The sequence below is a fragment of the Spiroplasma endosymbiont of Colias croceus genome (genome assembly GCF_964020095.1).
Taxonomy (GTDB): Bacteria; Bacillota_I; Bacilli_A; order Mycoplasmatales; family VBWQ01; genus Spiroplasma_E.
In genome coordinates this window covers 2,306,862-2,422,204 of the sequence record NZ_OZ026536.1, presented here as the reverse complement: position 1 = coordinate 2,422,204, position 115,343 = coordinate 2,306,862, and the positions used below count along the sequence as shown (strand labels likewise).

Annotated in this window: 138 protein-coding genes and 7 pseudogenes (2 of these 145 cut by a window edge); 58 read left to right on the top strand and 87 right to left on the bottom strand. The window is 22.4% G+C overall.

Features of this window, described 5'->3' with window-relative positions; translation table 4 throughout:
* Positions 1-652 (bottom strand): IS5 family transposase gene (locus tag AACL24_RS15280; protein WP_339047805.1). Its coding sequence is split into 2 segments (ribosomal slippage): positions 1-256 and positions 256-652, totalling 831 coding nucleotides; it reaches 178 nt to the left of the window's first position; the frame shifts between segments, so codons are not numbered across the junction.
* A gap of 62 nt (positions 653-714) precedes the next feature.
* Here AACL24_RS15280 and AACL24_RS15275 point away from each other — a divergent pair.
* Both AACL24_RS15275 and AACL24_RS15270 read left to right on the top strand, forming a co-directional pair.
* Positions 715-1,494: an IS3 family transposase gene (locus tag AACL24_RS15275; protein WP_339047803.1), complete on the top strand. Its 780-nt coding sequence runs from the start codon at positions 715-717 to the stop codon at positions 1,492-1,494.
* Between the two features lie 53 nt (positions 1,495-1,547).
* Positions 1,548-1,805, top strand: coding sequence for a hypothetical protein (locus AACL24_RS15270; protein WP_339047801.1), 258 nt, complete (start codon positions 1,548-1,550; stop codon positions 1,803-1,805).
* A 52-nt stretch (positions 1,806-1,857) separates the two neighbouring features.
* Here AACL24_RS15270 and AACL24_RS15265 read toward each other — a convergent pair.
* Positions 1,858-2,319: pseudogene (locus tag AACL24_RS15265) on the bottom strand (ribonucleotide-diphosphate reductase subunit alpha); the annotation flags it as partial.
* Positions 2,320-2,421: 102 nt separating this feature from the next.
* On the opposite strand from AACL24_RS15265, the gene AACL24_RS15260 reads away from it, so the two are divergent.
* Entirely contained in the window at positions 2,422-2,844 is a 423-nt protein-coding gene (locus tag AACL24_RS15260; protein WP_339045912.1) for a transposase family protein, read from the top strand.
* Between the two features lie 249 nt (positions 2,845-3,093).
* On the opposite strand, the gene AACL24_RS15255 is transcribed toward AACL24_RS15260, so the two are convergent.
* From AACL24_RS15255 to AACL24_RS15240, 3 genes and pseudogenes are all read right to left on the bottom strand, one after another.
* Positions 3,094-3,501 carry a transposase family protein gene (locus AACL24_RS15255; RefSeq protein WP_339047797.1) on the bottom strand — a complete coding sequence of 136 codons (408 nt, stop codon included), beginning with the start codon at positions 3,499-3,501 and terminating at the stop codon, positions 3,094-3,096.
* A gap of 23 nt (positions 3,502-3,524) precedes the next feature.
* Positions 3,525-3,947, bottom strand: a complete 423-nt coding sequence (locus tag AACL24_RS15250) for a transposase family protein (RefSeq protein WP_339045912.1) — start codon at positions 3,945-3,947, stop codon at positions 3,525-3,527.
* Between the two features lie 102 nt (positions 3,948-4,049).
* A pseudogene (locus AACL24_RS15240) lies at positions 4,050-6,117 on the bottom strand (vitamin B12-dependent ribonucleotide reductase); the annotation flags it as partial.
* Positions 6,118-6,268: 151 nt separating this feature from the next.
* Here AACL24_RS15240 and AACL24_RS15235 point away from each other — a divergent pair.
* The 8 genes from AACL24_RS15235 to dnaB all read left to right on the top strand — a co-directional run bounded on the left by AACL24_RS15235 (position 6,269) and on the right by dnaB (position 13,386).
* On the top strand, positions 6,269-6,829 hold the full coding sequence (locus AACL24_RS15235) for a hypothetical protein (RefSeq protein ID WP_339047793.1): 561 nt from the start codon (positions 6,269-6,271) through the stop codon (positions 6,827-6,829).
* Positions 6,830-7,286: 457 nt separating this feature from the next.
* Positions 7,287-7,886: a deoxynucleoside kinase gene (locus AACL24_RS15230; protein ID WP_252320085.1), complete on the top strand. Its 600-nt coding sequence runs from the start codon at positions 7,287-7,289 to the stop codon at positions 7,884-7,886.
* 191 nt (positions 7,887-8,077) lie between these two features.
* Positions 8,078-8,605, top strand: a complete 528-nt coding sequence (gene rpsF / locus AACL24_RS15225; protein WP_174481287.1) for a 30S ribosomal protein S6 — start codon at positions 8,078-8,080, stop codon at positions 8,603-8,605.
* A gap of 30 nt (positions 8,606-8,635) precedes the next feature.
* Positions 8,636-9,139: a single-stranded DNA-binding protein gene (locus tag AACL24_RS15220; protein WP_174481286.1), complete on the top strand. Its 504-nt coding sequence runs from the start codon at positions 8,636-8,638 to the stop codon at positions 9,137-9,139.
* A 12-nt stretch (positions 9,140-9,151) separates the two neighbouring features.
* On the top strand, positions 9,152-9,382 hold the full coding sequence (rpsR, locus tag AACL24_RS15215) for a 30S ribosomal protein S18 (protein WP_252320083.1): 231 nt from the start codon (positions 9,152-9,154) through the stop codon (positions 9,380-9,382).
* Positions 9,383-9,510: 128 nt separating this feature from the next.
* Positions 9,511-11,568 (top strand): DHH family phosphoesterase, encoded by a 2,058-nt coding sequence (locus tag AACL24_RS15210; RefSeq protein WP_339047790.1) that lies wholly within the window; start codon positions 9,511-9,513, stop codon positions 11,566-11,568.
* 31 nt (positions 11,569-11,599) lie between these two features.
* Positions 11,600-12,043 (top strand): 50S ribosomal protein L9, encoded by a 444-nt coding sequence (gene rplI, locus AACL24_RS15205; protein ID WP_339047788.1) that lies wholly within the window; start codon positions 11,600-11,602, stop codon positions 12,041-12,043.
* 2 nt (positions 12,044-12,045) lie between these two features.
* Positions 12,046-13,386, top strand: coding sequence for a replicative DNA helicase (dnaB, locus tag AACL24_RS15200; RefSeq protein WP_339047786.1), 1,341 nt, complete (start codon positions 12,046-12,048; stop codon positions 13,384-13,386).
* Between the two features lie 74 nt (positions 13,387-13,460).
* On the opposite strand, the gene AACL24_RS15195 is transcribed toward dnaB, so the two are convergent.
* The 5 genes and pseudogenes from AACL24_RS15195 to AACL24_RS15175 form a co-directional block, all read right to left on the bottom strand.
* Positions 13,461-14,522, bottom strand: coding sequence for a hypothetical protein (locus AACL24_RS15195; RefSeq protein ID WP_339047784.1), 1,062 nt, complete (start codon positions 14,520-14,522; stop codon positions 13,461-13,463).
* A gap of 140 nt (positions 14,523-14,662) precedes the next feature.
* Positions 14,663-14,902 (bottom strand): hypothetical protein, encoded by a 240-nt coding sequence (locus tag AACL24_RS15190; RefSeq protein WP_339047782.1) that lies wholly within the window; start codon positions 14,900-14,902, stop codon positions 14,663-14,665.
* Positions 14,903-15,068: 166 nt separating this feature from the next.
* A pseudogene (locus tag AACL24_RS15185) lies at positions 15,069-15,897 on the bottom strand (IS5 family transposase).
* Between the two features lie 203 nt (positions 15,898-16,100).
* On the bottom strand, positions 16,101-16,508 hold the full coding sequence (locus AACL24_RS15180) for a transposase family protein (protein WP_339045908.1): 408 nt from the start codon (positions 16,506-16,508) through the stop codon (positions 16,101-16,103).
* 23 nt (positions 16,509-16,531) lie between these two features.
* Entirely contained in the window at positions 16,532-16,954 is a 423-nt protein-coding gene (locus AACL24_RS15175) for a transposase family protein (RefSeq protein WP_339045912.1), read from the bottom strand.
* Between the two features lie 366 nt (positions 16,955-17,320).
* Here AACL24_RS15175 and rpmE point away from each other — a divergent pair, with 366 nt between their 5' ends.
* From rpmE to AACL24_RS15140, 7 genes are all read left to right on the top strand, one after another.
* The gene (rpmE, locus tag AACL24_RS15665) at positions 17,321-17,650 is read left to right on the top strand and encodes a 50S ribosomal protein L31 (RefSeq protein ID WP_368862541.1); all 330 of its coding nucleotides are present in this window, start codon (positions 17,321-17,323) and stop codon (positions 17,648-17,650) included.
* A gap of 178 nt (positions 17,651-17,828) precedes the next feature.
* Positions 17,829-19,799 (top strand): hypothetical protein, encoded by a 1,971-nt coding sequence (locus tag AACL24_RS15165; protein ID WP_339047780.1) that lies wholly within the window; start codon positions 17,829-17,831, stop codon positions 19,797-19,799.
* Between the two features lie 14 nt (positions 19,800-19,813).
* Positions 19,814-20,839 carry a bifunctional oligoribonuclease/PAP phosphatase NrnA gene (locus AACL24_RS15160; RefSeq protein ID WP_339047778.1) on the top strand — a complete coding sequence of 342 codons (1,026 nt, stop codon included), beginning with the start codon at positions 19,814-19,816 and terminating at the stop codon, positions 20,837-20,839.
* 24 nt (positions 20,840-20,863) lie between these two features.
* Positions 20,864-21,454 (top strand): thymidine kinase, encoded by a 591-nt coding sequence (locus AACL24_RS15155; RefSeq protein WP_339047776.1) that lies wholly within the window; start codon positions 20,864-20,866, stop codon positions 21,452-21,454.
* A gap of 15 nt (positions 21,455-21,469) precedes the next feature.
* Positions 21,470-22,567, top strand: coding sequence for a peptide chain release factor 1 (prfA, locus tag AACL24_RS15150; RefSeq protein ID WP_339047774.1), 1,098 nt, complete (start codon positions 21,470-21,472; stop codon positions 22,565-22,567).
* 448 nt (positions 22,568-23,015) lie between these two features.
* On the top strand, positions 23,016-23,846 hold the full coding sequence (prmC, locus tag AACL24_RS15145) for a peptide chain release factor N(5)-glutamine methyltransferase (protein ID WP_339047772.1): 831 nt from the start codon (positions 23,016-23,018) through the stop codon (positions 23,844-23,846).
* A 122-nt stretch (positions 23,847-23,968) separates the two neighbouring features.
* Positions 23,969-24,136 carry a hypothetical protein gene (locus AACL24_RS15140; RefSeq protein WP_339047770.1) on the top strand — a complete coding sequence of 56 codons (168 nt, stop codon included), beginning with the start codon at positions 23,969-23,971 and terminating at the stop codon, positions 24,134-24,136.
* Positions 24,137-24,275: 139 nt separating this feature from the next.
* Here the strand turns inward: AACL24_RS15140 and AACL24_RS15135 are convergent.
* Positions 24,276-24,362 (bottom strand): annotated as a pseudogene (locus AACL24_RS15135) (IS5/IS1182 family transposase); the annotation flags it as partial.
* A gap of 104 nt (positions 24,363-24,466) precedes the next feature.
* On the opposite strand from AACL24_RS15135, the gene AACL24_RS15130 reads away from it, so the two are divergent.
* Genes AACL24_RS15130 through AACL24_RS15120 form a run of 3 tightly spaced genes read left to right on the top strand, consistent with a single transcriptional unit; the run spans position 24,467 to position 25,303 of the window.
* Positions 24,467-24,667 carry a hypothetical protein gene (locus AACL24_RS15130; RefSeq protein WP_339047768.1) on the top strand — a complete coding sequence of 67 codons (201 nt, stop codon included), beginning with the start codon at positions 24,467-24,469 and terminating at the stop codon, positions 24,665-24,667.
* The gene (locus AACL24_RS15125; protein WP_339047170.1) at positions 24,657-24,872 is read left to right on the top strand and encodes a hypothetical protein; all 216 of its coding nucleotides are present in this window, start codon (positions 24,657-24,659) and stop codon (positions 24,870-24,872) included. Before AACL24_RS15130 ends, AACL24_RS15125 begins: the two co-directional genes overlap by 11 nt.
* Before the next feature lie 23 nt (positions 24,873-24,895).
* Positions 24,896-25,303 (top strand): transposase family protein, encoded by a 408-nt coding sequence (locus AACL24_RS15120; RefSeq protein ID WP_339045908.1) that lies wholly within the window; start codon positions 24,896-24,898, stop codon positions 25,301-25,303.
* Positions 25,304-25,476: 173 nt separating this feature from the next.
* Here AACL24_RS15120 and AACL24_RS15660 read toward each other — a convergent pair whose 3' ends face one another.
* Positions 25,477-25,812 (bottom strand): transposase family protein, encoded by a 336-nt coding sequence (locus AACL24_RS15660; RefSeq protein WP_422398106.1) that lies wholly within the window; start codon positions 25,810-25,812, stop codon positions 25,477-25,479.
* Positions 25,809-26,249, bottom strand: a complete 441-nt coding sequence (locus AACL24_RS15115; protein WP_339047766.1) for a transposase family protein — start codon at positions 26,247-26,249, stop codon at positions 25,809-25,811. Before AACL24_RS15115 ends, AACL24_RS15660 begins: the two co-directional genes overlap by 4 nt.
* A 234-nt stretch (positions 26,250-26,483) precedes the next feature.
* On the opposite strand from AACL24_RS15115, the gene AACL24_RS15110 reads away from it, so the two are divergent.
* Positions 26,484-27,317, top strand: coding sequence for a hypothetical protein (locus AACL24_RS15110; RefSeq protein WP_339047764.1), 834 nt, complete (start codon positions 26,484-26,486; stop codon positions 27,315-27,317).
* Positions 27,318-27,733: 416 nt separating this feature from the next.
* Positions 27,734-28,564 (top strand): annotated as a pseudogene (locus AACL24_RS15105) (IS5 family transposase).
* A gap of 152 nt (positions 28,565-28,716) precedes the next feature.
* Here AACL24_RS15105 and AACL24_RS15100 read toward each other — a convergent pair.
* The 15 genes and pseudogenes from AACL24_RS15100 to AACL24_RS15030 form a co-directional block, all read right to left on the bottom strand.
* Complete coding sequence (locus tag AACL24_RS15100; RefSeq protein WP_339046902.1) at positions 28,717-28,923, bottom strand: hypothetical protein; 207 nt, start codon at positions 28,921-28,923, stop codon at positions 28,717-28,719.
* A gap of 600 nt (positions 28,924-29,523) precedes the next feature.
* On the bottom strand, positions 29,524-29,742 hold the full coding sequence (locus AACL24_RS15095) for a transposase family protein (RefSeq protein ID WP_339049467.1): 219 nt from the start codon (positions 29,740-29,742) through the stop codon (positions 29,524-29,526).
* 225 nt (positions 29,743-29,967) lie between these two features.
* Positions 29,968-30,375, bottom strand: a complete 408-nt coding sequence (locus tag AACL24_RS15090) for a transposase family protein (RefSeq protein ID WP_339045908.1) — start codon at positions 30,373-30,375, stop codon at positions 29,968-29,970.
* A gap of 23 nt (positions 30,376-30,398) precedes the next feature.
* The gene (locus AACL24_RS15085) at positions 30,399-30,821 is read right to left on the bottom strand and encodes a transposase family protein (protein WP_339045912.1); all 423 of its coding nucleotides are present in this window, start codon (positions 30,819-30,821) and stop codon (positions 30,399-30,401) included.
* A gap of 40 nt (positions 30,822-30,861) precedes the next feature.
* Positions 30,862-31,092: a transposase gene (locus AACL24_RS15080; RefSeq protein WP_339047762.1), complete on the bottom strand. Its 231-nt coding sequence runs from the start codon at positions 31,090-31,092 to the stop codon at positions 30,862-30,864.
* Between the two features lie 23 nt (positions 31,093-31,115).
* Complete coding sequence (locus tag AACL24_RS15075) at positions 31,116-31,538, bottom strand: transposase family protein (RefSeq protein ID WP_339045912.1); 423 nt, start codon at positions 31,536-31,538, stop codon at positions 31,116-31,118.
* Positions 31,539-32,160: 622 nt separating this feature from the next.
* Positions 32,161-33,399: an IS256 family transposase gene (locus AACL24_RS15070; protein ID WP_339046650.1), complete on the bottom strand. Its 1,239-nt coding sequence runs from the start codon at positions 33,397-33,399 to the stop codon at positions 32,161-32,163.
* Between the two features lie 119 nt (positions 33,400-33,518).
* Entirely contained in the window at positions 33,519-33,692 is a 174-nt protein-coding gene (locus AACL24_RS15065) for a hypothetical protein (protein WP_339046679.1), read from the bottom strand.
* Between the two features lie 3 nt (positions 33,693-33,695).
* Positions 33,696-33,989: a hypothetical protein gene (locus AACL24_RS15060; RefSeq protein ID WP_339046898.1), complete on the bottom strand. Its 294-nt coding sequence runs from the start codon at positions 33,987-33,989 to the stop codon at positions 33,696-33,698.
* A 2-nt stretch (positions 33,990-33,991) separates the two neighbouring features.
* On the bottom strand, positions 33,992-34,348 hold the full coding sequence (locus tag AACL24_RS15055; RefSeq protein WP_339047760.1) for a hypothetical protein: 357 nt from the start codon (positions 34,346-34,348) through the stop codon (positions 33,992-33,994).
* 72 nt (positions 34,349-34,420) lie between these two features.
* Positions 34,421-34,651: a hypothetical protein gene (locus AACL24_RS15050; protein ID WP_339047758.1), complete on the bottom strand. Its 231-nt coding sequence runs from the start codon at positions 34,649-34,651 to the stop codon at positions 34,421-34,423.
* A 1,397-nt stretch (positions 34,652-36,048) separates the two neighbouring features.
* Positions 36,049-36,879: pseudogene (locus tag AACL24_RS15045) on the bottom strand (IS5 family transposase).
* A gap of 97 nt (positions 36,880-36,976) precedes the next feature.
* Complete coding sequence (locus AACL24_RS15040; RefSeq protein WP_339047756.1) at positions 36,977-37,345, bottom strand: hypothetical protein; 369 nt, start codon at positions 37,343-37,345, stop codon at positions 36,977-36,979.
* 262 nt (positions 37,346-37,607) lie between these two features.
* On the bottom strand, positions 37,608-38,213 hold the full coding sequence (locus AACL24_RS15035) for a hypothetical protein (RefSeq protein WP_339047754.1): 606 nt from the start codon (positions 38,211-38,213) through the stop codon (positions 37,608-37,610).
* A 71-nt stretch (positions 38,214-38,284) separates the two neighbouring features.
* A complete protein-coding gene (locus AACL24_RS15030) occupies positions 38,285-38,767 on the bottom strand; it encodes a UPF0236 family transposase-like protein (protein ID WP_339047752.1) in 483 nt (160 codons plus the stop codon).
* 73 nt (positions 38,768-38,840) lie between these two features.
* Between AACL24_RS15030 and AACL24_RS15025 the strand changes: the two genes are divergently transcribed.
* The gene (locus AACL24_RS15025; RefSeq protein ID WP_339047750.1) at positions 38,841-40,547 is read left to right on the top strand and encodes a hypothetical protein; all 1,707 of its coding nucleotides are present in this window, start codon (positions 38,841-38,843) and stop codon (positions 40,545-40,547) included.
* A 244-nt stretch (positions 40,548-40,791) separates the two neighbouring features.
* A complete protein-coding gene (locus AACL24_RS15020; protein WP_339046636.1) occupies positions 40,792-40,989 on the top strand; it encodes a hypothetical protein in 198 nt (65 codons plus the stop codon).
* Here AACL24_RS15020 and AACL24_RS15015 read toward each other — a convergent pair.
* The 5 genes from AACL24_RS15015 to AACL24_RS14995 form a co-directional block, all read right to left on the bottom strand.
* Positions 40,986-41,204 carry a hypothetical protein gene (locus AACL24_RS15015; RefSeq protein WP_339047749.1) on the bottom strand — a complete coding sequence of 73 codons (219 nt, stop codon included), beginning with the start codon at positions 41,202-41,204 and terminating at the stop codon, positions 40,986-40,988. The two genes, AACL24_RS15020 and AACL24_RS15015, sit on opposite strands and share 4 nt — an antisense overlap.
* Before the next feature lie 196 nt (positions 41,205-41,400).
* Positions 41,401-41,808 carry a transposase family protein gene (locus tag AACL24_RS15010; RefSeq protein ID WP_339047747.1) on the bottom strand — a complete coding sequence of 136 codons (408 nt, stop codon included), beginning with the start codon at positions 41,806-41,808 and terminating at the stop codon, positions 41,401-41,403.
* A 23-nt stretch (positions 41,809-41,831) separates the two neighbouring features.
* Positions 41,832-42,254, bottom strand: a complete 423-nt coding sequence (locus tag AACL24_RS15005; protein WP_339045912.1) for a transposase family protein — start codon at positions 42,252-42,254, stop codon at positions 41,832-41,834.
* Between the two features lie 87 nt (positions 42,255-42,341).
* Positions 42,342-44,183 carry a hypothetical protein gene (locus tag AACL24_RS15000; protein WP_339047745.1) on the bottom strand — a complete coding sequence of 614 codons (1,842 nt, stop codon included), beginning with the start codon at positions 44,181-44,183 and terminating at the stop codon, positions 42,342-42,344.
* Positions 44,134-44,769: a hypothetical protein gene (locus tag AACL24_RS14995; RefSeq protein ID WP_339047743.1), complete on the bottom strand. Its 636-nt coding sequence runs from the start codon at positions 44,767-44,769 to the stop codon at positions 44,134-44,136. Before AACL24_RS14995 ends, AACL24_RS15000 begins: the two co-directional genes overlap by 50 nt.
* A 511-nt stretch (positions 44,770-45,280) precedes the next feature.
* On the opposite strand from AACL24_RS14995, the gene AACL24_RS14990 reads away from it, so the two are divergent.
* From AACL24_RS14990 to AACL24_RS14960, 7 genes are all read left to right on the top strand, one after another.
* A complete protein-coding gene (locus AACL24_RS14990; RefSeq protein ID WP_339047741.1) occupies positions 45,281-45,769 on the top strand; it encodes a hypothetical protein in 489 nt (162 codons plus the stop codon).
* Between the two features lie 133 nt (positions 45,770-45,902).
* Entirely contained in the window at positions 45,903-46,025 is a 123-nt protein-coding gene (locus AACL24_RS14985) for a hypothetical protein (RefSeq protein WP_255495881.1), read from the top strand.
* Entirely contained in the window at positions 46,015-46,197 is a 183-nt protein-coding gene (locus AACL24_RS14980) for a hypothetical protein (RefSeq protein ID WP_174479907.1), read from the top strand. The genes AACL24_RS14985 and AACL24_RS14980 overlap by 11 nt, the downstream gene beginning before the upstream one ends.
* Positions 46,198-46,201: 4 nt before the next feature.
* Positions 46,202-46,324 (top strand): hypothetical protein, encoded by a 123-nt coding sequence (locus AACL24_RS14975; protein ID WP_339047738.1) that lies wholly within the window; start codon positions 46,202-46,204, stop codon positions 46,322-46,324.
* Positions 46,325-46,326: 2 nt separating this feature from the next.
* Positions 46,327-46,497: a hypothetical protein gene (locus AACL24_RS14970; RefSeq protein WP_338979067.1), complete on the top strand. Its 171-nt coding sequence runs from the start codon at positions 46,327-46,329 to the stop codon at positions 46,495-46,497.
* A gap of 14 nt (positions 46,498-46,511) precedes the next feature.
* Positions 46,512-47,282, top strand: a complete 771-nt coding sequence (locus AACL24_RS14965; RefSeq protein ID WP_339047736.1) for an ERF family protein — start codon at positions 46,512-46,514, stop codon at positions 47,280-47,282.
* 102 nt (positions 47,283-47,384) lie between these two features.
* Positions 47,385-48,014, top strand: coding sequence for a hypothetical protein (locus tag AACL24_RS14960; RefSeq protein WP_339047734.1), 630 nt, complete (start codon positions 47,385-47,387; stop codon positions 48,012-48,014).
* 463 nt (positions 48,015-48,477) lie between these two features.
* Here AACL24_RS14960 and AACL24_RS14955 read toward each other — a convergent pair whose 3' ends face one another.
* Complete coding sequence (locus tag AACL24_RS14955) at positions 48,478-48,885, bottom strand: transposase family protein (RefSeq protein WP_339046616.1); 408 nt, start codon at positions 48,883-48,885, stop codon at positions 48,478-48,480.
* Positions 48,886-48,908: 23 nt separating this feature from the next.
* Positions 48,909-49,331: a transposase family protein gene (locus AACL24_RS14950; protein ID WP_339045912.1), complete on the bottom strand. Its 423-nt coding sequence runs from the start codon at positions 49,329-49,331 to the stop codon at positions 48,909-48,911.
* A 400-nt stretch (positions 49,332-49,731) separates the two neighbouring features.
* On the opposite strand from AACL24_RS14950, the gene AACL24_RS14945 reads away from it, so the two are divergent.
* Complete coding sequence (locus AACL24_RS14945; RefSeq protein ID WP_339047732.1) at positions 49,732-52,167, top strand: hypothetical protein; 2,436 nt, start codon at positions 49,732-49,734, stop codon at positions 52,165-52,167.
* A gap of 146 nt (positions 52,168-52,313) precedes the next feature.
* Here the strand turns inward: AACL24_RS14945 and AACL24_RS14940 are convergent, their stop codons facing one another.
* The 15 genes from AACL24_RS14940 to AACL24_RS14870 all read right to left on the bottom strand — a co-directional run bounded on the left by AACL24_RS14940 (position 52,314) and on the right by AACL24_RS14870 (position 66,448).
* Positions 52,314-52,775 carry a hypothetical protein gene (locus AACL24_RS14940; RefSeq protein WP_339046467.1) on the bottom strand — a complete coding sequence of 154 codons (462 nt, stop codon included), beginning with the start codon at positions 52,773-52,775 and terminating at the stop codon, positions 52,314-52,316.
* Between the two features lie 81 nt (positions 52,776-52,856).
* The gene (locus AACL24_RS14935; RefSeq protein WP_339047730.1) at positions 52,857-55,790 is read right to left on the bottom strand and encodes a hypothetical protein; all 2,934 of its coding nucleotides are present in this window, start codon (positions 55,788-55,790) and stop codon (positions 52,857-52,859) included.
* The gene (locus tag AACL24_RS14930) at positions 55,717-57,072 is read right to left on the bottom strand and encodes a hypothetical protein (RefSeq protein WP_339047728.1); all 1,356 of its coding nucleotides are present in this window, start codon (positions 57,070-57,072) and stop codon (positions 55,717-55,719) included. The genes AACL24_RS14935 and AACL24_RS14930 overlap by 74 nt, the downstream gene beginning before the upstream one ends.
* Positions 57,066-58,547 carry a hypothetical protein gene (locus AACL24_RS14925; RefSeq protein WP_339047726.1) on the bottom strand — a complete coding sequence of 494 codons (1,482 nt, stop codon included), beginning with the start codon at positions 58,545-58,547 and terminating at the stop codon, positions 57,066-57,068. Before AACL24_RS14925 ends, AACL24_RS14930 begins: the two co-directional genes overlap by 7 nt.
* A gap of 438 nt (positions 58,548-58,985) precedes the next feature.
* On the bottom strand, positions 58,986-59,393 hold the full coding sequence (locus AACL24_RS14920) for a transposase family protein (protein ID WP_339045908.1): 408 nt from the start codon (positions 59,391-59,393) through the stop codon (positions 58,986-58,988).
* A 7-nt stretch (positions 59,394-59,400) separates the two neighbouring features.
* On the bottom strand, positions 59,401-59,838 hold the full coding sequence (locus AACL24_RS14915) for a transposase family protein (protein WP_339047725.1): 438 nt from the start codon (positions 59,836-59,838) through the stop codon (positions 59,401-59,403).
* 83 nt (positions 59,839-59,921) lie between these two features.
* Positions 59,922-61,151 carry a hypothetical protein gene (locus tag AACL24_RS14910; protein WP_339047724.1) on the bottom strand — a complete coding sequence of 410 codons (1,230 nt, stop codon included), beginning with the start codon at positions 61,149-61,151 and terminating at the stop codon, positions 59,922-59,924.
* A 43-nt stretch (positions 61,152-61,194) separates the two neighbouring features.
* Positions 61,195-61,536: a hypothetical protein gene (locus tag AACL24_RS14905; protein ID WP_339047722.1), complete on the bottom strand. Its 342-nt coding sequence runs from the start codon at positions 61,534-61,536 to the stop codon at positions 61,195-61,197.
* A 3-nt stretch (positions 61,537-61,539) separates the two neighbouring features.
* Positions 61,540-62,058, bottom strand: coding sequence for a hypothetical protein (locus AACL24_RS14900; RefSeq protein ID WP_339047005.1), 519 nt, complete (start codon positions 62,056-62,058; stop codon positions 61,540-61,542).
* Entirely contained in the window at positions 62,059-62,958 is a 900-nt protein-coding gene (locus AACL24_RS14895; RefSeq protein WP_339047720.1) for a hypothetical protein, read from the bottom strand.
* Positions 62,958-63,791, bottom strand: coding sequence for a hypothetical protein (locus AACL24_RS14890; RefSeq protein ID WP_339047718.1), 834 nt, complete (start codon positions 63,789-63,791; stop codon positions 62,958-62,960). The genes AACL24_RS14895 and AACL24_RS14890 overlap by 1 nt, the downstream gene beginning before the upstream one ends.
* Positions 63,760-64,044: a hypothetical protein gene (locus tag AACL24_RS14885; protein WP_339047716.1), complete on the bottom strand. Its 285-nt coding sequence runs from the start codon at positions 64,042-64,044 to the stop codon at positions 63,760-63,762. The genes AACL24_RS14890 and AACL24_RS14885 overlap by 32 nt, the downstream gene beginning before the upstream one ends.
* A gap of 2 nt (positions 64,045-64,046) precedes the next feature.
* Positions 64,047-65,366, bottom strand: a complete 1,320-nt coding sequence (locus AACL24_RS14880; protein ID WP_339047714.1) for a hypothetical protein — start codon at positions 65,364-65,366, stop codon at positions 64,047-64,049.
* 12 nt (positions 65,367-65,378) lie between these two features.
* Positions 65,379-65,915: a hypothetical protein gene (locus AACL24_RS14875; protein ID WP_339047712.1), complete on the bottom strand. Its 537-nt coding sequence runs from the start codon at positions 65,913-65,915 to the stop codon at positions 65,379-65,381.
* A gap of 149 nt (positions 65,916-66,064) precedes the next feature.
* Positions 66,065-66,448: a hypothetical protein gene (locus AACL24_RS14870; protein ID WP_339046493.1), complete on the bottom strand. Its 384-nt coding sequence runs from the start codon at positions 66,446-66,448 to the stop codon at positions 66,065-66,067.
* 122 nt (positions 66,449-66,570) lie between these two features.
* Between AACL24_RS14870 and AACL24_RS14865 the strand changes: the two genes are divergently transcribed.
* Positions 66,571-67,713, top strand: a complete 1,143-nt coding sequence (locus AACL24_RS14865) for an Mbov_0401 family ICE element transposase-like protein (protein WP_339046495.1) — start codon at positions 66,571-66,573, stop codon at positions 67,711-67,713.
* A 157-nt stretch (positions 67,714-67,870) separates the two neighbouring features.
* On the opposite strand, the gene AACL24_RS14860 is transcribed toward AACL24_RS14865, so the two are convergent.
* From AACL24_RS14860 to AACL24_RS14765, 20 genes are all read right to left on the bottom strand, one after another.
* The gene (locus tag AACL24_RS14860) at positions 67,871-68,374 is read right to left on the bottom strand and encodes a hypothetical protein (protein ID WP_339047710.1); all 504 of its coding nucleotides are present in this window, start codon (positions 68,372-68,374) and stop codon (positions 67,871-67,873) included.
* A gap of 143 nt (positions 68,375-68,517) precedes the next feature.
* Positions 68,518-69,087, bottom strand: coding sequence for a hypothetical protein (locus AACL24_RS14855; RefSeq protein WP_339047708.1), 570 nt, complete (start codon positions 69,085-69,087; stop codon positions 68,518-68,520).
* A gap of 405 nt (positions 69,088-69,492) precedes the next feature.
* Entirely contained in the window at positions 69,493-69,900 is a 408-nt protein-coding gene (locus AACL24_RS14850) for a transposase family protein (RefSeq protein ID WP_339045908.1), read from the bottom strand.
* Between the two features lie 23 nt (positions 69,901-69,923).
* Positions 69,924-70,346, bottom strand: coding sequence for a transposase family protein (locus tag AACL24_RS14845; RefSeq protein WP_339045912.1), 423 nt, complete (start codon positions 70,344-70,346; stop codon positions 69,924-69,926).
* 40 nt (positions 70,347-70,386) lie between these two features.
* Positions 70,387-71,964: a hypothetical protein gene (locus AACL24_RS14840; protein WP_339047706.1), complete on the bottom strand. Its 1,578-nt coding sequence runs from the start codon at positions 71,962-71,964 to the stop codon at positions 70,387-70,389.
* Between the two features lie 3 nt (positions 71,965-71,967).
* The gene (locus tag AACL24_RS14835) at positions 71,968-73,686 is read right to left on the bottom strand and encodes a hypothetical protein (protein ID WP_339047704.1); all 1,719 of its coding nucleotides are present in this window, start codon (positions 73,684-73,686) and stop codon (positions 71,968-71,970) included.
* Positions 73,687-73,700: 14 nt separating this feature from the next.
* Positions 73,701-74,885 (bottom strand): hypothetical protein, encoded by a 1,185-nt coding sequence (locus AACL24_RS14830; protein ID WP_339047702.1) that lies wholly within the window; start codon positions 74,883-74,885, stop codon positions 73,701-73,703.
* 18 nt (positions 74,886-74,903) lie between these two features.
* Positions 74,904-75,281, bottom strand: coding sequence for a hypothetical protein (locus tag AACL24_RS14825; RefSeq protein ID WP_286641354.1), 378 nt, complete (start codon positions 75,279-75,281; stop codon positions 74,904-74,906).
* Positions 75,282-75,297: 16 nt separating this feature from the next.
* Entirely contained in the window at positions 75,298-75,486 is a 189-nt protein-coding gene (locus AACL24_RS14820; protein WP_338957011.1) for a hypothetical protein, read from the bottom strand.
* Between the two features lie 34 nt (positions 75,487-75,520).
* Positions 75,521-75,679, bottom strand: coding sequence for a hypothetical protein (locus tag AACL24_RS14815; RefSeq protein ID WP_339047699.1), 159 nt, complete (start codon positions 75,677-75,679; stop codon positions 75,521-75,523).
* 15 nt (positions 75,680-75,694) lie between these two features.
* Entirely contained in the window at positions 75,695-76,519 is an 825-nt protein-coding gene (locus AACL24_RS14810) for a hypothetical protein (protein ID WP_339047697.1), read from the bottom strand.
* Between the two features lie 11 nt (positions 76,520-76,530).
* Positions 76,531-76,767 carry a hypothetical protein gene (locus AACL24_RS14805; RefSeq protein ID WP_174480108.1) on the bottom strand — a complete coding sequence of 79 codons (237 nt, stop codon included), beginning with the start codon at positions 76,765-76,767 and terminating at the stop codon, positions 76,531-76,533.
* On the bottom strand, positions 76,767-77,111 hold the full coding sequence (locus AACL24_RS14800) for a hypothetical protein (protein WP_339047695.1): 345 nt from the start codon (positions 77,109-77,111) through the stop codon (positions 76,767-76,769). Before AACL24_RS14800 ends, AACL24_RS14805 begins: the two co-directional genes overlap by 1 nt.
* Complete coding sequence (locus tag AACL24_RS14795; RefSeq protein ID WP_339047693.1) at positions 77,104-77,466, bottom strand: hypothetical protein; 363 nt, start codon at positions 77,464-77,466, stop codon at positions 77,104-77,106. The genes AACL24_RS14800 and AACL24_RS14795 overlap by 8 nt, the downstream gene beginning before the upstream one ends.
* A complete protein-coding gene (locus AACL24_RS14790) occupies positions 77,459-77,602 on the bottom strand; it encodes a hypothetical protein (protein WP_339047691.1) in 144 nt (47 codons plus the stop codon). The genes AACL24_RS14795 and AACL24_RS14790 overlap by 8 nt, the downstream gene beginning before the upstream one ends.
* Before the next feature lie 117 nt (positions 77,603-77,719).
* Positions 77,720-77,953 (bottom strand): hypothetical protein, encoded by a 234-nt coding sequence (locus tag AACL24_RS14785; protein ID WP_281748215.1) that lies wholly within the window; start codon positions 77,951-77,953, stop codon positions 77,720-77,722.
* Positions 77,953-78,114 carry a hypothetical protein gene (locus tag AACL24_RS14780; protein ID WP_339047689.1) on the bottom strand — a complete coding sequence of 54 codons (162 nt, stop codon included), beginning with the start codon at positions 78,112-78,114 and terminating at the stop codon, positions 77,953-77,955. Before AACL24_RS14780 ends, AACL24_RS14785 begins: the two co-directional genes overlap by 1 nt.
* Before the next feature lie 4 nt (positions 78,115-78,118).
* Positions 78,119-78,412, bottom strand: a complete 294-nt coding sequence (locus AACL24_RS14775; protein ID WP_339047687.1) for a hypothetical protein — start codon at positions 78,410-78,412, stop codon at positions 78,119-78,121.
* 2 nt (positions 78,413-78,414) lie between these two features.
* Complete coding sequence (locus tag AACL24_RS14770) at positions 78,415-78,879, bottom strand: hypothetical protein (protein WP_339047685.1); 465 nt, start codon at positions 78,877-78,879, stop codon at positions 78,415-78,417.
* A complete protein-coding gene (locus AACL24_RS14765; protein ID WP_339047683.1) occupies positions 78,879-79,175 on the bottom strand; it encodes a hypothetical protein in 297 nt (98 codons plus the stop codon). The genes AACL24_RS14770 and AACL24_RS14765 overlap by 1 nt, the downstream gene beginning before the upstream one ends.
* Before the next feature lie 76 nt (positions 79,176-79,251).
* Between AACL24_RS14765 and AACL24_RS14760 the strand changes: the two genes are divergently transcribed.
* Positions 79,252-80,081 (top strand): IS5 family transposase gene (locus tag AACL24_RS14760; protein ID WP_339047681.1). Its coding sequence is split into 2 segments (ribosomal slippage): positions 79,252-79,648 and positions 79,648-80,081, totalling 831 coding nucleotides; the frame shifts between segments, so codons are not numbered across the junction.
* Positions 80,082-80,490: 409 nt separating this feature from the next.
* Here the strand turns inward: AACL24_RS14760 and AACL24_RS14755 are convergent.
* The gene (locus AACL24_RS14755) at positions 80,491-80,919 is read right to left on the bottom strand and encodes a hypothetical protein (RefSeq protein WP_339047679.1); all 429 of its coding nucleotides are present in this window, start codon (positions 80,917-80,919) and stop codon (positions 80,491-80,493) included.
* 673 nt (positions 80,920-81,592) lie between these two features.
* Positions 81,593-81,970: a hypothetical protein gene (locus AACL24_RS14750; RefSeq protein WP_339047677.1), complete on the bottom strand. Its 378-nt coding sequence runs from the start codon at positions 81,968-81,970 to the stop codon at positions 81,593-81,595.
* 96 nt (positions 81,971-82,066) lie between these two features.
* Here AACL24_RS14750 and AACL24_RS14745 point away from each other — a divergent pair, with 96 nt between their 5' ends.
* Both AACL24_RS14745 and AACL24_RS14740 read left to right on the top strand, forming a co-directional pair.
* Entirely contained in the window at positions 82,067-82,489 is a 423-nt protein-coding gene (locus AACL24_RS14745) for a transposase family protein (RefSeq protein ID WP_339047675.1), read from the top strand.
* Positions 82,490-82,512: 23 nt separating this feature from the next.
* Positions 82,513-82,881, top strand: a complete 369-nt coding sequence (locus tag AACL24_RS14740; protein WP_339047673.1) for a transposase family protein — start codon at positions 82,513-82,515, stop codon at positions 82,879-82,881.
* Positions 82,882-82,907: 26 nt separating this feature from the next.
* On the opposite strand, the gene AACL24_RS14735 is transcribed toward AACL24_RS14740, so the two are convergent.
* The 3 genes from AACL24_RS14735 to AACL24_RS14725 form a co-directional block, all read right to left on the bottom strand.
* Entirely contained in the window at positions 82,908-84,146 is a 1,239-nt protein-coding gene (locus tag AACL24_RS14735; protein ID WP_339046650.1) for an IS256 family transposase, read from the bottom strand.
* A gap of 343 nt (positions 84,147-84,489) precedes the next feature.
* Entirely contained in the window at positions 84,490-84,693 is a 204-nt protein-coding gene (locus tag AACL24_RS14730; protein ID WP_339047671.1) for a hypothetical protein, read from the bottom strand.
* 508 nt (positions 84,694-85,201) lie between these two features.
* Positions 85,202-86,031 (bottom strand): IS5 family transposase gene (locus AACL24_RS14725; protein WP_339047669.1). Its coding sequence is split into 2 segments (ribosomal slippage): positions 85,202-85,635 and positions 85,635-86,031, totalling 831 coding nucleotides; the frame shifts between segments, so codons are not numbered across the junction.
* Positions 86,032-86,337: 306 nt separating this feature from the next.
* Between AACL24_RS14725 and AACL24_RS14720 the strand changes: the two genes are divergently transcribed.
* Positions 86,338-87,972, top strand: coding sequence for a DEAD/DEAH box helicase (locus tag AACL24_RS14720; protein WP_339047667.1), 1,635 nt, complete (start codon positions 86,338-86,340; stop codon positions 87,970-87,972).
* A gap of 11 nt (positions 87,973-87,983) precedes the next feature.
* On the opposite strand, the gene AACL24_RS14715 is transcribed toward AACL24_RS14720, so the two are convergent.
* The 3 genes from AACL24_RS14715 to AACL24_RS14705 all read right to left on the bottom strand — a co-directional run bounded on the left by AACL24_RS14715 (position 87,984) and on the right by AACL24_RS14705 (position 90,142).
* Positions 87,984-88,370 (bottom strand): hypothetical protein, encoded by a 387-nt coding sequence (locus tag AACL24_RS14715; protein WP_339047665.1) that lies wholly within the window; start codon positions 88,368-88,370, stop codon positions 87,984-87,986.
* Positions 88,371-88,393: 23 nt separating this feature from the next.
* Positions 88,394-89,014: a viroplasmin family protein gene (locus AACL24_RS14710; RefSeq protein ID WP_252320251.1), complete on the bottom strand. Its 621-nt coding sequence runs from the start codon at positions 89,012-89,014 to the stop codon at positions 88,394-88,396.
* 159 nt (positions 89,015-89,173) lie between these two features.
* Positions 89,174-90,142 carry a BspA family leucine-rich repeat surface protein gene (locus AACL24_RS14705; protein WP_339047663.1) on the bottom strand — a complete coding sequence of 323 codons (969 nt, stop codon included), beginning with the start codon at positions 90,140-90,142 and terminating at the stop codon, positions 89,174-89,176.
* Between the two features lie 156 nt (positions 90,143-90,298).
* On the opposite strand from AACL24_RS14705, the gene AACL24_RS14700 reads away from it, so the two are divergent.
* A protein-coding gene (locus tag AACL24_RS14700; protein WP_339047661.1) for an IS5 family transposase occupies positions 90,299-91,128 on the top strand; the annotation gives its coding sequence in 2 pieces (ribosomal slippage) (positions 90,299-90,695 and positions 90,695-91,128; 831 coding nt in all).
* A gap of 274 nt (positions 91,129-91,402) precedes the next feature.
* Here the strand turns inward: AACL24_RS14700 and AACL24_RS14695 are convergent.
* From AACL24_RS14695 to AACL24_RS14675, 5 genes and pseudogenes are all read right to left on the bottom strand, one after another.
* A protein-coding gene (locus tag AACL24_RS14695) for an IS3 family transposase (protein WP_339047659.1) occupies positions 91,403-92,523 on the bottom strand; the annotation gives its coding sequence in 2 pieces (ribosomal slippage) (positions 91,403-92,280 and positions 92,280-92,523; 1,122 coding nt in all).
* Positions 92,524-92,779: 256 nt separating this feature from the next.
* Entirely contained in the window at positions 92,780-95,164 is a 2,385-nt protein-coding gene (secA, locus tag AACL24_RS14690; RefSeq protein WP_422398105.1) for a preprotein translocase subunit SecA, read from the bottom strand.
* 447 nt (positions 95,165-95,611) lie between these two features.
* Entirely contained in the window at positions 95,612-95,842 is a 231-nt protein-coding gene (locus AACL24_RS14685) for a hypothetical protein (RefSeq protein WP_339047655.1), read from the bottom strand.
* A 79-nt stretch (positions 95,843-95,921) separates the two neighbouring features.
* A pseudogene (locus AACL24_RS14680) lies at positions 95,922-97,041 on the bottom strand (IS3 family transposase).
* Positions 97,042-97,213: 172 nt separating this feature from the next.
* A complete protein-coding gene (locus AACL24_RS14675) occupies positions 97,214-97,741 on the bottom strand; it encodes a PD-(D/E)XK nuclease family protein (protein WP_339047653.1) in 528 nt (175 codons plus the stop codon).
* Positions 97,742-98,061: 320 nt separating this feature from the next.
* Here AACL24_RS14675 and AACL24_RS14670 point away from each other — a divergent pair, with 320 nt between their 5' ends.
* The 6 genes from AACL24_RS14670 (at position 98,062) to AACL24_RS14645 (ending at position 102,162) form a co-directional block, all read left to right on the top strand.
* Positions 98,062-98,484 (top strand): transposase family protein, encoded by a 423-nt coding sequence (locus AACL24_RS14670; RefSeq protein WP_339045912.1) that lies wholly within the window; start codon positions 98,062-98,064, stop codon positions 98,482-98,484.
* 23 nt (positions 98,485-98,507) lie between these two features.
* Positions 98,508-98,915, top strand: coding sequence for a transposase family protein (locus AACL24_RS14665; protein ID WP_339045908.1), 408 nt, complete (start codon positions 98,508-98,510; stop codon positions 98,913-98,915).
* A 223-nt stretch (positions 98,916-99,138) separates the two neighbouring features.
* Positions 99,139-99,354: a hypothetical protein gene (locus AACL24_RS14660; RefSeq protein WP_339047170.1), complete on the top strand. Its 216-nt coding sequence runs from the start codon at positions 99,139-99,141 to the stop codon at positions 99,352-99,354.
* Positions 99,355-99,377: 23 nt separating this feature from the next.
* On the top strand, positions 99,378-99,785 hold the full coding sequence (locus AACL24_RS14655) for a transposase family protein (RefSeq protein ID WP_339045908.1): 408 nt from the start codon (positions 99,378-99,380) through the stop codon (positions 99,783-99,785).
* A gap of 999 nt (positions 99,786-100,784) precedes the next feature.
* Positions 100,785-101,483, top strand: a complete 699-nt coding sequence (locus AACL24_RS14650; protein WP_252319349.1) for a hypothetical protein — start codon at positions 100,785-100,787, stop codon at positions 101,481-101,483.
* Between the two features lie 82 nt (positions 101,484-101,565).
* On the top strand, positions 101,566-102,162 hold the full coding sequence (locus AACL24_RS14645; protein ID WP_339047650.1) for a hypothetical protein: 597 nt from the start codon (positions 101,566-101,568) through the stop codon (positions 102,160-102,162).
* Positions 102,163-102,231: 69 nt separating this feature from the next.
* On the opposite strand, the gene AACL24_RS14640 is transcribed toward AACL24_RS14645, so the two are convergent.
* Positions 102,232-102,639 carry a hypothetical protein gene (locus tag AACL24_RS14640; protein WP_339047648.1) on the bottom strand — a complete coding sequence of 136 codons (408 nt, stop codon included), beginning with the start codon at positions 102,637-102,639 and terminating at the stop codon, positions 102,232-102,234.
* A 449-nt stretch (positions 102,640-103,088) separates the two neighbouring features.
* Here AACL24_RS14640 and upp point away from each other — a divergent pair, with 449 nt between their 5' ends.
* The 11 genes from upp (at position 103,089) to AACL24_RS14585 (ending at position 111,012) form a co-directional block, all read left to right on the top strand.
* Positions 103,089-103,733 (top strand): uracil phosphoribosyltransferase, encoded by a 645-nt coding sequence (gene upp, locus AACL24_RS14635; protein ID WP_308699596.1) that lies wholly within the window; start codon positions 103,089-103,091, stop codon positions 103,731-103,733.
* 257 nt (positions 103,734-103,990) lie between these two features.
* Complete coding sequence (locus AACL24_RS14630) at positions 103,991-104,143, top strand: hypothetical protein (RefSeq protein ID WP_338975744.1); 153 nt, start codon at positions 103,991-103,993, stop codon at positions 104,141-104,143.
* A complete protein-coding gene (locus tag AACL24_RS14625) occupies positions 104,144-104,950 on the top strand; it encodes a F0F1 ATP synthase subunit A (RefSeq protein WP_339047646.1) in 807 nt (268 codons plus the stop codon).
* A 26-nt stretch (positions 104,951-104,976) separates the two neighbouring features.
* Positions 104,977-105,273 carry an ATP synthase F0 subunit C gene (atpE, locus tag AACL24_RS14620; RefSeq protein ID WP_339047644.1) on the top strand — a complete coding sequence of 99 codons (297 nt, stop codon included), beginning with the start codon at positions 104,977-104,979 and terminating at the stop codon, positions 105,271-105,273.
* Positions 105,274-105,306: 33 nt separating this feature from the next.
* Positions 105,307-105,834, top strand: a complete 528-nt coding sequence (gene atpF / locus AACL24_RS14615) for a F0F1 ATP synthase subunit B (protein WP_281749184.1) — start codon at positions 105,307-105,309, stop codon at positions 105,832-105,834.
* A gap of 12 nt (positions 105,835-105,846) precedes the next feature.
* The gene (locus tag AACL24_RS14610; protein WP_339047642.1) at positions 105,847-106,389 is read left to right on the top strand and encodes a F0F1 ATP synthase subunit delta; all 543 of its coding nucleotides are present in this window, start codon (positions 105,847-105,849) and stop codon (positions 106,387-106,389) included.
* A gap of 11 nt (positions 106,390-106,400) precedes the next feature.
* Positions 106,401-107,984: a F0F1 ATP synthase subunit alpha gene (gene atpA / locus AACL24_RS14605; protein ID WP_252319362.1), complete on the top strand. Its 1,584-nt coding sequence runs from the start codon at positions 106,401-106,403 to the stop codon at positions 107,982-107,984.
* 28 nt (positions 107,985-108,012) lie between these two features.
* A complete protein-coding gene (gene atpG / locus AACL24_RS14600) occupies positions 108,013-108,864 on the top strand; it encodes an ATP synthase F1 subunit gamma (RefSeq protein WP_252319364.1) in 852 nt (283 codons plus the stop codon).
* A 17-nt stretch (positions 108,865-108,881) separates the two neighbouring features.
* Entirely contained in the window at positions 108,882-110,444 is a 1,563-nt protein-coding gene (gene atpD / locus AACL24_RS14595; RefSeq protein WP_339047639.1) for a F0F1 ATP synthase subunit beta, read from the top strand.
* A gap of 14 nt (positions 110,445-110,458) precedes the next feature.
* Entirely contained in the window at positions 110,459-110,776 is a 318-nt protein-coding gene (locus AACL24_RS14590) for a F0F1 ATP synthase subunit epsilon (RefSeq protein ID WP_174480958.1), read from the top strand.
* Between the two features lie 5 nt (positions 110,777-110,781).
* Complete coding sequence (locus AACL24_RS14585) at positions 110,782-111,012, top strand: hypothetical protein (RefSeq protein ID WP_174480957.1); 231 nt, start codon at positions 110,782-110,784, stop codon at positions 111,010-111,012.
* A gap of 291 nt (positions 111,013-111,303) precedes the next feature.
* Here the strand turns inward: AACL24_RS14585 and AACL24_RS14580 are convergent.
* Positions 111,304-112,133, bottom strand: a protein-coding gene (locus AACL24_RS14580) for an IS5 family transposase (protein WP_339047637.1) whose coding sequence is annotated in 2 segments (ribosomal slippage) — positions 111,304-111,737 and positions 111,737-112,133 — 831 coding nt in all. Because the reading frame shifts where the segments join, the coding sequence is not laid out codon by codon here.
* 62 nt (positions 112,134-112,195) lie between these two features.
* Here AACL24_RS14580 and AACL24_RS14575 point away from each other — a divergent pair.
* Positions 112,196-112,858 (top strand): hypothetical protein, encoded by a 663-nt coding sequence (locus AACL24_RS14575; protein ID WP_339047635.1) that lies wholly within the window; start codon positions 112,196-112,198, stop codon positions 112,856-112,858.
* 139 nt (positions 112,859-112,997) lie between these two features.
* On the opposite strand, the gene AACL24_RS14570 is transcribed toward AACL24_RS14575, so the two are convergent.
* Positions 112,998-114,118, bottom strand: a protein-coding gene (locus AACL24_RS14570) for an IS3 family transposase (protein WP_339047633.1) whose coding sequence is annotated in 2 segments (ribosomal slippage) — positions 112,998-113,875 and positions 113,875-114,118 — 1,122 coding nt in all. Because the reading frame shifts where the segments join, the coding sequence is not laid out codon by codon here.
* A gap of 31 nt (positions 114,119-114,149) precedes the next feature.
* Positions 114,150-114,425, bottom strand: coding sequence for a hypothetical protein (locus AACL24_RS14565; protein ID WP_339047631.1), 276 nt, complete (start codon positions 114,423-114,425; stop codon positions 114,150-114,152).
* Between the two features lie 119 nt (positions 114,426-114,544).
* On the opposite strand from AACL24_RS14565, the gene AACL24_RS14560 reads away from it, so the two are divergent.
* On the top strand, positions 114,545-115,343 hold the 5' portion of the coding sequence (locus AACL24_RS14560; RefSeq protein WP_339047629.1) for an Mbov_0401 family ICE element transposase-like protein. The gene runs 344 nt beyond the window's last position; 799 of the gene's 1,143 nt are visible here — the first part of the coding sequence; the start codon lies at positions 114,545-114,547; the stop codon falls past the right edge of the window.

Genomic DNA, 115,343 nt, shown 5'->3' with positions numbered 1-115,343 from the left:
GTTAAAGGGTTTTTCTTTGATTTTCGTTTAGGTAATAAGACATTTTTATGTATGTTTTGTATACCTTGATATCCTAAATCTACTAAAATAGTTGTTTCTGATAAAAATTTCGTTTTTGAATTTTTTAAAATTTTAAAATCATGATTTTTACCATAAGAAAAATAAGAACTTATAATTTTTTTACTATCTTTTTCAATTATGACTTGAGTTTTTATTGTATGTTTTTTCTTTTTTCCTGAATAATATTGTTTTTGACTTTTTTTGGGCGTTGAATAGTACTTTTAGTCACATCAATGATAACTGTTTTATCTTTAAAATTATTATTTAACAGTGATTTTTGCCCATCAAGTTGTTGAAAATCAGGATGTTTTATTAAAGTATTTTCTATTCACTTGATATTCCTATAGCAACTACTTTCACTAATTCCATAACTTTTAGCAATATGAAAATAAGTTCGATACTCTCTTCAATATTCTAAAGTCATTAATAAACGATTTTCTAATGATAATTTATTAGGTGTACCACCATTTTTAAACTTTTTTACTTCTTCTGTCTTTAAAATTTCTAGAATTTTATTAAAAATAATATCATTTATACCAGTTAATCTTAATAATTCTGGATTGTTAATAGTTTTTAATTTATCAAACATCATAGATTACCTATCTTTTTTATTTTTAATTTTATTTTAAAAATTAAATTTTTAATAGATAGGTTTTGCAAGAAGTCTATTATTTTAATTTAAAGAAAAAAGAAAATAAAATCAAAAATAATATTTATGATGAAGCTGTTATTAGTGCTTTTAAAGAAAATAAAGAAGTTTATGGTACTAGAAGATTAAAAAAAATTCTAGAAAACCAAGAAATTTATTTATCGCGCAGAAAAATTAAAAAAATTATGAATGAACATAATTTAATATCAAAATATACTAAATTATCATTCAAAAATCATAATAACAAAGTTAACGATAGTCAAATAACTAATCTTGTTAATAGAAAATTTAAGAATAGGATTAAAAATGAAGTTATTGTTAGTGATTTAACTTATGTACAAGTTAATGGTAGGTGAAACTATATTTGCCTATTAATAGACCTATTTAACCGCGAAATTATCGGACATAGTGTTGGAGTTAAAAAAGATGCATCATTAGTACATCAAGCATTTATGCAATCAAATCGCTGTTTAAAAGATATTCAAATATTTCATAGTGATCGCGGTAATGAATTTAACAATAAAATTATTGATAAACTTTTACTAGCATTCAACATTAACCGTTCTTTAAGTAAAAAAGGTTGTCCTTATGATAATGCTGTTGCTGAAGCAACTTTTAAAACTTTTAAAACCGAATTTATTAATGATAAAAATTTTACATCATTAATCCAATTAAAATTAGAATTATTTGATTACATCAATTGATATAACAATATAAGAATTCACAGCACTTTAAACTACTTAACTCCAGTTAAATATCAACAACAAATGTTTACCAAAAAATAGTCCTAAAAAGTGTTGCCATTCCAAGACTAGAAAGTATTGTAGAAGAAGTAAATTTGCAAGAAGAAAATACTATAACAATAGAATCTGACAGTGAATTAAGAGAAGAAAATTTATCTGATATTTTAAGAAAACATAAATTGTACAATGAAGAGTGTAGAAAAAAATTTTTTGAAGATGATCAATCATTTCAATCTGAAACAAAACTTCAAGAGTGAGGAAAAAATATAGGTGAAGAAGTAAATAAATTGCATTCAGTAACATCTTTAGGACAACAGGATGTAACTAATAATTATCAAACATCTAAAATGTAAATAAATATAAAAATAAAAAACTACTTAAAATTAATTAAGTAGTTTTTTATTTTTATAATCCGCATTTAGATTGAATACCACAATTATTGCAAGTATAACAACCAGCGCTAAAGACAAGGACTCCTTCTTTACACATTGTACATAAGTCACCTAAATCAGTGCCAATTTTACGATCTTGACGATCATTACGTCATCCTGGTTTAATTGGTTTTGTTTCATTAATACTATCAGCAAAAGTTTCAGTTAGACCAAGATCACTTAAGTTAACTTGCTCTTGCATTTGATTATCATCATCGGATAAAGATAAGACTTGACTATCTCTACTTCCATCAACATAAACAGTTCCACCTTTTGCTCCATCTTTATATAATTTGTAATATATTTGTTCTACTTTTTTAACAGTGTAACCTTTTGGAGCATTAACAGTTTTTGAAATTGAAGAATCAACTCAACGTTGAATAATACATTGTACATTAGCATGATCTTCAGGTGTTAATTGCATTGCTGAAACAAAAGACATATTCCGTAATTAAATTTTTTAAAAGTCAATTAATAATTTTAAAATTTATTTTATAATTTTGTTATTAACAATAAATTTAGAAAAGTGTTGATAAAAATGATTTTTGAAAATTTAAAAAAATTAAAAAATGAAGAATTTTATAGATATTTTGGTATAAAACGTTTTCATTTTAATGAAATGTTAGAAAAATTAATTGAAATAGAAAAATTAGAAAAAAATAAAGGTCGAAAAAATAAACTTTCAGTAGAAGAAAGATTAATGATGACTTTATTATACTGAAAAGAATATTATACTTTTTTTCAAATGAGTATTAAATCTAAAATGAGCCCATCAAGTTGTTTTCGAAATATTACTTGAGTAGAAAATAAACTTAGTAACCACAAAGATTACCAATTTTTAAAAGAAAGATATAAATTAAAAATTGATAAAAAACAAGAAAATTCAAATGAATTTCAATTTTATTTAATTGATTCAACTGAGATTGAAATTGAAAGACCAACTAAAAAAAACTACAGTTAGAATATTTTTCTGGTAAAAGTTGAATGTATTCTATAAAATTTCAAATTGGACATATTCCGTAATTAAATTTAATTAATTGTCAATAAAATTGTTTTAAAACTATTTAGTGTTATTGAATATAGAAATAAATATTTTTTGAAAAAATAGTTTAAAAAATGAGTTTACATTTTAAACAAAAAATTGTTAATAATATTTTTATATTAACTCGATAAAAATTTAAATTTTAAAAAAATATTTTTAATATTTTTTTTATTTTAATGGTTTTATTTTATTAAAAATTTCACAAAGTAAGTTAAATCTTAAGTACATAAGTCTAAATTTAGATTTTCTACATTTATTTACTAAAATTTTGAATCTTTTCAATCAAGCAAAGACATGTTCAACTTTAATTCTAATTTTAGATACAATCTTATTGTATTTTCTTTCTTGTTTAGTTAATTTTTTATTTTTAGTTCTTTTAATTGGTATTATTGTATTTTTATAAATATTTTGTATACCTTGATATCCTAAACCACCAATAATTATTGTTTTTTCTGAAAATTCAAGATTTGAATTTTTTAATATTTGAAAATCATGCACTTTACCATTATCAGCAAAAATATCAACAATTTTTTTATTAAAAAAATCATATACAATTTGAAATTTTATAGAATACATTCAACTTTTACCAGAAAAATATTCTAACTGTAGTTTTTTTTAGTTGGTCTTTCAATTTCAATCTCAGTTGAATCAATTAAATAAAATTGAAATTCATTTGAATTTTCTTGTTTTTTATCAATTTTTAATTTATATCTTTCTTTTAAAAATTGGTAATCTTTGTGGTTACTAAGTTTATTTTCTACTCAAGTAATATTTCGAAAACAACTTGATGGGCTCATTTTAGATTTAATACTCATTTGAAAAAAAGTATAATATTCTTTTCAGTATAATAAAGTCATCATTAATCTTTCTTCTACTGAAAGTTTATTTTTTCGACCTTTATTTTTTTCTAATTTTTCTATTTCAATTAATTTTTCTAACATTTCATTAAAATGAAAACGTTTTATACCAAAATATCTATAAAATTCTTCATTTTTTAATTTTTTTAAATTTTCAAAAATCATTTTTATCAACACTTTTCTAAATTTATTGTTAATAACAAAATTATAAAATAAATTTTAAAATTATTAATTGACTTTTAAAAAATTTAATTACGGAATATGTCTAAAAATATCTGGCAATGGTTTTTCTTTAAATTCTGGATGATACTGTAATCAGTCATTTACAATTTTTGCTTTTACTTCCATAAATTTGCCAAGTCTTCCTGAACGGAAATATGAAAAGGCAAAGTATGGTTCAAGTCCTCTTGATACACCAACCATAGTTCCAGTTGAACCTGTTGGAGCAACAGTTAATAAATGTGAGTTAAGGATACCATATTTAAGAATATCATTTCTGATGTCTTCAGGCATTGTTTTCATGAATCCACTATTAATAAATGCTTAGCGTGATTTTAAAAATGGAAAACTTCCTTTTTCTTTAGCAATATTAATTGATGCACGATAAGCACTAGTAGTAATAGTTTCAAAAATTTTATCAACTACTTCATTAGCTTCTTTTGAGCCGTATTTTAGATTACTTCAAATTAGTAAATCATGTAAACCCATTACTCCTAGACCAATTCTTCGTTCACCAAGTGCTTGTTTTTATTTGCTTCTAAAAAGTATGGAGTGCTGTCAATAACATTATCTTGCATACGAACACAAGTTGTTACAGATTTACTTAGTTCATCGTAAAGAATTTCACTTGTTTTTTTATTAACAAAATTAGCTAAATTAATTGCTGATAAATTACACACTGAATAGGGTGCTAATGGTTGTTCACCACAAGGATTAGTAGCAACAACACGCATACCATATGCTTGAGCATTAGTCATTTCATTAGCTCTATCAATGAAAAAAATACCAGGTTCTGCTGAATATGTAGCACAGAAATTAATTAAATCTCATAAGTCAGATGCATTAATTGTATAATAAGTTTTAATTGGGTAACCCATTTTTTCTCAATCATGAACATCACCAATTTTATTTCAATGTTTGTCATAAGCTTGTTTTTGAGTTACAGTATAATTATCTAAGTCAGGGAAACGTAAATTTCATTTACCATTTGTTGCAACGGCATTCATAAATTCATCACTAATTGTTACTGAGATATTAGTTCCGGTTAAAAAATCACTTTTAATTACTTCTCAAGATCCACCAAGTGCTAGTTTATTTTTAGCATTTTCTATTATTTCTTCATTAAAAAGTTGTTCATTATTTAAGATTGATTCAAAAATATTACGATCTTGGTCACTAAGTACTTCAAATTTTAATTTTTTACTTGCTTCATCACGAATTAAACTTGATTTTGAATTTTCTTTTAACCATAATAAAATTTTTGCATTTTGCATTTTTGAAATAATAAATTCAATAATATCTGGATGTCAATCAGCTAGCATAATCATTTGTGCGCCACGTCGTGATCCACCTTGTTCTACTAAATGAGTTAATGTAGATAAATCGTTTAATCAAGAAACAGCTCCTGAAGATTTACCACCAACTGTTTTAGCAACAGTACCTTTTGGTCTTAGTGTTGAACCATTAGAACCAACACCACCACCATGTGACATAATTTCCATAACTTCTTGACGATGGGCAGCAATTCCACTTCGTGAATCATGAATAAAAGGCATTACGAAACAGTTAAAAAAAGTAACATCAGAATCACTACCAGCCCCATATAAAACTCTTCCAGCAGGTACTATATTTAGCGATTTTAATTGTTCATAAAATTGGGATAAATAAACAGATCTTAATTTTGGTGATTCTTTTGTAGTTAATGATTTACTAACACGATAAGCAATTTGTTCATAAAATAACTCTAGTGGTTTTTCAAGTTCATATTTTTGTTTGTGGATAATGCCAGCTTTACCAGAAATTTTTATTAGTTCAGGATCAATTGAGCCGAGGTATTCATCTTCAATTTTGATAGCATAAACTTGATTTTCTAATTCTTCAACAACATAACCAATTCCTCTAGTTAGAAAAATAGCATCTTCACGGATAATACTAATTACCAAATCACCTGGTTTTAAAGAAATTAAATTTTTATCTTTTTGTGCATAACGATCAAGCATTACCATTCTTGATACACCTTCATGAGTAATTTTATAATCTTTTCTATTGTTTTTAAGTGTGTAAAATGCTTACTAATATCTTCATTTAAATTATTTTTTAAACTTTCACTGTACATAAAAATTCACCTGACCCTTTACAAATTTATTCTTATTATAACAATTGATAAATTTAAAGTCTAAATTTACATTGTTAGTAATTTATTATTTATTTCAGAAAATAATACGCTTTAAAATAATATCATAATTTATTTTATTAAAAAAGGAAGAATGCCTGGTTCAGCAATGAAATCAGGAGATATTACTGCACTTGTAGTTGGTTCTATTGCTGTAGTTATAGGAATGTTAATAGCAATTGGAATGTTTGCTTTTGGAAACTTTGCTGCTAATCAAATTGCTGGGGCAGGAGATGCTGCAAATGCAGCAATTTTTGGTAAAATTGTTCATGGAATGGCTTTTTTTGCATTAATTATTTCATTAATTAATGTACCGCAAATTATTGCTAACATATTATTAATTAAGGGAAAATTAAATAGTTCTATTCTTCCAGGAGTATTAACTATGCTTGGATTGGGAATTGGAATTATTGGAATTTTCTGTGGTGTTGCAATTTTTACTGGAAAATTTGAAGACGAAGTTGAAAAATCACAAGATGAAAACTTCATTCATCGTAACTTTAACGTTCCGAGTTGAGAATCAAAAACAACTAATGAAACTGTTGTTAATGCTGAAGTTAAATCAGAAACTTCTAACAATGATGAATTAGCTGCAATGAAACAAAAGATTCAAGATTTAGAAGAAAAAATTACAGAACAAAAAGATAAAAAATAAATTATTTGTAAGAAAGATTCTCCTTAAATTGTAATAATTATACTCTAGTGAAAAAATAATTGAGATACTTTTTCTAGAGTATTTTTAATTATTAAATTTTTTGTGGAATCTATATATTAAAAATTATGTTCGAAAAATATAAAAATTTTTATATATAAATAAGTTTAAAAATAATAATATGGAAGTTAACTAAAAATAATAGATTTAAGTTAGAGTAAAATTTATATGTTATGATAAATATAGTTATTAAAGGGTGTATAGAATCAAGAAAGTGTATTATCAATAATTTTAAAAATACAATTGATATTACGTTAATCTTTGAAAATATAAGGAATAAGTTTTAGTAAAAAAAGTAAAATTTAATTTATTAAATATTTTTTAAAATTTTTTATTTGGAGGGAGAAAATTTATATATTAAGATAAATTAATTGTAATCATATATTATGGGAGGCAAAAAATGAAAATTGTATTATCTGGTGTAGTTGGTGTTGGTAAGAGCACTATTAGTAGAGAATTAGCAAAATTATTAAAATATAAAATTATGGACGAGCCAGTTACTAGTAATCCCTATTTAGATGATTTTTATCAAAATCCTTTAGAATATGCTTTTAAAATGCAAGTATTTATGTTGATGGCACGAAGTAAACAATTAAAAGAAGCACAAAATTTTAACAATGTTATTTTTGATCGCAGTATTTTAGAAGATCCTATTTTCGTTGAAGTATTAAAAGCTCAAAACAATATGAATGATAGAGATTATGAAGTGTATTTAAATTTTTATAATAATGTTATTATTTCATCACTTTATTTTGATCCACAAATTAAACCCGATTTAATTGTCTATTTAAAAGCAAATCTTGAAAACACAATTGAACGCATAAACCTTCGTGGTCGTGAATCAGAAAAACATGTACCTCATGAATACTGAAGTTTATTAAATAAAAAATATGAACAGTGATATGAAAAAGAAAAAAATAACTTTAATTTTTTAGTAATTGACACTAATGATTTAACTCCTAAGGAAATAGTGCAAAAAATAATTGATTATATAAAATAAAATTTCTTATTGAAATCAAATTTTTATTTAGTCATTTTTTCTCATGTTATATTAATAATTATTGTTATTTTTCCTTTACTTTAAAGGTAATTACGTTATAATACTGTATGAGTCAAATATTTAAAAATCAAACTTAATATATTTACTCCTTGCTCATCAGAGCCATATGCCCAAAAGGAGGTCTTCGAACATTGGAAGATTTAAAACAAAAGCATAATTATGAAATTATGTACATCGTTGATGATCAAAATCAAGAAAAAGCACAATTAATTAAAAAAGAATTTTGTGAAATTTTAACTAAAAATGCTGGAAAAATTACTAAAGAACAAGATTCTATTCGTCAATTTGCTTATCCTATTAACAAAAAAGTTAAGGGTCATTATTTTATTATTGAAGTGTTAACTTCACCAGAAAACATTGCTAACTTTAATCGTGTAGCTTTAAATAAACAAAGACAATTAGACGTAATGCGTTTTTTGGTTATTAATTTAGATAGTGAAAAAATTAATAAGTTTAAACCAAAACGCCAAGTAGAATCTAGTTCTTTCTCTCGACCAACAAGACCAGGAAATCGTCCTTCTTATAATCGTGATGAAAATGGTGAAAGAAAACCAAGACCAATCGCTGGTACTGAGTCATCTTATCGTACAAAAACTAATTACCAAAATTCAAAAACAAATACTAATAATAATGCATCGAATACTGAACAAAAAGATTAATAAAATCTAAGTTAAAAGTGAGGATAAAAAATGAATATTGTTACATTAATTGGTAGAATCACTCGTGATTTAAAGTTACATCAAACTTCAACAGGAAAACCTTTTACTTTTTTTACACTTGCAGTTAATAATATTCAAAATCAAGCTGATTATATTTCGTGTGTGGCTTGAAATAAAGTTGCTGAAAATATGACTAATTATTTAGTTAAAGGTTCTTTAATTTCAGTTTCAGGAAGACTGTCAGTAAGAAAATCAACAGATCAGAATGGAAAAGAACTATATATTACTGAAGTGGTTGCACAAACTGTTACTTTTTTAGATAATCGTAAAAAAGATAGTAGTGGTAATAACACTAATATTAATTATTCAAAACCAAGAGATGAGAATAAAATTCATTTAGATGATGCTTTTAAAAGTCCTAATTATAGTACTGATATTGCCTTTACTAATACTAATCAGCTTCAAGAAAAAGAAGCGGCTATTCAAAATATAGAATTTGATGAAGAAGATATCATTTGAGATTTAAATAATTAAAGGAGGATAATTATGAACACTGGTAAACCAAGAAATTTTACAAGAAGAAAATCTTGTTTTATTACTAAAAATAATATTACTTATATTGATTATAAAGATATTGAATTATTAAGTAAATTTATGGGTAATAATAACAAAATTTTGCCAGCAAGAACAACAGGTACTAATCCAAAGTATCAACGTTTAATTGCTAAAAATATAAAACGTGCCCAAATCATGGGATTATTAAAATATTCAAGATAAAAAAATTGAGTAAGTTTACAAATCTTACTCAATTTTTATTTATTTTTATCTTAAAAATATTTTATTTTAAATAATAGTTTAAAATAAAAATAAAAAGACTTTAATAGTATTATATTACATAAAAGATAATGGCTGTTTTTAATATTAGTGTTATAGTACAATTAATAATATTAGAAGGAAGTGACAAAGTGTTCAAATCGTTAAGAAATTATCATTTAATAATGATTGTTTGATTAGTAGTTGAAATTTTAATTGGCTTGACTTATTTTATTGTTAATATTGAGACAGCAGAACAAGTGGTCACTATTACTGTAATTTTAAGTTTAGTTTTAGGTAATTTTATTATTGTTTGTCTTTATATTTTTCTATTTAGTTTATGAATTCGTCATCGTTATATTAACACAGCTGAAATCATAAAATTAAATAATGCACAAGCTTTAACTTTTGGTAGTGTTGGTATGATTGTTTTAGATAGTGATTTATCAATTATGTGAGTAAGTGAATTTTTAGAAGATAAAGGTTTAGGTAGATTAATTGGAAAATCAATTGTTAAACTATCAAGAGATTTAGAACAATTAATTAGTAATAATATTACTCAAATTACACTTAAAATTGAAGATATGCTTTATGATGCTATTTATTTAGTACAAACTAGAACAATTTTGTTACAAGAAACAACTAAATATCATTTCTTATATAATAAATTGCAGCAAGAAAAATTAGTTTTTGGTGTAATTAGTATTGATAATTTTTATAATTCTTTACAAAAATTAAGAGTTGAGAATCAAATTCGTGTTGAAGCATTTATTAAAACTGAATTAAATGATTTTGCTAATAATTATTCAGGTTTATTATTAGGTAATATTGAAGATGGTTACAATATTTTACTTTATCAAAATGAATTTAATAAAGCAAGAAATGATAACTTTCCACTTATTAAAAATATTCGAGAAGGTGTTAAAAAATTTAAAGCAGATATTACGTTATCTGCTGGTTTCTCTTATGGTAATGCTATTAGTAAAGATCTATATGATTTGGCTATTGAAAGTAAAGAGTTAGCAGTTTATCGTGGTGGTGATCAAGTAGTTATTCGTGAATTTGGTGGTAATACAGTTTTTATTGGAGGTACTATTGAAGCAAAACAATCAGAATCTAAAATTAATATTAGAATGTTTGCACAATCATTATATAATGAAATAAAATTAGCAGAAAACATTTTAGTTATGGGACATGCGGCTGCTGATTTTGATAGTATTTCTTCAGGAACAGCTATTATTGAAATTGCTAAAAGCTTAAATAAAAGTGCTCATTATGTTATTAATCAAAATGAAGTTGATGAAAAAACATTAAAAATTCTTCATGAACTTGTTCCTGAAAGTTATATTAGTCGTAATTTTATTACAGGTAAACAAGCACTTAAATTTCTTCATGCAAATACTTTATTAATTGTTGTTGATACTCATAATCCACAACGTGTTGATAGTCCTGATTTATTAAGTAAAGCTGTAAAAATTATTGTTATTGATCATCATCGTGTTTCTGATGAATCAATTAGTAGCACCATTACTTCTTATATTGATGCAGGAACTTCTTCAACAGCTGAAGCAATGACAGAAATTATTTATTATAATGATTTTAATAATATTGAATCAGAATTTTTATGAAATATAATGTTTGCAGGTATTTTAATTGATACTAATAATTTCCAAGTAAGAACAACAAGAAGAACTTTTGAAGCCTGTGGATTATTAACTGATTGAGGAGCTTCTCCTTCTAAAGTTAAAGGATTATTGAAAAATAGTTTAAATGAACTAATTGATAAATTTGCTTTAATTAGTCACGCCCAAGAAATTAAAAAAGGATTTTTAGTTGCTGTTGGTGATGAAAACTTAGAAGTACATACTTCATATTTAGCCCAAATTTCAGAAATGTTGTTAGACTTACGTGATTGTAAAGCATCATTTACTATTGCTTATGATCGTCAAGGACGTGCTTGTTTATCAGCACGAAGCAACGGTGAAATAAATGTTCAAATTATTTGTGAAAACTTAGGTGGTGGTGGTCACTTTAGTGCTGCTGCTGTCCAAAGTAGTAAATTGGGAATTAGAGCATTGTATGATGAATTGGTAAAATTAATTGAAAGTGGCGTATATCAAAGCGAGAGTGCTACTACTGAAAGGTATTAAAATTATTAAAATAGAAAGTGAGATGTTTACAATGAAAGTTGTCCTTTTAACGGATGTTAAAAATTATGGTAAAAAAGGTGAAGTTGTTAGTGTTAGTGATGGTTATGGTAAAAATTATTTATTACCAAGAAAATTAGCTGTAATTGCTACATCAGAAGCATTAAAAATTAATCAAAAAGTAATTGAAAATAAAAAAATACAACGAGAAATGGAATTAGAAGATTTACAAAAAATTAAAGAACAATTAGCTTTAATTACTTTACAATTTAAATTAAAAAGTAATAATGGTAAAGTTTCTGGTGCTATTTCTTCAAAACAAATTTGTGAACAAATAGTGCAAAAATTTAACATTAAAATTGATAAACATAAATTTGTTAAATTTAATCCTATTAATGAATTAGGTATAACTAACATTAATATTAAATTAGATGTTACAATTATTGCACAATTAAAGGTTGAAGTTTTAGGAGAATAATTATGTCTAACAATAGTCAATATATAAATAATGCAGAAGTTAATGTTTTAAGTGCGATGATTCAATCATCACCAGCATGTGAAAGTGCATTAAATTTATTGGCACCACATGATTTTACAATTAATTCTAATCAAATTATTTTTAAAACAATTACCAATCTTTATAAAAATAATTCTGGTATTGATATAACAACTATTGCCGAAGAATTAGTTAAGCAAAATAATTTGGATAAAATTGGTGGAATTGAATATTTATCTTCTTTAGTGGCTCAATATATTACTGATGCTAATTTAAAAGAACACATTGATATTTTGATTGAAAGAACTACTAAACGACAATTAGAAAATGCTTTAAAAAATATAGGTAAAGAGTTACAAAGTGAAAAGTCAATTAATGAAGTTTTAATTGCTGCTGAAGCTCAAATTGTACAAGTAAGTAGTGAACGTAATCATGAAGAGATGTTGCCAATTAGTGAACACATTGATGATGTGGTAACTAAAATTGAACAACTACAAAAATCAACAGTTAATATTACTGGTACAAGTTCAGGTATTAACAATTTGGATATGATTACTAGTGGTTTTCAGCGAGGTGACTTAATTATTTTAGCAGCTAGACCTTCAATGGGGAAAACCGCCTTAGCACTTAATTTTGCTTTAAATGCTGCTAATGAACAAGATAATAAAAACGATGTTGTTGTTATTTTTTCATTAGAAATGCCAAAAGATCAATTAATTACAAGAATGATTTCTTGTCAAGGACATTTTGATGCTAATCGTTTACGTAATAAGTCTAAATTTACACAGGCTGATTGAAATCGTATTAGTGCTACTGCTGAGCAATTGAAACAAAAAAGAATTATTATTGATGATACACCTGGTTTAAGAGTTTTAGAGTTACAAACTAAATTAAGAAAATTAAGTCGTGAAAATAGCATTAAGTTAGTAATTATTGATTATTTACAGTTATTAACTGGTAGAGATAGTGAATCACGTCAACAAGAAGTTTCAAATATTTCTCGTAGTTTAAAAATTTTGGCAAGAGAATTAAGAGTACCAATTGTTTGTTTATCACAATTATCAAGAATGGTGGAGAGACGTGAAGAAAAACGTCCTTTAATGTCTGATTTACGTGAGTCAGGGGCTATTGAACAAGATGCTGATGTAATTATGTTTTTATATCGTGATGATTATTATAAGGAAAAAAATAGTGAAGAAACAACAAGTTCACAAGAAAGTAATCTTGCTGAAATTCTTATTTCTAAACATCGAAATGGCCCAACAGGAAAAGTAGTAACTGTTTTTATTCCAAAATGAGGTAAGTTTGAAAATTATACAGGATAAAAATAATAAAAAACCTAAAATTAAATTTTAGGTTTTTTTAAAAGAAGTTAATAAATTAAATTAATTAGTTTTTATTATCCTTCTGGATTTAAACTTTTAAATAGTTTTCCTTTATTATCACTAATTTTAGTTCCAGCGTAAACAGTGCCATTGACATTTAATAAACTATGTACTTCACCCCCACTGCTACTTCAACTAAAAATACCAATTGCTACTGTATAGACAACTTTAAATAATCTTCCTTTACCATCAGTAGTTTTTGTTCCAACAAAGATTGTATTATTGTCATTAACTAGACTTAAAACTTCGCCATTAGTTTCTTTTCAGTTGGTTACTAGTGTACTTGTACCATCTTCTTTAACTTTATATAAATCTCCTTGACCATCACTAGTTTTGGTTCCAATATAAATACTTTCGTTTGTTGAACTAGTTAAACTATAAATTTCACCATTATTTACATTTCATTTTGATAATATTGTTATTGTGTCATCTTTTGTAATTTTAATTAACTTTCCTGTATATGCATTATTAACGGGTGTTGTTTTAGTTCCAACATAGATTGTGCCATTGACATTTAGTAAACCACGAACTTCACCATTAGTATCTTTTCAATCAGATAGTGCTGTTATTGTATCATCATCAGTAATTTTAAATAAATTACCTTTGTCATCACCAGTTTTGGTTCCTACATAAATAGTATCATTAACGATTAATAGACTACATATTTCACCGTTGTTTTCATCTCATTTAGATAGTGCTGTTATTGTATTATCATTAGTAATTTTAAATAAATTAGTTTTGCCATCACCAGTTTTTGTTCCAACATAGATCGTATCATTAACAGTTAATAAACTTTGAACTTTACCATTACTTTCTTTTCAATTTGTTAAAGGTGTTGTTGTGTCATCTTTTGTAATCTTAAATAAATTACCTTTGTCATCACCAGTTTTGGTTCCTGCATAAATAGTATTTTTATTATTAACTAAGATTTGAATTTCACCATTATTTTCTTTTCAATTTGTTATTTCTTGAAAATTACTTGTTATATTACTTATACATGCAGTGACATTGCTTGTTGTTGCTGCTGTAAATCCTAAAACACCTACAATTGATAGTATACTTTTTAAATTTTTCATAAAATACCCCTTTTTCAAAGTTTAACCCCTTTTATAAAATAATTTTACATTATTTCAAAAATAAAATAGTATTTATAATACTTTTGAGTGTTATTTATGAAGTTAATGTAAGTATTTTAGAAAGATATTAAATTAGAAATCTATATTAAATTTTTTTGATTAATATATGAAGTATTTACAAAAGGTTCATTTAATAAATCATTAATTTCTTCGATATTTATGATTTTTTCTGTAGTTATTTCTTGAATTTTATTTCAACTTAAACTTAAAAAAATATTTATTTCAGTATCATTTAATTTTAAAATTTTGCTTATTATTTCCAAAGTATTATTTGTTATTTTAACAGTTTTTTTAATCTTTTTATAATAGACTTCTTGCAAAACTATGATATTAATCACATTTTTTAAGTTTAAAAATTTATTTTAATAACACTTTTAATATTTTTTAAAAATTATTGTTCAAAATATGTTTTATTTTTTGTCATTAAAATACAACAAAAATTATTATTTCAAATAAAAAAATAAAATATTAAATTATCAAATATATTTAAATTAATAATTGTAAATTATAAATTGAAGCTATTAAATTAAATCTTAATGCAAATTTTTTTCTTCTATTTCGATATTTTTCACTAATAATTTTAATTTTTTAAGAATCGCAAAAACATGTTCAATAACAACTCTCATTTTTGAAATAGCCTTATTATTTTTCTTTTCTTCTTTAGTTAAAGGGTTTTTCTTTGATTTTCGTTTAGGTAATAAGACATTTTTATGTATGTTTTGTATACCTTGATATCCTAAATCTACTAAAATAGTTGTTTCTGATAAAAATTTCGTTTTTGAATTTTTTAAAATTTTAAAATCATGATTTTTACCATAAGAAAAATAAGAACTTATAATTTTTTTACTATCTTTTTCAATTATGACTTGAGTTTTTATTGTATGTTTTTTCTTTTTTCCTGAATAATATTGTTTTTGACTTTTTTTGGGCGTTGAATAGTACTTTCAGTCACATCAATGATAACTGTTTTATCTTTAAAATTATTATTTAACAGTGATTTTTGCCCATCAAGTTGTTGAAAATCAGGATGTTTTATTAAAGTATTTTCTATTCACTTGATATTCCTATAGCAACTACTTTCACTAATTCCATAACTTTTAGCAATATGAAAATAAGTTCGATACTCTCTTCAATATTCTAAAGTCATTAATAAACGATTTTCTAATGATAATTTATTAGGTGTACCACCATTTTTAAACTTTTTTACTTCTTCTGTCTTTAAAATTTCTAGAATTTTATTAAAAATAATATCATTTATACCAGTTAATCTTAATAATTTTGGATTGTTAATAGTTTTTAATTTATCAAACATCATAGGACATATTCCGTAATTAAATTTAATTAATTGTCAATAAAATTGTTTTAAAACTATTTAGTGTTATTGAATATAGAAATAAATATTTTTTGAAAAAATAGTTTAAAAAATGAGTTTACATTTTAAACAAAAAATTGTTAATAATATTTTTATATTAACTCGATAAAAATTTAAATTTTAAAAAAATATTTTTAATATTTTTTTTATTTTAATGGTTTTATTTTATTAAAAATTTCACAAAGTAAGTTAAATCTTAAGTACATAAGTCTAAATTTAGATTTTCTACATTTATTTACTAAAATTTTGAATCTTTTCAATCATGCAAAGACATGTTCAACTTTAATTCTAATTTTAGATACAATCTTATTGTATTTTCTTTCTTGTTTAGTTAATTTTTTATTTTTAGTTCTTTTAATTGGTATTATTGTATTTTTATAAATATTTTGTATACCTTGATATCCTAAATCACCAATAATTATTGTTTTTTCTGAAAATTCAAGATTTGAATTTTTTAATATTTGAAAATCATGCACTTTACCATTATCAGCAAAAATATCAACAATTTTTTTATTAAAAAAATCATATACAATTTGAAATTTTATAGAATACATTCAACTTTTACCAGAAAAATATTCTAACTGTAGTTTTTTTTAGTTGGTCTTTCAATTTCAATCTCAGTTGAATCAATTAAATAAAATTGAAATTCATTTGAATTTTCTTGTTTTTTATCAATTTTTAATTTATATCTTTCTTTTAAAAATTGGTAATCTTTGTGGTTACTAAGTTTATTTTCTACTCAAGTAATATTTCGAAAACAACTTGATGGGCTCATTTTAGATTTAATACTCATTTGAAAAAAAGTATAATATTCTTTTCAGTATAATAAAGTCATCATTAATCTTTCTTCTACTGAAAGTTTATTTTTTCGACCTTTATTTTTTTCTAATTTTTCTATTTCAATTAATTTTTCTAACATTTCATTAAAATGAAAACGTTTTATACCAAAATATCTATAAAATTCTTCATTTTTTAATTTTTTTAAATTTTCAAAAATCATTTTTATCAACACTTTTCTAAATTTATTGTTAATAACAAAATTATAAAATAAATTTTAAAATTATTAATTGACTTTTAAAAAATTTAATTACGGAATATGTCTATAGATTACCTATCTTTTTTATTTTTAATTTTATTTTAAAAATTAAATTTTTAATAGATAGGTTTTGCAAGAAGTCTAATATATAATTTAAAAAAAATAAAATTCATGATATCTAGTTAATTGAATTAGAACACATTTTTACAATATAATCTATCAAAATAAAAACTCTATCTATCATTAATATTTATTTGCTTTTTTATATTGTTAATGATATTATTTTTAAGTACTTTTTATTAATAGTAATTTTATAAGTGAGGTGAAACCATGGCAAAAGCAAGCATCCATCCAGAGTATTTTCAAACTAAAGTAACATGTATAACATGTAGCAATAATTTTATAAGTGGTTCAACTAAGGGTAAAGAAATCCGTGTTGATACATGTTCAAGTTGTCATCCATTTTATACTGGAAAACAATCATTTGTTTCAGCAAAAGGAAGAGTTGAACGCTTTAATACAAAAGCAAGTAAACAAGTTGAAACAAAATCAAAAACTGTTGAAATAAACAAAGCAAAACCACAAAATACTAAAACTATTGTATTAGAAACAGCAAAAGATGTTCTAAAACTAACTGATACTAAACAAGTTAAAAAATAATTTTAATTAAACTAGAAACTAATAATAGTTTCTTTTTTTTATACTTTAAAAATAAAATTATTTACAGACATATTTACCATTAATTAAGTTAAAATATTGTATGTATACAACCCAATAAATATAGAATATAATTTTAATAGTATATGAAATAAAAAACTTTAAGGTAGGGAATGGTTTTATGGAAAAATCATCTGATTTTAATAAATTGGTAATAAGTAAAGGTATTAGATATAATACTGAGCAAACTAGTAACTTTAATTTTAGTATTATTAATTTATCCGTTGAAAAAGCCGTAAAAGATTGAAGTTTTGAAGGAAAATATCCTAGTTGCTTGGCAATTTTTAGTAATGATGAAGATAATATTGAAAAATTAATTAATGCTCTAGCAGGTTCTTCTGCTATTATGGAGGGTAAAATTTTAATTGATGATATTGATGTTACTTATAATAGTATTGGTTTTGAACGAAAAATGGCTTATGTTAGTATGCATTTACAGAGTTGAAATAAATTATTTAGTATTCAACGTAACTTAGCAAGAACAGCAATTACTAATAAACCCTTTTTACAAGAAATAAGCAATATTAATCAAAAAATTAAGACTGATATTGAAAACTTAAAAAATACAGGTTTAAATTTAGACAGTGGTTATTTTAAAGAAAAATTAATTAATATTATTAAAAATTTTATTAATGAAACACAAAGCACTCGTAATAATTTTATTAAAGAATATCAATATCAAATTAATCATTTTCATAAAAACTTTGCTCAAGAGAAATTTAATTTTGCTGGAAGTGAAAAATTAACAGATATTCTAATTAAAAAATTTACTGCCGAAGAAAAAAATATTATTGCAAATAATAACTTATTATTTTTACAATCTTTGCAAGATCGTATTTCTAGTTTAGAAAGTTTAGTGGGACCATGTTTTTGTGGATGTAATCCACCAAAAGAAAGAAAATGAGAGTTTCAACTACGAGAAATTAGTTTTGTTATTAAAGAAATAAATAATTATTTAAATAGAGAGATTAGTACTACTAGAAGTGAAATTAGAACTACGTTAAAAACTTGTAACAATCATAATCAAAATTTTAATAGCGAACTTAATCATTTAGTTTCATATCAACAAATTAAATGTACTCGTAGTCAAATTGATCAAATTTTAGACCAGTGAATTGACTTAGCAGAAGTACAAAGAATTAAATTTAATATGAAACAAGATTTTGTGGCAATGCAACTTTTACCAGATGAAATGCATTTACTTTTAAAAAATATTAAAGATGAAATTAAAATTTATCATGATAAAATTTTAAAAAATCCACAGTTACAAGATAAAGAAACATATCAACAACAATTACAAACTTTATATTCACAGTTAATTGATGTCCGTGATTTAATTAGTGAAAATATTGTTATGATATTTAAACATTTAGAACTAAGTCATTTATTGTCACTACGTTTAACACAATTAACAATAGTAGAACGACAAATAATAAAAATCATTCAACAATTAATTGTACCTACTAAAATTTTAATTTTACATAACACATTTGAACTTTTAAATGTTGATAATAAAGAACAATTAGCAAATTGAATTAAAAAATTACAAAAATTTTTGAAAATAATTATTATTTTTACAACTAATAATCAAGTTGATATTAATTTATTAGCGACTAATGTTACTGTTATTGAAAATGAAATAATTATTCAACAAGGGAATGTTAGTGAAATCACTGATAAACCATTATCTTTAAATTTATTGAAAGAAATAAATGAACAGCATATTAATATTGCAAAGGGAGAATGAAATGCTCATAATTTATATTTTTATAATGTAAATTTAGGTAAGTTTGATGTTAAAACTGCTTCTACTATTGCTTTTAAATCAAATGCCATTTTGTTTAGTGCAAAGAAACCACGATTTACTTTTTTAAAAAATTCAATTATTATTAATGGTGTTATTAAAAATATTACTAAAGTTGATGATAAAAAAGCATATTTATTGATTGAAACTACTAAATCAGAACAATTTGAAGTTTTAACAAATAATAATGATAATTTAGAAGTGGGAACTGTTGGTTGAATTAGTATTACTAAAAATTCAATTTTTGTTTTTGATGATGAAACAAAACAATTAATTGGTACATGATAGAAAGGATATATAATATGAATAAGTTTAAAAAAGAAGCACAAGCAATTTATGAATTAATAAAAATCAGTAATCCAATTATTATTCATCGTCATATTAATCCTGATGGAGATGCTTTGGGTTCACAATGAGGATTAAAAAAAATTATTGAAGATAATTTTCAAAATAAAAAAGTACTTGTTCCAGGCGAAACAAATGAACATTTGGCATCATTATTTCCACAACCAACTTTTGTTAAAAAAGAAGATTATGAAAATGCACTAGTAATAGTCACTGATACAGCTAATCGCGAACGAATTAGTGGTCAATTTTGAGAAGAAGGAAAAAAGATAATTAAAATTGATCATCATCCAATTGTTGATAAATATGGTGATATTGATTTAATTGAAGAAAAGGCTTCTGCTGCTTGCCAAGTAGTGGCGAAATGAGCACAAGTATTGAATTTAAAAATTTCAGCTTTAGCAGCTAGAAATTTATTTCTTGGTTTAGTTACTGATTCTGGTAGATTTTTGTATCGCTCTGTTAATGAAGAAACTTTTCAGGTTGCTAGTTTTTTAGTTAAACAAAATTTTAATTTATTAGACTTATATCAAAGTTTATATATTCAAAATTTAAAAATCACAAGATTGAAAGGATATATATTATCAAATTTTAAAATTACTGATAATGGTGTTGCTTATATAATATTTAACGATAAAATAATTACTGACTTACAAACAAAAATTATTAGTCAAAATAAAATATTAAATATTAAAGGCGAAGTTGTTTTAAGTAGAGAAGATTTAACTAGTCAAGTTAATGTAATGTCAAATATTGATGGTATTAAAATTTGATTAATTGCTGCTTATGATCAAATGAATAGTAAAATTAAAGTTAGTGTTCGTAGTGCAAGATGAATAATTAATGATGCTATTGCAAAGTTTGGTGGTGGTGGTCATCAGACAGCTGCTGGTGCATATTTACAAAATATTAATGAAGTTGAAAAATTGATTGATAGTTTAGATAAAATTGCTAGTAAATCACCAGAATTAACAAACAATTAAAATTAGAGATGGAGTTGGATATAAATGTATAGTCGTTATAATGAGGGATGAATTGAAGTAATTACTGGTTGTATGTTTGCTGGAAAAACCGAAGAGTTTATGCGACGTATAAATCGTTTACAGTATGCTAAACGCAAAGTGCTAGTTTTTAAACCCAAGGTTGATATTCGTTATGATGCTAAAAAAGTAGTAAGTCATAAAGGAGTATCTATCACAGCGATAGTAATTAATGATCCAATGCAAATATTAAAACATATAGATAAAGAAATAGAAGCAGTTGCAATTGATGAAGTACAATTTTTTAAACCATCAATTATTGAAGTTATTAAAACATTAGCAAATCAAAATAAGCAAGTTATTGTTGCTGGTTTAGATCAAGATTTTCGTGGTGAACCATTTCCTGTTACTAAAGAATTATTAGCTTTAGCAGAATTTGTAACTAAATTAGATGCTGTTTGTGTAAAATGTGGTAAAGCAGCAACAAGAACACAACGTATTATTAATGGCCGGGAAGCTAGATATGATGATGAAATTATTTTAATTGGTGCGCAAGAACAATATGAAGCTCGATGTCGTAGTCATCATCGTGTCTTAACAAATAATCAGAATAGATAAATCAGGTGTGATATTATGAATGAAAAAACATTAGAACAGTTAATGCAACTTACTAAAAAATATAGTGAAATTGAAAAGCAATTAGAAAATCCCGAATTAATTCCTCGTGCTAAATACACTGAATTAACAAAAGAACATAGTAGATTAGAACCAATTATTGAACAATATTGAAAATATGAAAAAATTAACAAAGAAATTATTGAAGCAAAAAAGGCATTAGCAACCGAACAGGATCAAGAACTTTGTGAAATGCTTAAAACAGATATTAAAGCAAATGAAATTGAATTAGAAAAAGCAGAAAATGAATTAAAACTAACACTAATTCCTAAAGATATAAATGATGATAAAAATGTTATTATTGAAATTAGAGGAGCTGTTGGTGGCGATGAAGCAAATATTTTTGCTGGTGATTTATATCGTATGTATAGTAAGTATTGTGAAATTCAACGATGAAAAATTGAAACTATTGAAGCAAAAGAAGCAATAAATGGTGGATTTAGTTATATTGCTTTTATGATTAAAGGTAAACATGTATTTGCTAAATTAAAGTTTGAAGCTGGTGGACATCGTGTTCAGAGAGTTCCAAAAACCGAATCACAAGGACGAGTTCATACTTCAATTGCAACGGTTGCTGTATTGCCAGAAGTTAATGAAGTTGAAATTAAAATAAATAATTCTGATTTAAGAATTGATACTTATCGTTCTAGTGGTGCTGGTGGTCAACATGTTAATACTACCGATTCAGCAATTAGAATTACTCATATTCCAACAGGTGTTGTTGTAACTTCACAGGACGGACGAAGTCAACATGATAATAAAGATAAAGCAATGCGGGTATTAAGAGCTAAACTTTATGAAAAAAAAGTTGAAGAAGAACAGGGAAGAATTGGTAATTTAAGAAAAACAGCTGTTGGTAGCGGTGATCGTTCAGAAAAAATTAGAACATACAATTATCCACAAAATAGAGTAACCGATCATCGAATTGGATTATCTTTATTAAAGTTAGATCGTATTATGGAAGGTAATATTGATGAAATTATTATTGCTTTAATTAGTAGTGAACAAAAAGAAAAATTAGAAAATATTGATGAAAATATTACAGTATTAAAATAAAAAAAGGAAGAAATTATTATGGATTTTAAGATTTTAGACTCTAGAACAAAAATTTTGTTTTTAATATCAGTTATTTTTTTATATGCGACATTAGGAACATTTATTACATTAACTTTTAGTAGTGGTATTATTCACATTTTATTTTTAGTTTTAACATTATGATTTTTGCTAGTGCATCTAGTTTAATTTTTCATTATTTATTATGAAAAAATTTAGAATTTTTACGAAATATTAATGGTAATAATATTAATAATTTTGGTTTTATTATTAGTATTTGTAGTTACATTATTCTTTTTCCAATTATTTGTTTATTAACAATTAGTTTTTTATTTATTTTTAGTATTATTGTTTTAATTCTCGTTGTTAATAGTTTAATAAAAAAAACTTCAAGAAATAATAATTCATCTGTTAATTTTCAATAAAATATTTATTTTTGGAGTATAAATTAATGACTTATAGAGATTATCTTTTATTAGCAAAAAAAATTAATAAAAAAAATGAACAAATTAATAAGATAATTTTATTAAAGTTTATTAATAAAGATTTATCTTGATTATATGCAAATCTTAGTCAAACAATAGCAATAGATTTTTTAGAATCATATTTACAACTAGTTAAAAAATTTGTTGCTGGCTATCCTTTACAATATATTATTGGTTATCAATGATTTCTTGATCATAAGTTTGTTGTTGATAATAGAGTATTAATTCCTCGTAATGAAACTGAAGAACTAGTTAAAAATGTTTTTGTCTATGCGCAAAACATTTTTAATAATGATAATTTAAAAGTATTAGATTTAGGGACAGGCAGTGGTGCTATTGCTATTAGTTTAGCGTTAAAGAAACCTAATTGAAATATAGTAGCAAGTGATATTAGCAAAGATGCATTAACTATTGCTAAGATTAATAACGATAATTTTAACCTAAAAAATATTAATTTTGTTGAAAGCGATATATTTACAAATCTTAAAAATCATAAATTTAATATTATTGTTTCAAATCCACCATATATTGATGAAACAGCAAATACTTTTTCAAAACATAATTTACAATATGAACCAAAATTAGCTTTATTTGCTGATCATAAAGGATTATATTTTTACGAAGTAATTTTTCAAAAATGTCATGCAGTTTTAGAAAAATCTTTTTTATTAGCATTTGAATTTGGTTTTGATCAAAAAGAAGCACTAACTATTCTTATTAAAAAGTATTTACCACAATATAATTACAAATTTATTAAAGATATTAATAATAAATGAAGAATGCTATTTATTTGGTAAGCATTATAACATATAAAAATAATTTAAGAACAATAATTTTGTCACTCAAAAGGTGACTATTTTATTTTTTGAAAAGGAAAATCTCATTTAATCTTTCAATTAGGATAACGGGGGCAGTTTTAATGTGGCGTATCATTGAAATATTAAAATATTTTCAGTATTCTTGTTCGGTTAATATAGCATTTCTAATGGAAAAATTTAATGTTACATTTCGAACTTTACAAAGAAATATTACTTTTATTAATACAATAGACTTCTTGCAAAACTATGATATTAATCACATTTTTTAAGTTTAAAAATTTATTTTAATAACACTTTTAATATTTTTTAAAAATTATTGTTCAAAATATGTTTTATTTTTTGTCATTAAAATACAACAAAAATTATTATTTCAAATAAAAAAATAAAATATTAAATTATCAAATATATTTAAATTAATAATTGTAAATTATAAATTGAAGCTATTAAATTAAATCTTAATGCAAATTTTTTTCTTCTATTTCGATATTTTTCACTAAAGACATATTCCGTAATTAAATTTTTTAAAAGTCAATTAATAATTTTAAAATTTATTTTATAATTTTGTTATTAACAATAAATTTAGAAAAGTGTTGATAAAAATGATTTTTGAAAATTTAAAAAAATTAAAAAATGAAGAATTTTATAGATATTTTGGTATAAAACGTTTTCATTTTAATGAAATGTTAGAAAAATTAATTGAAATAGAAAAATTAGAAAAAAATAAAGGTCGAAAAAATAAACTTTCAGTAGAAGAAAGATTAATGATGACTTTATTATACTTTTTTTCAAATGAGTATTAAATCTAAAATGAGCCCATCAAGTTGTTTTCGAAATATTACTTGAGTAGAAAATAAACTTAGTAACCACAAAGATTACCAATTTTTAAAAGAAAGATATAAATTAAAAATTGATAAAAAACAAGAAAATTCAAATGAATTTCAATTTTATTTAATTGATTCAACTGAGATTGAAATTGAAAGACCAACTAAAAAAAACTACAGTTAGAATATTTTTCTGGTAAAAGTTGAATGTATTCTATAAAATTTCAAATTGTATATGATTTTTTTAATAAAAAAATTGTTGATATTTTTGCTGATAATGGTAAAGTGCATGATTTTCAAATATTAAAAAATTCAAATCTTGAATTTTCAGAAAAAACAATAATTATTGGTGATTTAGGATATCAAGGTATACAAAATATTTATAAAAATACAATAATACCAATTAAAAGAACTAAAAATAAAAAATTAACTAAACAAGAAAGAAAATACAATAAGATTGTATCTAAAATTAGAATTAAAGTTGAACATGTCTTTGCTTGATTGAAAAGATTCAAAATTTTAGTAAATAAATGTAGAAAATCTAAATTTAGACTTATGTACTTAAGATTTAACTTACTTTGTGAAATTTTTAATAAAATAAAACCATTAAAATAAAAAAAATATTAAAAATATTTTTTTAAAATTTAAATTTTTATCGAGTTAATATAAAAATATTATTAACAATTTTTTGTTTAAAATGTAAACTCATTTTTTAAACTATTTTTTCAAAAAATATTTATTTCTATATTCAATAACACTAAATAGTTTTAAAACAATTTTATTGACAATTAATTAAATTTAATTACGGAATATGTCCTAATAATTTTAAATTTTTTAAGAATCGCAAAAACATGTTCAATAACAACTCTCATTTTTGAAATAGCCTTATTATTTTTCTTTTCTTCTTTAGTTAAAGGGTTTTTCTTTGATTTTCGTTTAGGTAATAAGACATTTTTATGTATGTTTTGTATACCTTGATATCCTAAATCTACTAAAATAGTTGTTTCTGATAAAAATTTCGTTTTTGAATTTTTTAAAATTTTAAAATCATGATTTTTACCATAAGAAAAATAAGAACTTATAATTTTTTTACTATCTTTTTCAATTATGACTTGAGTTTTTATTGTATGTTTTTTCTTTTTTCCTGAATAATATTGTTTTTGACTTTTTTTGGGCGTTGAATAGTACTTTCAGTCACATCAATGATAACTGTTTTATCTTTAAAATTATTATTTAACAGTGATTTTTGCCCATCAAGTTGTTGAAAATCAGGATGTTTTATTAAAGTATTTTCTATTCACTTGATATTCCTATAGCAACTACTTTCACTAATTCCATAACTTTTAGCAATATGAAAATAAGTTCGATACTCTCTTCAATATTCTAAAGTCATTAATAAACGATTTTCTAATGATAATTTATTAGGTGTAGCACCATTTTTAAACTTTTTTACTTCTTCTGTCTTTAAAATTTCTAGAATTTTATTAAAAATAATATCATTTATACCAGTTAATCTTAATAATTCTGGATTGTTAATAGTTTTTAATTTATCAAACATCATAGATTACCTATTTTTTTTATTTTTAATTTTATTTTAAAAATTAAATTTTTAATAGATAGGTTTTGCAAGAAGTCTAATGTTAATAAAAATTAGTAATTGTAATATTTCCAGAAAGCAAGATTACTTTGTAATTAATGGTGACAATGAAATAATAGCAATAAATACTTTGCTTACACAGTTTATCCACATATCCAATGAATATCTTTTTGTTAGAATGAGTAATTTGTCCTTAATATGTGTATGACAAAAAAATATTTAAGTAGTGAGTGACTTATCAATATAAGTAACACAAATAAGTATAATTTAAAAAAAGACATTATTTACTTGAATAACTTTTTCTTTGAACAAAATTTAAGATTAAAATTAAAATTTGAACATAATAAAGGGTTTCAATTAGATGGTTATGAATGACATTTAAGATTTATAACCACTATTATTATTATAAAACTTATTAGTAAAGATAAAAAAATTCTCTTAACTAACGATAAAGTCCTAACCTATATATACAAAAAAATAGAAATTATAATGATCAATATCGGTTATAAAAAATATTATGATGATCAACTAATATGATTTTTAACAATTCATGTACGAAAAATTAAACTTAATTTTTTTCTTGAAAAAGATGAACAAATTGAATTTAATTTAAACTTAAGTATAAAAAAAGAAGTCGAACATTTTAGATTAATAATTGCTAAAGAGTTTGCTATCGAGTTTGATAAGTTTGAAACCAATTATTTTAATTTCATTTGTTTACTTAATATTAAAGTTGACAGTCAATTATTTCCAAATATAACTTCAGAAATTAGTAACATTACTCAAAAAATATTTTCTTTTATTACTTATGAATATCAGGTGTCTTTATATTCAAATACTTTTAAAAGTAATTTGAATAGTTTTCTTAGTGATAATTGATTTAAATTACAATTTAATTATTATAGTGATATTAGTTTTGCCTTGGATGATACTTTTAAAATAGAAAGTGACTACCAATGAGGGCAACAACTCCTTTTTATTATAAATTCGCAATTAAAAAATAATTATTTTCCCAATCTTAATCTTTTATAACATAAATTTTTAATGATTACTTTTCATAAAAGTTTTATAGCAAATGAGAACTGAAACATTCCCTTATATATTCTTAATTGATGACTCCTATGCTAATAAAATTCAAATAACTTCATTTATAAAAGTAAATTTCCCTAATATTTTAATTATTTCCCTAAAAAATAACTTAAGTAATAATTTTAAGCTTCATTTACTAAATCAAAAACCTTGTATATTAATTGAAAAGGTAAATATCTATAGTAATTATAATTTAGATAAATATAAGAATATTTCTGTCATTAATATTAATGAAAATTCATGAAATTATGAATTAGAAAAAAATATTAATGAAAAAATAAAATAGACTTCTTGCAAAACCTATCTATTAAAAATTTAATTTTTAAAATAAAATTAAAAATAAAAAAGATAGGTAATCTATGATGTTTGATAAATTAAAAACTATTAACAATCCAGAATTATTAAGATTAACTGGTATAAATGATATTATTTTTAATAAAATTCTAGAAATTTTAAAGACAGAAGAAGTAAAAAAAGTTTAAAAATGGTGGTACACCTAATAAATTATCATTAGAAAATCGTTTATTAATGACTTTAGAATATTGAAGAGAGTATCGAACTTATTTTCATATTGCTAAAAGTTATGGAATTAGTGAAAGTAGTTGCTATAGGAATATCAAGTGAATAGAAAATACTTTAATAAAACATCCTGATTTTCAACAACTTGATGGGCAAAAATCACTGTTAAATAATAATTTTAAAGATAAAACAGTTATCATTGATGTGACTGAAAGTACTATTCAACGCCCAAAAAAAGTCAAAAACAATATTATTCAGGAAAAAAGAAAAAACATACAATAAAAACTCAAGTCATAATTGAAAAAGATAGTAAAAAAATTATAAGTTCTTATTTTTCTTATGGTAAAAATCATGATTTTAAAATTTTAAAAAATTCAAAAACGAAATTTTTATCAGAAACAACTATTTTAGTAGATTTAGGATATCAAGGTATACAAAACATACATAAAAATGTCTTATTACCTAAACGAAAATCAAAGAAAAACCCTTTAACTAAAGAAGAAAAGAAAAATAATAAGGCTATTTCAAAAATGAGAGTTGTTATTGAACATGTTTTTGCGATTCTTAAAAAATTTAAAATTATTAGTGAAAAATATCGAAATATAAGAAAAAAATTTGCATTAAGATTTAATTTAATAGCTTCAATTTATAATTTACAATTATTAATTTAAATATATTTGATAATTTAATATTTTATTTTTTTATTTGAAATAATAATTTTTGTTGTATTTTAATGACAAAAAATAAAACATATTTTGAACAATAATTTTTAAAAAATATTAAAAGTGTTATTAAAATAAATTTTTAAACTTAAAAAATGTGATTAATATCATAGTTTTGCAAGAAGTCTAATATATTTTTGAGCCATTTTTCTTCTTATTTTTTCAACTTTAATCATATGTTCTTCACAAAAATATCTTACTTGTACATTATCTTTATCTAATTTTGTTGGTAAATTAGTACAATTTGTTATATGTTTACCAAGTTCATTAACTTCACTAAAACAACATGGTATATTTTCTTTATTCATAATTTAACCTTTCTTTTCTAACTCTTTTATTTTGTTTTTGCTTACATAAGTTATTAGAACCTGTTTGGAATCTTTTGAAAAATTATTAATACAGTTTTTGAGTTTTAATTTATGTTAAAAATAACATGATTAAATGTATTTTATTTTTTTTATTTTTATTATTAAAAAAAATATAAGTGCTTTTTAAATAATTTGCCTGTATTTTGTTAAAATTTTTTGAACATGAAAAAAGATCCTAAACAGGTTCTTACATTTATGGGAATAGACTCTACCATAACCACATTTATTATTCTTTTTAATTTTTATTATCATTATTTTTAAAACAATTTTTACAATTTGGTCAATTATAATGTTGTTTACAATCAATACACATTTTCATTAGTTATTTCTCCTTCTTAGGACATATTCCGTAATTAAATTTAATTAATTGTCAATAAAATTGTTTTAAAACTATTTAGTGTTATTGAATATAGAAATAAATATTTTTTGAAAAAATAGTTTAAAAAATGAGTTTACATTTTAAACAAAAAATTGTTAATAATATTTTTATATTAACTCGATAAAAATTTAAATTTTAAAAAAATATTTTTAATATTTTTTTTATTTTAATGGTTTTATTTTATTAAAAATTTCACAAAGTAAGTTAAATCTTAAGTACATAAGTCTAAATTTAGATTTTCTACATTTATTTACTAAAATTTTGAATCTTTTCAATCAAGCAAAGACATGTTCAACTTTAATTCTAATTTTAGATACAATCTTATTGTATTTTCTTTCTTGTTTAGTTAATTTTTTATTTTTAGTTCTTTTAATTGGTATTATTGTATTTTTATAAATATTTTGGACATATTCCGTAATTAAATTTAATTAATTGTCAATAAAATTGTTTTAAAACTATTTAGTGTTATTGAATATAGAAATAAATATTTTTTGAAAAAATAGTTTAAAAAATGAGTTTACATTTTAAACAAAAAATTGTTAATAATATTTTTATATTAACTCGATAAAAATTTAAATTTTAAAAAAATATTTTTAATATTTTTTTTATTTTAATGGTTTTATTTTATTAAAAATTTCACAAAGTAAGTTAAATCTTAAGTACATAAGTCTAAATTTAGATTTTCTACATTTATTTACTAAAATTTTGAATCTTTTCAATCAAGCAAAGACATGTTCAACTTTAATTCTAATTTTAGATACAATCTTATTGTATTTTCTTTCTTGTTTAGTTAATTTTTTATTTTTAGTTCTTTTAATTGGTATTATTGTATTTTTATAAATATTTTGTATACCTTGATATCCTAAATCACCAATAATTATTGTTTTTTCTGAAAATTCAAGATTTGAATTTTTTAATATTTGAAAATCATGCACTTTACCATTATCAGCAAAAATATCAACAATTTTTTTATTAAAAAAATCATATACAATTTGAAATTTTATAGAATACATTCAACTTTTACCAGAAAAATATTCTAACTGTAGTTTTTTTTAGTTGGTCTTTCAATTTCAATCTCAGTTGAATCAATTAAATAAAATTGAAATTCATTTGAATTTTCTTGTTTTTTATCAATTTTTAATTTATATCTTTCTTTTAAAAATTGGTAATCTTTGTGGTTACTAAGTTTATTTTCTACTCAAGTAATATTTCGAAAACAACTTGATGGGCTCATTTTAGATTTAATACTCATTTGAAAAAAAGTATAATATTCTTTTCAGTATAATAAAGTCATCATTAATCTTTCTTCTACTGAAAGTTTATTTTTTCGACCTTTATTTTTTTCTAATTTTTCTATTTCAATTAATTTTTCTAACATTTCATTAAAATGAAAACGTTTTATACCAAAATATCTATAAAATTCTTCATTTTTTAATTTTTTTAAATTTTCAAAAATCATTTTTATCAACACTTTTCTAAATTTATTGTTAATAACAAAATTATAAAATAAATTTTAAAATTATTAATTGACTTTTAAAAAATTTAATTACGGAATATGTCTTTTGTATACCTTGATATCCTAAATCACCAATAATTATTGTTTTTTCTGAAAATTCAAGATTTGAATTTTTTAATATTTGAAAATCATGCACTTTACCATTATCAGCAAAAATATCAACAATTTTTTTATTAAAAAAATCATATACAATTTGAAATTTTATAGAATACATTCAACTTTTACCAGAAAAATATTCTAACTGTAGTTTTTTTTAGTTGGTCTTTCAATTTCAATCTCAGTTGAATCAATTAAATAAAATTGAAATTCATTTGAATTTTCTTGTTTTTTATCAATTTTTAATTTATATCTTTCTTTTAAAAATTGGTAATCTTTGTGGTTACTAAGTTTATTTTCTACTCAAGTAATATTTCGAAAACAACTTGATGGGCTCATTTTAGATTTAATACTCATTTGAAAAAAAGTATAATATTCTTTTCAGTATAATAAAGTCATCATTAATCTTTCTTCTACTGAAAGTTTATTTTTTCGACCTTTATTTTTTTCTAATTTTTCTATTTCAATTAATTTTTCTAACATTTCATTAAAATGAAAACGTTTTATACCAAAATATCTATAAAATTCTTCATTTTTTAATTTTTTTAAATTTTCAAAAATCATTTTTATCAACACTTTTCTAAATTTATTGTTAATAACAAAATTATAAAATAAATTTTAAAATTATTAATTGACTTTTAAAAAATTTAATTACGGAATATGTCTTTATTTTTTTGGATGTTGAAATTGAACAGCTTTACAATTATTACATCTAAATATTAATTCAATACTTACATCTTCATGTTCACAATTAGTCATTAGTTAATTTCTCCATTTTCTATTTTTTTAATTAATAAACCGAAAATTCCTCTAAAATTTATATTTTTAATATGTTCAAGTAATTTTTCTTTATTAATTTCAACTTTTTTCATTATCTAATACCCTTTCTATGTTCTCTTACATGTTCAATATTTTCTTCATCTCCAATTATTATTTCTCCACAAAAAACACATTTATACTTTGTTCAATATTCCATTATTTATTCTCCTTAATTTCAATAACATAATCAATTTTTATATTTTTATAATTATTTAAATGAGTTTTACATAATCCTAATTTTGTATTTTTTGTAATTGAACAAACATATATTTCTTGATTACTATTATTATTTTTACAAGGATAACTATCACAATATCATATTCAATGAGGCTTTTATGTAATCTGTGTATCTTTGTTTTACAAAGTACTAGTTTAGATTAATTCTATCTTCAAATTTTATCATAAAATGAGCAATTGCTGTATTTCAATTTTGAATGGGCATTGTTCATTTTTTTGTTATATTTTCAATTGCTAAATAAAATATTTTAAAAACTGCCATATCATTAGGAAAAACTTTTTTATTTCTGATAACTTTTCGTAATTGACTATTTACAGATTCAATAGCATTTGTTGTATAAATAACTCTTTTGATTTCTGTAGGATAACTAATAAAAACCATTAAATTATCTCAATTTTTATATCAAGATTTAGCAATTTGAGGATATTGTTTATTTCACTTATTTTCAAAGGATTCTAAAGCCTGCATTGCTTGTTCTTCACTACATGCAGTATAAATTGGTTTTAAATCTGCAACTAGAGATTTTCTATGCTTATATGAGACATATTTCAAACTATTTCTAATTTGATGAACTATGCATAATTGATGTTCTGTTTTAAGATAAACTGATTGTATTGCTTCTGACATGCCTGTTAAATTATCACTACAAGCAATCAGAATATCATTTAAGCCACGATTTTTCATTTCTGTTAAATTTGCTAATCAAAATTTAGCACCTTCATTTTCACTAATTCATAAACCTAAAACATCTTTTTTACCTTCTAAATCAACTCCTAAAGCTATATAAACTGATTTATTAATAATCCTTTTATCTTGTCGTACTTTCACTACTATGCAATCAAAATAAACAATCGGATAGACACTTTCTAATGGTCGATTTTGCCATGCTTTTACATCATCAATAACATCATCAGTAATTTGACTAATAACACTTTCACTAATATCAGCACCATGATATAACTCTTGTAATTGCATTCTAATATCTGATAATGTCATACCTTTTGCATATAAAGAAAGAACTTGTTGATCAAAACCATCAAATCTTCTTTGTCTTTTTGCAACTATTATAGGATTAAAATTACTATTGCGATCTCGTGGTACATCAATCTCAATTTTACCTTGTTGAGTTATTATTTTTTTTGAACTTATACCATTACGAGCATTGTCACTATTACTATGTTGATTCTTTTCATATCCCAAATAATTTTGCATCTCAGAATTCAACATTTTTTCTACTAATCTTTTTGTTAATTCTTTATACAATCCTCCCTCTTTAAAAACTGTTGTTAAATCTTCAGTATTTTCTAATAATAAATCTACTGCTTTTGATATTGGATCATTATTATTAATATTTTGCTTTTTAGCCATCTGTAACTCACTCTTTCTAGTCATTTAATTATATTTACTAGAATTAATTAAACATAGTTATTTTTGTAAGTTACACAGATTACTAAACATTACCTATTCAATCATAATCATTAATCATATTATTTATTCTCCTTATTTTTATCTTTCTTTTCTAAATCTTTTGCAATTGAATTTAATAGATTTAAAACTTTATATTCATTTTTTAAATCTATAATTATATAAATTAAAAATATTAAAATAGTTATACTTGTTATTAATATCGGTACTATTAATAAAATTTTTCATAATATCATTTTTTACTCTTTTCATTTTTTAAATCATTTAACATTGATTGAACAAAATGCACGATTTATATTCATATTTCAATTATTAAAGATTTCACCAGTTACTAAAATTTCATCGTTTTTGTTTAATAAAATACATCGATTATAAAGTTTTGGGTTATTAAAAATTAAAGTAACATAATTTAATCCATTTCATTGACCACGAACACTATAATATAATTCTTTATTACCTTTTTCGTAATATTTTGCTTCAATACTGTTACTCAGTTTTACTGTTAATTTGACATAATTTGCTTTATCTTTCATGTTTATAATTTCCTTAAATAATATTGAATATGCTTATATGCATCTTGTTCATGTTTTGTAAATTTTATATTTCCTTTATAATTTTCTATTTTAGTTTTATTTTTTGGTTCACTTTCTAGATAATCTCAATTTATAACATCTTGTACTAATACCATTAATGCACCAATAATTTTAGGTGTTGCTAATGGATTAGTTAATAATTGTTTTGAAGTTAAAAAGAAATTTTCTACAATAACTAATATTTTTTTATCAATAAATTTTTCTTTAATTAATTGAAATTTTTCTTTATAAATATTTTTAGTTCATAAAACAGTTAATGTATTGAATGTTTCATTAAAAACAAATATTATTAGTTTCATTTGAATATATAACAATTCCGTTATTACCAATACCAGCACGGTCAATTCCAATAATTAAATCATATTGCATTATTAATCAAACTCACCATTATTGATTTTTTTAATTAATGAATAATATATGGCATCATTACTTGCACTTCTATATCCATCATTTTCAATTTTATTTTCTAAATATTTAATTAATTTTGCTTTATCAATAAAGTTCTCAAATCTTTTTCATAAACCGTTATATAATTTATCACTATTTTGTTTAAGTAGTTCTATTTCCAATTTTAATGAATTAATTTCTTGGTTTTTATTCATATTTATATCTCCTACTTAATCTAACATTTAAAATACAGTCATAACAAATTGCTTTATTATTTTTGTCTCTTAAAAAGTTTTGTCTTGTTTTTATATCATTAGTATTAAAGAATAAATAATCTAATTTATGTTGTTTACATGTTCAACAAAAATACTTTTTCATAATAGTTCTTTCTAATATATTCTGTTGCTTGTAGCATAAAGAATATATATTTTTATTTTTATATTATTAATACTATTAGTTTTATTCATTCCAGCAATTCTGGGCTCAAAAATAAATTGTGAAATTTTAAAAAACATTGAGGCATTCGATTCAATATTTATTTAATTTGTGTTTAGCAAATTAATATTTTAATTGAACCGGCACCGCTCAATTTTTTTTACAAGTTTTAAATTTATTTTCTCGCCCAAAAAATTTTTCAAAAAAAATAAAAAATAAAACCAACACTTGCTCACTGGGGAGTGGCAAGGTTGGTTAAATAAAGAATAGAATTAATACAATAGGTCCCTACAACAGGTCTATATATACTAGTTTCCAATTCGCTCCCACCCCAAGAATTACCATTAAATGGTTAGTATATTTTATTAGGTATCACTCCACTTATTATTTATCCATGCAAGTCCACATGCTAGCTACTATTTTTAACAACTGTGTTGTAGTTCACTTTTTTAGTTCCCTAACACGTGTTGATAATAGCGTTAAAGACGGTTATTAAAAAATTTTAAAATTTTACAATTACAAAAAAAGACAAGATTATTTCTTGTCTTTTTCCTTAATAATAACTTTGAGAATAATTTTTATTTTATCTTATAAAATCTATATTTTTTAAAATACGTCGAATATAAATTTAAGGGTAAAAGAGAATTTAATTTGTCTATCATCATTTTTAAATGGTAATATTCAAAAGAATTTATTTATCTAGTAATTCATATTCCTATGTTTTTGGGAACCTCCCAAAATACAAGCAAATCAAACTGCCTATGATGATAATTGAATTCACTGTGATAATTGTTTAATGATATTAAAGAATCTAATAATTAAATTATTTTTAATATTTAAACTACTTTGTCTAAAACTTTTTTTCTGATTTTTTATCATTATTTTATATTTATTTTGATTATATTTCTTTATGATATCATCTTTAATAGTTTTACTTTTTTTCCATATTTTTTGCTTTTTAGTTTATATTCAATTATATTTTTAATAAAAAATAAATTAGACTTCTTGCAAAACTATGATATTAATCACATTTTTTAAGTTTAAAAATTTATTTTAATAACACTTTTAATATTTTTTAAAAATTATTGTTCAAAATATGTTTTATTTTTTGTCATTAAAATACAACAAAAATTATTATTTCAAATAAAAAAATAAAATATTAAATTATTAAATATATTTAAATTAATAATTGTAAATTATAAATTGAAGCTATTAAATTAAATCTTAATGCAAATTTTTTTCTTCTATTTCGATATTTTTCACTAATAATTTTAAATTTTTTAAGAATCGCAAAAACATGTTCAATAACAACTCTCATTTTTGAAATAGCCTTATTATTTTTCTTTTCTTCTTTAGTTAAAGCGTTTTTCTTTGATTTTCGTTTAGGTAATAAGACATTTTTATGTATGTTTTGTATACCTTGATATCCTAAATCTACTAAAATAGTTGTTTCTGATAAAAATTTCGTTTTTGAATTTTTTAAAATTTTAAAATGATGATTTTTACCATAAGAAAAATAAGAACTTATAATTTTTTTACTATCTTTTTCAATTATGACTTGAGTTTTTATTGTATGTTTTTTCTTTTTTCCTGAATAATATTGTTTTTGACTTTTTTTGGGCGTTGAATAGTACTTTCAGTCACATCAATGATAACTGTTTTATCTTTAAAATTATTATTTAACAGTGATTTTTGCCCATCAAGTTGTTGAAAATCAGGATGTTTTATTAAAGTATTTTCTATTCACTTGATATTTCTATAGCAACTACTTTCACTAATTCCATAACTTTTAGCAATATGAAAATAAGTTCGATACTCTCTTCAATATTCTAAAGTCATTAATAAACGATTTTCTAATGATAATTTATTAGGTGTACCACCATTTTTAAACTTTTTTTACTTCTTCTGTCTTTAAAATTTCTAGAATTTTATTAAAAATAATATCATTTATACCAGTTAATCTTAATAATTCTGGATTGTTAATAGTTTTTAATTTATCAAACATCATAGATTACCTATCTTTTTTATTTTTAATTTTATTTTAAAAATTAAATTTTTAATAGATAGGTTTTGCAAGAAGTCTATTATTACAATTATTTAATATATTAAAACGAAGAAGTAAATCCCCTATCATCGTTATATCCAATTTCATTGAAAAAGCGATTAGGATCCATTTCATTTCAAGATACAGCATGTCTAGATGTTAAAGATTGAGATTGCATAGTTGCTTGATTTCTTAATCCAGAAATCTTTTGTTTAATTTCATATAATTTTGCCTTTTTTTGTTGTTTAATTTCATTGCTTCTACTATTATTAAAACGACCACAACTAATAATAACTCAAAATTTATTAGAAAAATTTCGCCCTCCTTTATTTGTTTCTAATTTTTGGATTTCTTTTTCTAATTTTTCTAATTGAGATTGATATTGATTTAACGTTACTTCATATTTATATTTTTGAAATTGTTTATTCAATCAAATAAAAGGAGATTTTAATAATATTTTTATTTGTGTTTTGTGAGCGTACCGATGTTGTCAATAATATTCAAATTTGTCTTAAAATTATAAAGTTAGACGAGAATAATTTTGACTTCAATATGCAATTGTATGTTAATCTTAACACTTGAAAAATATTAGTCAACAATAATACTTATTTTTATAACTCAAAAATTCTTATTAAAGTAAACTTTAATAAGTTTTATTTTATTTTTGGTTTTTTAAAATCTTTAATTTTAATTTATAATAACTGGATGGCAGTATTTATTTGATAGCATTTAAAATTAACCATTTTTGTATAAATATCAATGTTATATGTTCTATCACCAATCATATGCTTTAAAATTTGTTTAATATTAGTTTCAGTAAAGCAACCAATATTTTCAACTAATGCTTGGTTTAATACACCATCTTTTGCATTAATAAAATAACCAACTTTTAATTTTTTATATTGTAAAGTTAGTGATTGTAAAAAATCAATTAATTCATAATATTGACCTTTGGCAAATAAATTTATGGCATTTTCATAGTGTAATTTAGCTATTTTATTTTTTCTTCTTCCAGCCATTATTCCAAGAAATAAAACATGAAAAGCATGAAATTTATCTAAAATAAATTTAGCATTTAAAATTGTAGCAGTTTTTCTAATTCATTTTGCACTATCGCCACAAACTATTAAATTTGCTTGGTCAAAATTTTCAAAAAATAAATTACCATATGTTTGAATTAATTTTGCTGTTTTTTCTGCACCAATTTCTGTTTTTGATATTCTTATTTTACATACAGCTCTTTTATTAATTAATTTTCCATTTTTCTTTTTACCAGTACAAAATACTAATAATCTCATAGAACATTTTTTACAATTTTTAGTATTGTGTCTTTCATTAAACTTAAATTTTCTATGTCCATCATCAATATTTAAGTATAAATTTTGATTTGGTTGTAATGGTATTTTTGGAATATTAGCTTTTGGTAATTCAAATTTTTATATGTTCTACAAACTGTACTAGTACTTATTAAATCTTCAATAAAAGTATCACAAACATCACGATACTTTTTACCATCAGCAAAATATTTTAAAATTTGTTTAATAACATTTGGTGCAAGTTTACTATATTTTTTAACACCAAGATAATTATCTAACAATGAAACAAATTCCTTTTTTTGTGTTTTTGGGTTATAATGTGTACAAATACGTCGTTTATAATTTAATAAACCTTTTTTTGCTTTTAATCTTCTTTTTCTAAATCTATATGATTTATATTCAGATTTATCACATATACTTCATAAATAATCATCTATTTTTGCAAATAATTCTTCTGTTTGTTTTAAACTTAATTCATCTTGATTAAAATCATGTTTGTCTCAATCAAAAAGATTAGGAAATGGTAATATAAACATTTTTAATGTTCCTTTCTAAATTTTGTTTGTTAATAATTTAATTGTATTGTTTATAAAAATTAGGGAGTAAAATATGGCTTTTATTAGTAGTTATGCACAACTGAATAAAAAATATAATCTTAATTTTAGTGATAATAATTATGGTTTTAATTGAGATATTTTTAAAGCATTTGTTGGTGATGAATGAGCAGAATATTTTACTAATAATTGTTTTTATCGTTTTATACCAACAGCACGTGGAACAAGAAAAACTTGAAACTGCTTAGCATTTGATTTATTTATATGTTGTAATTTTAGTGATAGTAGTGTCCAAGAAGTAAGAAGATATGAAAATACTCATAGTGAAACTACAATTGGTGCTTTAATGAATGTTTGTCAAGTTTTATTAGATACATATCATATTAATTTATTACCTAATAATCCACATGGTATTAAATGAAAAATAACTAAGGATGGTGGTTGTATTATTTTTTCTAATAATCAACAAATTGACTTTATTGGTTATGCTATTGGTAATAAGATTTTTGGAAAAGAAGCAGGTGGTTCAAGTTTTTTAGGTTCAAGAACAGATGAAATAATCATGGCAGAAGAAAAAGAAACACTTACTGATAAAGAATTAACATATCGCTATGAGCGATTAGAAATATCTATGTTTAGAAGTAACAGAATTAAAGTGTCAAATGAACCAATTAAAGAATGAAATTGAACTTTTATTGATAAAAATATATATAGCCCTACTTTTGGAAAAAAGATTACTCGTTATTTTTATAAAAACTTTTTTATGACTTTTACATGCAATCCTTATGATAAATATCATCCATTTTATTTAAAATACTGTACGCCATTTTTACCATTAAATAATGAAGTAATGAAAAATCTTAAAAAAATTGGCAAAGTTTATTATGAAAATAAAGACATGTTTAGTGGTTTAGGTTTATTTGTTTTAAGATTTACTATTAAACCATTTTGAGATAAGTTACCGGATATCCAACAAAGAAAATTATTAGAAATGAAAAAAAGTAATGAAGATGAATATAATACTGTTTATTATGGTTTTGAATTTTTAGATAGTGATGCAACAATTTTTCCATTTCAAAAAACAGTAAAATATTGACAATCATATGATTTAAAACAATTTTATAATCAAGAAAAAGATATGTATAAATTTGATTTTTATAGTGTTGGTATTGATTGAGCTACGGGACCAAAAGACCATACTGTATTTATGGTAGTTGGGTTTAAAGAATATAAAAATAGTGGATATTATGATCCTTATGTTATTTGTGAATTAATAGTTACTCCAAATGATTTTATTAATGAAAATGAAAAAATTAATGCTTATGTTAATGAAATTTTAGGATTAATGGATAATTTTGAAAATTTTGACCAAGCAATTTATTTTTATGATGATAAAGCTAGAACAGCAATTGATTGATTAAATCAAAAATTAATTGATGAACATAATACTATTTTAATAACACAAACTGCTATTAAACATGCTTCAAATTTAAATCAAGAAGCAGGATTAACTAATAGAGTAGTTTGAATGAGAAATATTATGAGTTATGGAAACTTTTATGCAAATAAAGATGATTTACCAAAAACTACTCAATGTTTAGAAGAATTACGTTATGATGAAACAAAAACTAACATTCCTGATAAGAATATGTACCAAGACCCTTATGATGCTCTGTTTTATGCACTGTATCCATATAAAAATGTAATTAGGGGTAAAAATAATGCTAGTGTGAAAAAAAGTATCTTCACATTTGCAATATAATAAACAAGTTGAATATCATTAATAGAATAGGTATCACAAAATAAACGCCTTTAATTTAGTCGTTATTTTGCATTTAAAAGCATACTTGTAAAAATAATCAAAAATAGTACAATTTTAAAGTAAAATAAAGGAAAAAAGGAGTAATTTAATATGAAAACATGAATAAAAACAAATTTAAGTAAAATAACATTAGCATTAGCACTAACTGGTGCTACAACTGGAACAATAGGATTAATCATGGGGGGTGCTTACCCATAATATAGGTAATAATGTTAAATATTATCAAGAACGAAATGGGGAAATGGTGTATGGAACAACAACTATATGAGTTAATACACATACCAGTGAATGATATTTTGAATTATATTTTTCTAAAAAACCAAAACATGAAGATGATATAAAATGAGATGGTAACTATCCTGATTGATATTTTGATAATTAAATTTCTATATTTATATAAGAAATATTTTCATTATATTTATCAAATAAATTAATCTTTTTTAAATTGATTTCTTGTTTGTCAGTTATTAAAATTAAATCATAATTACCAGCAGCAAATATTCCACTAATTTCAATCCGATTTAAGTTATTAATCGGATTTTCAATTTTTAATTCAAATTCGGTATTATTATCAATGTTTAAAATTTCTTTGGACATATTCCGTAATTAAATTTAATTAATTGTCAATAAAATTGTTTTAAAACTATTTACTGTTATTGAATATAGAAATAAATATTTTTTGAAAAAATAGTTTAAAAAATGAGTTTACATTTTAAACAAAAAATTGTTAATAATATTTTTATATTAACTCGATAAAAATTTAAATTTTAAAAAAATATTTTTAATATTTTTTTTATTTTAATGGTTTTATTTTATTAAAAATTTCACAAAGTAAGTTAAATCTTAAGTACATAAGTCTAAATTTAGATTTTCTACATTTATTTACTAAAATTTTGAATCTTTTCAATCAAGAAAAGATATGTTCAACTTTAATTCTAATTTTAGATACAATCTTATTGTATTTTCTTTCTTGTTTAGTTAATTTTTTATTTTTAGTTCTTTTAATTGGTATTATTGTATTTTTATAAATATTTTGTATACCTTGATATCCTAAATCACCAATAATTATTGTTTTTTCTGAAAATTCAAGATTTGAATTTTTTAATATTTGAAAATCATGCACTTTACCATTATCAGCAAAAATATCAACAATTTTTTTATTAAAAAAATCATATACAATTTGAAATTTTATAGAATACATTCAACTTTTACCAGAAAAATATTCTAACTGTAGTTTTTTTTAGTTGGTCTTTCAATTTCAATCTCAGTTGAATCAATTAAATAAAATTGAAATTCATTTGAATTTTCTTGTTTTTTATCAATTTTTAATTTATATCTTTCTTTTAAAAATTGGTAATCTTTGTGGTTACTAAGTTTATTTTCTACTCAAGTAATATTTCGAAAACAACTTGATGGGCTCATTTTAGATTTAATACTCATTTGAAAAAAAGTATAATATTCTTTTCAGTATAATAAAGTCATCATTAATCTTTCTTCTACTGAAAGTTTATTTTTTCGACCTTTATTTTTTTCTAATTTTTCTATTTCAATTAATTTTTCTAACATTTCATTAAAATGAAAACGTTTTATACCAAAATATCTATAAAATTCTTCATTTTTTAATTTTTTTAAATTTTCAAAAATCATTTTTATCAACACTTTTCTAAATTTATTGTTAATAACAAAATTATAAAATAAATTTTAAAATTATTAATTGACTTTTAAAAAATTTAATTACGGAATATGTCTTTTATAAAATTCTAATTTGGAATATAATTGAGATTTATTTGAACCATATAAACTGAAAGCATTTTCGATTTTATTATTACTAATGATTGCTCTTGTAAAGTATTTTCCATATTCACCATTAGCTAATGTTCAATCTGCTGGAATTAATGATGGAATGTTATTACTTTCTAATTCATTTGTAATAGATAATCAATTAAATTGATTATTATCTAGTTTAAATAATTCATTTTGACTAATATCATTATTTTTTGGTTTAATATTATTTATATCAGTAAAATGAAAATATGGAGATTTTAATATTACTTTTACATCTTTATATTTTCAAATATCACCTTTACTAGGTTTTATTGGACTTGATTTTAATTCAAAATAATAAGGTAATAACATCTTATTATCATCATTTAAACCTTTATTTATTGATAGTGATCAATAAATATATTTTGATAGCATAATAAATACTTGCTTAAATATTTGCATTTGTGGTAGATTTATATAATTTGGATAATCAAATTCTCATTGTCTAAACAAATTAGTAATTACTTCATCGGGTTTTTGTCCTTCAAATTTATCACGCAATTTTGCTATTTCATTCGTTGGTTTATGTTTTTTTTCATCATATTCTCCACCATCAAAACCTCTATTATAATTATATGTATAACTTAGCATATCTAATAAAAGTTGTTGTAAACTATCAATTGGTGGTTTGTCACTTATTTCAACTTCAATATCATCAAATTTATCATATGTAGCAATACTTGTATATTCTTTTCCAATTGGACCACTATGAATTTTTCATACTTCTTTATCTTTAAGTTCTTTCTTTTCTTTTAATGGTCATTCTCCAAAAGAATAAGAACTTAAAAAATATCCTAATCAAGCATGTGTAACTCTTGCGTTTTTAATTATTTCTTTTCTTGTTTCTTTACCACCACCAATAGCAATTAAATCTAAAACTGATTTTTCTTGTCCTATAAATTGTTTTGCTAAATTTCAAGGTAATATTTGTTCACTAAATCATTGTTGTAATATTCTAACTTTTGGCTGAGTTTCAATAGGCATTGATAATAGCGGAAATGCTATCTTATCTTTAACAAATAATTTAGGGTATACTTCCATATTATCAACTTCACCAAGTACCTTTATATTGCCAAAAATCATGCTTCTAGGGGCTTTAATTTTTAAACCAATTACTTTGGTATCTTTATCTAATGGTTTTTGTAATTTAATAATGATTGGATAACCATCTCTTGTTTTAAAATCTTTAATTTTAATAATAGTTATACTTTTAGTACTTCTTGTTTTAGGATTTTGATAAGGTTGTGAATAATTATTAATAATATATAAATTATCAATATTATTTTCAGTTAATGGTTCATTAATAGATACAGCATATAACTTAAATTGATTTAATAAATTTATTTCTTGAAATATTAAATTTTTAATATCAGTCATACTATATTCAATTGTATTATCATTAATATTTGTACTTGCTCTTTGATTTAATTGCATAGTAAAATCAGATGTTTCAACTGCAATAGTTTTTAATACTTTATTAATATCAATAAAACCAATTTTAATAGTATTTGCTGAAAATTTTAAAGTATTATTTTCATTATTTTTAAATAAACGTTCAATTTCATAAATATAAATTGTTCTTTTTTTAAATTCATCGTATGCTCTATTAATATCGGGGTCACTAGTAGCACCCATCATATTAGTAAAGTCATAAGGAATATTATCAATTAAATAATCATTTTCTACTTCTGCTTGATTAAGTTTAGTTTGTTTCTGTGGAAACTTGGTCTGTTGTTTGTTGTTGTTTTCCATTGTTCTCTCCTATTAATTGGTTATTTTCGGGATTAAATAATTTTAATTTAACTATTAAATTATTAATTTCTTGTTCATCATTAATATTAAATGTTTTACTATTTAATAAATCTTTATCTAAACGTACTAATATTTGAATAAATTTAAGAATATCAATATTAAATTGTCATAATTTTTGTTCAATATAATTAATGGTTGAAATATTTACAGCTGTACTTTCGGGAACTGATTGTTGTGCAGATTTCTTTTGACTTGGTATATGAATACCACAACGTTTAAATATTTCATTAACATTTCAATCATATATATCAGTTAAATTTTTACCTTTAAAATTACTATTTGTCATATTGATATTTTCGTTTTGTTCATTATTATCTCCACCACTTTTAAATATGTAGTTTTTAGTAACTAATGTTCTTACTGCTTCTTCTAATGTTGATTGAACATTACCATAAGTTTGACTAAATATAAATTTAGGTGAATTTAAAATTGTATCTAAAACAATTTGTTCATAAATAACATCTAATGCTTTAATTTTATCCATTACTTTATTACAATCTGCTAGCTCATTTGCTTTATTTCGCATAATTGCTATTGGAATATAATTAATATTTAATGTTTGTTCTTGTTCTAAATTTGGATTATTAATATATTCTTTAAAAGATAATGGAAATTGTTTTTTATTATCATTAATACTATAAATTGCACGATTAATAGTTACTTGTTCGGGCGTATAAAGTTAATGGTTAGATTTAAAAAGAAGTTAAATGAGAGATAATACTCTCATTTTTTAATTGTTGAACAATTATAATTAATTATTTTATTAAACCAGCACTTTATTAAAGTAATTAATTATTACATAACTAAATAAAAAATTATGTAGGCTATTGTGCTGGAATTAACCAATAGTAATTTTTCTGTTGCTCTTTGAAAATTTCAGAAATTTTGGTTCCCTTCCCCTAGAACCCCTACCCTCCAAGGCTTTGCTACTTACAGTAGCATAAGCCTTACGTATAGTAAGTAGAAGTATTTAGTTAGTAGTATATAAGCCTTTTATCACTGTAGGTGATAAGGCTTATACATAGAAAGGATACGTAATGATTAATGTTAATTTAGATATTAAAAATAAAATTAAAGAAACAACCAAAGGTATGTTATTAGAAATTGGTGAATATGAAACATGATTTCCAATTAAAGATACTATTATTGATACAAAAAATAAAAAAATAGCATTAAAAATAATTGAAGATTTTTATTATAAATTAGGGAAAAAATCAATAATAAAAGATATTGAAAGTGTTAAAGGTAGTGATATTTTAAAATATATTAAAAATATTCCAGATATTACTACAAATAAAAATGAATTAATATCTTGTGAATTTTATGAACAATATAATGGTTATTATATTTTTAAAAATGATAAAAATCAAGAATGTTTTAAATATAACATTACATGAGAACAAGATATGAAAAGTTTTAAAATAAATAATCCATATAATGATAATGATTTAGCAATAAATTATATTGTTATGCCAATGAAAGATATCAATACTCATAATGAAAAAATATTTTATTTAAAGTATTAAAGGAAATTAATATGTTATTAAATATTGAAAAAATAGAATTAATTAAAAATTTATGTAATGAAAAATTACTTAAAAATCAAAAATATATAGAAATTAAAGAAATATTAAAAATTATAGAAAGAGAGAATTAATTATGGAATGTAGAGAATATAGAATTAAAGGTTCATGTGATATTTGTCATAAAAATTCATCATATGGAAATAGAACTTGTAATAAATGTTTTTATAAATTAATAGGTGAAAAAAATGAAATGTAATATACATAATGAAAAATATATTTGAATTAGTGAATTAGATAATAGTTATTATTGTAATAAATGTATTAATGACATGATTGAAGAAGATATGTATTTAACATCAAATAATTGAGATTACTTATATGAATATTATATTAATGAATTACAATTAGAAAATTTTAAAGGAGTGTAATAATATGAAAAATAAAGGTTTTCAAGATATGAAAAATGATTTACAAATATTTTTTAAAGATATAGAAAATGGTAAATATGGTCAAAGAATTAAAGAATTATTTATGAATAAAGAAAGTAGTGAATAAATATGGTAGCAGCACCTAAAAAGAAACCAGAAGATTTAATGATAAAACAAATTATTGTTCATTTAAGATTTACTGAAAAAGATTATGAAACATTAAAAGAAATTTGTGAAGAAAAAAATATGAAAATTAATGGATTTATAAGAAGTTTAATTAAAAATGCAATAAATAAATAGAAAGAGTGATTATAATGAATAATTTATATAAAAAAATACTTAAATTACAATTAGAAATTGGTAGTACACCTAAAAATGGTTTTAATACTCATGGTAATTATAAATATTGATTATTAAGTGATATTTTTAATAAATTAAAAGTACTATGTAGAGAATTAAATATACTTATTTTACATTCAGATATTTCAGAAAATATGAATATAAATAAAATAGAAAATATTAAAGAATTTATAGATAAAAATAATAATAAAATACAAAATGTAACAAAAGAAATAGAAGTTTCATATCAAAAAAAATATTCAATTATTGATTTAGATAATATAGAATTTAGAGAAGATTTTAATATTTTTGCTTGTGCTAAAAATACAGATATAGCAAAAGCAAAAGGTAGTGCAGAAACTTATGCTTATAGATATTTCTTAATGAATTTACTTTTATTAAGTGAAGATGAACTTGACCCAGATAATGATAATATAAATTTAATTCAAAATAATAAACCACAAAATAATTATATTAATAATAATGTAAAAATACAAAATGAAAAATGAGAACCAAGTGAAAAACAATTAGATTATTTTGAAAAATATATGATTACAAATACAGTTTTATTTGATGAATGTATAAGAGAAGATATGGAAAGATTAAATCCAAATAATAATAAAGATTTTTTAATATTAATGGGTGAAAATTATTTAAAAAATTTATTTGATAAATTTAAAGAAATAAGAGAAAGATTTAAAAATATAAAATCTAATAATAAAAGTGAGTATAGAAATTATGAATAAATGTAAATATTGTAATAAAAGAATTTGATTAAGTAATTATTGATGTATGAATTGTTTAGAAATATTAGTTATGAATTTAAATAAAAAATAAGGAGAAATAATATGAATAATTATTTACTTTCAATTGACCCAAGTATTAAAAACACTGGATTTACTTTATGAGATGTTAAATGATGTCATGGTGGATGTGGTAAAGAAATATGTCATCACCATACACCATTATGAGTAAAAAGTTTTGATTTTAAAAAACAATATGATTTTCATAAAGAAATAAAATTACAAATTAATGATTTAATTGAAATTACAAGAAAAATTAGTAGATTGGATTTAATTATTGAACGTGGTACTTTTCATAGTAAAAATGGTATTGGTTATGAAACTCAAGAACATTTAAGAGGTTTTATTGCTGGACAATTTAATAAATTATTAACAAAAGATATGTTAATAAGTAATACAGAATGATGAGCATATTATGAAGAAAATTATAAAGAAATAATAGAAATATTAACACATAAAATTATGAATAATTTTATTAAAGAAAATAATATTAAAAATATAAATATTAATAAAAAAATATATAAAAAATGAATAATTTATCTTAAAAAAGAATTATCTTTTAAATTAGCAAATTATTTAAAAAATAATTATAATTGAGAACCTATTATTAATAATCATGATGAAGCAGATAGTTTATTAATTGGTTGATATTACTTAAATAAGGAGAATAAATAATGTTTATGAATTTTAAATTAAAAAAATAACAAAAATTAATAAATTATTAGATGAAAGAGCTTCTTTTTTACATATGTATTTACTTTATAGTAATGAACAAATTAAAAAAGATATAACTATTATTTATTTAAATGATTACTTAAATAAATTAAATAAGGAAGTAAAATAATGCAAAAACAAAAACAAGAAAAAATATTACTTAAATGTATTGTTAAAGATTGTAATACTAAAGTATTAGTTACTTTAAAAACTTTAAATATAGGACATATTCCGTAATTAAATTTAATTAATTGTCAATAAAATTGTTTTAAAACTATTTAGTGTTATTGAATATAGAAATAAATATTTTTTGAAAAAATAGTTTAAAAAATGAGTTTACATTTTAAACAAAAAATTGTTAATAATATTTTTATATTAACTCGATAAAAATTTAAATTTTAAAAAAATATTTTTAATATTTTTTTTATTTTAATGGTTTTATTTTATTAAAAATTTCACAAAGTAAGTTAAATCTTAAGTACATAAGTCTAAATTTAGATTTTCTACATTTATTTACTAAAATTTTGAATCTTTTCAATCAAGCAAAGACATGTTCAACTTTAATTCTAATTTTAGATACAATCTTATTGTATTTTCTTTCTTGTTTAGTTAATTTTTTATTTTTAGTTCTTTTAATTGGTATTATTGTATTTTTATAAATATTTTTTATACCTTGATATCCTAAATCACCAATAATTATTGTTTTTTCTGAAAATTCAAGATTTGAATTTTTTAATATTTGAAAATCATGCACTTTACCATTATCAGCAAAAATATCAACAATTTTTTTATTAAAAAAATCATATACAATTTGAAATTTTATAGAATACATTCAACTTTTACCAGAAAAATATTCTAACTGTAGTTTTTTTTAGTTGGTCTTTCAATTTCAATCTCAGTTGAATCAATTAAATAAAATTGAAATTCATTTGAATTTTCTTGTTTTTTATCAATTTTTAATTTATATCTTTCTTTTAAAAATTGGTAATCTTTGTGGTTACTAAGTTTATTTTCTACTCAAGTAATATTTCGAAAACAACTTGATGGGCTCATTTTAGATTTAATACTCATTTGAAAAAAAGTATAATATTCTTTTCAGTATAATAAAGTCATCATTAATCTTTCTTCTACTGAAAGTTTATTTTTTCGACCTTTATTTTTTTCTAATTTTTCTATTTCAATTAATTTTTCTAACATTTCATTAAAATGAAAACGTTTTATACCAAAATATCTATAAAATTCTTCATTTTTTAATTTTTTTAAATTTTCAAAAATCATTTTTATCAACACTTTTCTAAATTTATTGTTAATAACAAAATTATAAAATAAATTTTAAAATTATTAATTGACTTTTAAAAAATTTAATTACGGAATATGTCTATAGAAGATAGTATTATTCAATTTTTTAATATGTGTTATTTTCATAAAAAACAATTTAAAAATAAAATAAAAGAAATAAGAGAATATTATAAAAATAATTAAATTAAATTTTAAAAAATTATATTTTCACACTTTAAAATTTTTATATGTATAATTTAATTGTTAAAAACTTAATGAAAATATTTTTATTTAAATAGATAAAATAAAAAGAAGAGCCTTTCTAATTCGTTGAAGTTAGAGTAGTTTTTTCTTTTTTTTGTTTTTAACACATATTTATTAATGAAAGGAAATATTTATAATGAAATATTTTAATCCAACTTATTGATTTAAATTATGACTATTATCTGCACCATTATTTAATTCTGAAAATCAAGGTATATATGCTAAGTCAATTGATAATCAAAATATTAAAGATTGAGCTAGCAAAAATACTACTAATATATCATTTTTAGAAAATCAAGAACTAAATTTATCAAATAATCAAACTTCTTTATTAAATTTACCATTATGAAATACTAATTTAACTACACATAATGAACATCACAAACATCGCCATCAAAAAAGTAGAAGAATTAAAAAACAAGTTACACCAAATCCAAGGCCATCTAAAAAAATTTTTAAATTAAATGAAAAATTAATTATTAATAATAATAATCCTGGTGAATATAGAAATAGTTTTCAACAAATTCTTCAAGAATTAACAAATAATAATATATTAAATATAGTTTTTGACGATAGTAATAATAGAAATTGAGGAGAAAATAGCAGAATTTTTACTTTAAATACTGAAAATTATGGTTATTTTCGAATGCCTGTTCAAATTAGATGACAACAAGATAGACAAAGTCTTCAAAGAAATTTAGAATTAGTTTTAAGAACCGATAATTTATATCTTCAAGGTTTTATAGTTACTGAAAGAGGTTCTCATATCGGAGAAATTTCTACTTATTATCATTTTGATTTTAGAGAAATTTATGAAGGTAGAAATTATATAGATCGTCAAGCAAATGAGTTAACAATATATCAAAGAAATTTATTACAAAGATGAAATAGACAACCATTAGCTATTAGAGATGATTCAGTTCCACTTTTAACACAAATTCAAGGAACAACAAGTAGAGAATTAAATCGAATTAGTCCAGATTACAGGGATATGATAGGTGAAAACGATGAAAATATTTACTGAAGTAATATTTGAGGTTCTTTTTTTCAATTGATAAATCGTATGGATGATAATTTTAATGAGCAAGGAATTTTGATAGAAGGTGCTTTAGGTAATTTAGCTAGATCTTTGGGTGATGTAATTTTAGTTACTTCAGAAGCAATGAGATTTTCAGATATTTATGCACGTATTGTAACACATTTAATTAATCCTCACGATGATGATGAACAATATATTACTTTGGGTTTAAATCAAAATAATGAAATTTATAAAATTTTAGTTAGTTGAGGTAGAAATTCAAGAGATAGTATATTTAGATGATTATTACAAATAGCCAATACTATTCAAAATACTCCAAATATGATGATAAGTCCTCCTTCTATCGTTGATTTTACAAGAGAATTAAATTCACCAGCAGTTCAAGTTGTACTTGGCTATTTTGAATTTCAAAGAATAAGAAATATTGGAAGAAACGCAAATTGTCGCAGAGGAAAAAGAGAATTAAAAAATACTTATTGACATGAAAAATTTTGTGATTTAAAACCACAAATTGATAAAATTAAAGGAAAAATTACAGCAATAAAAGTTTTAGATGAAAATACACAAGGTGGTAATTTAAAAGCAGGAGATATTTATGCTGGAACTGATAATGGAGTATATTTAATTCATGGAGAAAAGAAAGTTGATAGATTTGATAATTTAAATTTTCCAATAAAAGATATTGTTTTAGATGGAAATGGTAGTGCTTATGTAATAAATGATAAATGTGAAATTTATCATTTAAATTTAGTAGGTTGAGGTTCAGAAAAATTGAATAATATTCAAAGTTGTGATTTAAATAAAGAATTAAAAATATATTATAATTATAATCATGAAAACGAAGTTTACCATCATCAAATATTGTTTTTAACAGATTCTCTTAAACATAATGAAATTTTTACTATAAATTTAAAAAGTATTCATCCAGTTAATAATTACAAAAAAATGGAATTTATTGGTGATGTTTATTCTGATAAATGAGGAGTAAAATCGGCATGAGGTAGTTGAGTTTCTGACGGTAATAAGGAAAACTATTGACCATCAAATCATTATGATTTAAGATATTTTATGAGTAGTAGAAATAATAATTTTCATGATATAATTAAAAATAAAAAATTTGATGAGATAAACATACAAAATAATAATATAGAGGAAAATTTTCCAATGTTACTACAAAAAGTTAATGGAGCTAATTTGTTACATACAATGTGATATGAAAGCAGACAAAGAGCAGGATTAAGTTGATATCGAGAAAATAATAATTATTATTTACAATTTATTACATATCAATATTTAAATTGACAAGGTTCTGGTGCTAGCTTGGATTGCTGAATGAAAGTAGGTAATGGTTTTAGATTATATAATGATGATACAGAAGCTCAAATTTCAAATTCTAATGATAGAAAAAAAAGAAATATTATTTCTAATTCAACTAAATGAACTAATGAATTTACAAAATCTATTAATCATGAACAACATTTAGCAATTAATAATAAAACAAATTTCTCTACAAATAATATAACAAGTTTATAGTAAATTTAAATATATAAGTAAAAAAAGTTACCAATAAGGTAACTTTTTAATTAGGTGCCAAGCTAATTATATAAAACTTAATATAAGTTTGAGAACTTTTTTATTTCATATACTTACTTATGTAAGTCTTTTTATTATACATTATTTTAAGATTTTGATGGAATGTTATTTGGATAGACTTTACCAGAAAAATCATTAAGATAATAAAAATTAACATAAGGTGCATATTTAACAATAGTAATATTACCATTTGAAACAATAGTATTATTTAATTTATCTTTTATTTCACTTTTGGTATTATTCATATTTAATCCATATACATTTAAAAATTTACTAAACATTGTTCCGCTAATTTCAATTTTTATATATCCTTCTTTATTATAAAAATCATTAAGAGAGCCGGCATTATCTAATACATCACTTTTATAAAGTTTTAAATCCATTACTGGAATTGACATATTAATAATGATAACATTAAATTTACTAATTTTATCAAATTTTGCTGTAAAATTTTGTGGAAGACCTTGTTCAATGCCACAAGCAGTAGTGACTGTCACTGATATTGTTGTTAATTTAATAATACTTAATAACTTTAAAATACGTTTCATATGAAAATACCCCTTTTATTATAATTAATATAACCTAATTTATCTAATCTATCATAAGAAATTATAACAAAAAAATAATTTTTATCTTGCATTTAACACAATTTTATTAATTATTAAAGAATTGTTATTTCCATTTTTTATATTACCAATTCTATTATCAATTTCATTTGGTGTACAATCTAACTCAAAATAAGAAGTTGAAGTACCAATATTTCATATTAAACTATTTGATGAATTATCAAAATTTATACCACATAAAGGAATATAATCTAATACATTATTATAATTTGTTCCTTGACCATTAAACTGTATTTTAAATTTTGCTTTTTGAAATACATAAGTTCATTGTGATTGTGAATAAGCATAAGCAATATAACCACGGCCACGTGGACTTTCTCAACTATTATGAATAAAATCATTTTTCATTATTCTTGAAAAATGATTATTAAATAATAAATCATTTAATAAAATTGTTTTAGTAGTTGTTACATTATCTGGATTTTGAAATGAAGCATTGTAATTAAAACCTTGTATAGGAAAATTAGTAGTTAAATCAGCATTTATATAATATTCAATAGTTATTGATTTATAATATCTTTTTAAATCATTAAAAGTATTGATTAATAATGTAGGGTCTAATAATGATTTTAAATCAATAGAATAAACTTTTAAATCATTTTCATTTATATCACCAATTTCAGTACTACCATATCAATTAGAATAATTATTTGTAATTTTAGAATTAATTAAATTTACATTTTGATTAATATATTTTGCAGATACTTCTTTTGAACTTAAAATTGTTATATTTTTTGCTATATTTTGTGGACTTGGTGGTAATATTTTTGCAGGATAACTAAATGTAGTTTCTTCACTTTCTTCATATTCATCATGATTTAATTTATATAATGTTGTTCAATTAAAAGCATTACCAGTTAAATAACCCATATTATTATAACGAAATTGAGCAACTGCTATTTCATTATAATCACCTTGATAAGTAAAAGGATTATCACTATAAAATGTATGTCTTTCTTCACCTTGATGTAAACTTTGTGTAACAATTGTATCAATAATATAAGCATAATTTGAACCATCAATTACACCATTTGCAGTAGGATTTCATTGACAATTTTTATCTTCATTTGTAAAAGGACTTGCTATATCTAAAAATTCAGTATCTTCTGCTAAAATATAAACTTTATTATTTTTCTTTTGTGATAAATCAATTGTACTTATTTGTTCTTTAGTAGTTAATTTCTTACCACTAGTAGGGTCTCATGGATAAACACTTACTCTATCACTTAATTTCATTGTCATAGCAGTTGTTGAAACATTTGCACCTAATAATTTACCAATAGTAAAATCATTATCATTTGTAAAAGCATTTAAAGGAATTAAACCACCATTACCAATAATATTTTCTAAATTACTTGTAAAAAATGCACTCATAAAACCATTAAAATATAACATTTTTTTATATTGTTGAACATTTTGAGTAATAACTCAACTACTTCAAATACCTAATGTTAAAGCATTTAATAATTTACCAATTAAAGGTATATCACTTAATGCAAATGGTAATCATTGATTTGAATCATAAGGCATTTGTATTAATGGTGAAAATACAACACTATTAAAATTTAATATTGCTGACATATATTTTTGTGATATTTTACTATAATCAACAGTTGGACTACCAATAATTAAATGAGTATCTGGGTCTTTATATTTAAAATTACTACTCATATCAACATTATAATTTCCAGTTAAATTATTTATATTTCATTCACTATCTCAAAAGAATTTAGCATTACCAATTGCTGTACCATTACTTTTTATTGCTTTATCTTTATCAAAAGAAAGCATACCTTTAAAATCTTTTGTTACAAATAAATTATCTTGAAAATTTAATGAAGTTTTTAATCATTCTGTAAAATTTTTAAAATTAGTAAATCCCGTAGGTTTTGCATCCATAATATTATAAAATGTAGTTTCTGGATGACTACTTGTTGTTATTTTATCATTTATACGAGCAAGTAAACCACCATTATTTTTAATATCAGTTGTAGATTTTTCATTATTACCAGCAATAAATAATCTTCTTGAAGCAAATACTTTACTTTCAAATATTTCTTCATTATTTTGTTGTATTGGTTTTTGTCCTTGAATAATAGGTCTTCCATAATAATAACAACTTGATAATAATTCTAATCCATAACTTTGTCTATGACTATATCTTACTCCTATATCACACATTAAAGTACGATTTAATGTTACTTTTCCTTGTTGAATAGTAGGAAAAGCATAACCACTACCTGGTGAAGCATATTGTACAAAATCAAGTGTATTTTGACCACTACTAATTACTCTATCATTTAAACTACTAAAAGTTAATACTTGTATACTAAATGCACCATTATAAGGACTATAATAATTTGTTACATTTGAAATATATAATAATTGTCTATCTTGATTTTTACCAGAATTACCACCAATATTTTCATTTTCATCATTAAATACAACAAAAAATTGTAAATAATCATCAATTGTAATATGTTCTTCAAACATTACTAAAGTATACTGTCTTTTAGTTTGTACTGTTTTAAATATTTGATTATTTGGTAAATTACTAAAATCAACACCACTTGTATCATCAATTAAATAAGCATTTCAATAATCACCAATTTTATATTCTTTTGTATAAAATTCATCTTGACCAGTAACTTTATGTGTTTCTGGTTCTTTTTTACCTTTATTTTTTTGATATATTTTTGTACTATTTTTTCAAATACATACAACTGGAGTATTACCAGTTAATATTAATTCATATTGACCAAAATCACTTATTTTACTATTAATTGGTTTATAACCAGTTTCAGTTAAAGGTATAGCACCATTATTTATAATAAATGGAAATATTTTTCAATGACTTTGTCTTTTAATTAATATTTGTTGCATCTTTAATCTCAGATGAGCGTGTTTCATTAATTGTATTTGTTGATGTCTGCTCATTTTCATTACCTCCTAAATTTTTCTTTAATTTTTGATTTTCATTAATAATATTTTCTAATTTATTTTCAGCCATTAATTGGTCAATATTATCATATTCACCAATTGCTTCAATTATTGTCATTGTGCCATTATTTAATCTTGAATTAATAATTTGGTCTTGTACTATTTGGTCAGTCATAGCAATTGGAATAAATTTAAAACTATAAGGTCTTTCTCCAATACCATTTCATAAATTTTCACTAATAAGTAATAAATCAAATATACGATAAAAATAAGCACTATAAAATGCTATTTTTATTTCTGTTGTTTCCATATCAAATTTATTATTAAACATTGATTGTGTTTTATTAGTATAAACATCATTACCATGTTCATCATAATCATAACCAGCACCATTAAATATTACTTTAGCAGTACCATTATAATCTAATCAATATTCATTAAATTTAGGGTCACCTTGAATAATTTGCATACCTCCATTACCATTTTTATCATAACCACCACTACCAACATTCACAAACATATCTTTTTTAGGATTTTCTGCAATATTACCATTTTCTTGCATTTCTTTAACTGTTTCATTATCTAATGCAGCAAATAAAGTAGTAACATTTAATTCTCTTTCTAATCTTTTTTGTCTAATTACACGATTTAAATCTCAAATTAAATCTCATACTGGTGTACAATCTGGATATGCATTTAAAGTTGTAGCATTACCATATAAATTTATAATTGGTAAATTAGTAATTTCAAAAATAGGTATATAATTAAATGGATTTTTAATTTCATAAGTTTTTAATGGAGTAATATTTGGTTTTAATTTAGTTCTTGTAGAACCTAAAATAATATCTTTATTATTATCTTTATATGTTTCATATTTAACTTTTCCATTTTGTATTGTTACTCAAGTTAAAGTTGCTGAATCTGCTTGTTCATTAATAAAATAAAATTCTGCTGATTGTTCTTGTTCATTATATTTAGCAACTCTACCACAAAAACTATTAGGTAATATTTTAAGTGATTTACTATTATCTTCATTAACTATAATCATTATAAATACTTTACCCATTAAACTATTTTGTAATCCAAATTTATAAAATTTTTCTAATCATTTATCTTTTAAATTCATTTCATTTAAATAATCTAATATTTCTTTTTTACTTGAATTAAATAAAAAACCTTTACCTAATCATAATTTAGTTGATTTTTGAGGAATAATCATAGGTATGTCAATATATCAATTTGATTTATCACAACTTAAATATTCCATTGTATTTATCATAATTCATCACCATTAAATTTATTTTTATCAATTAATAATTTATTATTAATACCATTAATTAATCATTTCATTTCATGCATTAAAGCATACATATCACTATCTCAAGTATCATCATGTAAATCTAACATTTTAGGAGTATTATTATTACTATCTAATTTCTTTTTATCTAATCATTGCATTAAACTATATTGTCTTTTAGTTTCTGAACATCTTTCTCAATTAAAACTAATAATATTTTTAAGCATACAAAATGTTGTAAAATCAATTCTATCATTTAAATATAAAGTTGATTTATCTACTGCTATAAATTTTAATCATGTTATATTACGTTTTTTAACTCAACTTTTTAAAACATCAATAAATACTAATCCACCATTACCATAATCAACATAACAAATAAAACCAAATAACATTGCTATATAACGTTTACTTTCATTTAAATAATAATTAATAATATCATTTGCTAAAGTATCAGTATCTTTATATTGCATAGTAACATTACTATGATAAAATTCACTTTCTTTATGTGCTCTTCTACTATTATCATTTTCACCAATAAATCATAATGAAGCAGCAGTTGGATGACCACTTGAACTTGTTGCCATTCCAATATCTAATCCACCAGTTAATCTTTCAACTTGAAAATCTAATTTAGTACCTACTTTATCTAAATATCTTGCAAATATAGCACCAGTAAGAATACTAGGTACACCATAATATCAACTTTGTGCTTTTATCGGGTCTAATACTTTTAATTCTTCTAAATCATTAATCATATCTAATGTAAGATTATGAGCATTTACTTTTCAATTTGAATAATGAAATAATTTAAAAATATTATTGTCAAATATTGATTTAATTTGTTCATTATTTTCTTTCATAATTTCTAAATTAAAAGGTACTATTTTATTCATATATTCAATAAAATATTGATAAATATTATCTGGATTACAACTTTTTATTTTAATTCTTTTTTTAGCATTACCTAATGCAAAAGTAATTGCTTGAAATTCTGCTTGAGTAAATTCATTTGCTTCTTCACATCATTCAATTGCTAAATCAAAACCTTTTATTTCACTACGAGAAAGCCCTTTTAAAGGTATTCTATCATTACTATTACTATATACACCCATTACTCTAATAAATGATTTACTACCTTTAAAACGAAAATCTGCTTGTTTATTTGGATATTTTAAAGTAAAATCTTTATAATCATTTAATCCAATTGTTATTAAAGCATTATAAATTTCTTTAACTAAATCATTAATATCTTTATTTAATTTTCTAAAACAATATACAGCAATTGATTTATTAATTTTAATTGAAATTGCTATTAACATTGCTAATTCTTCTGCAATACTATATGTTTTACTTGAATATCTACTTCCACTTAAATTATATTCACTATGAGTAAAATCACTTTTATTTAATAATCAATAACTAATTTCATGTAAATAAGTAAATTCTTTATTCATAATATTATTCCTGTAATTCTTCTAATTTTAAAAGTTGACCATATCTTGTAGGGTCACTAACAATAGCAATAGTATCATTTTGCATTTGTAAAGAAACCATTATTCTATCATTAACTTTATCTCAATCCAAAGTTTGAACATCAGTATTTAACTCACCATATAAAAATTCTTTACAAATAAAAGCAAATTTTTTACTACTTGATTGACTTTCAAAATTATAATAAATTTTATATTTAGGACATATTCCGTAATTAAATTTAATTAATTGTCAATAAAATTGTTTTAAAACTATTTAGTGTTATTGAATATAGAAATAAATATTTTTTGAAAAAATAGTTTAAAAAATGAGTTTACATTTTAAACAAAAAATTGTTAATAATATTTTTATATTAACTCGATAAAAATTTAAATTTTAAAAAAATATTTTTAATATTTTTTTTATTTTAATGGTTTTATTTTATTAAAAATTTCACAAAGTAAGTTAAATCTTAAGTACATAAGTCTAAATTTAGATTTTCTACATTTATTTACTAAAATTTTGAATCTTTTCAATCAAGCAAAGACATGTTCAACTTTAATTCTAATTTTAGATACAATCTTATTGTATTTTCTTTCTTGTTTAGTTAATTTTTTATTTTTAGTTCTTTTAATTGGTATTATTGTATTTTTATAAATATTTTGTATACCTTGATATCCTAAATCACCAATAATTATTGTTTTTTCTGAAAATTCAAGATTTGAATTTTTTAATATTTGAAAATCATGCACTTTACCATTATCAGCAAAAATATCAACAATTTTTTTATTAAAAAAATCATATACAATTTGAAATTTTATAGAATACATTCAACTTTTACCAGAAAAATATTCTAACTGTAGTTTTTTTAGTTGGTCTTTCAATTTCAATCTCAGTTGAATCAATTAAATAAAATTGAAATTCATTTGAATTTTCTTGTTTTTTATCAATTTTTAATTTATATCTTTCTTTTAAAAATTGGTAATATTTGTGGTTACTAAGTTTATTTTCTACTCAAGTAATATTTCGAAAACAACTTGATGGGCTCATTTTAGATTTAATACTCATTTGAAAAAAAGTATAATATTCTTTTCAGTATAATAAAGTCATCATTAATCTTTCTTCTACTGAAAGTTTATTTTTTCGACCTTTATTTTTTTCTAATTTTTCTATTTCAATTAATTTTTCTAACATTTCATTAAAATGAAAACGTTTTATACCAAAATATCTATAAAATTCTTCATTTTTTAATTTTTTTAAATTTTCAAAAATCATTTTTATCAACACTTTTCTAAATTTATTGTTAATAACAAAATTATAAAATAAATTTTAAAATTATTAATTGACTTTTAAAAAATTTAATTACGGAATATGTCTTTAGTATTTGATTTAAAATCATATTTAATATGATTTATATTAACTTTTGTTCCTACTTCTTTTCATTGTGGAATACTTGGAATTGGTTGTATCTTATTATCAACATATCTTTTATTTACAGCATCTTGTGCTTGTATAGGGTCTGCTATATCAACCATTCTAGTATTATTTAAAGTAATAATTCTTTTTTCTTTAGGTTGTATTATATTTGGACTATTTTGGTCTATTTCTCATAATGATTCACTACCACCACCAGTAGCACTAATTTTATTATTTTCATCAATAGTAATATTTTCACCAGCAGTTAATTTATCTTGTTTAATATTTACTTTATCATCAACATATTGTTTTGTAGTTGCATCGCTTGGTGATGTAGGAGTTCCAAGACTAGTAATTTGCTTATTAGACATACTTAAATACCCACCACCATCATATTTACCACTAGAACCAACACTACTTTTTCAAATAAAAACTGTTTCACTTTTATTTTGTTTTTTATCTATTTCATTTTGTATTTTATTACTAATATCAGCATTTACAGTATGATTAGATTCATAATATTTAATATCTATAGTTTCTTTAGGACTTTTAAATTCTGGTATAGTAGTACTTGTATTAATACCCCTAGTATCAATATTAACAATTGGTCTTAACATATTTTGTGGATGATATATAGTAATTTTAGTTCTAGAATCTAATGATTTTATATTATTATAAGGTATGTATGCATTTAACGGACTATCTTCACCACAATTTGAAATAAATTTATTAAATCAATTATTTTTTTGTGGTTCTATACCTTTTAAATTAAAACCTTTAATATTTGGATATTCTTTAATTTTTCTTAAACAATTAAATACTTCTGGTGGGATAAAATATGGGTCATCTGGATTAGTTTCACTATAAGTTAATCCACCTTGACTAATTGAACCTTGACCACGTAAATAATCTACATCTTTAGTTAATAAAAATCTAACATAATGAGTAGTTGCAGTTTGAATATTATCTGTAAAATCAGTTGGTGTTATTTCTGGTCATTTTTTTGAAATAGTAAAACCACTTAAATAGTCAATGTTACTACTTGCTACAGATATTGCAAATCAAATTTCATTATCTGGAGTAGTAATTTTATCAAATAATAATTCATTAAAATATTTAGATAATTTAAATTCTTCAACTGTTATAAATAAAATTGGGTCTTTAATAGCCATAATAATTTACTCCTTAATGTAAAATAAAGGGTATTTAAACCCTTTAAATTTTAAATTTAGTTGCTTTTTGTTTATCTTTTTCAGTTAATTCTTTCTTTTTAGATTTTTGTAATAAAACAAAATTATCTACTTGTTCTTTATCTACATTAAAACTATCAAGTAATTTAGCAGTTGATGTAGTTTCTAATTGTAAATGAGTATTTAATTGTTTAATATTTGCTGTAATAAATTCTAATTCTTTATTACGTTTTAATTCTTTTGCTAAATTTGATTGTTTTGATTTTTTTATTGATTTTCTAAATAATAGAAATGCTAAAGTAATACATATTCCACTAGCAACTGCTCCTCCTATTACTGCTGATATTAATTCTATTGAAAAATTCATTTTTTATTCCTCCAATTGTATTTTATTTGAATGTTGTTTACATAAATGACATTCTTTTTTATGTTTTTTAATTTTTTTATATTGATATATTAAATAAGGACTTGTAATAATAATTGGTATAGTTATTAATAAATATTTAATTAATTTTCCATAATTACCTAATTTAGTTACTAAATTTAATCCAATATGACCAAACATAGGAAATAAAGTTAATATTAAATGGTCAGGTCAAGTAAAATTATATTGACTTGTATAACTTCCAATTCCCATTTCTATTGGTATTTTAGGTATTAATCATGGTGTTATTGTAAAAAATAATGTTATTAACATACCAATAATATGACTTGTTATTTTTAAAATATTTGATATTAAAATTTTTATTTTATCTATATGAGTACTATTTTTATTAAATCAAATCTTATTTAATCTTTTATATTCTTTATTATCTTTTGATATTGGATTAATAGTATTTCATATACCAATTGGTTTAATTGGTTTATCTAATTCAATAATAATTATCACCTACTTTCATGTTTTATATTTACTTTTATTTTTATAAATTGAAATACCAATATTTTTATTTAAATTATTAGTTTTATGAAAAGTTAAATATTCTTTTCTTTCTACTCTTCATGCTCTACTACCTAATTCAGTTTTTGGTAATGTTTTAAATTCTTTAAGTTTAAAAAAACCACGTTCTAATTTATTAATAAATGCAGTTGTTTTTAAAACGTTAATATTAGTTGATTTAATAATGTTATAGCGTTGTTTACCTTTACTAATACCTTTCTGTTCTTTAAGTTGTTTCTTTACATATGAACGGATTTGACTGGGTAAAAAACCTCTTAAAAAATATCTTCAAAATATTGTTCCAGCACCATTACCATTTTTACCTTTTGCTGCTTTCATTAAATTTCAAGTTTCTTCTGGTACATTTGGATAAGTATATACACCATATCAACGTTTATTTTTACTTGTATCTGATTGAAATAAACCTTGTAATACACCAAATTTTAATGATTGATTAGATTTATAAAATAAACCCTTTTTAAATCAAGAACTTGATAATATTATTCAACCTTTATCATCTTTATTATCTTCTTCATTAGATTCTGATTCTTTATTATCATTATCTTTAAATAATTTATTAATTTTCTTTATAGGTTTAAACACTAATTTATCTAATTGAGTTTTTAATTCAGTTAATTCACTAGGTTTTAAAATTGAAATAAGTTTTTTAATAATATTTGGATTAAAAGTTGAATATGGTTGGTCAAGTTCTTCTTCATTAACATTTTCACTATCTAAAACTGATTTTAAACTTTGATTTTTACTATATAACTTTAATAAACTAATAATTGCAGTTCTAATATCATTAGTTTCTAATGCAGAATAGATAATTCTAATAATTAAAGGTAACATTATAAACTCATGTGGTTATAATCTCAATTTAATGAAGCATTATCATGATTTAATGGTACCTCGCTCATATTATCACTACCATAATATTGACTTGCAGTTTCACTATTAATTGTGAATCTATTATCATTAATTAATCTTGCAGTTTCATTAGTAAATGGTGTTTCTTGCATTTCAGTATTAATATGATTAGTTTCCATAGGTAATAAATTATGAATAATTTCACTAGCACCCGCAATAATAGTTGGTATAGCATAAGCATTATTAAAATCATTATTAATACCCATAGCAACACCACTACTAATCAAACAACCACCAGTAGCCATATTTGCTATTTTACGTATAGTTTCAAATCTATTTGGGATTAATTCAGTTAATCCACTAATAAGATTTGAAATACCATAAGCATTTAAAGAAAAATATGTATCTCAATCCATTAAATGATTATCAGTCCTATTATTACTAAATAATAAATCATCTGGAAATGGATTAATTGGTGTTGTAGTAGTTATTGGATTTTCTGTTGGATTAGGATTAATATCATTATTAGTAAATTTTGCATAATTAACTAAACCAATTGTTCCTAAACCTAATAATATTTTTTTACTACTATTAATTAATTTAGTTTTAGTATTTAATCTTTGATTTAAATTTCATATATCTAAAGCTAATTTTTTACCAAATAATAATGAATTAATACTTCCTAATATTGGATTACTTATTACTTGACCATAATAAGCACTTATACCTATCATTGCTGATAATGGACTAATTGAAGAACGAATTATCTTTAATAAAGTATAATTATTTGATTGTACAATGGTGTCATTTGGCATTTTTATTAACTCCTTCTACATTAGTTTGTTTTTCTATTTTAATTATTACTTTACCTTCACAATTTATATCATCTCCAACACATATAGCAAAATTATCATGTACATTACTTACTATAAAATAATCATTTCTTAATTTAGGATATTCATCTAATAAAATTGCTCTAATATCATTACTTGTAGTTAAATCTTCTGGTTTTGATGAATAAATAGTAATATGTGCTTTTTCATCAAAATATTTATATATAAATTCCATAATTATTTTTTAGTAAATTTTAGTTTTACTGTTCCATAATAATCTTTATTATTACCAGAAATAATAGCACTTGTTGATGTAATATTACTAAATGTTGCTTTACCTTTTTCATAACCATTATTACCAATATTTAGTATTACGGTTTCTAATTCAGCATTAGTAGGAATATCTCCAACCATAGTAATTTTTCCTAAATTTTTATAATAAATTACATTTTGTAAATCTAAAATATTCATATTATCATAATCAGTACTTTGATATGTTGCATTAATATTAGTTGTATCAACTTTATAATTTTTTGTTCTTGCTTCTTTAATTTTATCAAGTGTAGGCATTTTTTCTTGAATTATATACATTAAATTAGGTCTTATTGCTGCTGGTAATGAATATAATGCTTTACCAATAATACGAATATTATCTGTAGCATTATCTAATTTATTTCTTACTTTAGTAAATGAAATAGGCATACCTCACATATATTTGTTATAAACTACACCAAATAAATCTAATAATTTATAATCTTTTTCTAAATGCATACCAGAAACAGTATCATGTATAAAATCTTGTTCTAAATAAAAACTTTCATAAAATTCCATACCCATAATTTGATTTGTATATCTTTTACCAGTTGCTAAAGTATTTGCTGCAATTTGTCCATAATTTAATAATGTAAATGCTTTTGCTAAATTAAAACTACTATCAATACCACAAGCACCAGTTAAATCTGCTTTATTAATACCAACTGTAATATCATCTACTTTTTTAATTAATTTATTATTTCTTTCTCCGATTATATAATAAGCATTTAATGCTTGTTCTTTAGTCATATTATTTAAATTTAAAGGTAATACTAATGATTTAGCAATTGCATAATCTTTTGTACCTTGTAAAAATATTAATTCAAAGTTTTCTCTTAAATTTCTCATAAATGAACTTGTTCAATTTGAAACAATTTGTGTTGCTACATTTGCTGGTGAAGTCATAAATCTTTCAATATCAAATTCTGGAATATTAAAATCAATTGTTAATTCTTTATCAATAATTAATGTTGTTGTTTTAACTGTTCCTTTTTGTCTTTTAGTACCAGTAAATTCATCTCATGTTGAACCTCATAATACACGAACAGTTGCTCTATATATTGCCATTGCTACACCACTAATATTTGCTATTTGGTCAGCAGTAACAGTATTTCTCATAAATAAAGTACTTAATGCAGCAGTTAATTCACCACGAACTTGTGCTTCAAGTACACTTAAAACAGCATTTTCAGTAGGAGAATTACCACCAATAATAAATGCTTTAGGTATTTGTGGAATTGCCATATTATCCTCTTTCTATTTAATAGATTGAAGTGCATTTCCTCTTGCTAAATTTACAAGTTTTTCTAATTCTTTAGGGTCAGTAATAACTGTAGTTTTTGCTTTTTCATTTAATTTTCTTTCTAATTCTTCTGGATTAATACTATTTGTATGTAAATCTAAAAGAGTTTTAGGATTAAAATCATTTGAATTAAGTTTATTTTCTGATTTAATAGGTTCTGTTTTATCAATAAGAAATTCTTTATAATCTTCATTTATTTTATTAAATGCTTCTTGTTTAGATAAAGATTTATAATTATCAGTACTCATTAAATTTTTAATTAAATTTACTTTTTTTGTATCTTTAATATTAGAAAATAATTGTTGCTCTTCAAAACTATTAATTTTATTTTCATATTCTTTTATTTTTATTTCATATTCACTTAATTTAGTTAATTTAGGTTCAATATCTTTTTTACTTTCAGCATATACTACATTTCTATGTTGTTTTAGTAAATTTTTAACATCATCTAAACTATAATTCTCTTTTTCATCAAAAGTAAAATCACTCATACTTTTAATCTCCCTTGTTAATAAAATTTTAATAATTCACTTGGTTAATAGGTCACTTTTATATATGTTAATTTAACATATTCACTTTAATATATTGTATCATTTTTTCGCTTTAAAATAAAGAAAAAATCTATATATAATATAGACCTTTAATCATCATTTTCAATTTTTCTTGGTTCACAAATATTAATAATTATATTATTTTTAGTGGTATTATCTTGATAATTTTCTTGTAAATCATCAAATTCTTCTGGATGACATTTTCTTAAATATTCTCATTGATACTTTGGGTCTTGCATAGTACTTCTTAATAAATAATTAGCAATTTTTTGACATGCTTTATCATAATCTTTTAAAAATTTTTGTTGTCATTTTGTCTGGTAGCGTCGGCAATCAAATATATATTTTCTATCAATTCCTAATGCTAAATTTAAACCAGTTTTTGTCATTCTAGTTGGAACATTTTTATTATCTCTAAAATATTCATTTATTTTTTCTTTATAATTTCCTAATTCTTTTCTTTTTGCTGGCATATTAATCACCTTATTTTAAAACATATATATTTAATTATATCATTTTACAATTATCATATTTCCAAACTTTTTTTCTAAAATTACTATAATGAAAATCATAAATTAAGAAAGGAAATAATATTATGAATTTTCTTAATAATGAACTTAATTATGATGAACTTGATAATCAAATTAAAAATAATGGTTTAAATTATTTTACAAATCTATTAAAAGCATATGATGATTTTTGATATCAAAATATATATGATAAAACTAAATATAAATATGTTAAAACTGCAAAAAGAAATCCAAATACTCAATATGGTAAAATAAATAATTTTTATCGTAGAGGTTATTTAATATTAGAAACTAATAAATATTATTATCCTTTAGATAATTATATAAAAATTAAAAAAAGAAAAAGAACACTTACAAGTTTAGAACATACAATAATAAAAAATTCAGGTAATGGTAAAAGACAATCTGATGTACAAGATATAATAAAAAATACTAATTTTTCTAAAACATATATGACTAATGTAATGAAAAATGCAATAATTGAAGTTGAAAAAATAAAAGAGAAAAAAGTAGTATTACCAAATGAAAAATTATTTATAAATATGGATGATTGTTTTATTTCTTCATTATTTAATAACAAAAAACAAAAAAATCGTATTCGTACTATTAGTGCAAATAAAGGTAAAGATTTAGATAAATCAACTAAAAGTAGAAATGTTTTAAAAGATAAAAAAATTACTTATATGAAAACTAAAAATGGTCAAAGAATTAAAAGACAAGAATTAATTGATAAAATTTATGAATTTCTTGATTTACAATATATTTATAGTAAAAGTAGTTTAATATTTATTGGTGATGGTGCACCTTGAATTAAAACTACTGCTAAAAAAGAAAATATTCCTTATGTAATTGATAGACATCATGCATTTAAAGCACTTAAAAAAGGATTTATTATTAATAGAAAAGTAGATAATAAAAAATTAACTAATGCATATGAATTATTTGTTAATGGTGAATATTATAAATTATTAGATTTTTTAAAAGAAAATAATGTAAATGAAGAAGTATATAAATATTTTAAAAATAATAAAGATGGTGTTATAAATCAAAAAGAAAATTGAAATCAAGGAGTTTGTGCTGAAAGTGATGTATCACATTTAGTTAAATCTTTAAAAGGATATGGTGCTAAAATTTTTAATGATAAAGTTCTTGATAATATGCTTATTATTAATTCAGCAAGAATTAATAAATTAAATCTTTTACTTTAATATTTTAAAAAATTAATAAATCTAAACCTAAATAGTTAGGAATTTTTAGTTTAGATAATTGTAAAATAATAACTTAAAACACTTGATTATAAATATAAAAAGGTATATAATGTAACCAACAATTAATAATTTAAAGTTGTCTTTTATTTAAAGAAAATTAAATTATAACTATTAACTTTACTCACCCTACTTGTTCATTATTTAATGTATAAATTTCAAGTAATCTTACCATTTGTGCATTTTGTTGATAACTATCATAAAAAATAGTACATTGAATTAATTTACCAGTAATATCATAAATTCTTTGTTGTATATCTACTACTTGAAAATATAAATCATCATTAGCAATATAAATTAAATAACCACTAATTCCTAATTTAGTTAATTTAAAAATAGAATTTCAATTTTTTCTGTAAAATTCTTGTTGAATTAAATATTGTTTAATAGTTTCATTATTAATATCTAATGGCGCATTATATAAATTAGCATTATTTTCTGCTACAAAATCAGTAAAATAAGTTTCATGGTTAAAATCATTAAAACCAAAATAATTTAAAATTGAAGCATGAGTACTTTTATTTTTATTAGTTAAAAATTTTACTTTTTCATTTTGATTATCACTAATATTACTTTTATCTTTTCTAAAAAATCTACCTAACATAATATTCACCACCTTTTTAAAAGATTTGATTAATTTTTAATACAATTTTTACAATAATGAATATAATTAAACCAGCAACCGCAGAAGATAATAAAACTCCTATTAAACCTAAAATAATTTTTATAATTTTAAAAAACATAATATTATTCCTGTAATTCTTTTAATTTTCATACATTACCTTTTAAATTACCTTTTCCAGTATAAATAGTAATCCATTTTGCATGTTGAACTGATAAAATTACTATATTAGCACTATCATTAAAGGTTTGTATTTGTACACCAGCAATTTTTTTATCAGTTATAATAAATTCTTGAATAGTATAAACTGGATTATATATACTTCAAGAATAATAAACTCTATAATGTTTATTCTCTTGAAAATCATAAGTAATTTGTCAATTATCTCATTTATTTTTTTCTCTTGTTCCTACTTCTTTTCAATTTGAACCACTTGGACTTGGTGTTGGAGGAATATCTTTTAATTCAATATCTCAAATATTTTCTTCAATTTCATTAGTTTCTAAACTTCTTGAATTAATTTTTAATTTTGGTTGAATATCTATTTTAATAGTATCTTGTAATTCTTCTAATAAAAATATATTCCCATATTGTTTATTTTCTCCAATAATAATTAATTGACTTTTTCTATTAACAGTTCCTAATTTAATAATTAATGAAGCATCTTCATTATCAATTTTACCTTTAACAAGCATATAATCTCCACCTATATGAGTAGAACTAGATTTAAATTCTATTTTTAGTTTTACACTTGTTTGATTAAAAGGTGGTTTATCTCATGTTATAAATACTCTATAATATTTATTAAAACTAAGAGCAAAATCTTCTCATGTACGATTATCAAGACTTTTACCTATTATTTTTCAATTTTCTTTATCTTGTTTTTTATCAATATTTAGGACATATTCCGTAATTAAATTTAATTAATTGTCAATAAAATTGTTTTAAAACTATTTAGTGTTATTGAATATAGAAATAAATATTTTTTGAAAAAATAGTTTAAAAAATGAGTTTACATTTTAAACAAAAAATTGTTAATAATATTTTTATATTAACTCGATAAAAATTTAAATTTTAAAAAAATATTTTTAATATTTTTTTTATTTTAATGGTTTTATTTTATTAAAAATTTCACAAAGTAAGTTAAATCTTAAGTACATAAGTCTAAATTTAGATTTTCTACATTTATTTACTAAAATTTTGAATCTTTTCAATCAAGCAAAGACATGTTCAACTTTAATTCTAATTTTAGATACAATCTTATTGTATTTTCTTTCTTGTTTAGTTAATTTTTTATTTTTAGTTCTTTTAATTGGTATTATTGTATTTTTATAAATATTTTGTATACCTTGATATCCTAAATCACCAATAATTATTGTTTTTTCTGAAAATTCAAGATTTGAATTTTTTAATATTTGAAAATCATGCACTTTACCATTATCAGCAAAAATATCAACAATTTTTTTATTAAAAAAATCATATACAATTTGAAATTTTATAGAATACATTCAACTTTTACCAGAAAAATATTCTAACTGTAGTTTTTTTTAGTTGGTCTTTCAATTTCAATCTCAGTTGAATCAATTAAATAAAATTGAAATTCATTTGAATTTTCTTGTTTTTTATCAATTTTTAATTTATATCTTTCTTTTAAAAATTGGTAATCTTTGTGGTTACTAAGTTTATTTTCTACTCAAGTAATATTTCGAAAACAACTTGATGGGCTCATTTTAGATTTAATACTCATTTGAAAAAAAGTATAATATTCTTTTCAGTATAATAAAGTCATCATTAATCTTTCTTCTACTGAAAGTTTATTTTTTCGACCTTTATTTTTTTCTAATTTTTCTATTTCAATTAATTTTTCTAACATTTCATTAAAATGAAAACGTTTTATACCAAAATATCTATAAAATTCTTCATTTTTTAATTTTTTTAAATTTTCAAAAATCATTTTTATCAACACTTTTCTAAATTTATTGTTAATAACAAAATTATAAAATAAATTTTAAAATTATTAATTGACTTTTAAAAAATTTAATTACGGAATATGTCTTTAGTTTATTTTCATTAATAGCACCAACAACTGTTTTATTAGTAGTTTCTAAATTAGGAATTTCTTGACCAATAGCATTCATAGAAAAAGCAATTGGAAATAATGCTTTTGTATCTTCTAATTTTTTATCTATTTCTTCTTTTTTATAATAATCAGTTAAATCAGTTTTACCACCAGTAGCACTAATTTTATTATTTTCATCAATATTTATATTAGTACCAGCAATTAATTTATTTTGTTTTTTATCTAATAAATTATTAGTTTCTAGTTTTGTATAATAATCACGTTCATCACTATCTTCTGTTATAAATTCAGTTGGATTACCAGTACCTATATATTGATATATATTATGAATTATTGGTGTATACTTTTTTGTGCTATTAGTAATAATAAACTTTATTAAATCAACATCATATAATAATGTTACTTTGTCAATATTAACATCAATATTTTCAATTATTATTTGTTTTTGTTCTATTTTACCATTAGTAATTCTTATATTAGATTTAGTTAATTTATTATTACTTATAATAAGTTGTTTACTATCGATAAAAGAATATGTTCAATCAATAATATATCATGTATCTGTTTTAATATTTTCATTTTTAACTTTTTTTCATAATGGACTAGTTTCAATATTAAATCAATTATTTTTAACATCATTAATATTTTCATTTGCTTTAATTAATTCAGTATTTAATTTGGTAATTTCATTTTCATTAGTAGTAATTCGTTTTTGTTGTTTAGCAGAAAAATCACAAGTTGGTGCATGTGTATAATCACTAATTTGTGGATTATTTTGTAATGCGTCTGGTGGTAATGTTCCAATTTCATCAGGTCAATCTAAAATCATTGTTTCAGTTTCTTTATCATAATCAGTTGCAACATAACCTTTATTAATAAATTTACTAACAGGACCTCTATATATTTGATTTTCATTATCATCAACTAAATCATCATATAATTTAATTTGTTTTGAAAATGTAAATTCTTTTTGTTGTTCAATTAATTCATCAACTTGATTTCTAGTATAAAATGCTTTTAAATCAATTTTTTCAACATCTATTTCATCTTGATTATAACTTAAAAATACTTGTTTTAATTCTGTTAATCTTGCTCATATTTTCATTCTACTTGGTGCTAAATCTCAAACATTAATTGTAGGAGTACTATTTGCACTAAATTGACTACCATTATTAAACTGAATAGTAGCATCAACATTAAATTCAATTGGTGTACGATTAAATACTCAATGTTCAACCATTACATAAACCATATCCCTTAATGTTTCTTTAATTAATTCATCTTTAAAACTATCAAAAGGAAATTTAGATAAAATAAAATCAAGATAAGCATTAATATCATTTTGCGCGCGAATAGCAAAAGTTTTAAATCAATCATTAACATTAGGTCATGTATTTATATATTGTTGTGGTGTTTCTGTAATTTTTCCAGTTAATGGATATCAGTTATTATAATTTTCTAGACTGAGACCAGTTCAAAGTTTATTAATCATATTTTATCATTCCTTAAAAAATGCTTGTTTATAATGATGAGTATGTTTTTTTGTTTTTTTATGTGTTATATGCTCAATTTCTTTTTGTATTTTATTTTTACCTTTTTTTAATTTTTTCTTACTTTTTGCTATAACTTGACTATATGCAAATTTTTCTAAATGATGTAATAATCCTGTACCAAATAAAGTATTTACTGAAAATTTTAAACCAACATTTTTAAATGATTTGTTAATATTTTCAATAGGATTATTAATAACATTTACTACTTTATGATAAGTTCTAATAGTTCTAAATATTTCTCTATATACTTTAAAACTATCTCTAATTACTTGTTGCACCACTGGTGGAGCAAATGCTATTGCTTTTAATCATTTATTACGATTAACACCATAACCAATGTATCAACCACTATATCAACGATATCAATGAAATGGATGTATTTGAGTAACAAAAGTTTTTGCTTTAAGAATACTATCAACAACTGTAATTGGTTTATATTTAGGATTGCGATGATAAATAGTAATTGCACATTTATCTAATGACAAAGGTTGAACTTTACAACCTATAAATACTGGTGAATTTAATGGAATTAATTGTGCGTGTTTAATTGCTCGTTTTTCTGCACTAGTAAATAAGTCAGTTGCTTTTTCTTTTAATTTATTAATTTTTTCAAATGCTTGTTTTTCTAATTTTTCAAATTTTTCTTGTAATTTATATATACTTTCTCGTAATTTTTCAAAATATGGTGTTTCTTTTCAAAATTTATTAAAACCTTTTTTTAAGTAAAATCTAATATCAAAATATTTAAAAGTTTGATTTGCTTTTAAAACAAGTTGATGAATAACATTATTTTTAAAATCAAATTTAATAGCATTAGCACGAATTTTTTGTAAATCTAAAATTAAAGTTTTTCCATATCTATTTTCTGTATGTATTGTATGAACTAAATTTAATCAATCATGCTGATTCATAGATAGTACTTTTTTTAAATCAGTATTAAATTTTTTTAAAAAGTTATTTGCTTTTTCGATATCTTTAATTTTAAATTTAGGAGTTAATTGTGGACTTAATTTTATTAATGTATTTTGTAATAATAAGTGTTCCATTAATTTTTCTGTTTCTAGTTTTTGAAAATTATTCTTATATTGTCTTTCAGCAACATAACCTAAATCTCGTAATACTGTTTCACGATTAGGAGTAAAACTATAATTCATTAAATAACGTTTATTACCAATAATTTTATCAGTTAAAATTTCTTTTCTACTTACTTGACTAATAATTTCTTGTAAATTTTTTGCTTCTTTAATACCAACTTGTTCTAATGTTTTAGTTTTTTGTGCTAACTTAATAAATTTAGTTGTACGATAACCACGACTAATTTTATTAAGTCCAGCAAATGCTGGTAATATATTAAAAAAAGTATTTAATGGTGTTACATTTCCTTTTAAATAATCATAAACTTGATTAATAGTAAAATCAGTTAAAAACTCTACACCAACAGCACTAATACTAGCAATTAAATCACTTGCACCTAATCCAAGTGCAAAACTTTCACTTAATCCACCAGTAAAAGGAGCAAGTGCTACTGCTATAACTTGTACACCAATCATTTCTAAAATTTCTCATCAAAAACTTTTATTTTCTTGTTGGTTACTTGTTCTAGTATGTTTTGGTTTATTTATGTTTAAAAGTATTGCTGTACTAGTTGTACCGATTGGCATGATATTAATTTCCTTTATTTAAGAGTTATTTTAATTGGATTTGTTGAACCTTTATAATTTAAATCATTAACATTTGCAGTAATAGTTATATATAAGTCACCTGCTTTTTGTTTTTGATTACTTACATTAGTTTTTCCTTGTGCATCACTAAAATATTTAATAGTTGGATTTGTTAAATTTGGATTTAATGATTTAAGTTCATTAGTACTTTTTATTTCTGTATTTAATTCACTATTATTGTTATTAACATTTGCAGTAATATTTGTTGTTAAAACTGTAATTTTAGTTTTTAAATCAATTTTTTCTGTTTTAATAACTCCACATAACATTCATCTTGATGTTGTTTCATTATTAGAAATATATGGGATTGCTTCTCCAACAACTTCACCAGCAACTTTATATGCTCTTCCAGCTTTAGCATCTTTAATAAAATCTACATAAATAACTGTATTTTCTATCATGTATCTTTTCATCGCTCTTGGTGTTGCTAAAACAAAGGTCATTAATTGTTGTTCATTTTTATCATTAGTAAAAATCATATAGTCATCAAGAACGATTTCACATAATACGCCTTTTACATATAAATTATTTCCATTTAAACGTAATTGTTGTGCCAACTGATTATCGGTAATTAAACCTTTATTATCTGCTAAATAAACTAAACTATCATAAAGACCATTAGTAATAAAAAATTTACTATTTGCAATGTTTCTAAATTGAAACAAAGTATTTCAAGCAGATAACATTGATTTTAAATAGCCTACTGGTGTTGTATCTTCAATATCGATTTTAGTAGCAAATTTTGCAATTGCTTGTGTATCATCAATTGCTAATTTATCTGCTAAATCATTTGCAACTTCATATTGCATACTATCTAATAAATTTTGTCCATTATTTGCTTTTAAATCTACATCTGCAATAATTTCTCCTGCAAGATATTTTTTAGTTATTTTTTTACTAATTTTATCTGTATCAACATATGGTAATTCATATCTTTTACTTTTATCATCCCAAGCAATAATTTTTACTTCCGGTTTTTTTGGTTTTTTAACAATAAACTCAATATTTACTGAGTCAACAATTTCAGTAGGAAAAAAGTTTGCCCATCGACTATTTGAAATTTTAAAAAACTCTATAAATTCTGGTGCTTCTACTAATCTCTCTGTATTGTCTAAATTTTGATTAAATGGTACTGACATTTTATTTCTTCCTTTCGTTTATAAATAATTTTTCTTTTTATAATTAATTAAAAAATTTTCTTTATCATTTGTTTTATTATTAATAATTATTTGTTTATTGCCACCTGTATTAATTGTTTGTTTAAATACCGGTTGTTCTTTAATCATTTTTTTAATAGTTTCTTCAATTTTTGAATTTTCTATATTACTTGTTTTAAATTTTAAATAATCATAAAATTCAGTTTTAACTTGATATTTTTTAAATATATTAATCATTTCTTTTTCTTTAATTTCTTGATTAAGTTTATTTAACTTATTTTCTGCTTCATTAACTTTATTTTCAATTTCTTGTGAAGAAGCATTATTTTCAGTTAAAGGTTCAGTTGTTTGTTGAACATTATTTTCATTTTCTAACATTTACATCACCACTTTTTTATTTATTTTCTTTATTAATCTTTTCATTTAACTTTGCTAATTTTTTTTGATGTTTAATAATTTTGTTATTTGCTCTAACATGTTTTGGAGTTGTGATAAATCTTTTTAATAAAACAATAATTTCTCTGCAAATTAATATACCAGTGCTTATTCCAATTGTTTCAAGTGCTTTTAAAAATTCTTTCATTTCAATATTTTCCTTTCAATTATTTATTTTTTAATTATTCATCAAATTGACCACCATTAATTCTTTCAATCATTGACTGTGAATTACTTATAATTTTTACTAATACAGATATTTCTTTATTTAATTGTTCCAATCTTTCTTTATATGTCTGAATTTCATTATTATAATATTCAATAATTTTTGCTTTATTCATTACTTTTCACCTCCTTTATAAACTCATGTGATTATAATCTCAATTTAATGAAGCATTATCGTGATTTAATGGTACTTCGCTCATATTATCACTACCATATTGACTGGTTGTTTCACTATTAATAGTAAATCTATTATCATTAATTAATCTTGCAGCTTCATCATTAAATGATGTTTCTTGCATTTCTTCATTGTGATGTGTAGTTTCCATAGGTAGTAAATTATGGATTATTTCACTTGCACCAGCAACTATGGTAGGTACTGCATAAGCATTATTAAAATCATTATTTATCCCCATTGCTACACCACTACTAATCAAACATCCACCAGTAGCCATATTACAAATCTTTCTTATTGTTTCAAATTTATTAGGTATTAACTCAGTTAATCCACTAATAAGATTTGAAATACCATAAGCATTTAAACTAATATATGTATCTCAATCCATTAATGACTGATTTTCTTGTTTATTTAATAGTAATCATGGTGGACCTTCTGTTGTAGTTGTAGTAGTTACTGGAATTGGTGTTGTTGGAATAATAGGATTAATATTATTTTCTGTTCATTTACTATAATTTGCTAAACCAATTGTTCCTAAACCTAATAAAATTTTTTTAGAACTATTAATTAATTTAGTTTTAGTATTTGGTCTTTGATTTAAATTTCATATATCTAAACCTAATTTTTTACCAAATAATAAACTATTAATTGAACCCAATATTGAATTATCTATTACTTGACCATAATAAGCACTTGTACCTATCATTGCACAAATTGGGCTTATACCAGTTCTTATTAATTTAGTTAAAGTATAATTTGATTGATTTTCTATATTTGGCATTTTATTCTCCTTTAATTTTCTAATTTTTTAATTGTTACTTTAATTCAACCTTGATAAACATCATTATCACCAACTATTAATGCAACATTACTTTCTGGGTCAGAAACAATTATGTGTTTTGATTTAACATTTGGGTATTGTCTTAAAATAATTGCTCTAATATCATTACTTGTATGAATTGCTTTTGGAAATGGTGATAATATTTCAATTTCATCTTTATTTTCAAACAAAGTAGGTAATATAATCATTAATCAAAGTCTCCTTCATTAATATAAATCTGAAGATTAAATAAAACACTTTCTTTTCCTATTTTAAATGAATCACTAGAATTAGATTCTTTATTTTCTTTTAGAGTTGTTATAATAAAATTAATTATTTTTTCTTTATTAACACAATTTTTATGTCTTGATTTATTAATTTCATCAACTTTAATTCTATGTTCTTTACAATATGCTCTACCATATTCATCAAATTGCTCTTCTGTCATATTTTCACATTGTCTTTGTCTTTGTTCATTTTTAATTTCATCATAATGTGGTTCATGAATAAATTTTTCAAATGTTATTGTTTCAGTTCATGTACATCTATTCATTATCAAATTCACCTAATTTTAATCTAAATATTAATTCTTCAATTTCTTGACATTGTTCATGTTCACATTCTATTATTATATTTAGTGGATGTGAAACAATTCTACATTTAATTAATTCTAATTCTTTAATGATATTTTCTTTAAATTCTTTAATAAATTCTTGTTGTCTTTTTTTGTTAATTTCATCAACTTTAATTCTATGTTCTTTACAATATGCTCTACCATATTCATCAAATTGCTCTTCTGTCATATTTTCACATTGTCTTTGTCTTTGTTCATTTTTAATTTCATCATAATGTGGTTCATGAATAAATTTTTCAAATGTTATTGTTTCAGTTCATGTACATCTATTCATTATCAAATTCACCATTTTCTATTTTTTCAATTAATAAATTTAAAATATTTTTGTCAAAATCAGAGTTTGTATAATTAATTTTTTTAGTTCATTTAATTATATCTTTCATATATTTAAGTAATTTCTCTTTATTCATAATTTAACCTTTCTTTCCTAACTCTTTTATTTTGTTTTTGTTTACATAAGTTATTACATTTATGAGCAAGAACTCTACCATAACCACATTTATTATTCTTTTTTATTTTTATTATCATTATTTATTTTCTTCTCATATGATATTTCCACAACTATTACAATTTTCAAGTTTTTCTCAATTTTTAAAATTATTTTCAAAATCATTTATCAATTTTTTAAACTTATTTAAGTCATATTTATCAATACAAATATCATCTAGGTTTAAAGTAAAATCTCCATTTATTGAAAAATGACCAATATTAATTCCTTCTCATTCTTCTTTTCATTTGTTTAAAAATTCATTTATTGTCATTATTTTTTCTCCTTATTTTTAATTTGATTAGAAATTTCACTTAATATTTTCAATACTTTATATTCATTTTTTAAATCTTTAATTATATAAATTAAAAATATTATTAGTGTTATACTTGTTATTAATATTGGTGCTATTAATAAAATTTTTCATAATATCATTTTTTTACTCTTTTCATTTTTTAAATCATTTAACATTGATTGAACAAAATGCACGATTTTTAGGAATATTTAAAGTATTAAAAATTTGACCAGTTACTAAAATTTCATCATTTTTGTTTAATAAAATACATCGTCTATAAAATTTTGGGTTGTTAAAAATTAAAGTAACATAGTTTAAACCATTTCACTGACCTCGAACACTATAATATAATTCTTTATTACCTTTTTCGTAATATTTTGCTTCAATAGTGTTACTAAGTTTTACTGTTAATTTTACATAATTTGCTTTATCTTTCATGTTTATAATTTCCTTAAATAATTATCAAAAATTAATATTTTTTTATGATTTTTTAAATAATATTGAATATGCTTATAAGCATCTTGTTCATGTTTTGTTAATTTTATATTTCCTTTATATTCTGTTATTTTATTTTTATTTTTTGGGTAGTTTTCTAGATAATCTCAGTTGAAAACATCTTGAACTAATACCATTAATGCACCAATGATTTTAGGCGTTGCTAATGGATTAGTTAATAATTGTTTTGAACTTAAAAAGAAATTTTCTACAATAACTAATATTTTTTTATCAATAAATTTTTCTTTAATTAATTGAAATTTTTCTTTATAAATATTTTTAGTTCATAAAACAGTTAATGTATTGAATGTTTCATTAAAAATAATATTATTAGTTTCATTTGAATATATAACAATTCCATTATTACCAATACCAGCAGGGTCAATTCCAATAATTAAGTCATATTGCATTATTCAAAGTCACCATTTTGAATTTTTTCTTGTAATTTCATTATTAATTTAAGTTTTCAATTACTAATATTAATTTTAATTACATCACTAATATCATCTTTAAGTAATTCCATAAATTCATTTTCAAGATAATTAATTAAATTTTCCTTATATTCATTAATTACTTCTTTTTTAAAATCTGCTCTTAATTTTTCTATATTATTTAAATGTTTTTTTGTTATTTCTTGATTACTTTTTTTATTATATTCATTAATAATTTCTTGGTCTTTATAAGAAAATGGTTTTTCTTTATTCATTAGACTTCTTGCAAAACCTATCTATTAAAAATTTAATTTTTAAAATAAAATTAAAAATAAAAAAGATAGGTAATCTATGATGTTTGATAAATTAAAAACTATTAACAATCCAGAATTATTAAGATTAACTGGTATAAATGATATTATTTTTAATAAAATTCTAGAAATTTTAAAGACAGAAGAAGTAAAAAAGTTTAAAAATGGTGGTACACCTAATAAATTATCATTAGAAAATCGTTTATTAATGACTTTAGAATATTGAAGAGAGTATCGAACTTATTTTCATATTGCTAAAAGTTATGGAATTAGTGAAAGTAGTTGCTATAGGAATATCAAGTGAATAGAAAATACTTTAATAAAACATCCTGATTTTCAACAACTTGATGGGCAAAAATCACTGTTAAATAATAATTTTAAAGATAAAACAGTTATCATTGATGTGACTGAAAGTACTATTCAACGCCCAAAAAAAGTCAAAAACAATATTATTCAGGAAAAAAGAAAAAACAAACAATAAAAACTCAAGTCATAATTGAAAAAGATAGTAAAAAAATTATAAGTTCTTATTTTTCTTATGGTAAAAATCATGATTTTAAAATTTTAAAAAATTCAAAAACGAAATTTTTATCAGAAACAACTATTTTAGTAGATTTAGGATATCAAGGTATACAAAACATACATAAAAATGTCTTATTACCTAAACGAAAATCAAAGAAAAACCCTTTAACTAAAGAAGAAAAGAAAAATAATAAGGCTATTTCAAAAATGAGAGTTGTTATTGAACATGTTTTTGCGATTCTTAAAAAATTTAAAATTATTAGTGAAAAATATCGAAATAGAAGAAAAAAATTTGCATTAAGATTTAATTTAATAGCTTCAATTTATAATTTACAATTATTAATTTAAATATATTTGATAATTTAATATTTTATTTTTTTATTTGAAATAATAATTTTTGTTGTATTTTAATGACAAAAAATAAAACATATTTTGAACAATAATTTTTAAAAAATATTAAAAGTGTTATTAAAATAAATTTTTAAACTTAAAAAATGTGATTAATATCATAGTTTTGTAAGAAGTCTATTATTTATACCCCCTACTTAACTTAACATTTAAGATACAGTCATAACAAATTGCTTTACCGTTTTTGTCTCTTAAAAAGTTTTTTCTTATTTTTATATCATTAGTATTAAAGAATAAATAATCTAATTTATTTTGTTTACATGTTCAACAAAAATACTTTTTCATTATGAGTTGAAATTTCCTTATAAGAAGTAACTATATAATTAATTGGTAAATCATCATGTTTATATTAATCATTTTTTATTTTAAAACCTTTTCTGTTTTCTTCTCACGTAATGTTATATTTAAAACAAGGATTAGTAATTTTAGTTTTGTTATCGGTTATTTCACCGATAAATCAACTATTATGCTGTTCATAAAATGTTAGTGGTTCAAGTTTTATATCATTAAGATAATATTCTTTTGGAGCAATTGGTTTATTAACAGTTATTTTTTGGTCTTTAATATATGGTTCTAATAATTTTATTAATTCATTACCACTTAATTCTCTTTTAATATTTTCTAAATTAAAAACTCAATATGTGTAACTGTTATCAATAATAAAAGAATTATTTTTAATCATTCATTTTGGAAGTGATAATTTATATTCAACATAATCAATAAGAATAGATTGTGGTTTATCTTTAACAATTTGTTCTTTTTTAAATTCTATTTGCATAATAATCCTTTCCTAATATGTTCTGTTGCTTCTAGCATAAAGAACATATATTTTGATTTTTAGATTATTAATACTACTACTATTAGTTTTATTCATTCCAGAAATTCTGGGCTCAAAAATAAATTATGAAATTTTAAAAAACATTGAGGCATTCGATTCAATATTTATTTAATTTGTGTTAAACAAATTAATATTTTAATTGAACCGGCACCGCTCAATTTTTTTTACAAGTTTGAAATTTATTTTCTCGCCCAAAAAAATTTTCAAAAAAAATAAAAAATAAAACCAACACTTGCTCACTGGGGGGTGGCAAGGTTGGTTAAATAAAGAATAGAATTAATACAATAGGTCCCTACAACAGGTCTATATATACTAGTTTCCAATTCGCTCCCACCCCAAGAATTACCATTACTGGTTAGTATAATTTATTAGGTATCACTCCACTTTTTATTTATCCATGCAAGTCCACATGCTAGCTACTATTTTTAACAACTGTGTTGTAGTTCACTTTTTTAGTTCCCTAACACGTGTTGATAATAGCGTTAAAGAGGTTTATTAAAAATTTTAAAATTTTACAATTACAAAAAAAGACAAGATTTTTATTCTCGTCTTTTGTCATTTATTTTTAATTCAAGGGTAAAAAAAGAAAGGAGCTATTTTTAAAACTTTTTAGTTACCGACATCTTCGACACGCTCCCTGTGTTTTTATACTTTGTGAATTATAAATTTGTCTTACTGCTGCAAGACAACCATTAATTTCAATATTTTTTTTATTTATACTAAAATTTAATTTTGCAATTTTTTTATCTATTTTTGCAATATCTAAATTTCTTCTACTCATACTACGATTTAAATCACAAATATTTTCCATCTTCAATTTTAATCTTATTTTTAATCTTGCATCTAAAACCTCTTTTTCTGATTTTAGATTTGGACATAATCATCAATTTTCTTGTTTTATTGAAAAAAATTTATTTGCTATTTCAAGTTCATTTCTAGCAATTTTACAAAATATTCTTTTTGTTTTGTATGTTCTTCTTTCTAAAGACATATTCCGTAATTAAATTTTTTAAAAGTCAATTAATAATTTTAAAATTTATTTTATAATTTTGTTATTAACAATAAATTTAGAAAAGTGTTGATAAAAATGATTTTTGAAAATTTAAAAAAATTAAAAAATGAAGAATTTTATAGATATTTTGGTATAAAACGTTTTCATTTTAATGAAATGTTAGAAAAATTAATTGAAATAGAAAAATTAGAAAAAAATAAAGGTCGAAAAAATAAACTTTCAGTAGAAGAAAGATTAATGATGACTTTATTATACTGAAAAGAATATTATACTTTTTTTCAAATGAGTATTAAATCTAAAATGAGCCCATCAAGTTGTTTTCGAAATATTACTTGAGTAGAAAATAAACTTAGTAACCACAAATATTACCAATTTTTAAAAGAAAGATATAAATTAAAAATTGATAAAAAACAAGAAAATTCAAATGAATTTCAATTTTATTTAATTGATTCAACTGAGATTGAAATTGAAAGACCAACTAAAAAAAACTACAGTTAGAATATTTTTCTGGTAAAAGTTGAATGTATTCTATAAAATTTCAAATTGTATATGATTTTTTTAATAAAAAAATTGTTGATATTTTTGCTGATAATGGTAAAGTGCATGATTTTCAAATATTAAAAAATTCAAATCTTGAATTTTCAGAAAAAACAATAATTATTGGTGATTTAGGATATCAAGGTATACAAAATATTTATAAAAATACAATAATACAAATTAAAAGAACTAAAAATAAAAAATTAACTAAACAAGAAAGAAAATACAATAAGATTGTATCTAAAATTAGAATTAAAGTTGAACATGTCTTTGCTTGATTGAAAAGATTCAAAATTTTAGTAAATAAATGTAGAAAATCTAAATTTAGACTTATGTACGAGGCTTTTATGTAATCTGTGTATCTTTGTTTTACAAAGTACTAGTTTAGATTAATTCTATCTTCAAATTTTATCATAAAATGAGCAATTGCTGTATTTCAATTTTGAATGGGCATTGTTCATTTTTTTGTTATATTTTCAATTGCTAAATAAAATATTTTAAAAACTGCCATATCATTAGGAAAAACTTTTTTATTTCTGATAACTTTTCGTAATTGACTATTTACAGATTCAATAGCATTTGTTGTATAAATAACTCTTTTGATTTCTGTAGGATAACTAATAAAAACCATTAAATTATCTCAATTTTTATATCAAGATTTAGCAATTTGAGGATATTGTTTATTTCACTTATTTTCAAAGGATTCTAAAGCCTGCATTGCTTGTTCTTCACTACATGCAGTATAAATTGGTTTTAAATCTGCAACTAGAGATTTTCTATGCTTATATGAGACATATTTCAAACTATTTCTAATTTGATGAACTATGCATAATTGATGTTCTGTTTTAAGATAAACTGATTGTATTGCTTCTGACATGCCTGTTAAATTATCACTGCAGGCAATAAGAATATCATTTAAGCCACGATTTTTCATTTCTGTTAAATTTGCTAATCAAAATTTAGCACCTTCATTTTCACTAATTCATAAACCTAAAACATCTTTTTTACCTTCTAAATCAACTCCTAAAGCTATATAAACTGATTTATTAATAATCCTTTTATCTTGTCGTACTTTCACTACTATGCAATCAAAATAAACAATCGGATAGACACTTTCTAATGGTCGATTTTGCCATGCTTTTACATCATCAATAACATCATCAGTAATTTGACTAATAACACTTTCACTAATATCAGCACCATGATATAACTCTTGTAATTGCATTCTAATATCTGATAATGTCATACCTTTTGCATATAAAGAAAGAACTTGTTGATCAAAACCATCAAATCTTCTTTGTCTTTTTGCAACTATTATAGGATTAAAATTACTATTGCGATCTCGTGGTACATCAATCTCAATTTTACCTTGTTGAGTTATTATTTTTTTTGAACTTATACCATTACGAGCATTGTCACTATTACTATGTTGATTCTTTTCATATCCCAAATAATTTTGCATCTCAGAATTCAACATTTTTTCTACTAATCTTTTTGTTAATTCTTTATACAATCCTCCCTCTTTAAAAACTGTTGTTAAATCTTCAGTATTTTCTAATAATAAATCTACTGCTTTTGATATTGGATCATTATTATTAATATTTTGCTTTTTAGCCATCTGTAACTCACTCTTTCTAGAAAATTAATTATATTTACTAGAATTAATTAAACATAGTTATTTTTGTAAGTTACACAGATTACTAAACATTACCTTATGTACTTAAGATTTAACTTACTTTGTGAAATTTTTAATAAAATAAAACCATTAAAATAAAAAAAATATTAAAAATATTTTTTTAAAATTTAAATTTTTATCGAGTTAATATAAAAATATTATTAACAATTTTTTGTTTAAAATGTAAACTCATTTTTTAAACTATTTTTTCAAAAAATATTTATTTCTATATTCAATAACACTAAATAGTTTTAAAACAATTTTATTGACAATTAATTAAATTTAATTACGGAATATGTCCTAACTTAACAGTTAATCTTCCTGTTTTTAATTTTAACTTTGATAAAATTAATTTTTTATTTAAATCATGAGCATTAAAATTTTCAATTTGCTGTTCTATATTTGTTCCTTCAACTTCCAATACTCTTATTTCATTATCTAATTTCTCTTCTCGTATCATTTCTTTGGATATCTCTTCATCTAATGCCACTATGTTTTCTTTTCATTTTTTTATCATATATGTTGTTTGTAATTGTTTATTTGGTAATTGATTTTTTAATTTTAATATTTCTTCTCTATTTTTTTCTATTTGTTTTTGTATTTCATAAAGTTCATTAATATTTATAATCTTGTCTATTTTTTTAATTTGTTCAAAATGTTTTTTTCTTTCTTTTTCTAATTTTTGTTTTTCAATCTTTAAAACTATTATTTTGTTTTGTTTTTATTACACTATCTATTTTTTTGATTTCTTCTTTAAAAATTTTTGATTCCTTTCTAATTGTTTCTATCACTAACTTCTTTCTTTCTTTTTTATTTAATAGACTTCTTGCAAAACTATGATATTAATCACATTTTTTAAGTTTAAAAATTTATTTTAATAACACTTTTAATATTTTTTAAAAATTATTGTTCAAAATATGTTTTATTTTTTGTCATTAAAATACAACAAAAATTATTATTTCAAATAAAAAAATAAAATATTAAATTATTAAATATATTTAAATTAATAATTGTAAATTATAAATTGAAGCTATTAAATTAAATCTTAATGCAAATTTTTTTCTTCTATTTCGATATTTTTCACTAATAATTTTAAATTTTTTAAGAATCGCAAAAACATGTTCAATAACAACTCTCATTTTTGAAATAGCCTTATTATTTTTCTTTTCTTCTTTAGTTAAAGGGTTTTTCTTTGATTTTCGTTTAGGTAATAAGACATTTTTATGTATGTTTTGTATACCTTGATATCCTAAATCTACTAAAATAGTTGTTTCTGATAAAAATTTCGTTTTTGAATTTTTTAAAATTTTAAAATCATGATTTTTACCATAAGAAAAATAAGAACTTATAATTTTTTTACTATCTTTTTCAATTATGACTTGAGTTTTTATTGTATGTTTTTTCTTTTTTACTGAATAATATTGTTTTTGACTTTTTTTGGGCGTTGAATAGTACTTTCAGTCACATCAATGATAACTGTTTTATCTTTAAAATTATTATTTAACAGTGATTTTTGCCCATCAAGTTGTTGAAAATCAGGATGTTTTATTAAAGTATTTTCTATTCACTTGATATTCCTATAGCAACTACTTTCACTAATTCCATAACTTTTAGCAATATGAAAATAAGTTCGATACTCTCTTCAATATTCTAAAGTCATTAATAAACGATTTTCTAATGATAATTTATTAGGTGTACCACCATTTTTAAACTTTTTTACTTCTTCTGTCTTTAAAATTTCTAGAATTTTATTAAAAATAATATCATTTATACCAGTTAATTTTAATAATTCTGGATTGTTAATAGTTTTTAATTTATCAAACATCATAGATTACCTATCTTTTTTATTTTTAATTTTATTTTAAAAATTAAAAATAAAAAAGATAGGTTTTGCAAGAAGTCTAATATAAAAAAAATCATTACTTTCTTAAAAAAATAATAGATTGAAAACTATATTTAGTTTTTCTTTTACATTGTATATAAATATAATAAATTTACATGATATATACATTAATACTATTTTCTATATACAATTCAATAACTTATAATTCTTTTAAAAATAAATTATTTTTTAATTTATATTAATTTTATTATAATATTTAATATCATATACAAACACTAAAGTAGGTTAATAATGTTAGAAATCATAAGTTTTAATAATGAACATATTACAATTAAAGTGAAAAAAAATAAAAAAGAAATTTTAAATGCACTAGGCATTATTGATATCAATAATACTAATGAATTTAAAATATTTAATACTCCGTTTGCTCTTGAAATACTACTTAAATATACAAATAATAATTATAAATGAAAACAAATATATGAATACTCACTAATATCATGAAAAAAAATCCAACAAGAAAAAAACTTAAATGATTATCCAGGTAATCCTAAACTAAGACATTATCAACGTGTTGATGTTGCAATTTTAAAAGCAAATAAAAGATTTGGCTTGTTTAATGAAATGCGTACTGGGAAAACACCAACTATTTTAACGGCATTATCAGAAATGAAAACTAATAAAATATTATTTGTTGTTCCTAAGTCAACTATTTTATTAACATGGGTTCCTGAAATTAAAAAATGAACTACCTATAATTGTATTACTATTAAAGATGATATTACTAAAGTGCGAACAGAAAAATATAATCAATTTAAAAATAGTAATAATTGTATTTTAGTAGTTTCTAAAAACACTTTTAAAAATGATATAAAAAATAAATTATTAACTAAATTTGATTTTACATTAGTTATTGATGAAGCACATTTTTTAAGAAACTATAAAACTGCACAAAGTTCAACAATTTTGGAAGTTGCAAATAAAGTATCATCAGTTTATTGTTTAACTGGTACCCCCGCCAATAATCATCCTAGTGATATTTTTGGTATATTAAAAATTATTGATAATAAACTATATAAAAATATTGATTATTGAGATTTTGTTGCTCGTTATTTTGGAATAATTAGAAAACGTATTACCAATTTTGTAACTATTAATATACCAAAACCAAATGTTAAAGCACAACTAGCAGCAGAGTTTGATTATTTAGTTAAAAAAATATCAATTATGCGCAAACAAATTGATGTACGTAATGAAATGCCAAAAATTATTAAAAATGATTTAATTTTAACTATGCCCAAAGCACAAACCGCAATTTATTATGATACTCTTGAAACTATGAAACAAGAATTATTTTATAATAAAAAATCTAAAATAACTTTTTTACAAATATTTACGAAATTAAGAACTATTTGTTCAACACCTATTAATGAGGGAATGAAAGAATTAGGAGCAAAATTTAATTGACTACTAGACTACTTACATGATAATGAAAATGATTCAATTATTATTTATAGTAGTTTTAGTGATAAAGGAATTAACATTTTAAGTAACATTTTAGATAAACATAAATTAAATCATCAATTAATTACTGGTAAAGTAAATCATGAACAAAGGCTTAAAGCGATTAGTGATTTTCAAAGTAAAAAAGTTAAAATTATTTTATGTAATATTAAATCTACTAATGTTGGTATCACATTAGATGAAGGTGATGTTATGATTTTTCTAGATCGTGAATTAAACCCAACCGAAAATGAGCAAGCTGAAAGTCGCTTTTTTCCAACTCAATTAAACGATAATAAAACTAGAGAAATTATTAATTTATATTGTGCTAATACTATCGATTTAAAAATTAGAGACATCCTTAATAATAAAATTGATATTAATAAAATAATTAATGATCAAGGTATTAAATTTTTTGAATAATTTTATTATATTTAATAAACTAAACGAGGATTAAAAACAAGATCTGCATTATTATTAAGAATGAATTGTTCATCATTAATTTCAAGAATATATTCTTGCAATAAAGGCGCAAATTCGTTTGAAGATTGAAAAGAATGAGTGTTATCAATGATTTGTTGACTTTCAAAAAATTCTCTATAATCACCATTATCTTCTTCATCATTTAAACAACAAAAAAGACCTGAAATAAAACCAAAAAGAGCACCAGTAAAACATCCTGAAAGCACTGTTATAGCTGAAGTAATATCAAATTCAAGAATATTTTGTTCTCTTTTTTGATATAGATCAGAAAGAGTAAACAAACTACCTCCAATAATATGTCCTAAACAAGTTGATAATATTATTTTTTTATTAATCATGTTATTTACCACCTTTTTAACATTTAAATTATTGGTTTAGACATTTTTTTTAAATTAAATGCTTTTCAAGCAAGAGCATCTGCTTCATCATTATATATATTACCACTATGACCTTTAACTCATTTAAAATAAACATTAACATCTTTTGCTATTTTATCATAAAATGCTTTATATGCCTTTGTTTCTACTTTAGTAGTTTTTCATTCACCAGTACATCATTTACTAATTCCAACATAATCATGACAAATTAAAATTGATTTTATATTATTTTCCAAAGCTAACTGCATTGCCTTTTGTGCACCCATTATTTCTCCAGCAACATTTCTTAATTTTGCTCAATTTTCATCATCAAATTTTTCATAAAATATATCTTTTTTGCCATTATTTAAGAAAACAAGTCCATAAGAAAATTGATTAATTTCTTCTTTAAAACTACCATCAGTATATGCTATTACTTCATATTTATACTGATTTTCAGATTTTATTTGAATTTTATCATCTAAATAATCTTGAGCTTCTTTTTTAGTTGCAAATTTTTTATACTGAGCACCAGCATAACCTCTAATTTGTGTTTCACATTCATTCCAGTTTTCAAATATTCCAATGACTCTACCTTTTTTTACTGCATAAAATTTACTTGCCATAATTATGACTCCTCTATTGTTTATTTTAATTTTACAATAATATTAAATTTTATCTAATTAAAATTACAACTAAAAGCAAAAATATTGCTAATGCTAATTAGCAAGTGACTTTACTAATTAAATAAAATGGCACAAAAAAATATTTATTATTTTAAAATTTTAATTTTTAAATTTGGGTCATTTGTTAGGATCATTTTCAAACCCTGAATTTTTAGCAAATCATCCATGTCATAATACTTCATTTACATTTCATTTTGATAAGTCTTTATTAAATAACGAAGCTTTATAAAACATATAACCCATATCCACCACTTTTGAAGTATCTCACTTCGAAATATCTTGATTAAATGCCACTGCTCCAGCAAACATACAACGCATGCTTGTAACATCATTTACAATTCATTTTGAAATATCTTGATTAAATGATAAACAATTTCGAAACATATTATTCATATTTGTTACATTATTATCATAGAGTAAATTTGTAATATTACCATTAAATAACGAAGCACCATAAAACATTGAACTCATATCTCTCACATTAATTATATTTCAAGATAAATTTTGATTAAATGATAAAGCATCATAAAACATTGCATGCATAGTTGTTACATTAACTACATCTCAGTTTGAAATATCTTGATTAAATTTTTTTGCTCCAGCAAACATTGAACTCATATTTGTTACGTGTGCAATATTTCAACTTGATAGATTTTGATTAAATGATGAAGCATTACTAAACATATAACTCATATCTACTACATTTGATGTATTTCATTTTGAAATATCTTGATTAAATGCTCTTGCATCCATAAACATATTTTTCAAAGATCTAATTTCTGATGGTAAATGATCAGATACTTTTTCTATTGTTACTGGCATTTTAACAACTTGAATTATTCCTTCTCGATTTTGAAAAAATCCAATTTGAATAACCTCTTTGCTATTTATATTTGATAAATCTACTTCACTCGTTTTCACTTGTTTTCCATCTTTGTCAATGTAAATTGTATCTTGCTGAATTTTATTATCTAAAAATTGAATTTTTTGTGAACTTGTATTTAAGATAACATTAGTTAAATTACCCGTAATTGCTAAAATACTTAATGTTGTTAATAATGATTTCATAATTAATCACCCTCCAAGTTTTCTCCAATAACTTCTTAAAATTTAAGAAGATAAATATATTTTAGTATTTTTTAAAAAAATAGACTTCTTGCAAAACCTATCTATTAAAAATTTAATTTTTAAAATAAAATTAAAAATAAAAAAGATAGGTAATCTATGATGTTTGATAAATTAAAAACTATTAATAATCCAGAATTATTAAGATTAACTGGTATAAATGATATTATTTTTAATAAAATTCTAGAAATTTTAAAGACAGAAGAAGTAAAAAAGTTTAAAAATGGTGGTACACCTAATAAATTATCATTAGAAAATCGTTTATTAATGACTTTAGAATATTGAAGAGAGTATCGAACTTATTTTCATATTGCTAAAAGTTATGGAATTAGTGAAAGTAGTTGCTATAGGAATATCAAGTGAATAGAAAATACTTTAATAAAACATCCTGATTTTCAACAACTTGATGGGCAAAAATCACTGTTAAATAATAATTTTAAAGATAAAACAGTTATCATTGATGTGACTGAAAGTACTATTCAACGCCCAAAAAAAGTCAAAAACAATATTATTCAAGAAAAAAGAAAAAACATACAATAAAAACTCAAGTCATAATTGAAAAAGATAGTAAAAAAATTATAAGTTCTTATTTTTCTTATGGTAAAAATCATGATTTTAAAATTTTAAAAAATTCAAAAACGAAATTTTTATCAGAAACAACTATTTTAGTAGATTTAGGATATCAAGGTATACAAAACATACATAAAAATGTCTTATTACCTAAACGAAAATCAAAGAAAAACCCTTTAACTAAAGAAGAAAAGAAAAATAATAAGGCTATTTCAAAAATGAGAGTTGTTATTGAACATGTTTTTGCGATTCTTAAAAAATTTAAAATTATTAGTGAAAAATATCGAAATAGAAGAAAAAAATTTGCATTAAGATTTAATTTAATAGCTTCAATTTATAATTTACAATTATTAATTTAAATATATTTGATAATTTAATATTTTATTTTTTTATTTGAAATAATAATTTTTGTTGTATTTTAATGACAAAAAATAAAACATATTTTGAACAATAATTTTTAAAAAATATTAAAAGTGTTATTAAAATAAATTTTTAAACTTAAAAAATGTGATTAATATCATAGTTTTGCAAGAAGTCTATTATTTACTTTCCTTTCTATATTTTTTTTCTTGATGTATTAATAAATTTATTAAAATTATTTGTTTATCAATGGAATGGCAACACTTTTTAGGACTATTTTTTGGTAAACATTTGTTGTTGATATTTAACTGGAGTTAAGTAGTTTAAAGTGCTGTGAATTCTTATATTGTTATATCAATTGATGTAATCAAATAATTCTAATTTTAATTGGATTAATGATGTAAAATTTTTATCATTAATAAATTCGGTTTTAAAAGTTTTAAAAGTTGCTTCAGCAACAGCATTATCATAAGGACAATCTTTTTTACTTAAAGAACGGTTAATGTTGAATGCTAGTAAAAGTTTATCAATAATTTTATTGTTAAATTCATTACCGCGATCACTATGAAATATTTGAATATCTTTTAAACAGCGATTTGATTGCATAAATGCTTGATGTACTAATGATGCATCTTTTTTAACTCCAACACTATGTCCGATAATTTCGCGGTTAAATAGGTCTATTAATAGGCAAATATAGTTTCACCTACCATTAACTTGTACATAAGTTAAATCACTAACAATAACTTCATTTTTAATCCTATTCTTAAATTTTCTATTAACAAGATTAGTTATTTGACTATCGTTAACTTTGTTATTATGATTTTTGAATGATAATTTAGTATATTTTGATATTAAATTATGTTCATTCATAATTTTTTTAATTTTTCTGCGGGATAAATAAATTTCTTGGTTTTCTAGAATTTTTTTTAATCTTCTAGTACCATAAACTTCTTTATTTTCTTTAAAAGCACTAATAACAGCTTCATCATAAATATTATTTTTGATTTTATTTTCTTTTTTCTTTAAATTAAAATAATATGTTGATTTAGATATTTTTAAAAAACGACACATTGTGCGAATTTTATATTTAGCTTTATTTTTGACAATAATTTCTATTTTCTGCCTATTATTAGTGCTGCTTGCTTTAAAATATCATTTTCCATTCGTAATTGCTTTAATTCTTTTCTTAATTTAATTAATTCATTTTCTTCAAAAGAACGATTATCTTTAGTTTTAAAACTTCCTGAATTACTAAATTGCTTAATTCAATTGTAAGTAGCTGCTCTTGTAACATTATATTCTTTAGCAAGGCAAGATACTGATTTGCCACTTTGATATAAAGCTACTATTTGTTTTTTAAATTCATCGGTATATGAGTTAATATTGGCCATAATTATAGTTCCTTTCTTTTAACAAATTTGTTTACTTGTCTACGTAATTAGTGTCCAATAAATTGTAACCCATCCAATATGTTATAATTAAATTAACAAATCATAGAATTTGCAGTTATATTGTTAATGTTACTCATAATTCTAAGGGTTAATCTCATACGTCCTTTGACAACCGTCCAGAAAAATCAAATAGAATAAAAAAAACATATTTAAAAAACTAAGTATTTTAATACTTAGTTTTTTAAATAAAGATTAATTATCCAATTTTAGTTTTAGTTTCAACATTACTTGCTAATACTGTATCCAATACATCTTGACCACCACGGACCTGATGTTGTTCTGGATCAATGCTATGTAACATAATAATAACTTGATGAGCAACATTGATTTTCATACGATTAAATAATTTTGAAGCTTCCTCAATATAAGCTTGTAAGGGATTTAACTGCGCATAACCACGCAAATGAATTCCTGCACGCAGTTTACTTAAAGCATCAATGTGATTAGTTCAATATTGATCAAAAGTTTGTAAAACAACACTATTTTCAATTTGTTTTATAATAACATCATTTAATTTTTCTCTTTTTTCAAGATAAAAATTATAAGATTTTTCAACAATTAAATCAATATTTTCTTCAGTACTTAATCGATTTAACTTTTCTGCTATTAAATCATTAGGCTTAATTAATTTATTTTCAATACCTTTAACTAATTCATCATAATCAATAAACTGTTCTCTACCAACAACTTTATTAAAAATATTTAGTAAATCACGTGCTACTGTTCTGTGCATATTTTTGATTAAATCTAATAAATCATCAGCAAGTAAAATATTATCACGTTGATGATATGTAGCTTCACGATGCTGAGCAATAACATTATCATAATCTAATAAGTTTTTTCGTGCATCAAAATTCATACCTTCAATTTTTTGTTGTGCTCTAGTAATTGATCTAGTTAACATTTTTGATCTAATATAGTCTTCACCTAAACTTGCAAAAGCTTTTTTTAATTTTTCACCACCAAAACGTAACATCAAATCATCTTCAATCGAAACATAAAATCGTGAAAATCCAGGATCACCTTGTCTTCCGGCTCTTCCACGTAATTGATTATCAATTCTTCGTGCTTCGTTTCTTTCAGTACCTAATACAGCAAGGCCACCAAGTTCAATAACACCCTTACCAAGTTTAATATCAGTTCCACGTCCTGCCATATTAGTTGCTAAAGTAATTGATCCTTTTTCACCAGCTCTAGCAATAATATCAGCTTCACGAGCATGATTTTTAGCATTTAAAATCTCGTGCTTAATTCCTTCCAAAGTTAACATATTAGCAATTCGTTCTGATACATCAACATTAGCAGTACCAATCAAAATTGGTTGTCCTTTAGTATGTCGTTCTTTAACTTCTGCAATTAAAGATTTAAATTTAGCATTTAATGAAGCAAAAACATGATCGGGTTTATCTTCTCGAATAATTGGTTTATTAGTAGGAATCTTAATTACTCTCATATTATAAATTTTTACAAATTCTTCTTCTTCGGTTTTAGCAGTTCCTGTCATACCACTTAATTTATTATATAAACGGAAAAAGTTTTGATAAGTAATAGTAGCTACTGTTGTTGTTTCTTGTTGAATTGTAACATTTTCTTTAGCCTGTAAAGCTTGATGAAGTCCATCACTATATACTCTACCAGGCATTAATCTACCAGTAAACTGATCAACTAGCACAATTTCACCATCTTTAACAACATATTCTACATCTAATTTGAAAACATGATTAGCACGAAGTGCATTTTGAATATGATGAAATAATTCCGAGTTATCAATATCAAATAAATTTTTTAAATTAAACTGTTTTTGAGCTTTATTAACACCCGTTACTGTTAATGCAATTTGGCGTGATTCTCAATCAATTTTATAATCTTCAGGTATTAAAGTTTTTGCAAAAACATCTGATGCTTGATATAAAGGCGTACGATTTTTTGAACCACCAGAAATAATTAAAGGTGTTCTTGATTCATCAATTAAAACAGAGTCCGCCTCATCAATGATAGCATAATTAAGCTGACGTTGAACTTTTTCTGGATAAACCTTAACCATATTATCACGCAAATAATCAAAGCCTAATTCCGAATTAGTTGTATATGTAACATCTTTTAAATACGCTTCACGTTTTTGATTAGTAGAATGATCACGAAGACTAACACCAATAGTAATTCCCAAAAATTCTAAAATTGGTCGATTTAATTCAGCATCTCTTGCCGCTAAATATTCATTAACAGTAATAACATGAACACCTTTACTACTTAAAGCATTTAGATAAATTGGCATCACGGCAGTTAAAGTTTTTCCTTCACCAGTTCGCATTTCAGCAACATCACCATTATGAAGAACAATACCACCAATTAATTGAACAGGATATGGATGTAATCCACTAATTCTTCTTGCTGCTTCTCTAATTGTCGCAAAAGCTTCAACTAAAATATCATCTAAAGTCTCACCTTCTGCCAATCTGGTTCTGAATTCAACTGTTTTATTTGCTAATTCTTCATCTTTAATTTTTCTTATTGTTTCATCAAGGCTAATTATTGCCTTAACTTGTTTATTAATTTTTCGTAAAATTTTACGATCTCACATAAAGTAAATCACCATTTTTTTCTTTATTATTACTTATACTTATTATTACTTGTAAAGTAATAAAATCTTTATTATTTTAACATAAAAAAACTTAGAAAACTTAGTACCCAAAAAAAATTGTATTTATATTATATTTTTTTCTTTCTCTTCGAAGTTAGAAAAAATAATTTACTATAATTATTTTAATTACTATAAAAAACTTGACTATTATATGATTTAATATTACTTTTATTAAAAGATTCCTTGTTAATTTCTGATTTTGTAAGTTCAATAAAATTAATTTTAGATTCTAACATTTTATTTAAACTATTTTCATTAAAATTATCTTCTTCTTTTTTTAATTTGATTTTTTTTCTAAGTTGATTTTTATTTTTTTAAAAATATAAAATAAACTAAATATTGAAGTTGTTGTGAAAAAAAAACTAATAACTAAAAATCAAATTTTTTTTAAACTTCATTGATTACTTTTTTTCTAATTTTCTCTTCTACAAAAATTTGATTTTCTTTAATTATTAATGAACTAGTTTTTAGTTTATTAATAATTGGAATTCTTATTACTTTAAAAAATTTACGTTGGTCAGCTCTAAACCATTGAATTTGCATATCTGTAAAAAATGGAATTTGCTCCTTTGTAAACGATTGAATTTGTTGGCCTATTAAAGATTGAATCTGTTCCATTGTCAACTCTTGAATCTGCTCTTTTGTAAAGTATGGAATTTGTTGTTCTGTAAATGTGGAATGGCAACACTTTTTAGGACTATTTTTTGGTAAACATTTGTTGTTGATATTTAACTGGAGTTAAGTAGTTTAAAGTGCTGTGAATTCTTATATTGTTATATCAATTGATGTAATCAAATAATTCTAATTTTAATTGGATTAATGATGTAAAATTTTTATCATTAATAAATTCGGTTTTAAAAGTTTTAAAAGTTGCTTCAGCAACAGCATTATCATAAGGACAACCTTTTTTACTTAAAGAACGGTTAATGTTGAATGCTAGTAAAAGTTTATCAATAATTTTATTGTTAAATTCATTACCGCGATCACTATGAAATATTTGAATATCTTTTAAACAGCGATTTGATTGCATAAATGCTTGATGTACTATGATGCATCTTTTTTAACTCCAACACTATGTCCGATAATTTCGCGGTTAAATAGGTCTATTAATAGGCAAATATAGTTTCACCTACCATTAACTTGTACATAAGTTAAATCACTAACAATAACTTCATTTTTAATCCTATTCTTAAATTTTCTATTAACAAGATTAGTTATTTGACTATCGTTAACTTTGTTATTATGATTTTTGAATGATAATTTAGTATATTTTGATATTAAATTATGTTCATTCATAATTTTTTTAATTTTTCTGCGCGATAAATAAATTTCTTGGTTTTCTAGAATTTTTTTTAATCTTCTAGTACCATAAACTTCTTTATTTTCTTTAAAAGGACTAATAACAGCTTCATCATAAATATTATTTTTGATTTTATTTTCTTTTTTCTTTAAATTAAAATAATATGTTGATTTAGATATTTTTAAAAAACGACACATTGTGCGAATTTTATATTTAGCTTTATTTTTGACAATAATTTCTATTTTCTGCCTATTATTAGTGCTGCTTGCTTTAAAATATCATTTTCCATTCGTAATTGCTTTAATTCTTTTCTTAATTTAATTAATTCATTTTCTTCAAAAGAACGATTATCTTTAGTTTTAAAACTTCCTGAATTACTAAATTGCTTAATTCAATTGTAAGTAGCTGCTCTTGTAACATTATATTCTTTAGCAAGGCAAGATACTGATTTGCCACTTTGATATAAAGCTACTATTTGTTTTTTAAATTCATCGGTATATGAGTTAATATTGGCCATAATTATAGTTCCTTTCTTTTAACAAATTTGTTTACTTGTCTACGTAATTAGTGTCCAATAAATTGTAACCCATCCAGTTTTTAATTTATCAAACATCATAGATTACCTATCTTTTTTATTTTTAATTTTATTTTAAAAATTAAATTTTTAATAGATAGGTTTTGCAAGAAGTCTAATGTGTATTAGTTAACTTAAATCCATTTTGTTTTAATAATCAATAATATGCAGTTAATTGTAATGTTGCTTTTTCTTTTAATTCTTTTGTCATTACTTTATAAGTTTTAAAATCAATAATTGAATATAAATCTAATTCAGTTTTAAATATTAAATCTGGTGTTCCAGCAACAATATCTGCATAATATATTTGTTCACTAATATAATATTCTTTATCTTTTTTAAATTTTTGTTCTAAAAAATCTAATAATGTAAAACAATATTCAAGTATTTTTTCAGTAAATACTGATTTATTTTTAATTTTTGTTTTTATTTCATTTACTACATTTTGATTATTTTTATATTTAAAATATAATTCTGCTACTTTATGTACACAATTACCTCTAATAATTGCTTTTTCTAATTTTGCTTTTGGAATTTTGTCATAATTTGAACCTAAATAATTATCAAGTATTTTAGAAACTGAAAATAATTCTTTATTATTTAAAAAATATTGATGTGTATCTTTTTTAAAAATCAATGACATTATTAAGTAATTTTCTAACTAAAGCAGATATTTTTATATTTTTAATTTCACAAAATTCTTTTACTTTTTTAAATTCATTTTCAGTTAAATATACATTAGACTTCTTGCAAAACCTATCTATTAAAAATTAAATTTTTAAAATAAAATTAAAAATAAAAAAGATAGGTAATCTATGATGTTTGATAAATTAAAAACTATTAACAATCCAGAATTATTAAAGACATATTCCGTAATTAAATTTTTTAAAAGTCAATTAATAATTTTAAAATTTATTTTATAATTTTGTTATTAACAATAAATTTAGAAAAGTGTTGATAAAAATGATTTTTGAAAATTTAAAAAAATTAAAAAATGAAGAATTTTATAGATATTTTGGTATAAAACGTTTTCATTTTAATGAAATGTTAGAAAAATTAATTGAAATAGAAAAATTAGAAAAAAATAAAGGTCGAAAAAATAAACTTTCAGTAGAAGAAAGATTAATGATGACTTTATTATACTGAAAAGAATATTATACTTTTTTTCAAATGAGTATTAAATCTAAAATGAGCCCATCAAGTTGTTTTCGAAATATTACTTGAGTAGAAAATAAACTTAGTAACCACAAAGATTACCAATTTTTAAAAGAAAGATATAAATTAAAAATTGATAAAAAACAAGAAAATTCAAATGAATTTCAATTTTATTTAATTGATTCAACTGAGATTGAAATTGAAAGACCAACTAAAAAAAACTACAGTTAGAATATTTTTCTGGTAAAAGTTGAATGTATTCTATAAAATTTCAAATTGTATATGATTTTTTTAATAAAAAAATTGTTGATATTTTTGCTGATAATGGTAAAGTGCATGATTTTCAAATATTAAAAAATTCAAATCTTGAATTTTCAGAAAAAACAATAATTATTGGTGATTTAGGATATCAAGGTATACAAAATATTTATAAAAATACAATAATACCAATTAAAAGAACTAAAAATAAAAAATTAACTAAACAAGAAAGAAAATACAATAAGATTGTATCTAAAATTAGAATTAAAGTTGAACATGTCTTTGCTTGATTGAAAAGATTCAAAATTTTAGTAAATAAATGTAGAAAATCTAAATTTAGACTTATGTACTTAAGATTTAACTTACTTTGTGAAATTTTTAATAAAATAAAACCATTAAAATAAAAAAAATATTAAAAATATTTTTTTAAAATTTAAATTTTTATCGAGTTAATATAAAAATATTATTAACAATTTTTTGTTTAAAATGTAAACTCATTTTTTAAACTATTTTTTCAAAAAATATTTATTTCTATATTCAATAACACTAAATAGTTTTAAAACAATTTTATTGACAATTAATTAAATTTAATTACGGAATATGTCCAAAGTATAATATTCTTTTCAAATGAGTATTAAATCTAAAATGAGCCCATCAAGTTGTTTTCGAAATATTACTTGAGTAGAAAATAAACTTAGTAACCACAAAGATTACCAATTTTTAAAAGAAAGATATAAATTAAAAATTGATAAAAAACAAGAAAATTCAAATGAATTTCAATTTTATTTAATTGATTCAACTGAGATTGAAATTGAAAGACCAACTAAAAAAAACTACAGTTAGAATATTTTTCTGGTAAAAGTTGAATGTATTCTATAAAATTTCAAATTGTATATGATTTTTTTAATAAAAAAATTGTTGATATTTTTGCTGATAATGGTAAAGTGCATGATTTTCAAATATTAAAAAATTCAAATCTTGAATTTTCAGAAAAAACAATAATTATTGGTGATTTAGGATATCAAGGTATACAAAATATTTATAAAAATACAATAATACCAATTAAAAGAACTAAAAATAAAAAATTAACTAAACAAGAAAGAAAATACAATAAGATTGTATCTAAAATTAGAATTAAAGTTGAACATGTCTTTGCTTGATTGAAAAGATTCAAAATTTTAGTAAATAAATGTAGAAAATCTAAATTTAGACTTATGTACTTAAGATTTAACTTACTTTGTGAAATTTTTAATAAAATAAAACCATTAAAATAAAAAAAATATTAAAAATATTTTTTTAAAATTTAAATTTTTATCGAGTTAATATAAAAATATTATTAACAATTTTTTGTTTAAAATGTAAACTCATTTTTTAAACTATTTTTTCAAAAAATATTTATTTCTATATTCAATAACACTAAATAGTTTTAAAACAATTTTATTGACAATTAATTAAATTTAATTACGGAATATGTCCAGTATGTTCCTTAGAAAAGTAGCACTATAATTATTTCTTTCACTCATCCGCCCCTTGTGAACCATTTTAATTAAGGAATTATAGTTTTTCGGACATCCCGACAGTTAAGATATGATGCTTTGAAATTAATCTCACATATAATCATTTCCCGTTTTAGCCAAATACAGACTGAATAGTTAACTTGCTAAAGGTTAGTATCCCTTTTATCCTGATATAATAAATGCCCTAAAGACATGTCCATTTATTTTTATTACGACAGTGTTATGAAGTTTTATAAATATAAATTTTTATTATTAACTTTCTCCTAACATGGTCACAGCGTGTTATTAGATATTTAAAGGTGCTAATAATAAATAAGAACGATATTTCTATCGTTCTTATTATTTATAAAACTATCCATCAACTTTATGCGCCCTTAATAATTAAAAATTTTGCTTTTTTTGTGAAAATGATATAATTATACAAAATATATTATTAGGAGCAAAATTATGGCAAAAAAACACTTTAAATTTAATACTTGAAAGTTTATTCAATTTACTGGTTTTTTTTTAATTACTTTAGGAATTATATTTTCTTTTTCTTCTTTTAAAGTTAGCCTATTGTTATATTTTGGTTTAGTATCAGTATTAATAGGTTCTATTAATATTTTAATTTACTATATTTTTATTGGAACAAATAGTTATAAAAAATATTCAAGAAAACAAAATAATAATAAGTTAATAATCAAAAATAATTAAGAAATATAAACTTAAAACTAAGAAGATTAGTTTTTTCGAGAGAATAATAGGTGAAAAACTATGAGAAAAATATTAAAAGTATTTAAAGCGATGTTTTTAACGAGCATTATTTCTTTACCACTTATTGCATGTGATAAGGTAAATGATGCAAATCAAAAATATGTTGATATTAGTAATATTAATATGGAAGTTACTAATGCTCCTGTTGAATTAAATAAAGATATTTATAATACAGCTTTAATTAAATTTAAAACTAAAGTACAAACTGAAATTAATAAATTAGTTCCAGAAGGAAAAAAACCAGAAAATGGAACCGATTATAAAATAACAATTGTTAATCATAATGATATGTATGCTAAAATTGATAAATTTGAATCACTTGCTGTTAATGTATCTGCTTCAAATAATAGTAATTTTTTAAAAGGTAGTTTTAATGCTTGTGTAAAATTAGTATCAAAAGCTAAAGACATTAGTAATGTTAATATTGATAAGCAAGAAGAAAAAATTAAAATTAATACCACTACTTTTGGTGAAGCAATTGCTTTACGTTGTTTATCATTAATTGAAAGTAAAATTAATGCTATTGTTCCAACAGCAAAACAAGATAGTGACTATATTGTTAATGTAGAAGGTCATACTTTATCAGAATCTATTAAAACATTTGATGATGTTCATATTAATGTTAATGCTATTGAAGATGATTATCATTTTTTATTACATGGTAGTTTTAGTTTTGTCTTAGCTTTTGTTAAAGATTAATTTATATTATTTTGGGTAATAAAAAAGAAAACTTGATTTTCATTATTATCATAAAAATAAAGTAGTATAGTATGGGGTAAGCATGTCAGAAGTAGAAAAATTATTAACAATGAATTATGAAAATGTTTGTAATTTTTTAAAAAATAAATATGGATGTATTTCAAAAAATTATTTTTCAGATGCAACAATGTCTAAGAAATCACAAGGAATAACAAGGGGAAAAGAAGGTTTATATATTCATCATATTGATGAAGATAAAGCAATTTTGTTATCTACTCCCAAATGAGCTCAAAAGTCACCATTTGCCTATCAATATGCTGATCGATTAGTTTATTGTAATTTATTAGAACATTTGGTTTTGCATATTAAAATTTTTGAATATCCTCATTCAAATAAACATAATTTTATGGAAGTTGGTGTTGGTGGAATTTATGCTTTTATTGTTCCTGAATTAAATGATATTTATAGTGGTATTCAATATAAACAACCATGAAAACAGAAAGTTACTGAAGTTGTTTTACCATTAAAAGAAGATTATTTTAAATGTATTAAAAAATTAGTGGAACTTGGGTTTTCTTATCCTTTGCTTACTTCTTTTAATCATCAATTTGGTACATGAAATAATAGAAATAATAATAGGTTATATGAAGAAATGAAAAAAATGGGTGTTAAACAGTAACTTTTTTTATTGTTATTTAATAATAAATAAAAAATGTTAGTAAATTACCAACATTTATTTTTATTAAGTTTATGAAAAAGTTAATTGACAATGATTTTGATTAATTATTGGTAATTGTTCACCATTAATACTTGTTATATCGTTATTTCTTAATAATGGAGTTCTTTCAGATATTTGTTGTTCGTTATTACTTTCAACATTAATATCATAAATATTTGTTGTAAAACATTTATCATAAATATTTGAAATGGAAGTGCTAATTCCATACCCTAGTTTAGAACCTAAAAATGCTCCAATAAAAGTTGAACCTGTTATACTAACCATTATTCCAAAGAGTGCCATTCCTGCTTCTGGATCATGTAAAGCTTCCTTATTTTTTGAAATTAAATCATAATAAAAATAACTTATGCCACTTAGTGCTGCACTACCACCTAATATTCCACTTGTATATGTAAAGTATTTTTGAATTTTTTTCATTTTTTCTCCTTTCAAAATAAAAAAACTATTTATTTTAAAATTAAAATAATAGTTTAAAAACTTGTATGAAGTTTTATCTTTTAATTTTAACATAAGATTTTTTTTGATAAAAATAAGACAAAAATTACTATTAATAGTTTATTGTAAATATATAATTTTCTATATCAATAAAAGAAATTTATTAAATTTATATTTTAGATTATAATTTTTTAAAATAAAAACAAAGTTATTAAAATAAAATTTATAAATTATATTTTTATTTAGTTAATTTTGAACTATAAGAATGTTATTAACAATTAAAAAAATAATTTTTGAATAAATCTTTTATCTTTTTTCGTTATTTTTATTGTTATTTTATTGATTTATAAATTAAAAGGCGTAAAATTTCATATTAGTATATATTTTAAATTATTGAAAATATACGCATTAAAGATAAAGGAGTGTTTTTAGTGGAAAGTAGTAAAAATCTGTTTATTGTTAATCATCCTTTAATACAAGATAAATTAACAAGAATTAGAAATCACTTAACCCAAAAAAAAGATTTCAAAGAGAATTTAAGCGAAATTGCAACGTTAATGGCTTATGAAGTATTTAAAGATATTCCTCTTGATGAAATTGAAGTTGAAACACCCATTACTAAAGTTATTGGTAAAACATTAACCAAGACAATCATTCTTTCTCCGATTTTAAGAGCAGGATTAGGGATGACAAATGGATTTGAGTATGTAGTACCTAATGCAATTATTAGTCATGTTGGTCTTTATCGTGATGAAGAAACTTTAAAACCACAAAAATATTTTTTTAAATATCCCAAAAATATTAAAAATATAAGTGATGCATTAGTATTTATCTTAGATCCAATGCTTGCTACTGGTGGTACTGCTGACGCTGCTATTAAAGAATTAAAAAAAGTAGGTTTTAAAAATATTACTTTAGTTTCCATTGTAGGAGCACCAGTAGCTATTAAGAAAATTAATCATAATCATCCTGATGTTAAGATTTTTTTAGCAGCGTTGGATAAAGAATTAAATGATGATGGTTATATTGTACCTGGATTGGGTGATGCTGGTGATCGAATTTTTGGAACTAAATAAATATTTTAATGGAAAAAATTAGAAATAACCTTTTTCTTTCAATAGTTTTTACAATTTTATGCTACTGATTATTAATTAATGTAGGATTAATTATAACTGTTATAATTAATACAAACCATTGGTTATTAATTGCTGGATTTAATATTGGTTTTATAGGAAGTATGATTGGGTTATGCTTTTTATATTTATCGTCAAAATGATTAACCAGCGGAATACATTTAAAACAAACCTTAGCATATTTTGGATTCTTATTAAGAATGTTAATTTATGGTTCAATTATAGTTTTGAATATTTTCTTTAACTTTGCTAATATTTTTACTATAATTGCCGGAATGTCAATATTAATGGTTGCTACTATTACTGCAACATTATGTGTATATCAAAAAAATAACTTAAAAGAAGGAATTTAAATGGAAACTTTAGCTGTATTGGAAAGTTGGAATTATTTACAAATTATGCCACAATTGATAACAATTTTGATAACAACAGTCTTTATCAGTGTTATTAGTTATATTTATTATTATAAAGTAAAACGAATGAAGCCTGATGAAGATCCAAGAGGTATTGTTTTAGTTGTTGAATTAATAATTAAATCAGTTGAAAAAATTGTTGTTGATGTTCTTGGCGTAAAGTATAAAAACCTGACAGTTTATTTGTTATATGTAATGGGTTATATTTTAATTGGTAATTGATTATCGATTATTGGTCTTGAACCACAGTCATCAATGTATACTGTTACTTTATCAATGGCATTAGTTACTTTTATTGGAATATATTATATTGCTATTAAATTTCAGAAACTTTTATTTTTTAAAAAATTTATTATTAACCCTCTAGAATTAATTACTCAATTTGCACCTTTGATTTCTTTATCTTTTCGTTTATTTGGTAATATTTTAGGTGGAAGTATTATTTTGGCAATGCTTTATGGGGTAACTTCTAATATTTGAAGTAATATCCCAATTATTGGTCAGATGAATTTATTAATTGGTGTAATTGGACCATTCTTACATATTTATTTTGATTTATTTGCTGGAAGTATTCAAGCCTTAATTTTTGGCACCTTAACTCTTGTTTATTGGAAGTTACAAATGGAAGAAGGAAGTTCTCATAAGTGAGAACTTACTATTAAATTACCAAGAAAACTTCGTAAACAACAAGCAATAAATCATGAAGAAGAAATTTATACCGAACGTTCAATTATGGAAAAAAAATAAAACACAAAAAGGAGAATTTATTTATTATGGAACTATTAACAACAGTAATGACACATGTCTTTCATTTTTTTAATCATTTAGCAACCGATCCTAATTCTTTAGTGAGTTTAAAGTTTGTTGGAGCTGGAATTTCAACTATTTCTTGTGCAGGAAGTGGAATTGGTCAAGGTTTTGCTGCCGGTAAAGCTGTTGAAGCGGTTGCTCGTAATCCTGAAGTAGAATCTAAAATTAGAACACAATTTGTTATTGGTGCAGCTATTGCTGAATCAGGTGCTATTTATGGATTAGTTGTTTCTCTAATTTTAATATTTGGAGCATCATAAGGTATTAAAAAATATTAAAAAGTAGGTGATTTTATGAATTTTAATTTCAATGATTTAGTATCAGGTGATGATATTGTTAATCAATTATTTCCCAATCTTCCTGTTTTTATTGCTCATATTTTTGCAACATTAATTTTATTAATGGTACTTTGAAGATGAGTTTATGCTCCGTTTCGTAAGGCTTTACATTCGCGACATTTAGTAATTAAAGAAAAACTTGATGATGCTGCTTGCAAGCAATCATTAGCTAATCAAGATCGTGGTGAAGCTAGTCAAATATTAAAAGCTGCTAAAATTGAAGCTCAGGAAATTATTGCTAATGCACAAAATGATGGTTACAATAAGCGTAAACAAATTATTGATAAAGCGCAAGAAGAGAGTATGCGTATTACCAATCAATCAAATCGTGATTTAGTTCGTGCTCGTAAAGAGGCAGAAGCAAAGATTAACGAAGAAATCAAAGTAGTAGCATTAGAAGCAGCTAAAAAAATTATTGGTGCTGAAATGAATGCTAAAAAACATGAACAATTAATTACTGATTTTATTAAGAATTTGGAATAGTGGTGAAGTTAAATGATAGATGAAGGATTAGCTAATCAATGAAGTAATGGTCTTTTTCAATTAGCAAGAGAAATAAAAAAAATTACTCAATTTGCTGAAGAAAGTAATAAATTAATTGATATTTTTACTACTTATCCAGAATTTATTGATATTACTAGTAGTAGTAATATAACTATTGAAACACGTAAACAAATTATTAGTGAAACTTTTAAAAATCATATTGAACCATATATGTTAAATTTTTTCTTTTTGTTGATTGATGAACATCATTTCCAGTGTGTTCGTTTCATTTTAAAAGAATTTCGCAAATTATGTAATGAATATCAAGATGTAAACTATGGCATTATTTATTCAGTAATAGAACTTTCAAACCAACAAATAAATCAAATAAAATTGAAAATTGCGAAAGTCATTAAACATAAGATTAAAGTCGTTAACAAGATTGATAAATCATTAATTGGTGGTATTAAAGTTAAAGTACAGAATCAAGTTTTTGATGGTTCCGTTAAAGGTCAAATTGATCAATTAAAACAAGAATTATTAAGTCATGAATAGAGGTAAAACAAATGTCCTTAAACGTTAATCAAATTTCAGAAATTATAAAAAGCCAAATTAAAAATTATGGTAAAAAAATTAGTGCTAATGAGGAAGGCATTGTTGTTACTGTCGGTGATGGAATTGCGCTAATTCATGGTTTAGATAAGGCTGTTAATGGTGAATTAGTATTTTTTCCTAAAAGTAATATTTATGGTATGGTTTTGAGTTTAGAAGAAACTGCTGTTGGTGTTACTTTAATGGGGGATGACACAGGTATCAAAGAAGGAGATATTGTTAGTAGAACAGGTAATGTTGTTGAAACACCAGTTGGTAATATGCTTTTAGGAAGAGTTGTTAATGCACTAGGGCAAAAGATTGATGGTAAAGGTCCAATTAAAACTACGAAAACTAGACCGATTGAAAGAATAGCGCTGGGTGTGATGACTAGAAAATCTGTATCAGAACCTTTAGCAACAGGATTATTATGAATTGATGCAATGATTCCGATTGGCAAAGGTCAACGAGAGTTAATAATTGGTGATCGTCAAACTGGAAAAACAACGATTGCTATTGATACTATTATTAATCAAAAGGGTAAAAATGTCTTTTGTGTTTATGTTGCTATTGGTCAAAAAGCTTCAACTGTTGCTCAAATTGTTGATAAATTAACACAACTAGGGGCAATGGAGTATACAACTATTGTTGCTGCTACTGCTAGTGAAGTTGCTCCTTTGCAATATATTGCTCCTTATACAGGAGTAACTATTGCCGAAGAATGAATGGAAGAAGGTAAAGATGTCTTAATTGTTTATGATGATTTGAGTAAACATGCAGTGGCCTATCGTGCTATTTCCTTATTATTAAGACGACCACCAGGAAGAGAAGCTTATCCAGGAGATGTTTTTTATCTTCATTCACGTTTATTAGAGCGTGCAGCTAAATTAAATGAAAAACATGGTGGTGGGAGTATTACTGCCTTACCTATTATTGAAACACAAGCCGGTGATATTTCTGCATATATTCCTACTAATGTTATTTCAATTACTGATGGTCAAATTTTTTTAATGTCAGAATTATTTAATGCCGGAATTCGTCCAGCAGTTGATGTAGGTTTATCGGTTTCACGGGTAGGTTCATCAGCACAAATTAAAGCAATAAAACAAGCAGGTGGAACATTAAAATTAGAATTAGCACAATTTCGTGAATTACAAGCTTTTTCACAATTTGGTTCTGATTTAGATGAAAACACTAGAGCTGTTATTGAACATGGTAAACGTGCCATTGAAATTTTAAAACAAAAACAAAATGAGCCATTAAATCAAATTGATCAAGCAATTATTTTATTAGCAATTAAAAATAAGGCAATTAAATGATTACCAGTAGAAATGATGGATTCTTTTAAAAAGGAAGTAATAACTTATTTTCAAAAACAACAACGAAAAAGTTATTTAAAATTACAGCAAGATCAAGCGTTTAGTGAAGAGTTACAAGTGAGCATTAGTCAAGGCATTATGCAGGTTGTTTATAATTTGACCAATAAGCTAAATGACTATAATCCTAAAATATATGGTAGTCTTGAAGAATGGGAAACATTAATTAAAACATTCAAATAATGTATTTAGGAAGGTAAGGTGAAATATCATGGCTCAAAGCATGGAACAAATTAGACAAAAAATTAAATCTGTTAATACTAGTTATAAAATTACTAAAGCAATGCAACTAGTATCAACAGCTAAATTAAAAAAAGTAGGTAAAAGAATTGAGATGATTAAACCTTATTATTCTGAAGTTTATGATACATTCAATCAATTAATACCTAAATTAAGTAATTCAATTTATTTAAAAACAAAAGATCAAGTTATTAATAAAACAATATGAGTCGTTTTTAATTCTAATTTAGGATTATGTGGTGGTTTTAATAATAATTTAAATAAATTAGTACTAGAACAATATCAACCACAAGATGAAATAGTTGTTATTGGTAGTAAAGGAGTTTCATACTTTACTAATCATCATTGTAAAATTATGCAATCTTATACTGAAATTAACATTCAATCATCATATAATGATTCGCAAGAGATATCTTTGTTGTTACTTTCTAAGTTTAATAATAAAGAAACTGATGCTATTAAAATTGCATATACAAAATATGTAAATACGGTAACAACAATTCCAACAATTATTGATTTATTACCAATTGTTTCTATTAAAACTAATCAAGAAAGTAATTTAATTCAAACTGATTTTGAACCAGACGCTAATACTGTTATTAATAGTGCTATTCCTTTATATGTTGGTGCCATTGTTTATGGTGCATTAGTAGAATCACAAGTGTCAGAGCAAGCATTACGAAGATTAGCAATGGAAAATGCTTCAAATAATGCCAAAGAAATGAAAGATAAATTATTAGTAAGTTATAATCGTGCCCGTCAAGGTGCTATTACCCAAGAAATTTCAGAAATTATTGGTGGCGCTGATGCCCAATCATCATAATAAAGGAGTAAACTAAAATGAAAAATGCAACTAGTAAAAAATCTATAACAATTAAAGAAAAAAATGTTAGTGATAAAAACTCTTTAAAAAAAGATAACACTAAAGTTATTGCTAAAGTAAAAGCAAAAGTGACTAAAAAAGTAGTTAATAGCAAAGAAAGTGTTAAAACTAGTAAACAATTACCAACTAAACGAAATATTGGAAAAATTGTTCAAATTTCAGGTCCAGTTATTGATATTCGTTTTAATGATAATAGTTTACCTAATTTAAATAATGCTATTAGTATTGATAATAATGGTCAAAAATTAATTGTTGAAGTTGCAAAACATATTGGTGATGATAGTGTTCGTTGTATTTCAATGGGTCCAACTGAAGGATTACTACGTGGTCTTGAAGCAGTTGATTTAGGAATACCAATTAGTGTTCCTGTTGGTGAAGAAGTTTTGGGTAGACTTTTTAATGTATTGGGTGAAGTCATTGATGATGGTAAAGAACTTAAAACTAAATTAAAATATCCTATTCATCGTACACCTCCTAGTTTTGATGAATTACAATCAAAATCTGAAATTTTAGAAACAGGAATTAAAGTCATTGATTTATTAGCACCTTATGCTAAAGGTGGAAAAATTGGTTTATTCGGTGGAGCTGGAGTTGGTAAAACAGTTTTAATTCAAGAATTAATTAATAACATAGCTAAAGAACATGCTGGTATTTCTGTCTTTTCAGGAGTTGGCGAAAGAACACGTGAGGGTAATGATTTATATTATGAAATGCAAGAGTCAGGTGTTATTAGTAAAACTGCTTTAGTGTTTGGTCAAATGTCAGAACCACCAGGTGCTAGAATGCGTGTTGCATTAACTGGTTTAACAATTGCTGAATACTTCCGTGATGAAAAACAACAAGATGTATTATTATTTATTGATAATATATTTCGTTTTACACAAGCTGGTAGTGAAGTATCAGCTTTATTAGGAAGAATGCCTTCAGCAGTAGGGTACCAACCAACATTATCGACAGAAATGGGTGCTTTACAAGAACGTATTGTATCAACAACACGTGGTTCTATTACATCTGTACAAGCAGTATATGTACCAGCTGATGATTTAACTGATCCAGCTCCTGCGACAACATTTACTCACTTGGATGCCAAAATTGTTTTAGATCGTAATATTGCTGCTTTAGGGCTTTATCCTGCTGTTCATCCTTTACAATCTTCATCAAGAATGTTAGATCCTGCTATTGTTGGTCAGGAGCATTATGATGTTGCGCAAAGAGTTATTGAAACAATTCAACGTTTTTCTGAATTAGAACCAATCATTGGTATTTTAGGAATGGATGAGTTGAGTGAAGAAGATAAAAAAATAGTAGCTAGAGCAAGAAGAATTCGTAATTTTTGTTCACAACCATTTCATGTTGCTGCAAAATTTTCGGGTTTAAATGGTATTTATATTCCGATTAGTCAAACTGTTAATAGTTTTAAACAAATTTTAGATGGTGAATGTGATGATTTACCAGAGCAAGCGTTTTTATATGTAGGAACTATTGAACAAGCAATTGAAAAGGCAAAGAAATTGAGATAATTGAAGGTGATAGTATGGCATTAAATCTTAAAATTATTACTCCTGATGGTATTTTTTTCGATGGAGAAGTACAGTGAGTTAATGTTAAAACAACTGAAGGATATGTTGGTATTCTTGAATGGCATACACCTTTGATTGCTAATATTCAAATATCGAAAATGTCATTTAAAATTAAAGAAAAAATTCGTAATTTAACGATTTCTGGTGGACTTTTGGTAACTGATTTACATATGGTTCGTATTATTAGTGATAAAGTTGAATATACATCAATTTTAAAAGAGCAAGAAACAAAGGTATTTGATGAGCGTATTAAAAGGGTTAGTGGAGGTTAATAAATATGCATGATTCACATTTAATAAAATGAATAATTGAAATAAGTATTTATCTTTTTAGTTTTATTGCTAGCGGATTTGCTGTAAAAGCAATTCCTTTTAATAAATTTCTTGATCATAAAAGAATAAAAGAATCATGAATTTTATATATGTTAACAACTTTAGTTTTTACTTATTGTATTGGTACGTTAATTATTAAATTTATTGGTTTAGATATTTGGTTTAATTTAAATTAATACTTAAAATTAAAAAAATAAAAAGAGTAAGTGTTTTAAAATACTTACTATTTTTTTAATTACAATATATTATTAAAATTTATAGTAGTTATTGATAATACCTATATATATTAGACTTCTTGCAAAACTATGATATTAATCACATTTTTTAAGTTTAAAAATTTATTTTAATAACACTTTTAATATTTTTTAAAAATTATTGTTCAAAATATGTTTTATTTTTTGTCATTAAAATACAACAAAAATTATTATTTCAAATAAAAAAATAAAATATTAAATTATCAAATATATTTAAATTAATAATTGTAAATTATAAATTGAAGCTATTAAATTAAATCTTAATGCAAATTTTTTTCTTCTATTTCGATATTTTTCACTAATAATTTTAAATTTTTTAAGAATCGTAAAAACATGTTCAATAACAACTCTCATTTTTGAAATAGCCTTATTATTTTTCTTTTCTTCTTTAGTTAAAGGGTTTTTCTTTGATTTTCGTTTAGGTAATAAGACATTTTTATGTATGTTTTGTATACCTTGATATCCTAAATCTACTAAAATAGTTGTTTCTGATAAAAATTTCGTTTTTGAATTTTTTAAAATTTTAAAATCATGATTTTTACCATAAGAAAAATAAGAACTTATAATTTTTTTACTATCTTTTTCAATTATGACTTGAGTTTTTATTGTATGTTTTTTCTTTTTTCCTGAATAATATTGTTTTTGACTTTTTTTGGGCGTTGAATAGTACTTTCAGTCACATCAATGATAACTGTTTTATCTTTAAAATTATTATTTAACAGTGATTTTTGCCCATCAAGTTGTTGAAAATCAGGATGTTTTATTAAAGTATTTTCTATTCACTTGATATTCCTATAGCAACTACTTTCACTAATTCCATAACTTTTAGCAATATGAAAATAAGTTCGATACTCTCTTCAATATTCTAAAGTCATTAATAAACGATTTTCTAATGATAATTTATTAGGTGTACCACCATTTTTAAACTTTTTTACTTCTTCTGTCTTTAAAATTTTTAGAATTTTATTAAAAATAATATCATTTATACCAGTTAATCTTAATAATTCTGGATTGTTAATAGTTTTTAATTTATCAAACATCATAGATTACCTATCTTTTTTATTTTTAATTTTATTTTAAAAATTAAAAATAAAAAAGATAGGTTTTGCAAGAAGTCTATTATTCAAATTGAAAATTAAATAAACATAACTTATCACAAGATATAATTAATAACTTAGAAGAATTAAAAGTATTAGACCCTATTAAAGCACAATCTTGATATTATGGTGTACCTAGTGTTTTACAAGGTGCTATATTTGCAAGATATTTAGATAAAGTAAATACTGAATTAGATTTTCAAGTTTCTAAAATAACTGGAGGATTAGATATAGGTATGGCAACAAGTAGTAGTGGTCATCCAACTGCAGCTTCATTATGATTTATTGGTGAAAATCATAATGGAAGAAGAGCACATAAAGTAAGTGAATTTTATCATAGTAATGCTAATATTAATGGTCAACCAGCAATGTATTTTAAAAATACTTATGAATTAGCAAATAGTATTATTGATTATTATTTAATTGAAGCACAAAAATATTTTGCTATGTTTAAAGCTTTTATTTGTTATGTTGATTATGGTAATGGTGGTCAAGCATTTATTGATGTTTTAAATGTAGAAAAAAATAAAAGAAATATGAATTGATTAAATTTTGAACCAGTAGATAAATCAGTAATGTATTTAAAAGATAGAATTGATTTTACTACTACTGGATTAATTAAAAATATATTAGACTTCTTGCAAAACTATGATATTAATCACATTTTTTAAGTTTAAAAATTTATTTTAATAACACTTTTAATATTTTTTAAAAATTATTGTTCAAAATATGTTTTATTTTTTGTCATTAAAATACAACAAAAATTATTATTTCAAATAAAAAAATATGGAATGGCAACACTTTTTAGGACTATTTTTTGGTAAACATTTGTTGTTGATATTTAACTGGAGTTAAGTAGTTTAAAGTGCTGTGAATTCTTATATTGTTATATCAATTGATGTAATCAAATAATTCTAATTTTAATTGGATTAATGATGTAAAATTTTTATCATTAATAAATTCGGTTTTAAAAGTTTTAAAAGTTGCTTTAGCAACAGCATTATCATAAGGACAACCTTTTTTACTTAAAGAACGGTTAATGTTGAATGCTAGTAAAAGTTTATCAATAATTTTATTGTTAAATTCATTACCGCGATCACTATGAAATATTTGAATATCTTTTAAACAGCGATTTGATTGCATAAATGCTTGATGTACTAATGATGCATCTTTTTTAACTCCAACACTATGTCCGATAATTTCGCGGTTAAATAGGTCTATTAATAGGCAAATATAGTTTCACCTACCATTAACTTGTACATAAGTTAAATCACTAACAATAACTTCATTTTTAATCCTATTCTTAAATTTTCTATTAACAAGATTAGTTATTTGACTATAGTTAACTTTGTTATTATGATTTTTGAATGATAATTTAGTATATTTTGATATTAAATTATGTTCATTCATAATTTTTTTAATTTTTCTGCGCGATAAATAAATTTCTTGGTTTTCTAGAATTTTTTTTAATCTTCTAGTACCATAAACTTCTTTATTTTCTTTAAAAGCACTAATAACAGCTTCATCATAAATATTATTTTTGATTTTATTTTCTTTTTTCTTTAAATTAAAATAATATGTTGATTTAGATATTTTTAAAAAACGACACATTGTGCGAATTTTATATTTAGCTTTATTTTTGACAATAATTTCTATTTTCTGCCTATTATTAGTGCTGCTTGCTTTAAAATATCATTTTCCATTCGTAATTGCTTTAATTCTTTTTTTAATTTAATTAATTCATTTTCTTCAAAAGAACGATTATCTTTAGTTTTAAAACTTCCTGAATTACTAAATTGCTTAATTCAATTGTAAGTAGCTGCTCTTGTAACATTATATTCTTTAGCAAGGCAAGATACTGATTTGCCACTTTGATATAAAGCTACTATTTGTTTTTTAAATTCATCGGTATATGAGTTAATATTGGCCATAATTATAGTTCCTTTCTTTTAACAAATTTGTTTACTTGTCTACGTAATTAGTGTCCAATAAATTGTAACCCATCCAATTTCGTAATAAATAATTAGCAATTTTTTGACATGCTTTATCATATTCTTTTAAAAAATTTTGTTGTCATTTTGTCTGGTAGCGTCGGCAATCAAATATATATTTTCTATCAATTCCTAATGCTAAATTTAAACCAGTTTTTGTCATTCTTGTTGGAACATTTTTATTTTCTTTAAAATATTCACTTATTTTTTCTTTATAATTTCCTAATTCTTTTCTTTTTGCTGGCATATTATCACCTTATTTAAAACTTATATACTAATTATATCATTTCTATTTTTATTAAATCACAACAATTTAATTTTAATAGTCATATAATCAAATCATAAATTAAGAAGGAGATTATTATTATGAATTTTCTTATTAATGAACTTAATTATGATGAACTTGATATTATAATTAAAAATAATGATTTAAGTTTTATAACAAATATATGACAAGGATATGATGATTTTTGATATCAAAATATATATGATACAACTAAACATAAATATGTTAAAACAGCTCCAAGAAGTCCAAATACTCAATATGGTAAAGTAAATGATTTTTATCGTAGATGTTATTTAATATTAGAAACTAATGAATATTATTATCCTTTAGATGAATATATAAAAATTAAAAAAAGAAAAAGAACACTTACAAGTTTAGAACATACAATAATAAAAAATTCAGGTAATGGTAAAAGACAATCTGATGTACAAGATATAATAAAAAATACTAATTTTTCTAAAACATATATGACTAATGTAATGAAAAATGCAATAATTGAAGTTGAAAAAATAAAAGAGAAAAAAGTAGTATTACTAACTGAAAAATTATTTATAAATATGGATGATTGTTTTATAAGTTCATTATTTAATAATAAAAAACAAAAAAATCGTATTCGTACAATTAGTGCAAATAAAGGTAAAGATTTAGAAAAATCTACTAAAAGTAGAAATGTTTTAAAAGATAAAAAAATTACTTATATGAAAACTAAAAATGGTCAAAGAATTAAAAGACAAGAATTAATTGATAAAATTTATGAATTTCTTGATTTACAATATATTTATACTAAAAGTAGTTTAGTATTTATTGGTGATGGTGCACCTTGAATTAAAACTACTGCTAAAAAAGAAAAAATTCCTTATGTAATTGATAGACATCATG